We start from the raw sequence: 115,343 nt of genomic DNA on the forward strand, positions 1-115,343 counted from the left end.
ATTTTATTGACGTAGATACACCTTATTCTAATTTATTGTTATTTCTTGTGATATCCGCTTAATTTATTCATAGATGATGCTCTTATTTGCAGTTTTAGTGATTTTTTTGCAGATTCGATTTTTTTAATTGCAGTTTGATAATTTTTATTTGCACTTTCACTGATTTTAATTGCAGTTCCACCTTTTTTATTTGCACTTTAGATTTAATTGCACCTTCACAGATTTAATTGCAGTTTCACAATTTTTATTGCACTTCATAGATTTTAATTGCAGTTCCGCCCTATTTATTTGCACTTCAGTTTTATCCCAAAAATAAGAAACCACTCAACTATCCATGGTTGAGTGGTTTCTTTTAATTCGAGTGGATTGAATGTTTAACTGTTGCACCTCTGTTTTCTATTTTTATTTCACTTACATCACAATTTGGAAATAAACCTGTAAAATAGTCAATTGCTTCAGTGCAACCTTCGATCGAAACAAATGCTAATACTGTTGGACCGGCACCACTTAATACAAATCCATGAACATATTCAGGTAATTCGATTTGTTTTAGGGTGTCTAGCTCTTTTACAATTTTGCATCGATATGGTTCGTGAAATAGATCTCGTTTCATCATATCGCCTGCTAATGCCCAATTTTCCGTTAAGAGTGCTAAAACTAATATATTACTATAGCTGCTAGATTGAATAGCGTCCTTATAAGGAATCGTTAAAGGTAATATATTTCTTGCATGGACAGTTTCTAATTCGTATTTTGGTATAATTGCTACTACTGACACTTTATTTAATGTCGAGTGTTGGATATATGCTTTTCCATCGATAAAAGTCCCAATAACTAAGCCGCCATAAAGTGATGCTCCGACATTATCCATATGACCTTCAATTGAAGTTGCGATTCTAAGCTGTTCTTCTAAAGATAATTGAAGATTACAAAGTTCATTTGCTAAAATAATGCCCCCTACTATTGCTGAGGCACTACTTCCTAAACCTCTTGTTAGCGGAATATTACTTTCAAGCTTTAAATGACATGTTGGCAAAGATTTATGATTTGCTTTTGCAACATCAATTGCTGTTTTTAAGATTAAATTTGTCTGATCAAGTGGTATATCTTTCAAATATTCACTAAATCCCTCACAGCTATATTGATCATGATCATATACTTCAATAGTTAAGTATCGATCTAAAGCGATACCAATTGAATCAAAACCAGGTCCCACATTTGCAGTACTTGCAGGAACTGTTATTTGGAAAAGTTTTTTCATATCGAAACCACACCTTGTAAATGTTCTAATACAATTTTTTCTTCATTCGGTAATAATATTGGTTCAATTTTACTTGATTGTATTGCGATATCTGGATCCTTTAATCCATTACCTGTTAAAATGGCTACTACTTTTGAGCCTTTTTTGATTACACCTGACTGTACTTGTTTGTATACTCCAGCAATACTTGCACATGAACCTGGTTCTGCAAATACGCCTTCTTTTGATGCAATCCATTTATAAGCTTGTAGAATTTCTTCATCTGATACACTATCAATTGCACCGTTTGACTGTCCAATTGCATTTACTGCGTGCTCCCAGCTTGCTGGGTTACCAATACGAATAGCTGTTGCAATTGTTTCGGGATTATCAATCTTTTTATTATTAACAATTGGTGCTGCACCTTCTGCTTGAAAACCATGCATTTTAGGTAATTGATAACCTTTTGATAATTTGTATTCATTAAATCCTTTCCAATAAGCTGTAATATTCCCTGCATTTCCAACTGGAATTGCTAATATATCTGGAGCTTCTTCCAATTGCTCACAAATTTCAAAGGCAGCTGTTTTCTGGCCCTCGATTCGATATGGGTTTACGGAATTTACTAGGGTGATTGGTTCAGACTCACTAATTTTCCTTACCATTTGTAATGCGTGATCAAAATTTCCATCGATACTAATTATATGTGCTCCATACATGACAGCCTGCGCAAGTTTACCATATGCAATTTTGCCATTAGGAATAATAACAAAACATTTCATACCAGCTCTTGCAGCGTAAGCAGCAGCTGCTGCAGATGTATTACCTGTGGATGCACAAATAATTGCTGAACTTCCTGCTTCCTTTGCCTTTGCAACTGCCATTACCATCCCACGATCTTTAAATGAACCTGTTGGGTTTAGCCCTTCTAACTTAACAAATAATTCAACTCCCCACTCCTTTGATAAGTGAGGTAAAAATAGCAATGGCGTATTTCCTTCATTTAAAGTTAATTTTGGTGTCTCTTCATTGATTGGTAAGAAATTTGAATATTTTTCAATTAATCCTTTATACATCAAGATCTTCACCTGCAATTCGATAATAGCTACGTACTTCATCGACTACATCAGATGTTTCTAAATTTTCCAATACTTTTTTGTATGCTGAATATGAAGCATGGTGTGTTACTAAGATGATTTCAGCAAGTCCTTTATGCTTTAATGGAACTTGAATAATTTTCTCAAAACTTATATCAGATTCTGTAAAAATTGATGTAATTTCAGCGAACGAACCTAATTGATCTTTTACTGTAAAGCGGAAGAAAGATTTAAAATAAATTTCATGATCTTCTTTAATTTCTTTTGGATATTGTGGTAACACAGCACTTGTACCGTTTACACCAAGACGCATATTTTTCATTACTGCAACTAAGTCTGATACGATTGCAGTTGCAGTTGGTAAACTACCAGCACCTGGGCCATAGAACATCGTTTCTCCTACAGCTTCCCCATATACATAAACTGCATTAAATTCATTGCTAACTGATGCTAATGGATGATTATGTGCAATTAAAGTTGGTCCAACACTAACTTCAATTCGATTATCGTTTCTCTTCGCATAACCGATTAATTTCATTGTATAACCAAAGTATTTAGCAAAATCGATGTCTTCTGAAGATACTGAACTAATACCACGTACTTGCACATCTTCTAGTTCAACATCCATTGAAAAACCTAATTTAGCTAAAATTGTCATTTTTCTCGCAGCATCTAGTCCTTCAACATCAGATGTTGGATCTGCTTCTGCAAAGCCGAGTTCCTGAGCCTCTTTTAACACATCCTCATATGCTTTTCCTTCATTGCTCATCTTTGTAAGAATAAAGTTTGTCGTTCCATTTACAATTCCCATTAGTTTAGTTACACGGTCTGCAGCTAAACCATCTACTAAACTACGAATAATCGGAATACCACCAGCAACACTAGCTTCATAGAATAAATCGCATTTATTCTCATTTGCTACACGGAGTAATTCAGTACCATATAACGCCATTAAATCTTTATTAGCTGTGACTACATGCTTTTTATTACGAAGAGCATGGAGTATGTATTGTCTTGCATCTTTAATTCCACCCATTACCTCTACTACAACATCTACTTCTGCATCATCTAAAATTTCATATGCATCTGTAGTTAATAAATCCTTTTGAATTGAAATTGAGCGTTCCTTTTCAAGATCCTTAACAAGAACCTTCTTTACTTGAACAGAACAACCGATTTGATGCGCTAATCTATCCTGATGATCTTCAACAATTTTTACAACACCACTTCCAACAGTTCCAAGTCCTAATAGGCCGATAGATATACAGTCTTTCATATGATCTCCTCCGTTAAAATTTGATATTATTTCCATTATGGGAATGTTTTATGAAAATAGCAAACATTTTTTTAAATTTTCCAATTATTTTTTTAGTATTTGACGAAATTATGAAACTTAAAATAAAAAATTATAAATTGTAAGGGGTTTCTTGATAAACGTAATAATTTAACCAATTCGAGAAAAGTAGATTAGCATGGCTTCTCCAACGTACAATAGGTGGTTTTTCAGGATTGTCATTACGGAAATAGTTTTTCGGAATAGTAATTTCCGCTCCTCTTTGTACATCTCTTTCATATTCTGATTTTAATGTATTAATACAATATTCATGATGTCCAGTAGCAAAAATTTGCTTTCCGTCTTCACTAGTAACAAGATGGACACCCGCATCATCCGATAAACTTAAAATCTTCAATTCTCCTATTTGATCAATATCTTCCTTCCTAACTTCAGTATGTCTTGAATGCGGTACATAATACTCGTCATCAAAGCCACATACCAGTTTCACAAAGCGATCCTCTACTGAGTGTGGGAAGACACCAAACATTTTTTTATCTAATGTATATTTAGGAACTCCGTAGTGATGATAAAGACCTGCTTGTGCACCCCAACATATATGTAATGTAGATGTTACATTTTCTTTTGTGAAATCCATGATATCTTTAAGTTCCGACCAATATTCAACTTCTTCAAAGTCCAATGTCTCTACTGGAGCACCGGTAATAATAAAGCCATCATATTTTGTATTTTGAATTTGTGAAATCGTTTTATAAAAGCTTGAAACATGCTCTTCTGAAACGTTTTTTGGCTTGTATGATTCAGTACCGATTAAGTCGATATCTACTTGTAAAGGTGAATTTGCAATTAAACGTAATAATTGTGTTTCGGTTTCAATTTTAGTTGGCATTAAGTTTAAAATGCCTATTTGAAGCGGTCTTATATCTTGTGACTCCGCTCGCTCTTTCGTCATATAGAAAACATTTTCTTTTGTTAGTATTTCCGTTGCAGGTAGATCTTTGTTGATAATTACAGGCATTTTTTCCACTCCTCTTTTTTCTTAAGAAAAAGGTAGTAGATTGATGCATGAACTATTTCTACTACCTATTTGAACTATCTAAATTAAGGTTTTATTGAATCAAATGAATAATTATTCTCACTTTTTAAACTGAAAAATATCTTCCATCTTTATGCGAGAATACCATTGCAGTTACAGATGCTTCTGGTAGCATCATAAATCCTTCTGTCAGATTAATCCCAATTTCATTTGGGTTAATTAACTTAAATAGCTTTTCTTGATCTTCAAGATTTGGACACGCAGGATATCCAAATGAAACCCTAATTCCTTGATATCTTGCTTTAAAGCGCTCAGACATCGTGAAATCCGGACGGTCTGGGAAACCCCATTTTTCTCTCATCAACATATGCGTTTTTTCAGCTAAACCTTCTGCTAATTCTAAGGCTAATGAGAATAAAACGTGACTCTTTAAATACTCTCCTTCTTGTTTCAATCTTTCAGCAATATTTCTTACTCGTGGTCCTGATGTTACAGAGAAAAATCCAACATAATCCATCTCTTCACCAACAGGATTTAAAAAGTCGCTTATACAAAGATTTGGTTCTTTTCTTTGTCTAGGAAATTGAAAACGTTCAATCGGTTTTTTCGTTTCAGAGTCATAAATAATGACATCATTGCCATCACTTTGAGCAGGGAAAAATTGATAGATTACTTGGCAGTCAAAATATTCATTTCCATCTTTTAAGAATTCTTGAACTAACTCGTATAACTCTTGGCCACGTTCTTGATTTTCCCATTTACCTTTTACACCCAAATGATGTCCTATTAGCATTTGATAATTAATAAAAGGTGCCACTTGAGCTACTGGAATATTTTTAATGACCGTTTTACTTAATGATGAAGGAACTAGGCAATCTGATATTTGTATTGCTGATCTCTTTGTACTAACTTCAGGAACAGGCAATTCAATAACATTGTCTATTTTTTTAATTGCCTTTTTCTTTTCTTCTAATGCTTTTAATTGATCTGGATTAACAATCTTATTTGCTAAATCTAAACCAGTCATTGCATCATTTGAGTAAACAACTAATCCATCGTAAATTGGCTGAATACGGTTTTCAGTAAATTTTCTAGTTAATGCAGCGCCACCAACTAATATTGGTGTATTAATTCCTGCACTTTTTAAGTCACCAGCTGTAATAACCATTTGTTGAGCAGACTTTACTAATAAGCCTGATAAACCAATAATATCTGGTTTATTTTCACGTATCTTTGTAATTAAATCATCTGGTCGAATATTAATGCCTAAATTGACAACATCAAAGCCATTATTCGTCAAAATAATATCAACTAAATTCTTTCCGATATCATGAACATCACCTTTAACAGTTGCTAAAATGACTTTCCCTTTTCTAGAGCTTTCCGTTTTCTCCATAAATTGCTCTAAAAAGTTTACAGATGCCTTCATTACTTCTGCACTTTGTAATACTTCAGCTACGATAAGTTCATTATTATTAAAAAGTCTTCCAACTTCATCCATCCCGGTCATTAGCGGCCCATTAATAATATTTAACGGTGTGTCACCACGATCAAGACAAGCTTGTAGATCTTCTATTAATCCTTGTTTTGAACCTTCAATTACACACGCGGCTAATCTTTCTTCAATCGGAAGCAGTTCTTTTGGTTTTTCTTCTTTCTTTACTGAATTTCTAAAATGCTCAACAAATTTATCTAATGTTTCTTGAGACGTATGGAATAATAAATTCTCAGCAAGCTCGCGTTCTTCTGCAGGAATTGAAGCGAATCGTTCTAATTTCTCAGTATTTACAATCGCGTAATCAAGACCAGCTTTTGTAGAATGATATAAAAAAACTGCATTTAACACTTCACGACCAGCATTTGGTAATCCGAATGAAATATTACTTAAACCTAAAATCGTTAAACATTCCGGAAATTCATCTTTAATTAATTTAATGCCATCAATGGTCGCTTTTGCAGAACCAATATATTGCGTATCACCTGTTCCAACAGGGAAAACAAGCGGATCAAAGATGATGTCTGTCGCACGAATTTTATATTTTTCAGTTAATAATTGATAACTTCTTTTTGCAATTTCTAATTTTCGTTCTGCCGATACAGCCATCCCATCTTCATCAATCGTACCAACTACAACTGCAGCACCATATTTATGAATGAAAGGTAAAATCTTTTCAAATCGTTCCTCCCCATCTTCAAGATTAATCGAATTAATGATCGCTTTACCTTGAATATAAGTTAGTGCTAATTCAATTACTTTTTCATCAGTTGAATCAATCATGATTGGTACTTTTACTTTATTAACTAATTGCTTAACGAAATTTTCCATATCTTCAACTTCATCACGATCAGGATCTGCCATACATACGTCGATCACATGCGCACCTTTTTTCACTTGAGCTCTCGCAATTTCTGAAGCTTCTTCAAATTTTCCGTCAGCTATTAAATTTTTAAATTTACGAGATCCAATAACGTTTGTTCTTTCACCGACGAAAAGTGGTCTCATACTATCATCATAGCGAAGTGATTCTAAACCACTAACCGCATGATCCTCTCTTTTTTTAGGTTGACGAGGAGTTATTCCATTTACCGCTTCTTTCATTGCCTTAATATGTTCAGGAGTTGTTCCACAACAACCACCTATAATATTAATCCATCCTTGTTCAGCGAAATCGCGTACTTTGTGCGCTAATGATTCTGGTGATTCATGATAATGTCCATCTTCATCTGGTAGACCGGCATTTGGATAACATGAAACAAATGTCTCAGATAGGTCTGACAATGATCGAACATGATCCCTCATAAACTCAGGTCCTGTTGCACAGTTTAATCCAATTGAAATAGGAGAAATATGTTCAATAGCTAAATAGAAAGCATCAATTGTTTGACCTGCTAATGTTGTCCCCATTGGTTCAATCGTACCTGAAATCATAACGGGTAATTTTTTATTTAATTCGTTAAATGCATTACTAATCCCAATACAAGCAGCTTTAACATTTCTCATATCTTGACAAGTTTCAACTAATAAAACGTCTACACCACCATTAATTAATCCAGTTGCTTGTCGATTATATGCAGTAATTAATTCATCAAAAGTCACACCACCTGTAACACTGATTGCTTTTGTTGTTGGACCCATCGCACCTGCAACATATACATCTTTACCCGACGCTTCAACAGCTTGCTTTGCAATCCTTGCTGCAATTTCATTTAATTCAATATCTAAATGCTGTAAATTATAATCGGATAAAACAATATTTGTTGCTCCAAATGTGTTCGTTTCGATAATGTCAGACCCAGCAAATATATACTCCTCATGAATTTCTTGTATAACATCCGGTCTTGTCACAACTAAATATTCATTACAGCCTTCATATTCTTCTCCACCAAAGTCATCTGCTGTTAAGTTTCTTTGCTGGATCATCGTTCCCATTGCTCCATCAAGAAGTAATATTTTTTCTTTTAATGCGATATCTAAAGTTTTCATAGTTGAATCTCCTCTTTATTGCTGCTTTTAGTAAATTGAATTAAGTCCTCTGTTATTTCATACTTCAAAAATGGAGTGATAAAATAAATGCCGTTAAATTTATCCTTAACATAATCAATAAGCTCTTTTGCAATTTTTTTACCTTCATCAACTGCTCTCTCAGGTTCAACTGATGAAATTCTATTTCTTACTTCTTCGGATAAAGTAATTCCTGGAACTTCATAATGGATAAAATCAGCATTCTTCTTACTAACTAGTGGCATAATTCCAATAAAAATTGGCTGTTTAATATGACGGGTTGACTCGTATAACTTATCAATCGTTTCAAAATCATAAATTGGCTGCGTTAAAAAATAATCCGCTCCCGCCTCGACCTTTTTCTCAAGTCTTTTAATTGCTGCATCAAATTTTCGAACATTCGGGTTAAAAGCAGCAGCGACAGAAAATCTCGTTCCATTTCCTAAGTTTTTACCAGAATAAAGTCTACCTTCATTCATTTCTTTAATCATTCGAATTAGTTCAAGTGAGGCTACATCATATACTGAAGTTGCACCTGGAAAATCTCCTACCCTTGCTGGATCACCTGTTATAGCAAGAACTTCATTTAATCCTAATGTTGATAGCCCCATTAAATGAGATTGAAGTCCAATCATATTACGATCTCTACAAGTTAAATGCGTCAAAACTGGAACATCCAATCTTTGAAGCAGTGAAGCCATCGCCACGTTCGAAATTCTAGGTGAAGCTAGTGGATTATCTGCTAGCGTAATTGCATCAGCTCCTGCGCTATGTAATGCTTTCGCCCCTTCAAAAAACTTTCTAGTTTGTAATGTTTTTGGTGGATCTAGTTCTGCAATGATCGTCGTTCTCTTTTTTGCCTTTTCTGCTAATGTTTCATTCTTTTGTTCTTCTTGCTTAGGGATTGTAATTTTAATTGTTCTGTTTTTCACTTCTTTTTTTGTAACAGGCTGTAAAATTTCAATCTTACTTCGTAAAGCAGCGATATGAGCTGGTGTTGTACCACAACATCCACCGATTAGTCTTACACCTTGTTCGATAAATGGTTTTGCCATATCTTCAAAATATTCTGGATTCGATTTGTATACGTATTTTCCCTCATTGTATAGTGGTAATCCTGAATTAGGAAATGCCGATAAGTAACCATTCGTTGGTAAAGAAACAGTATTTAATGACTCCAACATATGAAGTGGTCCTAGATGACAGTTAATTCCAACTACATCTGCACCCAAATCGATTAAATTAGGAAGAATTTTTTCAATATATTGGCCACTTTGCATGACGCCAATTTCTTGTAGTGTTACTTGTGCAATAATTGGTAAATCCGTTCTTCCTCTTAATAGATTTACAGCATCATATAATTCATTTTCATCATAAAATGTTTCCAGCATAATCCCATCTACGCCTTCTTCTAGTAACGCTGAAGCTTGCTCAAGTAGCATCATCTCACGTTCTAAAGGTGTCGTAAAAGTAGAACCTACATATTTCATTCCACCTATACCACCAATTACTAAAGCTCTTCCTTTTGAAGCCGCTCTAGCATTTCTAACAGCCATTTGATTGATTTGCTTAACTAGCTTTTCCAAACCATATTGTCTCAGTTTTCCAGCATTAGCACCGTACGAATTTGTTTGAATCACTTCTGCGCCAGCATCTATATATTGTTCATGTATATGAATGATTCGATCACGCTCAGTAATATTAAGTTCTTCAAAACAGCTGTGAAGTCCGCCAGAATACAAAAGTGTTCCCATTGCGCCGTCACCTAAAACAATTCCATCTTTTAACTTTTCCAATAAGCCCATTCAATCACTTCCCATTTATATAAAATAAAAAACGCCATTCTCTCAAAAAAAATGAGAGAATGACGTTTAAGTACAGATTACGCCTTATCTCTCATGTTTTAAACATGCTGGATTTAGCACTTTTTAGCTTCCGCTAAAGTTGCCGGGTTTCAAAGGGCCAGTCCCTCCACCACTCTCGATAAGGATTATTTAGTTATATTCAATATAAACAGTTTACTATATTTATATGATAAAGAAAAGACATTTATGGAAATATTTCCAAAAATAAATTTATTTTGTTTACATAATAGTATTATTTAACTATTTTTAAAGTGTGCTAGTGCTAATAGTGGATAAATTTCATTATAGCTATGATAGTGAATATAAAACTGACCAGGTAATCCTAATCCAGTTGGATAAGTTAATGCTTTATTTGTTAATTCACTTTGAGTAGTTAAAAATTTTATCCCTTTTCTAATTACTTCATCTTCTTTATTACGAATTGAAAGTAAAGTATCAACTGCCCAAGCTGTTTGACTAGGTGTACTATATTTTAATGGAACATATTTATTTTTTACAGGTGCAAGACCTGATTCTCCCCAACCTCCATCTTCATTTTGAATACTAACTAACCATTTCTCCGCTTTTTTAATTGCCTCATGATTTTTAGGAATTCCCACGGCTCTAAGACCAGTAATCGCTGCCCAAATCCCATAAATATAACAAATACCCCATCTACCATACCAACTACCATTTGATTTTTGATTTTTCAAAAGCCAATTAACCGACTTTTTCACAATCGGATCATCGTTTGAAATCGTCGTATAGTGTCCAATAAATTCTAATACGCGTCCAGTTAAATCTGCAGTAGAAGGATCGATGATTGCATCTTTTGCATTTTCAATTGGTAAGAATGTTAACCACTTATTTGTTACATTTTTTTCGAATGCTCCCCATCCACCATCGTCATTTTGAAGTCCAAGTAAAAAATGAACTCCCTTCAACCAACTTTCATGAATTGTGGATTGATCCAAAGCACTTCTTGCAAGCGCCCTTAAAACTGCTCCTGTATCATCATTATCTGGGATAAAAGAATTAACATCAGAAAAACCCCAACCGCCAGGACTTAAGTTTTTAGCATGAACCTTCCAGTCACCATTCATATTTTGTTGTTTCTTTATCAGGTAATTTATTGATTTCGAAACAATCGGATCACTTACTTGATAACCAGCTTCTTGAATTGCATATGACAATAATGCAGTATCCCAAACTTTTGATGGCGAATTTTGAATATGAAGTCCCGCTTCCGTATCGGCTGCATATGAAAGAAGTCCTTGTAGAGCATTTTGAATGACAGGTGAAGTAGCTTCATAACCTAAAGCCATTAAAGCATAAATCATATAAAATGTAGAACTGGCATAGCTATAAAAAGTTCCATTTGTTTCAATACGATCCAGAATAAATCTTTCAGCCTTTTTATATCCTTTCTGGTGAAAATAGAGAGGATATGAAGCTAGCTTCTTACCTTCTTCAAGTAAAAATTGATAAAAACTTCCTCGCTCTTCGTAAAACCATTCTACCTCACTAGTTTCCAGAAGATGATCGATATTTAGATCCTCATCCAATTTCACTTTAAATCGCTTATTTATACAAATAATCATTGGAACTAAATGAACTCTAGCATAATTACTTAAATCAAATAAACTTAACGGCATTTTATCCGGTAGCAAAAAATAACTCATTGGAAAGTAAAATAATTTAGGATATTCAATCAAACCATGAGTAGCTAGAATCATTTTTAACATAAAATGCGTTTTTTTAATACCACCGTTTTCACGTATAAATTTTTCAGCTTTCTTCATACTTGAATGTTCTTTTGAATACTTTTTTGAGATTAATAGAGCTATGTATGCTTGTACTGTTGCATTTATGTTTCCATCTTTTTCATCTTCGTATAATTTCCAAGCTCCATTCGGATGTTGAAGATTGATGATCCGATCGATAATCCTATCAATCACCTTTTGATTTTTGTATTCAAGATCATTCAATAATAAAATCATAAAACTATCCGTTATTATTGAACCTTCAAAACAAAATTCCCAAGAACCATCTTCATCTTGTTTTGCTCTTAGCCGTTCGATCCGCTCTTCAATATTTCTTAAAACAATATTTTCGAGGTCCATTTTACCACCTCAGTTCAATTTTTTTCTGCCTGATGGTATTTTTCCATTCTTGTTGAATGCTCAATTTCAATTTCAATTTCAATTTCTTCAAGATCATTAATTTCTTCTGATACCTCGATTTCTAATTTTTTACTAAAATAAACAATTGAAATAATAAATGCTAAAAGGCTAAAAGGTAAAACAATTATGTTAAATGCGAACCAAGTAAATGAATGTAAAATATGAAAATAGCTACCTAGTAACAAGCAATAAATAAGTAATAAGAGATCGATAACAATTACACCGCAAAATGATTTTACTATTTTTAATAATAAAGGATTCAACTAGATCACACTCCATTACTAATCTATGATTTAAATGTGAAATAATGAATTATTCTGTGTAATTAGTACCTGTTACTTGGAAAAAACAACAATTTATAGTGGGAATTTCAGGGGAAATAAATAATTTACTTTGACTTTTTTCTCTAAATTATTAAAAAAATAGAACAATCTATTAAATGTCTAATCAGAAACTATTAAAAACGAATATAGTGAGAGTAATGATAGAAAGGAGTGTTTTTACTATGGCAGCAGAATTTGAAGATTTCAAAGCTTTAAAAGAAGAAATTCAAGAGGTGCTTGCAGCAGCTAATCAAGATGGTTCAATCAATTTTAATTTTTTCAACATTGAAATTAAAGAGAATCGCATCCAAGTCGAACAAAGAGCTGAAGGCGGAGGACAAATTAATCGTAATGTTGGAATGAACGCAAATCAAGGCGGACAAAATGCTAGAGACAATAGTCAAACAGCAAATGACCGTTCACAATTTGCAGATGGAAATGGTAGAAGTGGTATTGCTGGAAGAGATAACGATGAATTAGGCGGACAGCAAGGAATTAAAATCAGAGACAGCAAAATCAAAAGAAGCAGAATCAGAACAGATTCCGAACACAACGAAGGCGCTGGAACTGAAGAAGCAAACGGCGAACAATTCCAATTGCCAAGATTAAATAGACTTAATAGAACAGAATAACTGACTTCCCCACTTACGATTAGTTCTAAGTCACATATTCTTAAAGTGTGGACAAGCTATACTAAGATATAAAAAGAAGATACCTCCTCGTAATTGTGAATGTTGATATTGAAAACTATTTGCAATTTTATGTTCACTTTATTACCCTTGACCTCAACAAATGATTATATTAAATAAAAACCCACGAGGAAAATTCCTAGTGGGTTTGCTTCATTTTTTTATAAGTTTAGCTTTTCAAAGTTAAAACTCCGGTAAATTACTCAAATTATTTTCTGCTATACCATCCGGTTCACTTCTAAGGATGTCACGACCATACTTATGGATTACATCTACATGTGCTAAATTACCACTTTTTGCTTCCTGTAAAGCTTGAAGATAATCAAGTTCACGATTAAAACTTGTTCTGAAACCAATTAAATCACCATCTTCATTTTTACGAACAGCAACTATATGTTCCTTGTCCTGATTTACTGATTCATCTCCCATCATTTGTTCGTCATCACTTTGATTTCTATACATTTCATATGCTTCTTCAAATCGATCTTGAGTCACTTTTGTCTCCTCCTTTTATCTTTAGTTTTGCCATTGCTGGGGGATGTAAAACTAATTAGTCCTAGATGAAGGATAATATTAATCTTTTATAAAAAAGAACTGATTTTACAGTTGAATATTTACTGATTACTATCTTTTTATTAATTATACGTTTTTAAAATGTTCTATAAAATCTTCAAGAAACTCATTATACAAATTCGATAAACCTTTTGTTTCTAAATAGATTAGCCAAAAATCAAGTTCGAATAATCGCATCTGTTTATCCATCAGTGGGATTATTTTCAAATCTCCATTTAATACCATTGGAAAATTCTTTAGTGTAAAGTCGTGAAGATATATAATTGCATCACTTTCTTTTACTAGCTTAAAAAGCATGCTAGTCCTATTTGAACTAATTATCACTTGCTCTGGATTTATTTTAATAAATTTTAAAATCTGGTTATAATCAGATGTTTCATAAGTTACTAATTTAGTATTTTTCAGATCACTTGGAGTTACAAAGTCTAATGTATAAAAGGGTGAGTTTCTTCCAACTGCTATACATATATGTCCTTTGTAAATGTGCTTATAAGAAATATTTTTAGCTTTTTTCAACTCATCAACGGGTGCAGAGATAAGCGCAAAATCATAATCTTCCTTATTAAAATTCTCAATAATCTTTGTAGGATTTTGTTCAATTAATTCAAAGGTTAAATCTTCATTTTCTAGATTAAGCTTTACCAAAAATTCTTGAAGTATATAAAAAAAAGCAGGTGCAATTTTTACTTTTAAATGCTTTTGATAACTGTTTTTATATATGTTCAGTTTTTTATTCATTTCATCTATAGTTTTCAGAACTGAATTTGCTGTTGAAATCACTATTTCACCTTCAAAAGTTGGCGTAATACTTTTTTTGGATCGATTAAAAATTTTTATTCCAAGCTCATTTTCAAGTTGGGTAATAGACTGACTCAAACCTGGAGTAGATATAAATAGTTTTTCTGCTGCTTTTGTAATCGACTTTTCAATTTCGACAGTGACAATATGCTCCATTTGTTCAAAATTCATATTTATCCTCCGCAAATAATTTTTTTAAAAAGTTCAATATGTAGGTATCTGCCCTTTTCTTTCTTTTTCTGATAATAAATCCGGATCATCATCGTATGTTGACACTAAAGTTATTCATATTTGAATTCCCCAAAGATGTTTATTTATTATTAAGATATCATATTATCCAAATGCTAGTTTAATTATTTCCCACAAGTAAAATAGAGGATGATCGATTAAAGATCATCCTCCACTTGTTGAACTAATGCATGACTAAGTTCAACAACATGATTGAATATTCAAAAGAGATGTTAATTGAACTATCGATAAATAAAATGGACTAAAAACAATCCTCAAAGTTTTACCAAATTACCAAATAAAAGTAATTTTATTTCAACTAAAGACTTAATACTATCTAATCTGTGATTATGTTCAATTTCGTCATAAGACCATGAATCTCTAATTATATGAATTGCTTTCATCCCTGCATCTAAAGCAGGTACAATGTCACTTCTTAGAGAGTTTCCGATCATTACTGGATTACTTAATTTTTCATTTAACTCAACATAGGTATTTATATCTTTTTTACTTGTAATAAATACGTTGTCAAAATGTTGCACTAAGCCAGTCTCCATTACTCGCTTAGTTTGAACGTCTTTTTCACCTAAAGTCAATATTGTCATACTTGCTACATCTTTATGATTTGATAATTCTTCTATTATAAATGTGTCACTTTGCAGTGGAATATTTACTTTAAATATCGTTTTTGCTAATGATTGTAATTGATCATTGACAATACTTGATATTTCAATATTAAATCGTGTTGCCAATAAATCTAAAGTGGATTCCCATGCATAAGGATATCGGGCTTTACTGAAACCCATCTCTTTAATTAGTTCCAGATCGATTTTATTAAAAACTTCTTTAATGTCATTTATTATTACTTTTTCATCTAGTGCTTGATGTACTAGATTCGAACATAAATCTACATTATGCCGAAATGCGGCTTGGGTTTGAATTAATGTATCGTCTAAATCAAAAACTAAATCATATTTCATAATTAATTTATCTCACTTTCCAACTGAACCATATTGTTATTAATTTTCGCATACGCCTATTGATTTGGCTTTTCTAATTATATATGCTAATTTGCTAAGTGTCCCTAATTTATTCTTAAAATAATATAAAAGTAAACCTTAAGTTTGTTTTGCTAATATACTGTAAAAATTTATTTAGATTCTTTTAGCTAATATTCTTTTTGTAAAACAGAGGAAGATCCTTAGATCATCCTCTGTTTGTTACTCTATTAATATAACTAATTAATAACAAAGTAAAATACATTCATTCTAATATTATGTATTTTAGAACTAGTCCCAATGATTAAATATGACTTCACTTATTGTTTTAGGTTTCCAGTAAGCTATTTGATTTAATTCTGCACTATTTAATCCAATCGCACTTTTTAGTATGAGCGGTTCATTCAGCTCACTTGTACTCAACACTATATAAAATGGACTAAACTCTTCTTTTATTTGAGGAACACTGAATCACAATCTTTTAAATTGCTTACCATCAATATTTGGAGGTTCATTTTGTTTTTTATCGAAGCCAGTTATACCATTAAGAAGTTTTATAGTTACCACCTTATCTGTTTCACACACCATATAGATAAATAAAAATTTAACTCTTAATAAATTTATTCTTCATTCAAATGATAAGTTACCTGCACAACTCCAGAAGAAAAGGTCCTTGTATTCATCATGATTAAATTCTTTCTCTGTTTTATGTCAACAAACAATGATTTTCCTTCACCCAATATAACAGGATGAATTGATAATCTAAATTCATCTACTAGCCTTAAATTTATAAATGATGTAATAAGGCTTGATCCTCCATACAGCCAGATGTCTTTGCCAGGTTTTTCCTTCAATTTATTTACTTCTTCAATTATATTTTCATTTATAAATGTTGCATTATTTTCATCTGTTGATTGAGTTCTGGAAAACACATATTTTTCCTTGCTATGAACTAAATTCCATATTTCTTTATCAGATTCAGAGTCATCTATATCTGGAATATAATTTCCCCACAAATCATAGCTTTTTCGACCATATAAAATCGTATCAATTTGATTCAAGAAATTTGTGAATTCCATTTCAGGATCCATTATGCACCAATCAATTTCTCCGTTTTTCCCTTCTATAAAACCATCTAAAGTAACCGCTAGATCTAAAATTATTTTTCTTTGTTTTATGCTATTTGACAATGCCGTTCCTCCTATTTCGTTTATACATTTTTTAATCTTATACTTCTCACTAATAACGAAACCGAATATTTGTTCTTATTTTGATTATAACAAGCATGCTTGGTGCTATCAAATATAGATATTTTGGTTTAAAAGAACTAAAAACCTCATGATTTGTTATTTTAGAACGTGTATTCAAAGTTTATTTGCACTTTGGTTAATTTTATTTGCAGTCATTCTTATCTTATTTGCACTTCGAACTTTATTTGCACCCCGGAGTTCTTATTTGCACTTCGACCTTTATTTGCACCCCAGGAGCTCTTATTTGCACTGTTACAAGTTTTATTTGCAGTCACTCTTATCTTATTTGCACCTCAACCTCTATTTACACCCCTGCCCATAAAAAACAAAAAAACTCGCAAACAACAAAGTTTACGAGTTTCACATTTTACTTATTTAGCAACTTAACCTTCTCAACAAGAAAGTTTAAGATAACATGTGCTGCGATTCTGCTTGTCATGTCACGGAAATCGATTGTTGGGTCAAGCTCAACAATGTCCATTCCACAAACTTTAGGATGTGATGCTAGATAACAGATGCCATCTAATAGAGTTTGACTGTCCATTCCTCCAGGTCCAATTGCTGGGCAACCAGGAGCAAATGCTTGATCAAGTACGTCCATATCTAGGCTAATGTAAATTGCATCTACTTTGTCTACTAAATGGTTGATGCTCTCTTTAATAATTTTTGAGATTCCTAATTCGCGAACATCACGCATTGAATAGATCGTTACTCCATTATTAACACCGTATTCAGTGTATGGAGCACTATTTGAGAAATTTCTGATTCCAATTTGAACTAAGTGTTCACCTTTTAGAATGCCTTCGTCAATCAAGCTTCGGAATGGTGTACCGTTCGAACGTCCACCATCTTCAGTATTTCTTAAGTCATGATGAGCATCAAATTGGATAACTCCTACTGTTCCTCGTTCTTTTGCAAAAGCTGAAATGCTTGGAAAGCTAATTCCGTGATCCCCACCTAAAATGATTGGCATCGTTTCTTTGTATTGACCTAGCAATTCAGAGATTGTTGATTTAATACGATTTCTAGACTCTTCAAAATCAGTCACATGCATCGTAATATCACCAAAATCAGTTACCTTGTAATCTTTTAAATCAATTTGGTCTTCAATATGATAAGTACTGTAACTACTTAGCATTTTTCGAATTGAAGCAGGTGCGAAGCTTGCACCTGAATGACTAATTGATGTTTTAGATAATGGTACACCGATAATTGAGAAATTTGATGCTTCTGTTCCATTCCATGCAGAGATGATTTCATTGGCTTTTGTTACTTTTGAATCAATGAAAATTGCATCCCCTGCTTTTTTAAGATGTGATAGCGACATCGTGTTCACCCCTACTTACTACTAATTTACCATTCTTAAATACTGATTCTACATGATTTACACCAAAATGGTAAGGTACATAAGTATAGTTTGGTACATTCCAAATAACGACATCTGCCTTACGACCAATTATTAATTTACCAGCTTGGTCTCCACGATTAATCGCATGTGATGAGTTAATCGTAACGGCATTCCAAATTTCTTCAGGCGTCATTTTTAGTTTAAGCATTGCGATTGTCATGATTAATTGTAAATTTTCAGTCGGGCAGCTTCCTGGGTTGAAGTCAGTTGCTAATGAAACTGCTACGTTATTTTCAATCATCGCTCGTGCAGGTGCAAATTCAGGTTTATTTAAATAGAAAGTAGTTCCCGGTAAAATGACACCAATTGTGTTGCTCTTACCAAGCATTTCTACACCTTTTTCAGATGCTCCACAAAGATGATCAGCAGAAATAGCGCCAATTTCAGCTGCCATTTCAGTGCCACCTAGGGGATCGATTTCATCAGCATGAATTTTAACATTAAAACCTTGTTCTTTTGCTTTTAATAAAAATTCTCTTGATTGTTCTACTGAAAATACACCTGTTTCAGCGAATACATCTACAAATTCAGCAAGTTCTTCTTCTTTAATTACATCTAATAAAGAGAGCATTTTTTCTAAGAAAGCTTCTTCATTTCCTTTATACTCCTTTGGTACTGCATGCGCACCTAAGAAAGTTGAAACTAAATCAATATCATGCTCGGCTTGTAATTCTTTAGCAACTCGAAGTTGTTTTAATTCAGTTTCTTCATCAAGTCCATAACCACTTTTTGCTTCAACTGTTGTTACACCGAATGAGAGCATTCTGTTTAAGTGATGAATCGTTTTCTTTTTTAAATCTTCATGAGAAGCTAATTTAGTTTGACCTACAGTAGAATGGATCCCGCCACCCATTTCTAATATTTCTAAATAAGAAGCACCTTGTAATTTCAAACTAACTTCATGCTCACGTGATCCTCCAAAGACCACGTGAGTATGAGGGTCAACTAATCCTGGAGTGACTAGTTTTCCCTGGCAATCAATTACTTCTTTTGCATCAATTTTCTGTTCGTTCATTTGTCCGATATAAATAATTTGCCCATCTTCCCATGCAATTTCTGCATTTTCTAGAACAGGTAGATTACTCATGTCTTTTCCATGAATTGGACCATCACCATGATCCATCGTTAATAATTGACCAATATTTGTTAATAGAATATCTGCTTTCAATTCTAACACCTACTTCATCATTGGGATGTTTACGCCTTTTGCTTTCGCAGTTTCAACAGCTAAATCATAACCTGCATCAACGTGACGAACTACACCCATTCCTGGATCTGAAGTTAATACTCTTTCAATACGTTTTGCAGCTGCATCAGTACCGTCAGCAACGATTACCATACCAGCATGTAAAGAGTAACCCATACCTACTCCACCACCGTGGTGTACACTTACCCAGCTTGCGCCATTTACACCATTAATAAGTGCATTTAGAATTGGCCAGTCAGCTACTGCATCACTACCATCTTTCATACTTTCTGTTTCACGATTTGGAGATGCTACTGATCCACAATCTAAGTGGTCACGACCGATTACGATTGGAGCTTTTAATTCGCCATTTTTAACCATTTCGTTAATGATTTTACCGAATTTAGCACGCTCACCGTAACCTAACCAACAAATACGTGATGGTAAACCTTGGAACGCAACCTTTTCACGAGCCATACGGATCCAGTTACATAAATGCTCGTTATCAGCAAATTCACGTAAAATTACTTCGTCTGTTTTGTAAATATCTTCTGGATCACCAGAAAGTGCTACCCAACGGAAAGGACCTTTACCTTCACAGAATAATGGACGAATAAATGCAGGTACGAAACCTGGGAAATCAAATGCATTTTTAACGCCTTCATCTAAAGCAACTTGACGAATATTATTACCGTAATCAAATGCTAGTGCACCACGTTGTTGCATCGCTAAAATTGCTTCAACATGAACTGCCATACTATGTTTTGCACGTTTAATTACTTCATCTGGATTTAGGGCACGAAGTTTCTTTCCTTCTTCCATTGTCATTCCGATCGGTAAATAACCATTTAATGGATCATGTGCTGAAGTTTGGTCAGTAATTAAATCAGGTACAAAATTACGTTCAACTAATTGAGGTAAAATTTCAGCAGCGTTACCTACTAAGCCGATTGCTAAAGCTCTTCCTTCGTTTTTAGCTTCAGTAGCAAGTTGTAATGCTTCCTCTAAATCGTGAGTTAACACGTCACAATATCTAGTGTCAATACGACGTTGAATTCTAGTTTCATCTACATCAATACCGATTACAACTCCACCATTCATAGTTACAGCTAGAGGTTGAGCTCCACCCATACCACCAAGACCTGCAGTAATTGTAATTGTACCTTTTAAGCTTCCACCGAAATGTTGTTTAGCAGCTTCACCAAATGTTTCATAAGTACCTTGTAAGATTCCTTGTGTACCGATGTAAATCCAGCTACCAGCAGTCATTTGACCGTACATCATTAAACCTTTTTCATCTAATTCACGGAAGTGTTCCCAAGTTGCCCATTTTGGAACTAAGTTTGAGTTTGCTAATAAAACTCGTGGTGCATCTTCGTGAGATTTAAATACTGCAACTGGTTTGCCTGATTGAACTAATAATGTTTCATCGCTCTCTAATTTCTTTAATGATTCAATAATTGCATCAAAGCTTTCCCAGTTTCTTGCTGCTTTACCGATTCCACCGTATACAACTAAATCTTCTGGTCTTTCTGCTACTTCTTCGTCTAAGTTGTTTAATAACATACGAAGTGCTGCTTCTTGAATCCAACCTTTAGTGTTTAATTCAGTACCTCTTGGCGCTTTTAAAGATCCTTTTGTGATTTCCATTTTATTTCCACCTCTTCTTATATTTGTGTTTGTTTTGTATAGTTTTTTGCTATGAAATTTTCTTTTAAATAAGTTGTTAATTTTTCAATGTCTTTTGAGAATACGCGATCTCTAGTAATTGATGGAACTGTTTTACGAGCATCTTCCATAAATTTTCTAGTTGTTTCAGACATTTTGTCAATTCCTTTATATTCAACACCTTGCATTGCACAAATACATTCGATTGCTAAAACTCTTCTAGCGTTTTGTAGAATTTGGTAAGCATGACGTGCACCGATTGTACCCATACTTACATGGTCTTCTTGGTTTGCTGAAGATGGAATTGAATCAACACTTGCTGGATGTGCTAATGTTTTATTTTCAGAAACTAAAGCAGCCGCCACATATTGCATAATCATTGCACCAGACTGTAATCCTGGTTCTGGACTTAAAAATGGTGGTAGATCATTTAATTGTGGGTTAACTAAACGCTCAATACGTCTTTCTGAAATATTCGCTAACTCAGCAACACCTAATTTAAAGAAGTCCATTGCAAATGCGATTGGTTGACCATGGAAATTCCCACCAGAGAATACATCATCACCGAATAATAATGGATTATCAGTAGCTGCATTCATTTCGATTTCTAATTTTTCTTTTGCATAGTTCAGAACTTGCCAGCTTGCTCCATGAACTTGAGGGATACATCTTAATGTATAAGCGTCTTGAACTCGGATTTCACCTTGTCTTGTTGTTAATTGACTTGTTGCTAAAATATTGCGGTAACGTTCTGCTACTTCAATTTGTTCTTTATATCCACGAGCAATATGAATTCTTTCATCAAAAACATCTGTAATACCATTTAATGCTTCAAATGTAATAGAAGAAATTAATTCACTTTGATAAGCTAATTCTTCACCTTCAAGATAAGTAAGAACGCCCATTGCTGTCATTGCTTGAGTACCATTAATTAAAGCTAAACCTTCTTTAGCTTCTAGAGTAATTGGTAAAATTCCTTCTTTTGCAAGAGCTTCTGCTGTTTCCATACGTTTTCCTTTATAGAAAACTTCACCTTCACCAAGTAAAACTAGCGCTAAGTGAGATAAAGGAGCTAAGTCTCCACTTGCACCTAATGATCCTTGAGATGGGATAACTGGGTGAATTTGAGCATTAATTAATGAAAGTAATTTTTCAACTACTACTAAACGTACACCAGAATGACCTTTTAACATTGTATTTGCACGAAGTACTAACATCGCTCTTGAAACTAATTCAGGGAAAGGTTCACCAACACCACATGCATGTGAAGCTATTAAGTTATATTGAAGTGTTGAAACATTTTCTTTTTCAATTAATACATCACTAAATTTTCCGAAACCTGTTGTGATACCATAAACGACTTTACCATTATTTACGATTTCTTCAACCTTTTCTCTACATGCTTTTACTGCTACTAAGCTCTCTTCTCCTGCTTTTACATATGCCTTATCGAATAAAATACTTTTCATTTGTTCCATTGTTAAGCTATTACCAGTTAAAGTTACCATTAAAAACACCTCCGAATTTTGTAAAAAAAACACAGAAAGAGGCTATGAGACGTAAATAGTAATTTACGAATCATAGCCCCCTATCATCTAATAAACTATGGGCGATTATATGTGATTAATGCCGAGTCCTGCTGATTCATGCTCCGATCCTTTAATTGGAGCACCAATCGTTCCGTATAGTGCAACTGCTATCCAGTCGCCCTCGTTCACGTTTTTATAAGGCTTTCCTCTAACAACAGCAAATCTCAGTCCTACTGTTCTAAGAACATCACCTAATTGAAAATGACCTCTTGTTACGCCTTGAATTGCTTCAAGTGTTGCATGATATAATGAATGAACTTCTCTATATAGAGCTCCATTGATTACACCATTTTGTTTGGCAGCGGTTTCAATCGCAGCAACGACCTTTTGGGAATCCATTGTACCGACCTTGCCTACACACCATACAACGTTTTCATTTTTCATTAATTCTTCTTCATGATCGGTCAAAGCAAGCATCATAGCTGTTCGACCAATTCGTAGACTTTGCTCTGCCATATCGCTAATACCTCTTACTTACTTTCTCTAATAAACTAGTATCTGATTACATTATATGCCAACAATTAGTAAACTTCAATATATTCAGATTATTATTTTTAAAAAATATTTTTTATTAAAACTTGTTGCAATATTCAAAATATTCATGAGCAAATTATTATTTAAAAAAACTTGTCCATTTATCATCTTTTAATAATAAATTGTTGAATAACAGAAAAAGGGATCATTCGCCGATTATTAAGCTTTTTTTCTTAACACTAGCTGCCAAGTAACACCAAAACAATCAGTCACCCATGTAACCTTACTAAAATCATTCATTTCTATTGGCCCCATAAGTACTTTCCCATCACTCTTCAAGCCACCAAAAATTACATCAAACTCTTCATCGTCTTTGCATTCTAAATAAAAGGAAACAGCCCAAGTAAAATCAGGACAAGATTCTTTATCCATATCCAAAACCATAAAAGACTGCCCTAAAATTTCAATGATACCATTTAGAATTTTTCCTTCTACACCTCGGTCATCTTTCGAATATCTCCGAAGAGAAACGAGTTTTGAATTCGGAAAAGTACGAACATAATAGTTCATTGCTTCCTCCGCATTGCCACTAAACGTAAGAAACGGAGTAATCCTTTGCCCTGATACAACCGGTATTACTTGTTCTTGTGTCATCTTTAAAACCCTCCAAACAATTTGAAATTACCTCGTTTTAGAACTAGAAAAAACAGCTGTAAATCAGCTATTTCCGCTGGAGATTTAGCCTTTAATAAATCTAAATACAAATAGATTGTACCATATTTTTACATATCAAAAAACTTCGCAAGTAAATGAAAATATATGCGGAGTAAATAAAGAACGAGCAGACAATTAATGATGTTACCGGCAACCTTTTGCTCTTTCTCACAGAAACATATAGATATGTTAATCCTCAATTCAAGTATTTCCTAATCTTAACAATTTTCTTCTTTTGTTAATTTTTTAATTATATAATTGTATAAAAGGAGGTTTATATGAAAAAATTTTTCGGAAGAATTTTTAAAAGGAATTTAAATAATGATAATGCATACTATAATGATCTTTATAATCAGTTTAATACAAACAACCTAAAAGTAAAATCTAACTTCGCTAATTTATCGTTCGTTTCTAGACTAGAAAAAGCATGGAAAATGGATTTTCTAGCTAATGTTAAAGAAAGAGTTATGGAAAAAGAAGATTGGAGCAATGAAAAGTATTCCTTTATTGAAAGAGAATTAAAGCGCTTTTTCTTAATGGCAGCAATCTTTGAAAACGTTCCAATGTATAGTCAAGAAGTTGATAAAATCTGGCACGAAATGATTTTATTTACGAAAAGTTATCATAACTTCTGCAAGGCTTTTTGTGGTGAAATGATACACCATGAACCAAATGTTCATAAAGATGGTGCAACCATAGCCGATAGAAGCGATGCTAGGGCTGTTTATAATTTGTTATATAATACTTTGTTTGAAACGACATCTGTAAATACTTATGTCTTAGGAAATTTAGTTGTTAATTATAAAAACACTAAAGTTCAAGAATATTTATCGAACAAAACATTTCAAACAAAAAGTTTCGTTTCACATTTAAACTCACAAACTAAAAATAACTTTTTAAACGAGTTTGCTAGAATTCAAAAAAATTTAGTAGAAAAAGAAAATGAAGATGCAAGAACTAAATACCAATCACAAAAATCTTACCAAAGTTCAGCTAATCGTTCAGCTTCTAGCAAAAAATCAGATGATGGTCATATTAATTCAACATTTTTAGCTACAAATTCTTTTTTTGCATTAAATGAAAGTTCAAATGATTGTTCAAGCAAGAGTGATAGTCATCATCATAACTCGCACTCTTCATGCTCTAGTTCATCACATTCCTCATGTTCAAGTTCTCACTCTTCGTGTTCTAGTTCAAGTTGCTCAAGTTCTGGATGTTCAAGTTGATCCATTGATACTGTCATCCAAGTAAATTTACATTAACTCAACCTTAAGGTTGGGTTAAACTGCTTTATTTTTAGTAAACTTTTTCTACTCCTATTTAGGGTAGATTTATCCATTTCTCCTTTCCCCAAAAGGTAAAATAATATAGCTAATTGTAAGCACTAAAATAATAATTGCTAACCAAAAATTATGAGCCGATTCTCCATTATTTACAATGATAAAACGAATAGTAGCTGTAATCCCTATATATAGAAGATAGCGTATTGGAAAATGATAATTTTCTTTGAAATATTGAACAATAATTGATATAAATCCAAAATATAAGAAAAATATTAAAACTTTGCTAAATATCTGATGAACATTTTTATTTCCCAATAAAATATCGTTAAAAATATAATAAAGTTCTCTGAAAAGGAAATACGCAAGAATCAAGCTCAGTAATAATAAAGATATATTTAATAACATTTGATAAAGCTTGATCAACAATTTTCGATTTTTAAACCAACTCATTCCAAGCATTTGTCTCCTCCAGTTTTTTGTCCCTTATAAAAAGCTTTTTTAAATATAAATGATAAACACTAATCATTTTTGCTTCTTCTATATAATATTCCGATCGAATACAAAAACCGAAATGCCTATATTTTCTTTAACTTTCATATCTGAAAATAGATGGACTAATTTTGCACCTACAAGTTCCTCTAAACCTTCTGGTGGGTTATTTAAATATAATTCTTGAATCATTTTTGTTCGTGCAGTATGAACCATTTCTGCCCCGTTCATTGTTCCGGAAATAAATTTTTCAGTTGGAGTCAAATTACCATATAATGTTGAAATGGCCATGTTTTCAACAAACACCGTGTGAATCCGCTCTGGACCTTTTCCAAACAAATCTTTCCGAAGTTTTCTCATCAAATCATTAAATTCATGTATTTTTTTTGACATTACTTATTCGCCTCAATTTCAATTTTTTTAAATGTTATTGCTTATCTTTGCACAGTATTCTTTAACCTATTTACTCAGACGAGGAATATTACCTTTGTTTCTATTACATTTTCCACAAAATTACTTCACTTCCCACTTTTTTGAAAAAAAAATTCCACCAGGAAGACAATTAGCCGATTCATAGGCTTACTGTCTTTCTTGGTGGAATAGTTAATTAGCAAAAAATTTACTAAAATACCAATCCAATTTAAGTTAAATGAATTTAATAGATCCATAACAAATACATTATTATGTTTCCATATCATCCGGATTTATTATATCTCTAACTGTTTAAATTAACAATCATAATGTTAATTATATATATTTCTGTCTAATTCGAATTTTAAACATTTAATAATTTACATAATTAAACATTGCCTGTACTGAAGCAGTTATTTTTATTTGACCCTCTTGTATTGGCGTAGTTGGACCGCTGAATGCTGCTGCAGTCATTGTTAATGAGGACATCGGACGTACAACTTGAATTCCTTCTTCTGCTATCCAAATCGGTATGTTATTAATCGATAACCCTAAGGATTTCGCGATGTTTTCGGCATTCATTTTTGCATTTAAAGTGGCCTTTTGTAGTGCTTCTCCGTAATAAGGTTCGGGATTTGATACTTCGAATGTAAGATTCCGTACTTCATTTGCTCCATTTTCAACTGCAACGTCAATCACTTTCCCAACATTTGCAAGATCCTTTACGATAACTTTGAAAATATGACTCACCCGATATCCTTTAAAAATTTGCTGAGAATCTTGGTAATCAACAATTCGGTCGATTGTATACGAATTCGTTTCAATTTCATCTTGTTTAATTCCTATCCCTTTTAATGCTTCAATTATTTTATTCGAAATGATTGCATTCTCAGTTTGAGCCGTTTGTACTTTCATATCTTCTACTACCGATCCTAATAGTACAAACGATTGGTCGGGCTTTACTGATACTTCACCTTTTCCTGTTGCTTTAATCGTATAATTAGTATTCATATTGCGTGATTGGAAAGCACTTTGATATTGAGGGGTTGAATAATCATATCGCATACTTGTTAAGTTATAATTATTTAATGGATAAATCTTTCTCACATCCTTTTAAGATGAAAAATATTGTATTTATGCCCATTTATTGTATGTATTGAGGGGTTTTTCTGTGATTAGTTCGACTATTGTTATGAGTATATAATCAAAAAAGCTTGTATACTTCGGGAAAATCCCACTGTCTACAAGCTTTTGCAATTTATATTTACTCAATTATATACGGATTAACAATGATGTTTTCTCTCATCGTTTATTTTTGATTCTTCTTCATCCAAGATATCTTCATAGTCTTTTTGTTTCCCAATTTCTATTGATACTTCATATTCTGGTACACTGCCATTGTAATATGTAGAATTGCTTTCCATTTGAATTCCCCTTTTTAAATGATCGATTGGAAGTTGTCAGATAATAATTTCGTTTTAAATATGTGAAAATTAATCCACATTTTAATTAAACAAGATAATACCTTTCAATACTATTGGGGGAATTTTATCATTTCCATCTAAAAAAGACTGCTAAAAATACCAATAATTTAGCTAATTCTTGGTATGAGTACCTTTGAAATCAAGTATTGTTTATTAGAAACTAAACATTGGTTTAAAATCGCCTTTATAAGGTTCATGCTCAACAAATACAGTTATATCCTTGCCATCTTTGTCTTTACCTGTTCTTTTGTAAGTAAATTTATTATTATTAAGCTCAGTCAACTCAAGAACAGCACCATACTTATTTGTTCCGATTGAAACATGTGCTCTAATTTTATTTTCGTGGGCAATATCGAAATATCCATAGTCACCACGGCTTTTACCTGTTTCAAGATTGAAAAACTCATATTTATTAGTGTATCCATCAAATTTTGCAAGACTAATAAAATTCGTATTATATTTCGTTACGTCATTCCCTTGTTCATCCAATACTTTTGTACCATTCCAAAGTGTTCTACCTAAAATTCTATCACCATCAACGTTTTTTACAATCTCTCCTGTTTTAGAATCTAATTTTTTATCAGGATCTGTAAAAGAAAGCTGTTTTTCTTTATAAGGAACATGTTCAACATATACCTCTACATCATTACCTTTTGCATCTTTCCCCATTCTTTTATAAGTAAATACGTTTTTATTTAGTTTTGTCATATCGACTATAGCTTGGTAATTCATTGATTCAGAAATTAAAATTCGTTTTTTACCATCATTTGTAATAAAGAATGTTCCTTTATCACCACGACTTTGACCTGTTTTTGCATCAAAAAATTCGTATCTACCTGATTTTGCATCATATTTAGCAAGACCAATTAAATTTGCGTTCTCTTTTGTTAAGTCATGATGATTTTTATCATACACTCTTGTACCTTGCCAGTTTGTACTACTTAAAATATTAGCCATTACCTGCCCTTTTGTTAATTTGTTCTTTACTTTTTTTGGAGCTTTGTATACTCTTTCTTGCTGTTGTTTACCATGCTCTACTTGTGCGTTAGCAACAGTATTATAACCTGTTACTACTAGAGATACTCCGAGTAATATTGATGAAATTGTTTTTGTTTTTTTAATCATTTTAATTGTCTCCTCAAATTTTTATCGTTATTTATATAATCTCCAATTATTCTTACAATTGGTCATGAACTTTATTTATCTAGCACCTGCTTTTAGCAAAATCTCTTCAATCTCTTTAAACCCTCTCTCACGTGCATGCTGTAAAGGGCTAACTTTTTCACGATCAGACAAATTAACATCTGCTCCATTATCAATAAGGAATTGTACTGTTTGCTGTTGTTTATCATTTCCATCGTTCAAAATAATTGCTTCCAAAAGGGCCGTCCATCCTAAATTATTAACATGATTAACATCAATCTCAGTATTAGTTAGAAGTTCATTGACCACATCTACATATCCATGTTCTGAAGCGGGAATCAATGCTGTTCCACCATACCGGTTCGTAATTGTTGGGTCAGCACCAGCTTTTATTGTAAGTTTTAGAATATCAATAAAGCCTTCAGCACCAGCATATAAAAAGGGATTGTTTTTCATATGATCTCGTATATTCACATCTGCCCCTGCATCAATCAGTACTTTTGCAGTTTTGAAATCATTATGATAAGTTGCAATCATTGTGGCAGTTTGTCCATTAGAATTCTGTGCATTAATATTCGCACCATTCTCAATCAACTTCTTTACGAAATCAGTTTCTCCTCGGTTAGCTGCTAGAAATAATTGTTCGTTCACTTTTTCTTCCCCCTTAGCAAATGAGGCACATCCATTTAGCAAAAGTATGCAGCTGGTTATTACTGCAAGTAACTTCCACATAAAGTACAACGTCCTCCTTTTTCCATTACAAATCACCATAAATATAACGTTTTATTCCTGGGAAATTTTCCTCCAATCTTATTCATAAGTTAGACCATTGTCCGTCTGAAATCTATGTTAATCCTTAAATGAAAACTCCTTCTAAACAAATTATTAAAAAAGTATAAAATTTTTAATAATATTTCTTTATAGATTACTCTGGTGGTTTTTGAACAAAAAATGACTGTCCGATTAGACAGTCATAAATAATTACTTTACGATAAATATTGGTTAGGCCCACAATATATTGAACTAAAGGAAAGTTAGTTGTAGATTATTCATAAATACTCGAAGCATATAGAAGATCGGCAATTATTTTCCAAGTTGGTTGTTTTGGCAAAGTTTATTTGGTATTCAAATAATAACCATCCATATCATTTACCCAAGCTTCCATATCTTCTAAATAATTGTCGAGGGTTATATTCTCCCATTATTCTCTATTATTTTGTAAATCCTTCTCAAGTCGAAAATGAATTTAATTAAATCTTCACGACTTTTAACCCCATCAATTTTTTCTTGCAATTCCAACTTTAATCACACCTTTTCTTTAAATCTCACCATTTTGACACCTTATCCTACTCATCAATTCTGCTAGAAATTAAAAATGGAGCTGCTGTTCAGCTCCAAATATTATGTAACGATTGCATGCGTTTGTTAAACTAAGAATTTTCATATTACCATCCAATAAAATAAAAAAATAATCCTATTGCTATACTTAATAAAATTCCTCGTTTGTACAAGTACTTTTTGTGATGTTTTTCAAATTTAGTCCCGGATAAACCTTCTTGCACCTTGATCATTGAAAGTACTATAAACCAACCAAATACAATACTTCCCAATACATTAAACGTTAAATCAAATAGTAATTCCATTATTAGCTCCCCTATGATAAAAAACCTTGATTAAGTCAATTATATAATCCTTTTTCTTTTTAGCGTATCATTTTTCAAATTTCCCCTTAACAATGATTCTTATAAATAAAATAAACCGCCACTTTGTGACGGTTTTAAAACGTTATTTAAACATTAAATCGATATCCCGCTCCCCAAACTGTTTCCAAGAACTTAGGGTTTGCAGGGTCTCTTTCTATCTTTTCACGTAATCTACTAATATGGACAGTTACAGTTGAAACGTCTGCAGCTGATTCGAAGCCCCAAACCTTTTCATAAAGCTGTTCTTTACTTAATACTTGGTTCGGGTTCATTACAAAAAACACCATTAAATCAAATTCTTTTGTCGTAAATGGCACTTCTACTTCGTTAATAAAAACTTTACGAGCTGAACGGTCAATTGATATGCCATGAACGAAAATTGTTTTTGAAACGGTATGGTTACCTGCTAATCTTTCATATCGCGATAAATGTGCCTTTACTCTTGCGACAAGTTCACTTGGACTAAATGGTTTTGTAATGTAATCGTCCGCACCTAAACCAAGGCCTCTAATTTTATCAATATCCTCTTTTTTAGCAGATACAAATAAAATAGGAATGTTTTTTACTGCACGTATTTCTTTACAAATTTCAAAACCATTTTTTCCTGGTAGCATGATATCCAAAATGATTAAATCATAATTTCCTTTTAGTGCATGTTGAAGGCCTTCATCGCCATTATGTTGAATACCTACACGAAAATCATTTATTTCTAAATAATCTCTTTGTAGTTCTGCAATGCTTATATCATCTTCAATCAGTAATATTTCTTTCAATTTCTCTCACCTTTCTTTAAGGAAAAGAATATACTTGTCCCCTTACCAATCTCGCTAGTTGCCCAGATTTTCCCTCCGTGCTCTTCAACAATTTGTTTTGAGATTGCTAGTCCTAAACCACTACCGCCAGTTTGTGAATTTCTTGATTGTTCTGCACGGTAAAAACGTTCAAAAATAAATGGTAACGCAGCAGGTTCAATCCCTTGTCCATTATCTATGACTTCAACAATTACTTCACTTAACTGTTCATTTAATGAAAATGAAATTTTCTTTTCTTCTTTGTTCATATATTTCACACAATTGCTTACTAAGTTTGACAACACTCTTTTTAATTTCTCCCGATCCGCTGTAACATTGATTGATTCATTTGACTGATTAAATTCTATCTTGATGCCTTGCTGCAGTAAATCTAAATAAATTTCCTCTATATAGCTCCCTATATATTTATTCAACTCGACAGTTTCAAAATGAAATGGTTCCTTTTTTAAATCTAGCTTAGAAAATAAGAACAATTCATCGATTAATGAATCCATATCCTTTGCTTTAGAGTAAACTGTTGATAAATATTTTTCCATTTTCTCTGGAGTATTTGCTACACCATCTTTTATTCCTTCCACATATCCGATTATTGAAGTAATCGGTGTTTTCAAATCATGTGAAATATTGGATAATAGCTCTTTACGATTTTCCTCATATTGTATCTGTAGATTGATCGACTCTTTTAATTTGATTCTCATTTCCTCAAACGCTTTATTTAATACACCGATTTCATCATTTGAACTCGTATCAATTTCAAAATTCAAATCCCCAACTTTAATTTTTTCTGCTCCATTTTTAAGTTTTGAAATTGGGTTAATAATGCTTCGAGAAACTAAATAGTTTAGCATTCCGATTATCATAATAAATAAAAATAGCAATAAACCTAGTAAAATTGGAAAAAGATTACGAATAACCTCGGTATATGAGCTTGCCTTCTTTAAGACAAAAATACTCCCTTGGCTTTGATCTGGAAAATAAAAATCAAATTTCACATACGTAAAAAACAAATCATTCATTTTAATCGTATCGCGAGTATTAATATTCGTTTCCTCAAACCCAGGAAGCGCTTGTTCCAACACTTTTTTGTCTAACGACAGGGAACCGTACTCGATCTGTTTTCCCTTACGCACTACAATTCCGATATTCTTATGCTCAATACTTTTGATTTCCTTCTTATTAAGTAACTGCTTAGGATTATGTTTAGCAAGTAGCTTCAAATCAAGAAACACACTTTCTTCAACTGTAGTCAAAGGCTTTTGTACATAAGTCTTTTTGTAAAGATTTTCTACTGACTTTACGTCACCTGTTATTGCAAAAATGATTAAAAAACCTGCTGCCAATAATAATGTGATCGAAAAAAGAATCACCCCAATATAAGACAACAGAAACCTCATTTTAATTGACATTTATTTCACTCACTCGGTAATAAAATTTTATTTTGATTATCTTATTCTTAGCCATGATAGCTACTTTCGTAAACTACACACTCTAAAATAAAGTGTTATTTCAATTGAAATTAAGTGAACTATATCATATAAATCTTAAAAAAGTGTAAAATTTGTGTGAAATAAGTCTAAACAACACACAATTCATAAAATAGTTAAAAAATCATCAATTAATTAGTTTAATTTGAATGTAAGATAGATTGAAAGGATGTGAAATATGAAAAATCAAAAAGAACGATTTGAATCAAAAGATTTAAGGATTTATCAAATATTAAATGTAAGGAGCAATCTATCTGATGAGGATTTAGCATACTTATCCTATCTAGAAAAAGGGTTCAAAGGTGAAATGAAATTTGATGAATGGACTTCAATACTATCAGATAACTGGCTTTTCCTTAACGATTTATTGTTCGAATGTAACAAATCCGAATTCCAAATTGATTCGATTGGTATAAACGGAGAAACTATCTATTTATTTGAAGTGAAAAATTTTGAAGGAGATTATTATATAGAAGGAGATCGATGGTATAAAACCCCAAAAAACGAAATAAAAAATCCTTACGAACAACTTAAAAGAACCGAATCCATGCTACGAAAATTACTTAATGAACACAAGATTTATTTCAAAATAAAACCTCATTTAGTTTTTGTAAACTCCGAATTTTTTTTATACAATGCCCCTATGAACCTACCCACTTTTTTCCCATCACAATTAAATCGTTTAATTAACGAATTGAACATGCAACATTTTAAATTAAATCTTAATCATTTCAAACTCACTAAAGCATTATTATCACTTCATAAAACAGAGTCAAAATACTCTCAATATCCAATGTATCAATATGACCAACTAGTTAAGGGGATCATTTGTGTTAACTGTAATGCGTATATAGCCGAGATTAAAAAGGGTAAACTGATCTGTCAAGCCTGTGAATATGTAGAAGATCTGCCCATTGGAATATTAAGGAGTGTTGAAGAACTTAAATTACTCTATCCAGATAGAAAAATTACAACTAATGCGGTATATGATTGGTGTGGAATTTATAAATCAAAAAAAGGAATTTGTAAAATCCTTCGAGAAAATTTCAAAATTAATGGTTATGGGAAATATAGTTATTTTATTTAGTTGCTTTAGTTTTGTACTCATTATTGTGAGTATATATTTTTTTGCTATTTTAGCTAGTTATGGATCCTTGATGATTAGGGCATTTTCATCTTTTTCCTTTTTTACTTCCTCTTGAACAACTCATGAGGTAGTATTTTTCATCTTTTTCCTTTTTTACTTCCTCTTGAACAACTCATGAGGAAGCATTTTTTATCTTTTCGCTTTTTTACTTCCTCATGATCAACTCATTAGGAAGCATTTTTCATCTTTTTCCTATTTTACTTCCTCATGAACAACTCATGAGGAAGTATATTTCATCTTTTCGCTATTTTACTTCCTCATGAACACCTCATGAGGAAGTATATTACATCTTTTCACAATTTTACTTCCTCATGAACGCATTTTTGTATTACCCTCAAAAATTGCTCTAACAAAAAAACACCACCAGCATAAAAGCTGGTGGCCATAATCTACAAAACACAATTTATCCTAATGGTTTAATGTAATCGTCAATCGTTTTCCCTTTATATTTTGTAACTGGTTTGATTTTTCCAGATACGTCAGGGTTTTGCATTAGATAGTTTCTCTTAACATAGTCAAGATCTTTGTAATCAACTATTCCGTCGAAATTGATATCTGCATTTCGATCATTTGTATTTAGTTTGCTAGTGATGTAGACTGCATCCATTATATCAACGACATTATCATTGTTAACATCTCCGGCTTTCATAATTGCGTAGTAGAAATATTTTAATTTTCCAGCATCCATTGTATCGTATGAATCTACCATTTCATTAACATTTACATGTCTTTCGAAATGTCCTGGTATTTTGATAACAATTTCGTAGGATTGATCTAGTAATGGTAGATTAGGTACTGAGAATCTAGCAGCACTGTTAATCGTTGCATCATAACGTTTTCCATCTTTGCCACCGATTACATACACTTCTGCTCCTACTTTTGAATAATCCCTCTTTGGATCTAACCAAATTAGATTACTTGGAATAAATCCATCTGGTAAGAATCCACCTTCAAGAATTGAATAAGAAGGAATAATATTAACTCCTTGGCCGAATTTGTTGTTAATCGTCATTTGTGGTTGTCCTAAAATATTCGCTTTAGCAGTTTGGAATCCTAATTGTTGAACCCATTTTGTATATGCGTTTGGTTTATCTTTAACTTTTAATGTAATCGTCGCAACTGGCATATTTGAATTAATTCCAGATAAAGGAGTAGGTCCATCTAAACTTGTCGTTAATTTAAGCCAGTTATTAGATGTATCAGTTTTTTGATCTTGTGCTGTTAAGTTAGCTGTTAAGCCCAGTGCCTTTGCTGCATTAACATATTCACTACTAATTTCTGTGCTTTGGTATTCAAATACATCTTTAGGATAAGTAAGTGTAAACTCACCACCCATTAGGTTTTTAATATTGTGTTCACTTAAAGTTACTTTAACAGTATCACCGTATTTTGCGTCAAATTTATCAGTTGTTAATTTGATGTAAGGTTGTCCTTTTTTAACTAATGTGTATGTTTGACTTGGGTGATTTTGTATACCGTTCGTTGCAATGTCTTGGCCTAATAAAGTCATTGTTGAGAAATTTTTCTCTGCTTGGATTTTTCTTGTGTATTCAAAGTTTCCATTGCTGTCAACGACTAATGGTACATTACCAATAGGGTTTTGTGCGCCAGTTACTTTGACTGTATTTTTTGATTGGTCATTATTATCACCATTTTTGTTTATTAGATCAATACTTGAATCTGAGATATTACCAGTAATTTTTAGACCGGAATCATCAACTTCGTAAACTCCACCTGGTATATTCATTTTCATTGTTGGAAGTGTATTATCAATGACAACTTGCTGAGACTTTTTAAATACTTTTCCTTCTTCATTTGTACCAACAACTTCAATCTCGTATCGTCCTGGAGATGCAAGAGCTTTTGTAACATGAACTGGTTGGTCAGGTTTTCCAGTGAACGGGAAGTAAAGTCCGTTAAATCCACCATCTAAACCGAATGTCATGCCTTCATTAAATCCACCGTCAAATGAGTCAATGATTCCTAATTGCTCACCAGTATCCGCGTTCTTTAAAATGATATCAACTGTTTCCATGCGACTATTCAGAGAGAATGCAATTCCAGTAGATCCAGAGATTGCAAATGGTAAATCTCTTCTTGTATTAAAAGCTTTTGTTGTTAGTAAAACTTCTTTAATACCTTGCTCCATTTTATTTAAGCCAAATGGAATTTGATAGACTTCGTTGCTGTCTTCTTTATTCGTAAAAGTAATGTAACCTTCATAAATGCCTAATTCTGCGGTTTTTGGAACTGTTAGTATCGGTTTAAATTTGGACATTCCATGAACTTTAGCTCTAACTTCAGATGGTACTGCTAAAGAAATACCATTTTTTACTGCGTCCTGATCGTAACTACTAACATTATTAAATTGAACTTTTACGTCAAACACTTTATCTTTGTCAGAGTTGTTTGTCAGTTCAATTGTCTTTTTGTCTGTATAATCCTCATCCGTTGATACAATGCCACCGTAGCTTAGGTCGCCAGCTGTTTCAGGGATCATCATTTTATTACCATTTTCATCGAGCGTTGGTGCATCATCCTTCACACCAATTTGGATTGAAGAGTGTACAGCCTCATCTGCATCAATTCTACCCGATCCTTCTTCAAAAACACTATATGATCCGTTTAATGCGTCAGCAGAATTCATTAATGCTAATTTAACTTGCTCAGGAGTATAGTCAGGATGAGCTTGTAAAATTAAAGCAGCAGAACCTGTTACATGTGGTGCAGCCATCGAAGTACCATCAAATCGTGCATATGCATGTTCGTAGTCATCTTTATGAGTTACTCCATTGTAATAAGCTGGGATTGAAGAAAATACTGCTACTCCAGGCGCAGTAACCTCAGGTTTAATATCATAATATCTTCTTGCTGGTCCCTTTGAACTAAAGTCAGCCAATTTATCCCCTTCAGTATCAAAAGATCCAAAATCATTCATCGTTACGTTAACATTACCTTTAGATAACATATTGACAAGTTTTGTACCTTGATCATTCGGGATACTAAAAGTTGGAATAAAGTCAAAATTGTTTCCGAAATAATAAGGTATATAAGTTTCACCATTAATATTATTGAACATGATTACGGCCTTAGCACCATTTGCCTTTGCATTCTTAATTTTTACATTTAAAGTTAAATCGCCACGCTCCATCAGTACAATCTTGTCTTTAACATTTTTACCATTGTAATCTGAAACTTGACCTTTACCTACATAAACAATTGGAAGGTTAGATCCCTTTAAGGAATTGAGATTAGTATAATCTGAACCTAGCATTCTCATATTATCTAATTTAACAGTTTCAGTTGCTGAAGTTGCAACTGCATTGCTTGTTTGAACCGTAATTGGCGAACTGCTTGCGCCAACTGTAATACCAAGCGCTGATGAAGCAGGGCTACCAATTGTATACTGAGTAGGTCCAGCATTACCAGCAGCAAGAACACAAACTGTTCCAGCTAAAGTAGCATTATTGATCGCAACTGCCAATGGATCAAGCGGGTTAGCAACTGGTGCCCCTAAAGATAGGTTAATTACATCCATCTTATCTTCTACCGCTTTTTCAATTCCTGCAAGTATTGTATTCGATGATCCAGAACCATATGGGCCGAGTACTTTATAACCATAAAGTTCAACTTCAGGTGCTACACCTGTTATGGCAAAATCGGATTTATTTTTACCCGTTCCCGCAATAATACCTGATACATGTGTTCCATGTGCAGTATACCAAGGTTCACCTGAAGTTGGACTTATTTCAGGTTGCCCAGATTTTTTCCAGTCATCATAAGTTGACTCCATAGGATCTGAGTCGTTGTTTACAAAGTCATATCCGCCCTTATACACATCTTTTATATCAGGATGAGTATAATCGATACCTGTATCAATGACACCTACTTTAATCCCTTTACCAGTGATTCCTTCTTTGTGTAGCTTTTCAGCACCGATTTGTTCCATATTATTTAATTTAATCGAAGCGTTGTTTGTCGGCTCACCATTTTGTTCTACGAAAGGTTCGACAGTAATTTCTCGATCTTCATAAACTGCATCTACCGTATCTAATGTTAAAAGTTCTTTTACTTCATTAGCAGGTAGTGTCATTGCAACTCCATTAAAGATAGTCTTATATTCTCTTTTAAGATCAATCGATTTTAATTTTGCATTTCCATTTAATTGTTCTTTGAATTTTTTATGAGATTCCTCTACCTTATCTCTTGACTCCTGCATTGTAGCATTAAGACCGCTCTTTTGATTGATTTTAAAATCAATTTCAGATGGGGCTTGTTTAAACTGAACAATTACATTTAAAGGAGTATCTACATTTAAATCTACGTCAGGCGAGATCTTTACCCCTTCCGCATTATTATTTTCCTGCATGCTATGAATCATATCTCTATCTGCATTGGATATATTTTTGATATAACTATCAATATCCTTAATACTACCATTAGAGCCCGTAGAGTTTGTCACTGCGAATGTTTTGTGACCAGACATTAAACTTGCCGAAAATAAGCTAGAGGTGATTACTCCAGCAGTCATTACTTTGACAATTTTTTTGTTTTTATGCTTCATCATCTGCACTCCCCTTTTTTGTACTTTTCTGAAAAATCTTACAATTATTATTATAATCAGACAAATTCTTAAAGTGTATTGGGGGAATTTTAGATGAAATTATTCTTCATTTTTCTACAAAAATTACATTTATTCCCGATAAATTTTTTTATATTTCGCAATGATTTTCTTTAAACTTTACTAGATTTCAAAAGTAGAACATTAATTTTTTATACTAGTCTATTAAGTAAAATCAGAATAGTCTTTTAGTTCTTTAACTTAGTTTTAATAATTTTCATATTGGCTTTTTTATGAAAATAAAAAGGGAAAAAATTACAAAAAGATAGTTTTTGTTGTTTTTTGTAAGATTTTTTCAGCTAAAATTTGTGGGATTTGTAGGAATTCATTTCAAAATACAGGATTTTTTTATTAAAACATTACAAAAAAAGCTATACTCCTTTTTGAAGTATAGCTTCATAGATTTGCTTTAAGAAAATAGATTAATCTAGTTATATTCTCTTAAAATCAGTTTAATGTACTTATAATCTCAGTTAACGTTTTACCATTAGCATTTTGTTTAGGCGTTTTTTCAGCTTTTACTGTAGGATTTTCTTTTAAATAATTATTTACAATATAATTCATATCTTTCATATCTACAATTCCGTCAAAGTTGATATCTCCATTTCGATCGGATGTTTTCCAATGATCTTTTAAGTAAACAGCGTCATCAATATCGATTAGATTGTCTTTATTCTGGTCGTTTATTAATGATATTTGTTTTTATGTATTCAGTATGATTCTTATTATCCTTATCAACCCAACTTACTTTCAAATAGACTTCTTTTATGTTTGCTGCCGCTTCTTCAAATTTGATATCGGGCAAAAGATTAAAACTTCTACCAGTTGAAATTCCAGCTGGAGATTCAATTTTAGGAGATATCGTATATTGTTTAGCGGTTTCTTTGTCAGAAAACGAATCCTTAATTAAAACATTCGAAACCAACAAATCAGAAGTATGTAGATATTGATATGCATTTTGCATTAGGATACCAGAGATGATGATGTTCTTCATAAAAGATTTTGGTTCTGTTAAGTTGATATCGATTTCGATTTTGTTTGGTATTGATTGATAAGTAATTGCTCTTCAATTTTATAGTTGCTACTGCTTTCTAAAAATGTCGAAGAATTTTTCTTCTCTAAATCTTTTGTTTCTAATTGTAAATAGTTATTTTCTTCAACGTTTTGAGATACCGATTGATTTTGTGCGTTGTTTACTGTTGTTGCTTTTGTCTTAAGTGCTTCGTGATTTTCACAAGCTGTTAGAGATAAAAGTAAAAGAGATGAAGCAAAAAGCACGTTTGTTTTTTTCATATATTTATAGAACGAAATAGGAGGACATCCCCCTATTTCTCTCCTTATCCGTTTTTATTTATTTTTTAATAATATTCTGGACTACTATAATATTCGTAACCTTTGTACAGTTTGTCCATGCTCGATTATCTAGTTCGGTATTGTTACTATAGTTTGGTGAATTTACAATTTTGTGAGCTGAAAATCCATTTTCAGGAACATAGTCAATTGTTTTTGTACGAGTTGTATTATATTTTGTAGAACGCCATGAGTTAAACGCATGCTTATACGTTTCTTCTCGTTCAGCCTGGTATCTTGTTGACCAACTACCTGAAGCGGTATAGACTTGAGCGTTCTTTTGGAAATACCTAAAAGATTGGAATGTATGTACTGAAGCACCGGCTTCTTTATCGATGGCATCAAATGCAGCATTTACGCCATCTAGTACAAATCCACCGAATGTTTTTGCAAGTTTACCAGCAATATACATACCTGTATTCCATATTGTCATTGCTCTAGGGGCAGATTTTATTTCAACCGAATTGGTTGTACCACTTACAGGATAACAATAAGTTGTAACTCGTGTTGTACCTGGGTCAATTGGAGATTGTTTCAACAAAAATAATTATAAAAATCTAATTTCTCTGAAAAATATTATTAGTTAATGAATAAACCTCGTTTTTTTCTATTCAATTTGCTNNGAAAAAATCCTTTTTTCTATGGATTTTTTACTATCTTTTTTTATTTCACAACAAGAACATACTATTTTATTATCATTTTTCTAAATATCTTTCATACACAAAATATGAATAGAATCGGTATAGAATATTAATACCAGACATGATTGTAATAATAAACATCATGTCATTTTTAACGAATAGTGAAACAAAAAATATAATAATAGCTAAAAATGTTAAAAAATTACCTGAAAATCCATTGATTGGTTGATTATTTACGAAAAGTGTCATTGCTCCTTTAATATCCCTTGCATAACAGTCTTCATGATATGGTACTACCTTGAAAAACGATGTGGCGGTTACTAAGTCACCTCGAATGCGTATTTCTTTTAAACATCTGTCGCAATGAATTTCTTTTGACAAAACTTATCCTCCTTACTCAAATTCAACAAATATTAATTAAGTAATTCGATTATTTGTTACTGTTTCCTTTAACCCAATTTTAATAATTCGCTAGATTTACATTTGTTATGTTTAACATTCAAATCATTTAGTTGATAAAAGAAATAGTAATTATGTTTATAAATGATAAAAATAAAATAGGAGAAGGAATAATAAATATCCCAATTTTTCACTTTAGAAAATGGAACATTTTGTTTGTCGATTTATGATAGTTACCATAAAACAAATAGTTGATTAACTATATAACTTTAAAATACTCTTTACTACTGCTTTTGCACTTGATAATGATAACTCAGAAAGTTGACCTCCCCTTCACACCAATCACCAGAAAACCAAACATTTTCAATGTTATTCTTTGCTTTATCAAAGTACACCTCTTCTGTTAAGTCTTCTTACATCACTACTAAACTATTCTAATAACTTCTTTTTTTGTAGGATTAACAGTCATAATCTCTTCTGCTATTGAAGTAGAGGATTCTTTATCCTTGCTTAGAGTTTGATCATTATTACTACTACATGCAATTAAGAAGAAAGCGATAACATAATAAAAAATAGTGATTTTATTTTCTTCTTCATTTTTACGCCCCCTTATTTATAAAGATAATTGATTCCATTGAAATCATCTTTTCTAGAATATTGGACAGAAAAATTTTTTCTACTAATTCTTACCAAAAATTAGTATTATTTAGTTTGTATTAATGTGTCAAATATACGAAATTTAGATTATATCAATTTCTTAATTTCGTAGGACTATTTACTAGTTTTGTACAGGAGAATGCCCTAGATTGTAAAAAAAAGACCAGTCAAATGATTGGTCTCCAAAATTACTTAAGTTTTCTTTTTAAAACTTTCCCAGTACTATTTTTAGGCAGTTCTTCTACAAAATAAATTTCCTTAGGAACTTTATAATAAACAAGTGCTTTTTTACAAAAATCAATGATCTCACTTTCTGAAAGTGAATCATTTGCTACGACTAAATAAGCACATACACTTTCACCTATTAATTGATTAGGTTTTCCGACTACTGCTGCTTCAATAATAGTAGGATGTTGATAAAGTCTCTCTTCTATTTCTCTAGGATAAACATTATATCCGTTCGTTATAATAACATCTTTTTTTCGATCTAATAAAAATAAATATCCATCTTCATCTTTTTTTCCGAGATCACCAGTTTTAAACCAACCGTTAAAAAATGCTTTATCGGTTTCTTCTATATTATTTAAATAACCACTCATCACATTCGGTCCAATCGCAACAACTTCTCCTACTTCACCAGTTGGAACTTCTTCGCCATTTTCATTTACTATTCTTGTCTTAACACTAGGTAGATCAAGACCAACTGATCCTGGTTTACAAATTCCACGATATGGATTGAAAGTAAGAACTGGAGCTGTTTCAGATAGTCCATAGCCTTCTACAATTAAAACATTGTATTTTTCTTGAATTGACTGTAATAATTCGATTGGTATAGATGCCCCGCCTGAAATACATGCTCTCAAACTACTAAAATCGTTTGCTGTCGCACTATTTAATTGATATAAATAATTATAAATCGTCGGTACTGCCGCAATTAAAGTAGCTTTTTCTTTTTTTATTACCTCAACTAATTCAGTTGGGTTAAATTTAGGAATGATGATTGTTGTTGCTCCATTTAACAAAATCATATTTACACATAACGTTAAGCAAAATGAATGAAACATTGGAAGGACGGCGATCATTTGATCATTTTCACTTAATTCGATTAACTTGGAAAAATCATTTGCATTTTCAATTAAATTAAAATGAGACAACATTGCACCTTTAGGGTTACCTGTTGTTCCTGATGTATATAAAATAACAGCCGTATCATCTTGAAGAGTTTCAATTTCTTCTAATTGATTTTTTATTTTTACGGTCGGTTGTATTTCATCAATTAAAATAATATTTAATAATGTAGGACACTGATTTTTAACACTTTTAAGTTTTTTCTCCTGTTCACTAGTTGAAATAACAAGTTTTGTAGAAGAGTCTTTTAAAATATAACTGAGTTCACTTTCCGTAAAAGCTGGATTTAATGGAATGACAATTGCACCTAGTCTTAATATTGCTAAATAGGTTTGTACAAACTCAGGAGAATTTCCTAATAAAATCGCTATTTTATCTCCCTTTTCAATCTTATTTTCAACTAATAGTTGTGCTATGTTTTCACACGATGATATGAGTTCATCATAATTCATTTTGCTTCCATCGTATCGATAAGCTATATTTTTACCTTTATGATCTGCTACTTCTTTAATCATCCCAAATATATTCATTACTTTATCAATCCTTAGTTAATTTCATTGTTAGTATTTCATATAATAAAATATTCTAGAAAAATGCAAAAGTTAGATAGATAACTTTCTAACATTTATTTAAACTCATCTATTTTGTTATTTTCATCTTAAACTTTTTCTTTTTATCACAGTAAAAGGACAGACTTTAGTCCCTATTTCTTCATAATTCTATCAAACAAATAATCTTTAATGATATAATTTTTATACTACATAATCATATCATAATTAGCGAGAAGGTGAAATGAATGGCACAACCAATGATCAATAATAAAACGAAAAAATCGTTAACAAGAATTGGTGTTGTAATCGCACTAATAGGTACTAAATTAAAGCTAATTTTACCGCTTTTAAAAGCTGCAAAGTTTTTATCTTTTTTAAGTATGATCTTGTATTTATTTGTTTACGGATTTACTTTTGGATGGTATTTTGCTTTCGCACTTGTTTACTTATTAATTTGTCATGAAGGCGGGCATTTAATTGCTGCCAAACAAAAGGGCCTACCAACTTCACCAGCATTTTTTATTCCTTTTGTTGGAGCGGTTATTTCACTTAAAGAAATGCCAAAAGATGCTGTAACTGAATCTTATGTAGCGTTTGGCGGTCCGTTTTTAGGCTTAATTTCAGTTCTACCAGCAATTCCTCTCTATCACTACACACATAATGAATTTTTCGGATTAGTAATTGCTTTAGGCTGTATACTTAATTTGTTTAATTTAATTCCGATTTCTCCTCTAGATGGAGGGAGAATTTTAAGTGTATTACCTCCAATTTTTTGGTTTATCGGTATTATGATGATGCTAGTGTATTTATTTTATCAACCTAATTTTATCGCATTTTATATTATTATTTTAGGTATTACTACATTCATTAAAAGAATTCGAGAAGCTTACCAGTTAAAGGTAATTAAGGAAAAAATAAAACTATACGAACATACTATTAAACAATTTCAATTCGGGATTTTTAATGTCTATTCTGATCGTACGATTGTAAAACGTTTCTTTTTCCCATTTTTTGAGGATAATAAGAAATTAGAATTAGAAATTCATAAGGAACGTCTTGAAATAAACTATTTAATCCGTTCCGTTCGAGCACGATTACATGAACCAGACTTAGACTGGAGAACTTATATTGATGAAAAGATTCAAGAAATTAAGCATAAAAGGATTACACCTTTACTGAAACAACAAGAAACATTAGAAACTTACTATGTTTCTAGTAATCGTAAAAAATGGCAAATTTTTATTGCCTATATCATTTTAGCAAGTAGTTTAGCTTTACTTGGATTTTGGAGTTTTGGTTTAATTGAACATGTTTTAGGTAAATAAGAGAAAAAGAACCTATTTTGAAAATAATTCTTTCAAGATAGGTTCTTTTATTTTAATTATAAATGATTTCTTTATATTCGTGACTGTTTTGCATTTCCCTCAGGGGATTTGAAGTATAGTTCAGGGCAAATAATATACTGTTGTTAGAGCTAAATGGAAGTTTAGTTAAATAAGGAAGAGGAATTTTGTGGTAAAAAATGGAATATTTTAAAGATAGAACAAAACGAGCTTTTTATTATACATACATTTTATGTAAATTTGAGTTTTGTCTAAATTACAATTAATAATAGCAGGAGGAATACGACATTGTTTGGATATGTAATTTTAGGATTTGTTATTATTATGATTGCATTTGGTTTTTTCATGGAAAAGAAGTTTGGAACTGGAGCTCCAAATAAAAGTGATAATCAACCATTTAATGAAGAAATTGGAAGAGATTCAACTAGCCCTAATAATTCGAATAATATTAATGGACCAAATTAGAAGTTCTTCGCTAAAAAGGAGGATTTATAGGTTATTATGAGGTTGGCCATGATTTCGAGTCCATTTAGCAAAAACTTTTAATACCTTTAGGACAAATGGCAACCTGCAATATCAAACAACCTCCTTCGACTTGCTCAAGATGCATGCTTTAGTTAAACAAGGAATTTAACCGTTGCTTGTTGAACTACTCATAGTTAACAAATTTTGGTAATTTCTATACTTTAGTTTTAGGAGGGGTTATAATTGCAAATGTTTTTTAGATATAATTGGTCGGTAAGAGAAGAATGGTATAGGTGGTGTGAAGAGTTAAGTGAAGAAGAATTATTGTTGAACCGAACTGGTGGAATGGGAAGTATTTTACATACACTTTTTCATATAGTTGATGTACAGTGGAGCTGGATTCGTGTCTTACAAGGCAAATCTGATTTTCAGGAGAATTTCAATGCTTATAAAAGCTTAGATAAAGTTCGAGAATTGGACGCTAAATTTCATATTGAAGTGAAAAATTTTGTAGACAGCTGGGATCATGAAATGGAAAACCGTTTATTTTACGATACCTTACCAGACGGAAGAAATGTGACGGATACTTGGGGTGAAATCATTAGACATACCATTGCTCACGAAATTCACCATATAGGACAATTATCAATTTGGGCAAGGGAAATCGGGAAACAACCTGTTTCTGCAAATCTAATTGGACGAGGTCTTGCTACTCATTCGAATAAATAATTAACAATGAATATAGTTTAATCGGATTCTATTTTATGTATAGGTTCTAGCTACCAGAGTAGTAGCTTTTTTTCTAACTTAGGATACTTAATTGGGATTAAATAGAACTTTTTTAACTAACTCATTGCAATAGTTGAATAACACTCAGGAGCAGATGGAATTTGATCGGCTCCTATTTTATTTTTAGGTAATGTAAAATTAGAATGATTAGTAAATGAACAAAACAAGGGTCTATCTTCACCAGTTAAATTAGTGCCTTATATATCGGGTTCTTCATACTTCCATGAATATTAGCGGTTTAAATGACACTTGACTATGCGTTGTTGAACTAAACCAACTAATGGTTTAGTTACATAAGTTTCGGAAGCCGCTTATAAACCATTAAAACTGTTAAAAAGTTGAAGTTGGGAGAAATTTATGAAGAAAATAAAAAAGTATTTATTATTCTAATTGTAGGAGTTATAGGCTTTTCAATTTATTACAAGGATCAAGGAAACCCTCAAATGGGGTTTCCTCTATTTTTATGCAATGATCAACATTAAAGTTTAACAGAGCCTATTTGTTAAATAGAATCATTGGAAGAAATAGAAAATCCATTGTTTAGCAAAGGTCGCTCTTGCAAGTATAGAGCTAAATCTGGACAGTTCCCTTCAACAATTTCCTTTGCAATAAGCTTCGACAGCAGCTGGCTGTAAACCGTCCCGTTATCACCAAAGGCAAATAGGAAATAACTATTTGGAAATGCTTCATATTTTCCGATAATCGGAATGCCATCGAATGTGCCTCCATAAAATGCAGCTAAGTAATATTCTGGCTGCACTTGAATAGTTGGAAACATTTTATTAAACTCTTCAATCAGTTTCTTCTTTTTGTGAATTAGTTTACTATCACGATCTTCAGGGTACGAAGTATTATCATCAAGTCCGCCTATGATAATCCGGTTATCCCTAGTTGTACGCATAAATAAATAGGGACGAGCGGTTTCCCAAATGAGTGTTCTGTTATACCATTCTGAAAGATCGTTGACTGGTTGGGTAGTTACAGTATATGTACTTACAAAGGAAGCTTTTTTCTCCTTTTTAATCTCAATTCCTTCATAACCTGCTGCATAAATAATAAAGCGTGCTTTGATAGAATGACCATTCTTTGTAGAAACAATCATCTTATCTTGTTCTTTATCATAATGGCGACCGTTCATTTCCGTATTTTCAAATATATGGATTCCTTTGCTTGCGGCGTAATCCAAAAGTGCATGGGTGTATTTAAATGGATTGATTTCTGCATCATTGTAAGAATAAATAGCGGCATCCCTGCTAAAAGGATATTTTGCTTCAATATCTTCCTTAGTTAAAAAAGTAAGTTCACAATTATGCTGTTTTAAGAATTCATATTCCTTTTTAAGACTTTCGACGTCGTCTTCACAGCTTGCGGAATAGAGAGTATCTCTTCTGTTGAATTCACAATTTATGCTGACTTTCTTTGAGGCTGCTTCAATTTCATTTATAGCATCCTTCAGTAGTTGTAAATGCCTTTCGATGTAACCCTCTCCAAAGGTGTTGATCATATCTGTAAACATTTTTTCACCGGAATATTGAAGGAGGGCCGTATTCGTACTAGTACTGCCGCTGCCAATGGTTGATTTTTCAATTACAGCCACATCCAAATTAGTATCGGAAAGATAATATGCACATTGTGCTCCTGAGCTCCCACCCCCAATGATTAATACATCACAAGCTAGATCTGCTTCCAATGCTGGATATGATGGAGCATCGGGAAAAGTAGTAGGCCAATAATAGGTTCCAGATTGTAAATTCATCTATATCCTCCAGTTATTAAAAAGTATAATGTTACTATTTCCAACCTCATTTTGTGTATGCAAAAAATTCTACTCAGATTGAACACTGTGTAATATTAACTAAATGTGAAAGAATGAACGTAACTAGAGTGAAATTCAAAATAGAAACGGCAAGAGCAAATCGCTATACTAAAGTATAAAAAACCTCATTTTGTTGCCTAACGTTGAACCGTACCATAAATAGAGGCCAAAAAAAGTTGGAGATAAGGCGGATATAGAAATACAAGATTATTTTATTTGATTTAGATGGCACACTTTCAGATTCAAAAAGTAGGTATTACTAAATCGGTTCAATTTAAATTTCTCCTTCCCAATATTAACCTTATTAATTTTATTATAAGAATTTTGGGAAAACTCTAATTTCTTATACAACAATACTGCCATTTACTTAAATAAAAAAAGCCGCATATTTGCAGCTAGTGTTTATCAAGTAATGCACTGCGTTAGTTGGGCTTAACTTCCAAAAAATACAATAACGACTATAATAATATAAGTCCAATTTATTAATCGCATATATTTTCTTTTCCTTTTTTCCTCTAATACATCTTCTGATAAGTATTGGTTTCTAATTAAACTAAAGCATTGCATTAGTTAAAAAGAATAAATTTAAATCAAATGCATATCCCGCATCTTTAACTCTCCATTTTCCTTTTTTACTATTTCTAACCAGCGTCCAACCAAAATTATCCTTCATTTTATTTGCCTCCCAACCACCTACAACTGTAGGAGCAGTTTTAATGGTAGAAAAGACAACAATGGCATTTTCATCTTCCATATAAGCTTGAATTGTATCTGCTTCTATCGCTTGAAACTCTGAATAGTGTAGTTCTGTAATTGTGCATCCTTTGTTAGTATCAACCTTATTGAATTCTTTCTTGACGTTTTCAAACGCAGTGATTATATCGTCCTTCGTGAACTTTTTAGATAAACCTATTCTTACTTTTACATGATCAGCATCAGTATAATTATCTTCCGCTTGTTCAACTCTCCATTTTCCCTTTTCATTATTTCTTATTAAAGTCCAAGTATATCTAGTCTGAGTTGAATTGGGCTTCCAACTTCCATCACCACCGGAAGAATCGACTTTAAAGTTTGAAAGCAAAACAATTACATTTTTATCGCCTACAACTGTTTCATAGCCTCCACCATTATTCATATAATCTTTGGTGATAGCAAGAGAATCTTTTTCTGAGTACCATAGATCTGTCAATGTGCACCCTTTATAACCTTTGAATTTTTCCTTTACAGTTCTTACTGCTGCCTTTATTTCGTCCTTCGTGAACTGATTTAATTGTCCTATTTTTACCTTTACAGTTTCAGCATCAGTTTGGTGCTTATATAATAGAATTGAAGATACAACAACTATTACTATAAAAAGAGAGAAATATTGTTTCTTATTTTTCATACTATGTACTACTATTTATATTTTTGTTTCAAATTTCCAGTTACTCCCACAAAGTTGATTATACAGTAAAGAACTACTACTGTAATTTGGGGTAATTTCGCTTTTTTTGACACAAAAATATTCTTATGGAGCTAAACTGCTACATAGTTGTATAAGAAAATCAAATATCTACTCTAACCGATCCTACTATTTCAGCCAATAAAAAACTAATAAAATTTTGTATGTAAATCTTTAAAAACATTTATAGCCTGAAAAAAATATTCATTATAAGTTCCTTCATCTTCTAAACTCCAACAAGTTGATAATACAGCATGCGAATAACCCCACAGGAGTACTCTTTCTTTATTTAGATCTAATTCTTTTACTAGTAGTTCAATTCGATTTTCTAGAGTCGTAGAAATATCTTTTCCTTCTAAGTTGTTCAAAAGAAACTGAATGATGTCATATTCTCTTTCGCCTATTAATCCTTTTGGGTCAATTACTTTCCATGAGCTTTCTCCGGCATTTAATATATTATAATGATGTAAGTCCCCGTGAAGTAAGTATTTTGTAGATTGTGTACAATTCATTTCCTTAAAAATAGTATACGCATCTAATAGCATTTCTTTTGAAATAGGGCCTAAGCCATTGGGAAATTTTTCAACAATTCGACTTAAGCTATTTTCACTACTTAATATGGAAGGTATTCTAGTGGATTTAGGTGCGGCTTTCCATAAATTTTTCATCACTTTGACGGCTATGCCCATTGCCTCTTGTTCATTTTCAATCGTAGCAAGAGTATCACCAGGCAAAAGTTGTTCTAAAATTAGGATCCCTTCATTAAGATCGAAATCTATAACTTTAACAAAATCTTTATTTTTAAACTCTCTTAATGCTTCAACCTCACTATTAAATTCCTCATTTGGGACTGCGAGTTTAATCACTGCGTTTTTTTGACCATCAATTAAAATTGGCGCTACAAAATTATATGATAATGCAAATGGAGAGAATATTTTCATATTCCATCGAATTTCACTTCTATTACATAAGTCATCAAAATTTCTGAGCCATATCTCTCCTTTTTCTTTATGGATATCTTTAATGGTTTTTATAAACTGATCTGGAAGAGCTATCATTTAATCATCCTTTTCTATAAAGAATTGTTTTTAATGTTTGAAGTTTCTAAAAAATGTAGAGTTGAACTGAAGTACAATTGCTTTTTGTATAAGTAGAAAAATTGACTCCCTCACTTATTTTTAAAATCACTTTGAGAAACTCAACTTCCGTTAGATGAAAGATGGAGAGAATAATCAAATTAGTTGTTCTTTTAATTTGTACTCTTCAATTAATCGATTATTTTGGTACTTACCTTTTGCATATTGAATAATTTGATCTTTAATATTTGGATATAAGATGATATTGTCTAAATCATTAATTGATACCCATTTTACGCCAGTTTGATTTGGATCTGGATTTGGTGGCATCGTAGGAATTGAGTTTTCTTTAATATGACAACGAAACATTAAACTTAATCCATGTATTCTATGACCGGTCATATGAGGTGCATTTTCTGAAACAAATACTAGTTCCCCAACCTCAACTTCTACACCTGCTTCTTCAAATGCTTCTCTTTTTACAGCTTCAATAATTGTCTCACCAGGTTCGGTACCGCCAGCTGGTAAATTATAGTGAATTCCGGCCTCATCTGTAAATTGAATAAATAAAACTGAATCATCTTCAACAATTAAAGCACATGCTCTTACACGAATATGATACATCCCCTAGCTCCTCCCCCAATAAAAGTGATTATTCCATTATCTAAAAAATAAATTCAACTTTCAATCTATTTTTACGAATCAAGCAGAAAGACCTAAATAATAAAAAGGCATCATGGTATATGTCCATGAATGCCTTCTAGTCAAAATATACTATCCATCATTTAACTTGGCTATCTAAAAAATAAGAAGAAAGAACTTGTTTCATTATTTGGATTGCTTCATCTATTTCTTCGTATGATAAATTGATCGGCGGTAATAATCTTAATACATTAGTTCCTGCAGTACCAACGATTAAACCATTCTTTAAAAATTGCTCCACTAGTTGATTCACAGATAGATTTAACTCGATACCAACCATTAACCCTTTCCCGCGTATTTCTACTATTTGCGGAAACTCTTCTTTTATTTCAGCTAATTTATCAAATAAATACTGTCCTTTTTCTTTTACACTATTTAAAAATTGTAACTCATTAATAAGATTGATTGTTTCAAAAGAAGCCGCCATTGCTAAATAATTTCCGCCAAAAGTTGAACCATGCGCTCCTAACGAGAATGTGTTTGCTAGCTTGTTCTTACCGAGCATTGCGCCAACTGGAAAACCATTCCCTAAACCTTTTGCTAGCGTAATAATATCTGGATTTAATGGAGTTTGTTCATAGGCAAACATTGTTCCTGTTCTGCCCACTCCGGTTTGTACTTCATCAACAATGAGTAATAATTCATGTTTTTTACAAAGAACTTGAATCCCTTCAAAAAAGTCATTATTACCAACGATTACACCACCTTCACCTTGGATTACCTCCAAAATAATTGCTCCAGTATTTTCATTAATTTCATTTTGTAAAGCATTCAAATCATTATATGGTACATATGTAAAACCACTTAACATTTCACCGTATCCTTCATGAATTTTAGACTGACCTGTAGCAGCCATTGATCCAAATGTACGTCCATGAAAGCTTTGTTTAAAACTGATTATATGAGATTTACCTGAATGTTTTCTAGCTAATTTTATAGCTGCCTCATTCGCTTCTGTCCCACTATTACAGAAAAATACTAAACCATCCTTAAAGCTTTTTACTAAAACTTTAGCTAGCTCTTCTTGTTTTTTTATTGTAAATAAATTTGATACGTGCCAAATTGATTCTACTTGTTCTTTTAGTGCATTTACAACTTTTGGATGACAATGACCTAAGTTACAAACAGCAATTCCACTTAAAAAATCTAGATATTTGTTATTTTCGTCATCATATAGGTAAGTACCTTTTCCGTTTTGAAAATTAATATTTTTTTTATTATAAGTTGGAAATAAATTACTCACTTAACACAACTCCTTTTGTAAATACTGTACCGTTAATCGTTCCATTTTCATTTAAGAAATTCTCACCAACAATCGCCACTGAATTTACTATATTTAATGCATTTAAGGCACTCGTAACTTTCGGAATCATTCCACCATAAATAGTTTTTTCATCAATTAATTTATCAACTTCACTAGGCGTAATCTTTTCAATCAATTTTTGTTCTAGATCTAAAACACCACTTGTATTTGTAATAAAGCAGAGTAATTCCGCATTCATTGCCTTGGCAATACTTTTTGCTGCTTCGTCTGCGTTAATATTATATTTTTGGCCAATTTTATCCACCCCGACAGGTGAAATAACAGGTACAAAATCATTATTAAGTAGTAAATTTAATAGATTCGTATTTACATCCTCAATTTCTCCAACCCAACCTAATTTTCCCTTATTATAAAGTGAAGCTTCAAGTAATAGATTGTCACATCCTGATAGTCCAATAGCTTTAATATTATATTGATTACAAATAATCGTTAAATCTTTATTGATTTTTCCATTTAGGACATATTCTACAATTTCTAAAACTTCCGATGACGTCTTACGAATGCCGTCTTCCATTTCAACTGGAATTGAAAACTTTAATAATAAGTTATTTATAAGTGGTCCCCCTCCATGTACAAGGATGACTTTTTTACCACTCATTTTTAATTGATTTATATTTTCAAAGAATGTATTTGATAGGTTATGGATTAAACTACCACCAAGTTTAATAACTACTGTTTCCACTGTTTAATTCCCCCTTATGTGCGATAGCTTGCATTTATTTTCACATAATCATAAGTTAAATCGCAGCCCCATGCAGTACCAAGTGTATCTCCTTCGTGTAAATGGACATCAATATAAATAATCTCATTTTTCAAAGCAATTTTAGCCTCTTCTTCATTAAATTCAACTGGTTTGCTACCAAATAATACTGTTACACCATTAATGGAAATATCGATTTGATTAAATTTACCTTCGACCCCGCTATATCCAATCGCACCAATAATTCTTCCCCAGTTAGCGTCTTCTCCATAAACAGCTGTTTTTACTAAATTTGATCCGACGATCGTTTTAGCAATTTGATTTGCATTTTTTTGGCTTGAAGCTCCATTTACATTTACTTCAATTAACTTAGTTGCCCCTTCACCATCTCTTGCAATCTTTTTAGCCAAGTCTCCACAAACTAATTGAAATGCAGCTACAAAATTAGCCCAATCTGGATGACTTTCAGTTAATTCCTCATGTTCAACTGTCCCATTTGCCATTACTAAAACCATATCATTTGTTGAAGTATCTCCATCAACTGTAATTTGGTTAAATGTCTTATCTGTCACTTCTTTTAGTAAACTTTGTAACTGACCAGAACTAATCGTAGCGTCAGTTGTCACAAAACCAAGCATAGTTGCCATATTTGGATGAATCATTCCAGAACCTTTAGCAGACCCAGCAACTGTTACGATCTTTCCGTCAATCAATACTTCATAACAAGTAGTTTTTATAACAGTATCTGTCGTTAAGATTGCGTGACCGAAATCTTCTCCATCTTCCGACTTATTACCGAGCGTTAATTTGTCGATACCGCTTTTTAATCGATCCATTTTTAAATATTCACCGATTACACCAGTCGATGCGATTGCGACTAAATGTTCAGGTAAATTAAGATGCTCAGCACACCATGTTCTCATTAAATAGGCATCCTCTTCTCCTTTTTTACCTGTACATGCATTTGCACAACCACTATTTACTAAAACTGCTTGAAGCTTATTACTATATGAGATACTCTGTTTTGTTATCGCAATTGGTGCTGCTGGAAATAAATTTAATGTATAAACTGCCGCAACTGATGCTGGCTTCTCAGAATAAATTAACCCTAAATCTTTACGTTTATAACGTAGTCCAGCATGAACTCCACTAGCATAAAAACCATTTGGTGATGTAATTGTTCCATTTATTTTTTTTATATTCTTTTCTTTTGTTATCAACTTTTATCTCTCCTTATGGAAATATTGGTGTAAATTGTAAACCTGTTTCATCCGACAAACCTAACATTAAATTCATATTCTGAATTGCCTGCCCGGCCGCTCCCTTAACAAGGTTATCTATGACAGAAACGATTGTAATTCGATTGGTACGTTTGTCGTAAGTAGCATATAAATCACAAAAATTTGAACCATAAACATCTTTAGTACAAGGTACTCCGTCTCTTACTCTCACAAAATAGGAATCTTCATAACTTTGGTTATAGATTTCTTTTAATTCTTCGTTACTAATTTCACGTGTTGACGTAGCATAAATTGTTGACAAAATCCCCCTTGTCATTGGAACTAAATGTGGTGTAAAAGTTATAAAATCCTGTGTTGAATCAATTGATCCAATAAATTGTTCAATTTCAGGTATATGTTGATGTTCAGTAATTTTATAGGCTGTTAGATTTTCATTTCGATTCATAAATTGAGTTGTTTGATTTGCCGTTTTACCAGCTCCAGAAATTCCAGATTTAGCATCTACTATAATTGAATTTTTCGCTACAATTCCTGCCTTTAATAACGGCGCGACTCCTAGTAGTGTCGCTGTTGGATAACATCCTGGATTAGCAATATTATTGGATTGTTTGATCGCTTCTCGATTAAGTTCAGATAGTCCGTATGTAAATTGATTCGTTTTTGAAAAACAAGGATGTGTATGTTTATACCATTTTTGGTATGTTTCTTCTTTTTTTAATCGAAAATCTCCAGATAGATCAATTAATTTTGTTTTCGAAAAATCGATTTCTTCCATTAATTCACTGCTAACTCCATGTGGTGTAGCAAAAAACAAAATATCATTTTCTGAAACAGATTTATTTTTATTCCACTTTTTTATTGCCCCACTAGTACTAGTAGCTAAATGTGGATAATACGTAGACAAATCTTCCGTATAATCTGATGTTGAATAAAAATTCATACCGCTTATTTCCGGATGCATTGATAGTAATCTTACGAGTTCAAGACCACCATATCCGGTTGCCCCCATAATACCAACTTTCATTTTAATATCCCCTTTTATAAAATTATATTCTTCATTATAAATATGAATAAATATAAAATCAATTGTATTTTTATAAATATTTGAAAATAAAAAAAAGATTAACCAATTTTCTTGATTAATCTTTCATTATTTTTTCATTGTATTCTTTAAATAAAAATAACGTACAACTAGTTTTTTACCCTATAAATAAAACTCAAATACTTTCGCTATTTTTTCTTTTATTTTTTCCTTAAAAGGTAAATTTTTAATATAAGTAGGCGTAATTTGAAAAGCATGATTAAATACATCAGCTAATTCTGGTTCTACCTGTTTGATAAATTGTTGATCATATATATAACAATTCAATTCATCCGTTAAATGAAATGACCTCGAATCAAAATTTGTTGTACCAATCATTAGTACTTTATCATCAATTTTAATTACTTTACCGTGAAAAATACCTTTTTTAAACCCATAGACTTTTATATTATTTTTCCAAGCTTTCTTTATATATGGAAATGCTGCTTGTTGTACTAGAAGTGCATCTGACTTATGAGAATATAGTATTTTTACTTCAATTCCTCTATTTGCTGCATCTAATAATGTATCCCATATCACTTTATTATTCGGTATAAAATATGGAGAATAAATTGTTATAGAATGTTTTGCTTGTTTAAACAATTTACTATATTCTTGCTCAATTCCTATTTTAGTATATGAAACAAATTGATGCTGACTTCTCCCAATTTTTTTACTGATCTGCATCTGTGTAATTTTTTGGTTTGAATTTTTTCTCCAATCATGTACAAATTGTTTTTCTAAGCCTTCAACACCACTACCTACTAATCTAAGCTGAACATCTTCCCACGGTTTTAATCCTTTTTTTTCATCTATATACTTTTTACCTATATTAAACCCACCAATATAGCCAATTTCCCCATCAATAATCGTCATTCGACGATGATTTCTGTTATTTATCGATGCAAAAAAATAGGATAATTGCGGTTTATTAAAATAGGTAAAATGTACTCCATGGTCGATTAATGATTTTCTTTCTTTCCGTTCTAATAAAATTCCACCAAGTCGATCAACACCATAATAAACTGGAATTCCTTCATCACTCTTCTTTTTTAAAACATCTAAAAATTCATGTGAAACACGATCATTAGAAATCGAAAAAAAGTAGATATGCACTTCCTTTTTTGCATTCCTAATATCATGAAATAATTGGTTATTTAACTTCCTTCCGTTCGTAAAAATCGACAAATCACTATGTCCCATTGGATAAGTTATTGGCTTTTCAGTAAAAATATTCTTTTTTTGAGCATTCTCCATTTCAATCTCATTTAAAGCAAATAATATGACCAATAGTGAAAATAGGAGTACTAAAGTTTTAAAAATGAATTTTAATATTTTTTTCATAGATTCCTCTTACATAGTCTGGCATAAGAGTATTTTTTGAATAAAATGACTTAAATATCCATATTTATTTTAATTATGGAATTTTTTTTCGTTTAGATTCAGTTAGACTAAAAAGTTGATTTTTGGAATTAAATAAAAGGCTGTCTAATTAGACAACCTTGTAAAAATCTTATTACTGAGAATTTTTATTTCACCAATTAAGCCTTTAACATTTTCATCAAAAAATCAGCAGCTGGTAAACCGAATTTATTATCAACTAAATCTTGAATAGTTAAACTATTTATCACATTGAAATACCAAACTAATATTTTTCGTGGATCTTCCTTTAAGAATTCACCACTTTCTTGTCCTTTTATAAATATAGGAATTAGTAAATCAATTAAATAATTAGGTGAATATTTTGATAATAATTCAGTCACTTTTTCTGGTACTTCGGTGTTTTTCCTCGCTTGTTGGATCATCATAAATGCATACTTATGATTTTCGTCTAACATTTTTTCAGTTAATAATTCTAATAGTTGGTAAGGAGTTCCTTGGAAAAACTGCAATGAACTTAACTCACTTTGAGACTCAATCATTAAACCTTCAATAATTTGAAAAAACAATTCTGCCTTTGATTGAAAATGGCGAAAAATTAAACCTTCACTAACATTTGCTTCAGTTGCAATTACACTTGTTTTCGTATTTTTATAGCCATTCAATGCAAATATTTTCAATGCAGATTGTTTTATAAGCACCTTTCTATCAGTTTGTTGATTAGGATCTCTTGGTAACAACTTACTCACTCCAATTTATACATTCTTACTTAATTATTAATTGCTAATGGTCTTACTCTATTTATTAATTCTTGTAAAAACTGCTCAGGTCTAGCAAAGCAAGCTAAATGACCAGCGTTATTTATATAAATAAACTCTTTTAAAGGTGCTTCGATTTCTTTTAAAAATCGTTCTGCATTTTTGGTAGGGGTAATAATATCATTGTCTCCTTGAAAAATAAAGAAAGGTATTGAAAATACTGTTCCTAACCGTCCATAATTAAAATTCATTAGTTCGTTAAACAATTGTTCACCCGAAAATTTCATCCCTTTAAAAATATCGAATAAATCGTGTATATTATGTCGTGGTGATGAAAGCATTGAAGGTAAAATAAGGTCCATTACCATATTAGGAACATTTTTTATAGATTTTACTAAGATCTGATTTCTTCTATAAAAATCTTTAAGTGTCCATTTCGATTGATCTGGTCCTAGTTCTTTCAACTTCTTGATTCCTTTCGTATTCCCTGCATCAGACAAGGCATCAATGGCCAATTGGTATGCAATATTTTCATAATCAAAACAGTTTTGATCAGTCCCTACATACGCGAAAAAAAGATTTGGTCTTTCCTTAATCATTAATGTAGCTATAAGACTACCGACGGAACTTCCAACCAATATAATTTTATCTTTCTCAAGATCATTACAAATAAGATTACTTAATTCAATTCCATCTTCTGCCAACTGGTGTAATGTAATTTTACCACAGCCTTCTTTCTCATTCTTTTTAAACGTTTTTCCTGCACCACGTTGATCCCATTGAACAATAGTAAAATGCTTTTCCCAAGGACGTATTAAAGAACTAAAAATAGTATATGTTGAGGCAGGACCACCATGAATCAATAAAAGAACAGGATTTCTTCTATCTTCTCCTCGGATTGAAATCCATTGATCAATCCCTCCAATCGTTACATACTTTTCTTCGTTAATCAAATATTCAGTATTAATTTCTAACTTCTTTTCATTTTTTCTTTGATTAAATTTACGAAAAAAGATATCGGGTAAAATATTGGATTTTGTCATTTAGAGTTTTTCCTTTCTAAATTTTATTAGTGAGTGAGTTACTCACTTATATCATATTATGCATCTTGCTCTGTCAATTCTACTTATGGGATATCAAAAAAGGTCGGAGAACATTTAATCCCATATCTAACTTAAGCTATTTATTTGTTAGTACAATTATGTTTGTTTATTTACCTTAACTGATATTTTGTTTCAAAAAAAAACGACTAAAAAGTCGGTCAAATTGTGCAACTAAGTATTTCTTAGTTCAATAAAATTTATTAAGAAGTTATCTAGTTAATTCCCCAAAATAGACTAATCCTCATTTTTCTTATAAAGGATACCTTTTATTTCCAAATTTTTAATAGCAATTTTATCTAAAAAATAACACAAAATAGATATATTCTAAACATCGGAGTTGACATATAGTTGTGAAAAAAGTATTTTTTATTGTAATCTTGTCCCTTTCATTAATTTGCTTTGCAGATTTTACTTACGCTAAGACAGACAAACCAGTACTCACCCCAATTAGCTTTCAAATAGAAATTCAGGATTGGGAAGCTGTTAACAAAATAATCCCAAAATACTCGTTGTTCACTGTAATCGATGTGGAAAGCGGCAAAAGCTTTAATGTTCAAAGAAGAGCTGGTAGTAGGCATGCAGATGTGCAGCCTTTAACAAGAGATGATACAAGGATAATGAAGGAAATATACGACGGGAACTGGAGTTGGAGAAGAAGGGCTGTATTAATTTTAGCTGATGATAACCTAATTCCTGCTTCCATGCACGGAATGCCACATGGTGCAGGTTCGCTTCCAAACGGTTTCTGTGGTCATTTTTGCATTCATTTTATGGGAAGCACGACACATCGGACAGGTAAAGCAGACTTTTCCCATCATTTGATGATCCTTAAAGCTGCTGGGAAGATTAATGAATATATGAATAACCTTCCACCGTCCCAACTGCTAAATGTTTTATTCGTAACGATTAAAAACAGAGATAAAGGCTTGGTTAAAAATATTGCCATAAGTAATCAAAAAAATATTAAAAAAGAGCTTAAGAAAATAGAAAAAATTGAAGCTATACAGTGGACTTTGCCCCAAACAAAGAAATCAGGGCCATCCTCTTTAGCAACTGAAATCCCAGTTGAGGTTATTCTTTTTATAAAAAATAAAGGTCGGTTAAGGACCAAACTTTCTTTTACCTTGGTGAGAACGTCACCGATTTCTCCTTGGAAAGTGAATATCGACCCTTTGTTTTCAAGTATTAACTAGGATGAGACAATTAGAAGGGCTACCTTAGTAGCCCTTCTAATTAATGCATATGTATTCCTTAAAGTTCTGTACTTTTATATATTACTAAAATCTTGAATACTGTTCTAAATATAGAAATAACTAACGAGATTATTAGCAACCAAAAGTAAAAATCGTAATCATGTTCTGACCATATTGAAACAATCACAAAGGTAAATAATAAAATAGCTCCTATACTTTTTCATTCGTATGTTACTATAGACTTTAATTTATTCATTGTTGATTCCCCTTTTTTTCCTCAACAAGTTATTCCATTTTACCGTGTGCTTTACTTCTCTCATTAAAAAAACTTAGCTAATGATCTTTAACTTTTGTTTTTTCCTTAAAAATTCAACTAATGCTAAAATCGATAGGCCTATTATTACCGTTATGATATGAAAAACCCATTTCTTTTCATCAGGAATATTGTCTTTTATAATCCCATAACCTGCTATAAATGAATTTGAACCAATAAAATAGTTCATTCCATTACCAATTAATATGTACTTTCTATAAAAATAATAAGATGCAAATATAAAAAATACAAAAAATAATATATCAAAAATCACAATTTTTCTCCCTATTTAATTGAGTATTTTTAAAGTCGTTTTATTTAATTTAATTTTTGTAATGTGTTATTTCAATTAGAACTTTCTTTATATGTTTTATTACATATTTTCTGTACTTCGATTATACCATTTTTTTCTAATGATTCTTTCCTTCGACTACTATATCTTCAGCTACAATCTTAAATTCTATAAACGGAATGTCGAATAGGACATGAAGTTCAAAGCCTGATTTTGCTGGATAAACTTCATCGTAAAGCCAAAAACCACCTTTAATATTCTCAGGCATAATTATTTCATTAACTCCCAAAATAGTAAGTTTGATTTCAGAAAAATCATTAAATCCCCCTTCGCAATCTAAATTAATAACAAATGTATCGGTTGTAGGATTTTCAATAGATTTTACATTTTAATCATGTAATGAAATCTCATTTAATTTTACAATGTTTAATGGAAGTAAATCTTTACTCGAGTTATAGATTGATAGATACTCTTTATCCATATCCTCCATTTGCTGGTTGTATTCGTCCTTCCAATTATTAATCATATTTCTAAGTTTTTCCGATGGATACGATGTATTCAATGATCCATCATTAATATATTGATGGAACGGCTCAGGAAGAAATTTTAGCAAATCATTTTTTAAAATTTCTAAGTCTTCTTTACGGTTTTTAATATAATCTCTTCCATACGATTCAAAATTCTTAATAGATTCATCCCATTCTTCTTTTGTTTCTGGAAAGGACAAGAAGAAACCATATACTTGCATTTTGTTGTACCAGTCTTTTGAATAATATTTCATTTATTTAATCTCCATTTCGCAGAAAAGTCTCATTAAAGTTTTGAGGATTTTTGCTTACTACATTGAATTTCAGATACTAAAATAAAAAAAGCCATAAATTGTTGCTCATGATCTTCAACTATAAGCGTGATAAGTCAAAAAAAGAGAATGATTCAAAATCATCATTCTCTTTATATCTATTTATATGTTTGTTTGTTCTGCATATTTTTTAAAATTGTCTAGAATTGCTTGCCATCCTTGTTGTTGAAACTCAACAGGATTAGTTGTTTCAGGATCGAATGTTTCAATTACTTCCGTTTCGTTTCCTTTACCATTAAATGTGATATTAACCTTTCTTCCATCACCTAGAGTATATGCGATAACCTCATATTTTTTTACTTCATCATAAGTCCCACCAAAGTCGAAACCAAAACTGCCATCTTTTGCTTCCATTCTTGAACAGAATTCTCCGCCAACTCGTAAGTCATTTACTGCAAATGGTGTATGCCAGTCGACTGAAGGACTATTCCATTTTTTAATATGTTCAGGTTCTGTCCAAAATTCCCATACTTTTTCGATTGATGCACTAATAGTTGCTTTTACAGTTACTTTTTTAAAAGTTTCCATTTCAATACCGCCTCTCTTGATTCCAATATTTATTAAGTTAATCAATAATTGTGGCTAACTATATTGTATACGTTTTCAATAAATCATTCTATCTATTCATTTTTTTCTTTTCTATCAATGTTTTTAGACTACCAAAACAGGTTTAATTTTTTTAATAAAATATATAATTTAATGGGTAAAATATAAAGAGTTTATCAGAGAAATGCAAAGAAAGGATGGATGAAGATGGAGAATTTAGAAAAAAACTCCCCTAAAACAAGCATTAATTGTCCAAACTGTAATTCAAACGTTTCCATTAAAGAAGAAAATTCAAATATTAGTGACGAAATTCAAGAACATTATTTATATGAGTGCCCAAATTGTGGAAAACCAGACCTTTTTTATAATAAGAAGGAATTTTAAAAACGACTCTTATGAGTCGTTTTTTCAAAATAAACATAAAAGGAAAGGAACTGCACTGTCCTTTTAATAATTGATCTTTATCAGCTATTCAATAGGTGAACAAGGACTTTTAATTAATCTCCTACTGCAACAACTTGTTTTCCTGTTTCTAATGCATTTAAGCAGAGTACCTTTATGGTGATCCTACTAATTTTGCAATAAGATCTGGAAAGGGGTATTTCCATTTATTTTCCATCCTCACTCCCCCCCCTAACATGAACAATAAAAGCATAGTAAACTCAGTTATTCTAGTAAAAATTGATTAGATTCTAGAATTAAAAACCATTGAAAACAAAATAAATGCACACCAAAAGCCATGGAATAACAGGATGCATCCATTTTGAAAACAAATTTATAATCAAAAAACAGAATAATAAAATCAAAAAAGAAGAATACCTGTGATAAATCAATTCAATACCAGCAATAATCACTGGTACAAAAATTATCCCTACCAGTAATTCAGCTAGATCATATCGTCTAGGATTTTTTTAGAAATCCAATTTCCATACTTCTTTAATAAAGACATTTTCTCAACACCTCAAATTTTATTATTCGCTGTTTACTTATAGTAAAGTACTGTATTTTTGATTCATCGGGATTATATGAATCAATTTTGAATCTTAATGCGAATAGGGCATTAAACAATAAATAAATACCTACCAATGAAATAGAAATTAATTTATAATCTCCTATTAACTAACAATTTATCATTTATTAAACCTTCCTTTTACAACTGAACAGTCATTTACTAGAATAAAAAAAAGCTACCGAAGCAGCTTTAGGTTGTTCAACTAATGCACTTCACTAGTTGAAAAAGAATTTAGATTTTAATAAAGCTTAATATTAATTTCATTCAATTTTTTTCATTTTCATCAGTATTAAATAAATCAGATAAAGGATTTTGGATTGAATTGAAATATGTTGAAAACATATTAAGAATCCCTACAACGAATAAGATCCAACCAAAGCCTCTCAGTATAATAGGTCCAACAAAATTAGTAAAATAAGTTAGCGTTACAATTAATAGACCAAATATTATGTACATTGCACTGACTGGATTTTTCATCTTTACTTCTCCTAAATGTATATGTAATTTGAATTTTATTTTATCATAAAGTAAAAAAATGGTAATCAATCAAAAGACTCATGAAAAACAGCAACTCCCATTGGTACTATTCTGCCATTGACTTAAAACAAAAAAACCAAGATTAGCAGTTTATGAACTTCACATGCGTTAGATCAATTAAATGCTTATTGTCCCCTCACTCCACCATATTAAGAATTCCTCCAAATAAGGAGCAATCCATGTACGACTATCATCTTCATGATTCCAAACAAATATATTATTACTTTGAATGTCTCCATTTACAATAGAGAAACCGAATAAGTCACCATTACCTGCATCACCAAAAAATAATAAACAGTCGAAAGGCATGTACGTATCCTTAAAGACTTCGTCAGTTCTTCGATCAACATTTTCTTCTATTATTTGTCGACCAAATTCTAACACCTTCAACATCAATCCCATTAGTTTCTTTTAGAAAGTTGACTAGTTCGTTCGGTAGTTCAAGATTAAATTTAATTTGAATTTCTTCTATCTGTTTTTGAGTTGCTGACTCATTAAATTCAGCTTCTTCAGAAATATTTTTTATTAAGTCTTTCCACATAGATTTCATACCTTCCCATACAAATTTTATTCCAAATTATAACATTGCTTCTTTCACTCAATTGCCTTTGAAAACAAAAAAAGCAGGAGAACAAGTTTATTCCCTGCTCTTCCTGCCTCTGATGTCATTCTTATTTTGGCTGCATACGAATTGCACCGTCTAAACGGATAACTTCACCATTTAACATTGGATTTTCAACAATGCTTTTTGCTAAGTGTGCGTATTCTGATGGCTTACCTAGACGGGATGGGAATGGAACCATATTTCCTAATGATTCTCTAGCTTTTTCTGGTAATACATCAAACATTGGTGTTTCAAATATTCCAGGAGCAATACTCATCACTCTGATGCCGTATCTTGATAAATCCCTAGCAATTGGTAATGTCATTCCAGCTACTGCACTTTTTGATGCACCGTAAGCTGCTTGCCCCATTTGGCCATCAAATGCTGCTACTGAAGCGGTGTTAATAATAACACCTCTTTCACCAAATTCATTTGGTTCATTGTTAATCATTTGTTCAGCTGCTAAACGAATAACGTTAAATGTACCAACTAAGTTTACATTTATGATTTTTTGGAAAGATTCTAATGAATGAATTCCGTCTCTTTTAATTACTTTTTCAGCTAAAACAATACCTGCGCAGTTTACTACTGTATTGATTGAACCATATTTAGTTAAAACATTTGCAATAGAATTTTTTACGCTTTCCTCTGAAGATACATCTGTTTTTTCAAAACAAACATTGTCTTCACCCAATTCAGAAATTAAGCTAGCAGCTCTTTCTTCATTTAAATCGAAAATAGCAGCCTTCCCACCATTTTCTACGATCATTTTAACTGTACCTGCACCTAGACCTGATGCTCCACCTGTAACGATTGCTATACTATCACGAATATTCATTTTTTTAATCCCCCAGTTTGTTGTTGGTTATTAATTTAATCTCTCAATAATCGTTGCATTTGCCATACCATGGCCTTCACAGATCGCTTGTAATCCATAGCGTCCGCCTGTTTTCTCTAAAGCATTACACAAAGTAACCATAACCCTTGCACCACTTGCACCAAGTGGGTGACCTAACGCGATCGCTCCACCGAATATATTTAATTTTTCAAATGGTACATTTAATTCTTTTTGCCAGGCTAAAGGAACTGCGGCAAATGCTTCATTTATTTCAAACAAATCGATTTGATCGATAGTTAAACCACATTTATGTAGAACTTTTTGAGTTGCTTGAATTGGCCCTGTTAACATTAATTGGGGGTCTGATCCTACAACCGTTCTCCCAATAATTCGAAACTTTGGCTTAAATCCTAATTGATGAGCTCTTTCTTTACTCATTAAAAGTAATCCTGCCGCTCCATCACTAATTTGACTTGCATTTCCAGCAGTAACCGAACCATTTTCAGTAAATGCTGGTCTTAAAGTAGATAATTTCTCAATAGAAGAGTTTTCTCTCGGTCCTTCATCTTTCGTAACTTTAACAAGCTCACCTTCTTGATTCGTAACAGAAACTGCAACAATTTCGTCTTCAAAATAGCCTTGTTTCATTGCTTTTAATGCTTTTTGATGGCTATTATACGCAAATTCATCTTGTTCACTTCGACTGATATTCCACTTTTCATTTATGCGTTCTGCTGAGATTCCTTGGTTAAAGTCACCAAATTTATTCGTTAGTTTTTCATTCCATTTTGAACCTTTTAAATTTGAAAACATTGGTACACGTGTCATACTTTCTACACCAGCTGCAATGACAATGTCCATATCTCCACTTAAAATGGCTTGTGATGCAAAATGGACAGATTGTTGACTTGATCCGCATTGTCGGTCAATTGTAACTCCAGGCACTTCAATTGGTAGACCTGCTAATAAAGCAGCAACTCTACCAATATCACCAGCCTGTTCACCAATTTGAGTAACGCAGCCCATAATCACATCATCTATTTCTTTTGGATCAAATTCATTTCGACTTACTAATTCCTTTAGTACAATTGCAGCTAAGTCATCAGGTCTTGTTTCGCTAAAGCTGCCGCCTCTTTTACCAATAGGTGTTCTTAAAGCATCAACAATAACTACGTCTCTCATAAATTTAATCCTCCAATTTTAAGTCTAGATTAATTTAATCCCATTTGTTTTGCGATAATAGTCTTCATAATTTCATTTGTCCCTGCGTAAATTGACATGATCTGAATATCTCTGAAACGTCTAGCAATCTCGTATTCTTCCATATATCCATATCCACCATGTAATTGAAGACACTCTGAAGCTACTTTTTTACCTAAATCTGTAATCCACCATTTTGCCATTGATACTTGTTTAACAACATTTACGCCTTCCATATGCTTATAAATTAAGTCCTCAATGAACGTACGACCAATTTCAATTTCAGTAGCCAATTCTACAAGTTTAAATTGAGTATTTTGGAACCCAGCAATTGATTTTCCAAATGCTTTTCTACTTTTCACATACTCAGTTGTCACTTTTAGCATTTCTTCAGCTGATACTAATGCTTCTAAAGCAACTACTAATCTTTCTTGCTGTAATTTTTCCATTAAGTAATAGAAGCCTTTTCCTTCTTCTCCTAATAAATTCTTTACAGGTACTTTAGCATCTTGGAAAATTAATTCAGCCGTATCTTGGCTATGAAGTCCTACTTTATTCAATTTCTTCCCTCTAGAAAACCCAACTGTATCTTTTTCGACAACTAGCAAGCTTATTCCTTTATGAGCAGGTCGAATTGTTGTATCAGTTTTAACTGCAATAATAATAAGGTCTGAATGAATACCATTCGTAATAAACGTTTTCTCACCGTTAACGATATAGTATTCCCCTTCTTTTACCGCAGTTGTTTTAATATTTGCTAAATCTGATCCAGCACCTGGTTCAGTCATGGCAACTGCACTAATATATTCACCTGAGATACATTTAGGCAACCATTCCATTTTTTGCTCTTCATTTGCATAAGCAGTCAAATAAGGTACAACAATATCATTGTGTAATGCTACACCAACTAAACTTGAACCAACTTTCTCAAGTTCCTCTATAATAATGACTGAATAGCCAAAGTCTACACCTAAACCACCATATTTTTCGTCAACATATGGACACAAAAATCCTTCATTTCCTAATTTATACCAGAATTCTCTAGGAATCATTTTGTTTTGTTCCCACTCTTCATAGAATGGTACAGCTTCTTTTTGTAAGAACTTTCTAAGAGCCGTGCGGAAGATTTCATGTTCTCTAGTTAAGTAAGAATGTTTCATAATAAGCCCCCCAAAATATTTAATCACTTTGTTAAAACGCTTACAATACTCAAAATACTAAATTTTTTAAATATTACATTTGTAATAATCATATGATGTTAATTGTAATTTATCAAGGAGCAAAAAAAAAAGAACTGAATAGTTCAGTTCTTTTGAATGAAGACATGCATGTAAAAATAATACAAATTAACCAATTTTCACTGTAATCTTACCAAAATTATTTCCTTCACCCATTCGTTGTAATGCACTAATGACATCCGTAAATTCAAATGATTGATCTATAATTGGTTTAATTTTATGTTCTTCAAAAAATGCTAACATTTGTTCAAACTCTCTTGGACTTCCCATCGTTGTCCCTCTAATGTCCATATTTTTAAAGAATACTTTTGGTAATACTGTTTGAGGAACTGGTCCATTTGTCGCACCGAATGATACGATTCTTCCACCTTGAGCAGTCAAATCAATTAATCGATTAAATGATTCTCCACCAACTCCATCGATTGTAAGATTTACAAATCCAAATTCTTTACGTAGTTTTTTATACCAATCATTTTCTCGATAATTAAAACCAGCAGTCGCACCCATCTCAATTGCCTTTTCAATTTTTTCATTGCTACTAGATGTTACTAGTACTTTTGACCCGAATGCAACAGCAATTTGTAATGCATATAATGCTACACCACTACCAATACCTGGAATCAATACCGTATCATTCTTTTGTAATTGACCACGTGTCATTAATGCTCTATATGCAGTAAGGGCAGCTAATGGAATTGCTGCAGCTTCTTCCCATGACAAGTACGCAGGTTTTTTATAAACATTTTCAACTGGTAGTTTAATAAATTCAGCAAATGTACCATTTGAGGGCATTCCAAGTACAGTGAATTCATCGGAATTGATATCGTCACGAGCTCCCCAGTTTAAACTCGGGTTCATGATAACTTCATCACCTACAGTAAACCCCGTTACTTCTTCTCCAATAGCTTCAATAACTCCGGCACCGTCAGATCCTAAAATTCCATCTAATTTCATCCCTGGATACATACCGTGAGTTATAAAAAAGTCACGTCTATTTAATGATGCTGCCTTTAACTTAATGACTACTTCATTCGGATGAACAGTACCAATCTCAACATTTTCCAATTTTAGTGACTCTGGCCCTTTAGTGTCTCTTAAAATATAAGCTTTCAATTACATCACTCCTATTCATGAAAGAATTTAAATATGTAAAAAGACGATTATTAAATCTTACTCAATTCTATTTTACCAAAAAAGTTAAATACGGTTTAGTAAAATGATTAGGTAGGAAAGATTGTGGGGGAAAATAGGAGGTGGATTCTGGGGTTTATTTATTATAGTTTATGAGTTTTAGCAAGGATTATAGATTTTAATAGGATGTTGTTTTACTTTATCGATTAGTTATGTGTTTTATTATTTATATAAATGCGGTACGTGAAATTCCTACTTAATGTCGTGGTTAGAATCTGTAAACAAAATGGATCGATATTCATAAAAAACTGGACATTATTTGCAAAAATACTCCTATTTTGGTTCTAATTGAAATCATTTTATAAAAGATTCTATAGATTTTAAGCTTTTTTTGAACGATGCATATAGATTGGCGCATCTTTTGTTTGCAGTTTTAACAATTTTCTTTGCAGTTTAGGTAGTTTTGTTTGCACTTTTGACGTTTTTATTTGCAGTTGGTGAACCACTCCCACCACTTAGCTAATGCTTGAAGTGGGGGCTTCTCGATTCCGTGACGAAAGCAACCTTTCATCTCCACGAGCGTTACTTCCCACAGTTCCTGCGGTAGATGTCCAACGAATGGAGGTTCTTTCTTTACCTTAGTTATTTTACCAGTGGAAGGGTGACGGGCTTGGTTTTCGCACTATGTCTTATTTGTCCACTGAACCTTATATAACTACTTATCAAAGAACAATTCATAAGAATATCATAGGATATAACCATATGTTTTTCGATCGAAAAAAGGCAATTCATCTCCCCCCTACCGTTGGACTAAAGTTCTTCACACGCTTGAGGAAGAAGACTTCTTGCCTGATTATGTCAAAAACCAATCCACCAATAGTCCTTAATTACACAATATTATCACCCTATTTTTTCGAACGTTCTTTCCTATTGAAATAGTGGTAACTTAAACTTCTATCCTACTAAAATTAATTTCCACAGGAATAATCTACTGTATTCAAAATAGAAGTGTTTTTCTGTTTAATAATTACAAATTTTCTGATATTTTTACACTTCACTTTGTCAAAAGTTGTTTTATCATCAATAAACATGTCTCTTTATAAGTAACAGAAATATGTTCTTATTTCCTTTTAAACTACTTTTTATTATATCCATATATTTTTTAATTTGAAAGTTTTACTAAACAAAAAAAACTCTCACCACTTAGAGAGTCGAAATGAATTTTCTTAATTAGCTAGAAAAAAGATTCCTATTGCACTAGGACCAGTGTGTACGCCGACTGCTGAACCAACTGCGTTTTCTATTATCTGATCACTACCTATTAGTTCTTTTAATTGTTTAATAAATTGTTCGGTGGAATTATCTTTTACCCCATATACAACACCAATATTTTTACTAAGTTCATCTTTTCGGATCTTCATTAATTCTAGCATGCGATTTAATGCTTTTTTTCGACCTCGTACCTTTTCAAGTGGTTTAAATTTTCCTTCGCTTACTTCCATAATCGGATTTATATTTAGCATGCCACCTAAAAATCCGGCAAACTTACCAACACGACCGCCACGTATTAAATATTGGAGATCTTCTATCGTAAAAATATGTTGGATCTTATTTATATTGTGATTTAATTGTTTCATTAGATTCTCAAATGATTCATTTTTATTTAAGCCTTCTATTAACTCCAGTACTAATACGCAAATTCCTAGTGAAACTGATCTAGTATCGATAATATGAATAGAGGCATTTGGATTGTTTTCTAAAATATCTAGTTTTACTAATTGTGCAAAATTGTACGTACCTGATAAGTCACCAGAACAAGTAAGATAGACACAATTTTGATCTGTACTACACGAGACTAAAGTTTGATAAATTGCATCGTAAGAAGGTAAGGACGAAGTAAAGTTCTCTCCATTTTTCATTCTTTGCATTAACTCATGTGATTGTAAATTTACTCCATCAAGATACTCTTTTTCTAATTGGTCATAAACTCTTAATGGAATAACTGAAATATCGTATTTCTTCAATAGATCAGTAGGAAGATCAGAAGAGCTATCAACAATAATTTTTAGGTTCAATTTAATCACCTCTCTCTAGTTAATAATGCATTTAATCTTATTAAACAATAATCCAAATATTCAAACAACTATTTTTCATTTAAGTTAATTTTATCGACAAAAATAAAATTAATTTTACGAAAAGTACATTAAAAATTTTCTTGTTCTACAACATGGTAGTTTAATTGAATAAGAATGTCTGAATTTCTATGAATAAAAAGCGAATTCCAATAAAATAATTAGTAAAATTGATTAGCATTTCTAAAATTATGAATTATTTCGCTTTTAATTTTATGGTAAAATGGAATTATATGGAATTTTCGGAGGTTTCTAGTGGAATTAAATGCAGAAGGAAAATCAGAGAAAATACCGATTAAGCTTGATTTCGAGCTTTATGGCTCAGAAAAGGAAATGCGCTTGATCAGTAACCAATTGTTTAATCATCAAAAAATATGTGCAAAAGGGATTCTTTACATTGCGTTTACAGTGCTTATATTATCTTTATCAATTTTTACTTTCGTTTGGATAAACGAAGAACAAAATACACAAGAACAATCAATTATTTCTACGCAAATAGCTGATGAATTAAAAAACAAGGAATTAATTACTCCAGAATTGATCAAAAATATAGAAAGTTTAATAGAAAGTACCGATCATATTTCTGAAATTAGCATAATCAGTTCGATGAAAATTAGGAATGAAGGAATAAATTTGACTTCTTATAATGCTGAAAACATGGAGCCAGAATTTCATTATAAAAGAATTGTATGGTCCCCTAAATGGTTAGTTCCTGACTTTTTCTCTAGCGGAAATAGAGATAGTGAATGGTATATCGAAATGAAAAATAGGACTTTTAGTACATTTGCAAGATCAGTTTTAATAGTAGGCTTATCAATCTATTTAACCTTATTCACTATATGGACAACGAAAAATACATACCAACATAAAAGCATAAATATTGGATGGATTTTTCTATTTGCTTTATTTAATGTGTTAGGATATTTAGTTTATCGATATCAATTTGTCATTAGAAAGTTTTATACTGATTTTCTAAAAGAATTTAGCAGATCAGAAGAAAAAAGTATAACGATTGATGTATCGTTAATTAACAACAGTCACGAATTGCATCAAGTATTGAAAGAAAAACTATCATTTCCAGATACATATAGTGAAGGTTGGGATGACTTTTGGGATATAATTACATGTCAAGTTGAGTTACCTAAGAAACTTCAATTTATTGGTTGGTCAGAATTAGAGCGAAAACTACCAGATGATTCAAAAATTATGATCGAGTACCTTCTTGAACATAACCAGGAATTTCCCGATTGGCATTGTCATTTTATATGCAACTAACGAGTTTTTAGAAGTACAGTCAAATTATGCAGTGCTTTAATATTCTACTTAACTAAATTTTTTAAAAAACAGGCTTATTTATTCCCTTGCTTTCACACGAAACCAGATAAAAAAGAAGTGTCTTATAAGTATACAGCTTATAAGACACTTCCTATTTTAGTTATGCGTGTAATTTTTCATATTTTTCAATGTCATTTTCATATTTCATCGTAATCGAAATATCATCTAAGCCATTTAGTAACTTTTCTTTCCAAACAGGATCGATTGCAAAATCAAAGTCCCCAAATATTGTTTTAACGACTTGTTTTTCTAAATCCACTTCAATTTCTTGGTTCCCACTTAATGTAGATAATTGTGAGCGAATCTCATCTTTTAAGACAATCGGTAGCATGCCATTTTTTATACAGTTATTATAAAAAATATCTGCGAAACTACCTGCAATAATAATTGTAAATCCATAATCATTTAACGCCCAAGGTGCGTGTTCTCTAGATGAACCGCAACCAAAATTATTTCCACTTATTAAGATTGAAGCATTTTTTCGATCCTCATTATTTAATGAAAAAGATTGATTAGGTGTTCGATCATCATGATATCGCCATTCATCAAATAAAAACTCTCCAAAGCCAGTTCGTTCTATTCGCTTTAAATATTGTTTTGGAATAATTTGGTCTGTGTCGATATTATCTAACATAATTGATACAGTTGTGCCTTTATGCGTACGTAACGGTTTCATTTGCTTGCTCCTTTCGAATATCAATAAAATGACCATGTACTGCAGCAGCCGCTGCCATTACCGGACTTACTAAATGTGTTCTTGCTCCTTTACCTTGTCTTCCTTCAAAGTTTCGGTTTGAAGTAGATGCACAATGTTCTCCAGCTGGCACTTGGTCTGGATTCATTGCTAGACACATTGAACAACCAGCTTCCCTCCATTCAAATCCTGCTTCGATAAAGACTTTATGTAGTCCTTTTGCCATCGCTGCATTACGAACCTTTTTTGATCCTGGAACAACTAATGCACGCACATCAGATTTTACTTTCTTTCCTTTTAGATAATTTGCTGCTTCCTCTAAATCTGACAATCTAGAATTTGTACATGAACCGATAAATACATGTTGTACCGGAATCTCATTAGGTGTGATTTCTGGCTTTAATCCCATATATTCATAAGCTCGTTCGTAGTTCTCATCCTTGGCTTTTGGAAGGACTTCATCAATTCTTACGCCCATTCCAGGATTTGTTCCCCACGTTACGTAAGGTGCAAGGGTTGCTACATCCACTTCGATTGTTTTATCAAATGTCGCTCCCTCTTCTGTATATAATTTCTTCCACTCTACTAATTTTTCATCATATGAATTTACCGTATATTTTCGACCTTTTAAATAATCGAATGTTTTTTGATCAGGAGCAACTAATCCTGCTTTTGCTCCTCCTTCAATCGCCATATTACATAAAGTCATACGCTCTTCCATTGACATATTTGCAATTGCTTCACCATAAAACTCAATGACATATCCAGTTCCCATTGATACACCATAAGTTGCTAGTAAATGAAGAATGATATCTTTCGCATATACGCCTTTTGGAAGCTTACCTTCAAGTTTTACACCCATCGATTTCGGCTTAACTTGCCATAAAGTTTGTGTTGCTAAAACATGTTCAACTTCGCTTGTTCCAATCCCAAAAGCTAAAGCGCCAAAAGCACCGTGGGTAGATGTATGACTATCTCCACAGACAATTGTTTTTCCTGGCTGAGTTAACCCAAGTTCTGGTCCAATTACGTGGACAATGCCTTGATCCTCATCCGTAATATCGGCTAAAGGAATATTAAACTCCTGACAATTATTTCTTAACGTATCCATTTGTTGTTTCGCAATTAAGTCAGTGATGACTAATTGATTTTCTGTTGGTACATTATGATCCATCGTCGCAAATGTTAATTCTGGTCTTCTTACTTTTCGATTGGATAATCTCAATCCTTCGAAAGCTTGCGGAGAAGTTACCTCATGGACTAAGTGTAAATCGATATACAAAAGCTGGGGTTTACCTACTTCACCAGTTACAACATGATTTTGCCAAAGTTTATCAAACAATGTTTGTTTCATCGAATTGTTCCTCCAACTGTTTGAAATTGTAATTCCTTTACTACTTGCTCTGTAAATTCAATCGTTGAACTTTTACCACCTAGGTCACCAGTTAAATAGCCATTATTTATTGAATTAACAATCGCGGACTCAATCGAGTTAGCTTCATGAACTAAGTTAAAATCGCGAAGCATCATCGCCACTGACCTTAATATTGCAATTGGGTTAGCCTTATTTTGTCCAGCGATATCTGGTGCTGAACCGTGAATTGGTTCATATAATGAAGGACCCTTGCCAGATCTACTTGCTGAAGGTAGCATGCCTAATGAACCAGTAATCATGGAAGCTTCATCACTTAAAATATCCCCAAATAAATTTTCAGTAACGATTACATCAAACCTTCTTGGATTTCGAATTAACTCCATCGCTGCTGCATCAACAAGAATATGCTCAACTTCTACTTCTGGATAGTTTGAACTTAATTCAATTACAATTTTCCGCCAAAGTTTACTAGATTCTAATACATTTGCTTTATCAACTGATGTAAGCTTGCCTTTTCTAGTTTTTGCTAGCTCAAATCCATACTTTACAATTCGTTCAATTTCTTCTCTAGTATAGGAAAGAGTATCTGTTGCTTCATTTTCATTATGGAAGCGAGGTTCAGAAAAATAAATTCCGCCTGTTAATTCTCGAACGACGACAAAGCTTACATTTCTTACCTGTTCAGATTTTAAAGGTGAATGATTGACAAGTTCATCATAAACATCGACTGGTCGAATGTTTGCGTATAAATTAAGTGATTTTCTTAACCTTAATAAGCCACTTTCTGGTCGTTCAACACCTTGATCCCATTTTGGTCCACCTACTGCTGCTAATAATACGGCATCCGAATTTAAACAATTATCTAATGTTTCTTTCGGTAATGAAGTGCCTGTTTCATCAATCGCGTGACCGCCGAATAAATTTGTGGAAAAAGTAAAGTCATGTTGATAAGATTGTGCAATCTGTTCTAAAACCTTTACTGCTGAACTCATAATTTCTGGTCCGATTCCGTCTCCTGGAAGACATGCGATGTTTAATTTCATTTTAGAACCTCCTTTTTGCTCCATTTACTAATAATGTTTAATAAATCTGCATCTGTAATTTCTTTTTTCGAATCAGTCAAAGCTTTAAATTGAATAAACGCTTCGTTTATAATTTCTGTTGAAAAGTTGAATCCAAGTTCTTTTAATCGATCAGTAAAAGCATGACGCCCTGAATGTTTCCCTAATACTAATGAATTTGTAGAAAGCCCAATTAATGATGGGGGTATAATTTCATATGTTGTTGGCTCTTTTAGTACGCCATCTTGGTGAATACCTGATTCATGAGCAAATGCATTTGTACCAACAATTGCTTTATTCTTCTGGACAACCATACCTGTAAGACGACTAACAAGTTCACTTGTCTTCGTAATTTCTTGTAATCGTAAATTACTATTTTTCCGGTAAACATCTTCTCTAATATGTAGTGCAACGGCTATTTCTTCCAGTGCTGCATTTCCTGCTCTTTCCCCAATTCCATTTACGGTGCATTCTACTTGGGTCGCTCCAGCCTGTATAGCAGCTAGAGAATTCGCTACTGCCATTCCTAGGTCATCATGACAGTGACAAGAAAAAATTGCTTTATGATAAGACGATACATTTTCTTGTAAATATTTAAATAGATCGTAGTATTCTGAAGGACTTGTGTAACCAACAGTATCTGGAATATTAATCACATCTGCCCCTGCTCTAATGGCAGTCTCTGCGAATTCGGCAAGAAATGCTCGATCAGTACGACAGGCATCTTCAGCTGAAATTTGGACTTTTGGAAAAAAGGATTTTGCAAGCTGCACACAATGTTTAGCAGTTTCCAAAACTTCTGATCTCGTCATGTTTAATTTATATTTCATATGAATATCACTTGTTGCTAGAAATATATGAAGTCTCGGTTCTGCAGCATTTTTTAACGCATCCCATGCTGTTTTAATATCTGAATCTTTTGCTCGAGAAAGGCTTGAGACGGAGACAGAACGAATCTGTCTCGCAATCTCTTGAATACCTAAAAAGTCACCTTCTGAGGAAGCGGCAAAACCAGCCTCAATGATATCAACACCTAAAGCTTCTAGTTGTCTTGCAATTTCGAGCTTTTCAAATCGATTTAAATTAACCCCAGGAGATTGTTCGCCATCACGTAATGTTGTATCAAGAAACTGAATTTTACTCATTTTTTATTTCACCTCGACCTTTTCTTTTCTTTGGATAAATGGCATCATTGCACGAAGTTTTTCTCCTACCTCTTCAAGCTGATGTGTTTTTTCACTTTCATTAATTTCATTGTATACTGGACGACCATTTTTATTTTCGTTAATCCAGCCTTTAGCAAACGTACCATCTTGAATTTCTGCTAAAATATCTTTCATCGCTAATTTTGACTCATTCGCAACTACTCTAGGACCAGATACGAAATCACCCCACTGTGCAGTATCAGAGATTGAGTATCTCATATAGCTCATACCGCCTTCGTACATTAAATCAACGATTAGCTTCAACTCATGTAAACACTCAAAGTATGCTACCTCTGGCTGATAACCTGCTTCTACTAATGTTTCAAATCCCGATTTTACTAAAGAAGTTACACCACCACATAGTACCGCTTGTTCTCCGAATAGATCTGTTTCAGTTTCCTCTTTAAATGTAGTTTCAAGAACTCCTGCTCTAGTAGAACCAATTCCTTCAGCATAAGAAAGTGCTACATTTTTTGCTTCACCTGTTACATCTTGGTAAACAGCAAATAATGCTGGAACCGCTGCACCATCGACAAAAGTACGTCGAACAAGATGTCCTGGACCTTTTGGAGCTACTAAAAATACATCAACATTAGAAGGAGGAACAATTTGATCAAAGTGAACATTAAATCCATGTGCAAACGCAAGCGCATTTCCATTTTCAAGATATGGTTCAATTTCATTTTTATAAACAGTTGGTTGATGCTCATCCGGTAAAAGAATCATTACTACATCTGCTGCCTTTGAAGCCTCTGCAACCGTAGTTACATGTAGTCCATCATTTGCTGCAGCGTCCCATGATTTACCAGGACGACAACCAACAACTACTTTATGACCATTTTCATGTAAATTTAAAGCATGTGCGTGACCTTGTGATCCATAACCAATTACTGCAATCGTTTTCCCTACTAATACATTTTCCTTCACGTCTGTACCATAATATACTTTAGCCATTTTCAAATTCCTCCAATTTTTTGTTTTATATTTTTATATTTTTATTTAATAAGAGAGTAGCTTTTGAGCATGCTCCTTATGTTTAGCAGATCTAGTAAATGCGGTTACACCTGTTCGAGCTATTTCTTTTAGTTCGAAAGGTCTTAATAATTCAATCAAAGCCTCTACCTTATCAGAAGTACCAGTAACTTGAACGACAATCTGATCACGGCTTACATCAATAACCGAGGCTCTAAATGGTTCTATTAGACTATAAATTTCATTTCTAGTAGCTGCATTTGTACTCACCTTTATTAAGGCTAGTTCTCTAGCAATAACTGATTCTTCTGTTATATCTGCTACTTTTATCACATCAATTTGCTTGTGAAGCTGTTTAATCAATTGTTCAACCTGTTGTAAATCTTCTACATGTACGACAAACGTAATTCTTGAAATATGATCTTGTTCAGTATGTCCTACAGAAATACTTTCGATATTAAAGCGTCTTCTCGAGATCACTCCTGTAATTCGGTTAAGTACGCCACTGTTATTTAATACAGTTGATGTAATGACCCGTTTCATTATTTCACCCCTTCCATTTCATGAATTCCTTTACCAGGTGGAACCATTGGTGTAACGATTTCAGCTTGATGAACTCGACAATCAATTAAAACTGGCCCATCAAATTCAATTGCTTCTCTTAATTGACTTTCAACTAAATTTGGATCTGAGATTGTCATCCCTTTAATACCGTAAGCTTCAGCAAGTTTCGTAAAACTAGGCTGGCAGTCTAATAGAGAACTAGAGAAGCGGTCATTATAAAAAGCTGATTGCCACTGTCTTACCATTCCTAAAGCTGCGTTATTTAAAATTAAAATTTTAACTTGTAAATTATGTTCCTTAATCATGCTCAATTCTTGCAATGTCATTTGGAATCCGGCATCACCTACAATCGCTACAACTAATTCATCAGGCTTTGCAAATTGTGCTCCAATTGCAGCTGGTAAACCAAATCCCATCGTTCCGAGTCCACCTGAAGTGATCCATTTATGTGGTTCGTCAAAAGGATAATACTGAGCCGCCCACATTTGATGTTGACCTACATCCGTGGAAATCGTCGCTTTCCCATTTGTAATCGAATGGAGTAAAGTTAAGACAGTTTGTGGTTTAATAACTTCTCTACTCGGTTCATACTGTAAAGGAAAGGCTTCTTTACGACTTTTAAGTAGCTCTAACCATTCACTATGATCTTGTTTTTCTACTTTTTGTTTTAATAGAACCTTCAGAACTTCCTTAGCACATCCAACGATTGGAATATTTGTCGGGATAACTTTGTTTATTTCGGCAGGATCTATATCGATATGTGCTACAATCGCATTTTTAGCAAAGTGTGCTAAATTACCCGTTAACCTATCATCGAATCTTGCTCCGATGTTAATTAGTAAATCACTTTCATACATTGCCATATTTGCTGTATAAGTTCCGTGCATGCCCCCCATTCCTAGGAATAATTCCTCATTTGCTGGAAATCCACCTAGCCCTAAGAGCGTATTTACAACTGGGATATTAAATTTTTTTATAAATTCAGTAAACTCATCAGCTGCTTTTGCATGTAAAATTCCTGCTCCAGCTAATACGACTGGTTTTTTAGCTTTTTCAATTGCACCAATTAACTTTGTAATTTGAATATAATTTGGTTCATAAGTCGGTTGATAACCTGGTAAATGAACTTCTACTTCGTCCTTTTTTACTCCTTTTTCAACCATCATATTTTTTGGTAAATCGATGACAACTGGACCTGGACGGCCTGTAGAAGCAATATGGAATGCTTCTTTTACGATTTGTGGGACATCTTCAACATTACGCACTTGGTAGTTATGTTTTGTAACTGGCATTGTAATTCCGATCACATCTGCTTCTTGAAATGCATCCGTTCCGATTACATTTGTAGCAACCTGACCAGTAAAAACAACTAGTGGTAATGAATCCATCATCGCATCTGCTAAACCAGTCACAACGTTTGTAGCACCTGGTCCACTTGTTGCGATTACAACTCCTGGTCGACCAGTCACTCGTGCATATCCTTCTGCAGCGTGGATGGCCCCTTGTTCATGTCTTGCTAGAATGTGAGGAATATCAGCATCATAAAGTGCATCATATAATGGTAATACTGCCCCTCCAGGGTAACCAAAAATCATTTCAACATTTTCATTTTTCAAAGCATCAATTAGTAAATTTGCACCTGACAATTCTTTTGACAGAGTTCTCATCGAATGATGACTCATTTCTACTTTCCCCTCCATTTTTGGATAAAATTTACCCATTTATTCGCAATAAAAAAAGCCATAACTCCACACTTCAGCAGATGCTGAAGGGGCGAAAGACTTTTCGCGGTACCACCCTTCTTCTTAGGTTAATAACCTAACTTTGGGATTTTGGCTAACCAAAATCTGGTTATAACGTGACCAACGTTCAAGCTTACATTACAAATAATTCAGCTTGACACTCAAGAGTGAGTTTCATTAATCAAGGTCATCGGTTCACACCAGCCACCGACTCTCTGAAGATCCTTTTCATAACTACTTTTCTCTTTCAATGCTTTTTCATATTTTTAATATTCCACCTGTATTAGCAGAAGTAACTAACTTTGCATATCTTGCTAAATAACCCGTTTTAACTTTTGGTTCCTGTAATTTATATGATGATTTACGAGATTCTAATGTTTCGTTTGAAATTGATAATGTAATACTTCTTGATAAAAGATCGATTATGATTTCATCGCCATCTTCAATATATGCTATTGGTCCACCTTCAGCCGCTTCTGGAGAAATATGTCCAATTGCAATTCCTCTAGTAGCTCCTGAAAAACGACCATCTGTAATTAACGCAACTTTTGTTCCTAAGCCTCTTCCAACAATTGATGAAGTTGGTGCAAGCATTTCAGGCATTCCAGGTCCACCCTTTGGACCCTCATATCGAATGACAACGACATGACCCTCTTTAACGAGACCTTTGTCAATCGCTTCAACAGCTTCATCGTGTGAGTCAAAACAAATTGCTTCACCAATAAATGTTTGGATTGAAGGGTCAACACCACCTACTTTAATAACTGCTCCGTCGGGGGCTAGATTCCCATGTAAGATCGATAATCCGCCTGTTTGTGAATAAGGATTTTCTTTTTTACGAATCACTTCACTATCGGTGATTGTAGCTTCTTGCACATTCTCGAATAAAGTTTTTCCCGTAATTGTAATGCGGTCACTATTAATTGCTCCAGGAATGGTAGTAAGTTCTTTAATAATTGCTGGAACACCACCTGCTAAATGAACATCATGCATTGAATAGTGCGAAGCAGGACTAATTTTAGATAAATAAGGTACCCTTCTAGCTACGTCATTTATATCCTTTAAGTCGTAATCAACTCCTGCTTCATTTGCGATGGCCATTAAGTGTAAAACAGTATTTGTCGATCCACCCATTGCCATATCTAGTGCAAATGCATCATCTATTGCCTCTTTTGTAATAATATCTCTTGGTTTAATATCATTTTCAATACAATCCATTAGATGATAAGCTGCATCACGGATTAACTGATGTCTGTCTTTACTAGTTGCAAGTATTGTTCCGTTATATGGTAGTGCTACACCAAGCATCTCCATAATGCAATTCATTGAATTTGCTGTGAACATTCCTGAACATGATCCACATGTAGGACATGCTGACTTTTCAATATCGAGTAATTCTTCTACACTCATTTTTCCTGATTTAAAAGCACCTACACCTTCAAATACTGAAGCAAGAGATAGAGCCTTTCCATCTTTAGATAGCCCACCTGCCATTGGTCCACCTGATACAAAAACTGCTGGTACATTTGTACGGACAGCTGCCATTAGCATTCCAGGTGTGATTTTATCGCAGTTTGGCATATAAAATACTCCATCAAACCAATGTGCATTAATGACAGTTTCGGCTGCATCGGCAATGATTTCCCTACTTGGTAAAGAATACCTCATTCCGATATGCCCCATTGCGATTCCATCATCGACACCAATCGTATTAAACTCAAATGGAACTCCGCCAGCATCGCGAATCGCTTGTTTTACAACATCAGCCATTTCCCTTAAATGAATATGACCTGGAACAATATCAATATATGAATTACAAATCGCTATAAATGGTTTATTAAAATCTTCCTCTTTTACACCTGCCGCTAATAATAAGCTACGATGCGGCGCACGGTCGATTCCTTTTTTGATCATGTCACTTCGCACAATTTATCACCCTTGTTTTACGTAAATTTTTTCTCCATCTTCAACTACTAATTGACGAAATGCTTTTAATAATCTTTGTGTATTTGGTCCTGGTTTTCCATCACCAATCACTCGTCCATCTACCTTAGATACGCCAATTACTTCAGCTGCTGTTCCTGTTAAGAAAACCTCATCGGCAATATAAACATCATGTCTAGTGAACAATTTTTCCTCAACTTCGTAACCTAATGTGTCACCTAATTCCATAATTGCATTTCGAGTAATTCCTTCTAATGCACCTGCTGAACTCGGTGGAGTAATTAACTTATTCCCTTTTACTAAAAAGACATTATCTCCTGAACCTTCAGCTACAAAGCCTTGATCGTTTAGCATTAATGCTTCTTGAACACCAGCTAATTTCGCTTCAATTTTTACTAATATGTTATTTAAGTAATTTAAAGATTTAATTTGTGGATTTAATACATCACTTCGATTTCTTCTCGTTGCTACTGTTACAATTTCCATACCATTTTCGTATAGTTCTTGTGGGAACAGTGCTAGTTGTTCTGCAATGACAACAACATTTGCTCTTGGACAAGAAGTTGGATCTAATCCAAGATTTCCTTCACCTCTTGAGACGACGAGTCGAATATAACCACTATGTAAATTATTTCGATTTACTGTATCAACAACAATTTGTGTTAACTCTTCTAAAGAATAAGGAATCGTTAATAAAATTGATTTTGCTGATTCATATAATCGAATGAGATGTTCTTTTAAGCGAAATACATTGCCATCGTAAACGCGAATCCCTTCGAATACTCCATCTCCATATAGATATCCATGATCATATACAGAAACTTTAGCATCTTGTTTTTGAACGAATTCACCATTTAAAAAAATCTGTTGCTCTGTCACGGTTAATCCTCCTCAAGAGTTAAAATATTTGTACTTACTTTATTCCAATCTACTAAATAAATCAATAAGTTTTTAGAAAATTTAAAATTCACATTTTATTCAAATGTTGTACAAATATTGGTAAATCAACAATGAAAACCTTTACATTTTTTTAAAATAATTTTTCGACAAAATTCTACCCTTGAAAAATCTTTTTAAAAGGATTATCATATGATTACTTTATACAGAATTTTCTGTAAATTAAAATCGGAGGCGAGTAAAAATGGCTACTTTACAAATTAATGGGACTGTTAACGAAATCAATGAAGTGTTGAAAGTAATGAGTAATCATTTTGACATTCAGATTAAAGACGAAAAATCCGATCAGGAGTATTCAGTAGATTTCTCTTATGAAGAATGGGAAAATGATTCTTTTGTAAGTGAGATGTTAACAGGAGCCTATAATGATTAAACATTAAAATTCTTATCGTGTGATAACAAAAAGAGGGTAGCCGATTATTTAGGCAACCCTCTTTTTTATTAGTTGGTCTGAAGTGGTGCAAATAGACGGCCGACTGCAAATAAGTCTTAGTTGAGTGCAAATAAAGGATCTGTCTGTGCAATTAAGGGATGAAAAGCTGTAAATAAACGGTGGAGTGCAATTAAGGGATCCGTCAGGTGCAATTAAGGGATGAAAAGCTGCAAATAAACGGCGAACTGCAAATAAAATTAATGAATCTGCAATTAAATCTAGCAAAAGTGCAATTTAAGATACAAAATTCCCCCTACAAGTTAAGGTATTTCATCCCAAAAACTGTACATATGTTCATACACTTTAAAAGAAAACTAGCAATTTCCCACTAATTCTATCTATATCGAATAAAAAATCGCTACGAATCTGCTAAAAATATAAATTGTGATAGATCAGAGCTTTACGTTCAAACATATTACAACAAAAAAGGACCGCTTTGATCAGTTCCCCTGACCAATAAGACAGTCCATTTCGTTTATTTTAGCAAACCCTCATCCTTCAAAAACTCTCTAGCAACACTTTCGGCAGATTTTCCTCCAACATTTACTTTATAATTCATTTCTCGCATTTCATCATCCGTTATTTTATTTTTTAATTTATTTAATATAATTTTGACTTCTGGATATTTTTTAAGTGTTTCTTTTCTCAGTAGAGGTGCACATTGATATGGTGGGAATAAATTTTTATCATCGATTAACACTTTCATGTTATAACTTTGGAGCTCACTGTCAGTTGAATACGCGTCGATTATTGAGAGATCGCCCGATTGAATTGCGTCATATCGCAATTTTGGCTCCATCGTTTTTAAATTTTGGAACTTCAATCCATATAATTTTTGTAATCCTAAATATCCGTCTTCACGATCTGTAAATTCTAACGTGAAACCTGCTTTTAACTGATTTTCTACTTTGGTTGCATTTGAAATTGTTTCGATTCCAAATTGTTTTGAAATGTGTTCAGGAACAGCTAATGCATAAGTGTCATTAAATTTCATAGGTTCCAAATAGCTCAAATTATACTTTTTTGCTAAACCTTCAGCAGCTTGTTCATATACTGCATTTGCATCATTACTAGCAGCCTTTTCTTTCAAAAAAGTTGAAATGACCGTACCTGTATATTCTGGATAAATATCAATGTCACCTTTTTTTAATGCATTAAATACAAATGTTGTTTTACCAAAATTGGGCTTAACTTCAACGTTTAGATTCGTTTCATCCTCAATCATTAATTTATACATATTCATTATAATTTCTGGTTCAGCACCTAATTTTCCAGCAATCACTAGATCCGTTTTATTCCAAGATTTAATTGTTAATGGAGAAAATAATAATGCTAATAAAATAAAACTAGCAGTTATTATTCTTAATGAAAAACTCTTAAAACTCCTCTTCTCTATTAATATTAAAATAAAATCAAATATAATGGCTAAAAGTGCAGATGGTATTGCCCCTATAATGATTAAATTCATATCGTTTCGGTCGATTCCTAATAATATTAAACTACCTAAACCTCCAGCTCCTATTAAGGCAGCGATTGTTGCAGTTCCAACAATTATGACCATCGCAGTTCGAATTCCCGCCATCATAATTGGTAATGCTAATGGTAATTCAACCTTAAAAAGTCTTTGTCTACCGTTCATCCCTAACCCAGTTGCTGCTTCTAATAGGATCGGATCGATCTCCTTAATTCCGGTATATGTATTTCGCAAAATCGGCAATAATGCATAAACACTTAACGCAATTACTGCTGGAATCTTTCCAATACCAACCAATGGTATTAAAATCCCTAACAGTGCCAATGAAGGAATCGTTTGAATAACTGCTGTCGTTCCAATTACAAATTCAGAGAGAACTTTCTTCCTCGTTAAGTAAATTCCAATTGGGACAGCTATAATTATTGCAATAATTAGTGCAAATACTGAAATTTGAATATGCTCTAACAAAGCAGTTAATAATTGCTCTTTTCTATTTGCAAGAGTCGTTGTAAATGAAGTGAGAATCATCTTATATTCCCTCCTTTACAACAGCTTTACCACGATAATTGTCGATAAATTGATCAACAAAAGGATTGACTGGATTATTTAAAATTTCATCCTTCGTACCTACTTGAATTAGTTCACCATCGTGCATGATCCCGATTCGGTCTCCTAAATAAAATGCCTCGTCTAAATCATGAGTAACAAAAAGAATCGTTTTATTAATCTTAGTTTTTAATTGCTTCAGGTCCTTTTGTAATTGTAATCTTGTAATCGGATCTAATGCACTGAATGGTTCGTCCATTAATAATAAGTTTGGATCCCCTGCTAAAGCCCTCGCTACACCTACCCGCTGTTGTTGGCCACCAGATAATTCTGAAATTTGTCTTTTACTAAATTCCAAAGGATTTAATTTTACTAATTCTAATAATTCTCGAGTGCGTTCTTTTATTTGTGCTTTGTTCCATTTTTTTAATTCTGGTACGATTGAAATATTTTCTTCAACATTCAAATGGGGAAATAGTGCAATCTGTTGAAGTACATATCCAAACTCTCTCCGCAGCTTATGCTCATCATAATCTTTAATGTTTTTATCGTTATAAAAAATTTCACCGTCAGTTGGTTTAATTAATCTATTTATTAATTTAATTGTTGTTGTTTTTCCACAGCCACTTGGGCCAATTAAAACAAAGCATTCACCTGATTGAATTGAAAAAGATAAATCCTGAACTGCAATTTTTCCATTGGAAAACCTAAAAGATATATCTTGAAATTGGATCATTCTAGTCCTCCCTTAAAAAAGCCTATAAGTATATATAGTTAAAGGACAAGTTTACTTATGCTTTAAGAAATAAAAATTAGGACAAAAGAAATTTTTTTTCATTCTATATGAAAATTGTAAGAATTTTAGAAGATTTTGTAGTAAATAGGATTGTTTTTTGATAGAATGAGAAAATCATTTTTAAAAAACAACTATGTTTGAGGTGAATTATTTGAATACTTTAACAAAAAAAGAAATACTGTTTATTGGATTTATGTTATTTTCTATGTTATTTGGTGCTGGTAATTTAATTTTCCCAGCATACATCGGACAAGCAGCCGGAGAGAATGTATGGCAAGCAATTATTGGATTTATTATTTCGGATGCAGGCATTGCGATTTTAGCATTTATAGCAATCGCAAAATCCGGTAATTTTGATACGCTTGTAAAGAGAGTACATCCTATTTTTGCGCTTCTCTTCCCGATGGCAATCTACTTGTCAATCGGACCTGGCCTTGCAATTCCACGAGCTAGTAGTCTGGCATATGAAATGGGAGTTAAACCATTTTTGTCCGAAGGTTTGGCTATTTCGCCAATAGGACTATTAATTTATACGATTGTGTTTTTTAGTATCGTTTATTGGTTTGCTAAATCACCTTCAAAATTAGTTGACAGATTCGGTAAAATTTTAACTCCAGCTTTACTAATCTTAATTTTTATTGTTTTTATCAAAACAATGTTTACAGATTTATCTAGTTTTAAGGATGCATCCTTAACATACAAATCTAATCCTGTCTCACAGGGAATTTTAGATGGCTATCAAACAATGGATGGGATTTGCGCATTAATCTACGGGATTGTTTTCATCAATATTTTTCAAAGATTAAATGTTACAAAGCAAAAATTACAAATTAAGTATTTAATTATTTTCGGTTTAATTTGTGCATTATTATTATCGATGACTTATTTTATAATTGGCTACTTAGGTGCCTCAGCAACGATTACTGGACAAATTGACAATGGAGCAATCGTCTTAACAACAGTAATGAATCAATTATTCGGCAATGGTGGAACGATTGTTTTAGGACTTATTTTTACACTTGCATGTTTAAGTGTTTGTATTGGTTTAATCACATCATGTTCTCAATATTTTAATAGTATTTTCCCTAAATTGTCTTATAAAAAATGGGCAATCTTATTATGTTTTGTTAGTGGATTCGTAGCAAATTTAGGACTTACGCAAATATTAAAAGTATCTGTTCCAATATTAGGACTTTTATATCCAGTGGCAATTGCGCTGATTGTACTAGCACTTTTACATGATCAATTACCATTTAAAGGTAGACCTGTTTATTTAATAACAATTTTATTTGTTGGAATTTATAGCTTAATCGAGATTATCAATTCATCATTTTTAAATAACGGACTAAATGAATTATTATCGATTGTTCCGATGCAAGAAAAAGGATTCGGTTGGGTAATACCTGGTTTAATCGGTTTTGTAATTGGATGTATGATGGAAAAGTTTTTCGTTAAAGAAAATACTGAACTAAAGAACGCAGCATAATTCTATGCTAAAAAATAAAGAGCGACTCATTAGTCTAAGCACTCACTGAGATCGCTCTTTTTAATTTTTAAAAATGTTTACTAAGGTTTTCTTTCACTAACAAAGATGGCTTTAATTCACTGATCCTTTTTTGTCCGGATAAAGCCAACGTTAAATCAAAATCAGCTAAAATATTTTTCATTACTTGGACTACCCCGTTTTTACCTGCAAGAGCTAGGCCATACATATACGGTCGACCAATTAATACTGCATCAGCACCGATTGCTAATGCTTTATATACATCTGATCCCCTTCTAATGCCACTATCCATTAAAATCGGTAATCTACCTTTTAATTCACTACAAATACTCTCTAATGCATCTAAAGTACTAATTGTTCCATCAACTTGTCTACCACCATGATTTGAAACGATAATGCCATCCATACCATATTCAAGAGCAAGCATCGCATCGTCCTTATGTAAAATCCCTTTTAATAAAATAGGTAATTTAGTTTGATCTCGCAAAAATGCTAAATCTTCCCATGTTAATGCCGGATTGCCAAATAGTCTTGTCCATAATAAAATGGCTGACTGTGGATCTTCTTCAGGTGATTTAGTTAAGCGTGAGCGAAATACAGGATCCTCTAAATAGTTACCAATACCTTGGCCTTGTAAAAATGGTAAATATGCATTTTCAATATCTTTTTCTCTCCAACCCATAATCGAGGTATCAAGCGTAATAACAATCGCTTCGTAGCCATTTGCTTCAGCCCGTTTCATCATACTTGCTGCTATTTCCATATCACTACTACAGTATAATTGATACCATTTAGGTGAGTTTCCTAGAACAGTTGAAACCTTTTCTAAAGAGTAAGTAGATGCAGTACTAGTAATGTATGGAATATTCAATTCTGCTGCTGCTCTAGCAGCTTCAAGTTCCCCTTCTGGATGCGCAATCGACTGAACACCGATTGGAGCAAATAAAATTGGCGAATTATATGTTTTGCCGAATAAATTTATACTAATATCACGCTCAGCCACATTACGTAACATACGCGGTACAATTTTCCACTTATCAAATGCTACACGATTTTCATTCATCGAGCGCTCACTACCAGCGCCCCCAGCTATATAATAAAAAGGTCCTTCCTCTAATTGATCTTGTGCTAACTTTTCTAAATCCTCAAATCTAACAGGAATCTCACTTTTTTTCCCGTCACTATAAACTTGCAATTGAATATAATTTCCGAAGTTCTTCATTCGAAACACATCCTTAAAAAAGTTGTAACCGATTACATATTCTAAATCGGTTCAAATAACTCCTTTAAATTCCTGAATAAATTATTCGACATTTTCAATATTTATAAGTTTTCTTATCTCGTTAAGCACTAACTTTTATATTAAAAATTTTTGTCTGAATTATATTACTCTATTATTATTTTTCATATAAAAAATGAATATTCTTACTTTATATTGATTAAATATGTTCTTAAATACATTAATAGAGTGTACAAATAAGTAAGATACCCTTTTTAATATAATGGTTGATTTAAAGAATTGTATATCGATTAACCAATTTGATTGACTACTTATTTATATTAATTTAAGAGATTAGATAAATGTAATTACCTTTCGCCCTTATTACTATAAAGGTGGTGTTAGTTTGAATCACTCTGATTGGATTAAATTAAGTGTTAGACTTGCTTACGAAAACTTATTAAATAAGAATGGTGGGCCATTTGGAGCAGTTATTGTCCAAGATGGAAAAGTAATTGGTGCCGGCGTAAATGGAGTCACAACTTTAAATGATCCAACTGCACATGCAGAGGTCCAAGCAATTCGAAACGCATGTCAAAATTTAGGTACATATTTATTAAAGGATGCTGTCTTATATACTAGCTGTGAACCATGCCCGATGTGTCTAAGTGCCGCCTATTGGTCTAGAATTTCAAAAATATATTATTTTTTCACAAAAGATGATGCTGCAAAAATTGGATTTGATGATGCACATATTTATAATGAACTTTCATTGCCATATGAAGATCGAACAATCCCTAGTGAACAAATTATGATTAAAGTCAAAGATATCGAAAACCCTTTCATTGTTTGGTCAAAAGAAGATAGTCATGTACATTATTAAACAGTATAGAAAAGGTTGCTCATTAATAAATAATGGGCAACCTTATTTTAATTTTGATTTTTAAACTTTAATCTTTTAGCTCATGATCTTGCTCTGACTCTTCAATTTCCACTAAATTTATTAAATCATCTTTTTCGTTATTATTTTCTTTCCAAATTTTATACTTTTCAATATCTTTGTTAATTTGTTTAAATGTATACGCTAAAATCGTTGCATCATCTAAAAAGCCTAAGCCTACGATAAAATCTGGTATTGCGTCAATAGGACTGACAAAATAAATTAATGCCCCGATTACTGTCAAAATTGATTTTGTGGAAATATCTCTATAACTACCATTAATATATGATTTAAATAGATCGATAAATAAATTTACTTTTCCCCAAGCTTCACCTAGCGCGCCTTTTTTATCTGGTGCCAGCTTAGCTGCTTTTTTCAATAAATTCGTTGATTTTTCTTTATTTCCTAAATAGGAAGAAGCTTTCTTTAAATACTTTTTAAAAAACTTATTTTCATTTAACTCAGACATTTTTTCTCCTCCCTTTTTTATAGTTTAACAAATATGAAAACAAGATGAAAGTACGAAAAACCACTAATCAATTGATTAGTGGTTTCACTCTTTTCACAAAGATTCACTTTCAACGTGAAAGGCCTGTTTCGTTGGAATTACTTTTTATATAACTCTTCTACTTGCTTTTGTAAATCCTTGTTCTCTAAGAACTCATCATAAGTACACTCTTTATCAACTAAACCGTTTGGTGTTACTTCAATGATACGGTTTGCAATTGTTTGAATGAACTGATGGTCATGAGATGTGAATAAACCTGTGCCTTTGAATGCAATTAAACCATTATTTAATGCCGTAATTGACTCTAAGTCTAAGTGGTTAGTAGGATCATCTAATACTAATACGTTTGCTCCACTTAACATCATTTTTGATAGCATACAACGAACTTTTTCTCCCCCAGATAGAACAGAAGCTTTTTTCATTACTTCCTCTCCTGAGAATAGCATACGTCCTAAGAAACCACGTAGGAAGCTTTCAGACTCATCTTGTGGAGAGAACTGACGTAACCATTCGATTAAGTTCATATCACTTTTTTCGAAGAACTCAGAGTTATCTTTAGGGAAAAATGCTTGTGAAGTTGTTACACCCCATTTAAATGAACCAGTATCTGGCTCCATTTCACCCATTAAGATTTTAAATAAAGTTGAAATTGCAACGTCATTTTTACCAACAAACGCAATCTTATCACCTTTATTAACAGTAAAACGCACATTATCTAATACTTTTTCACCATCGATTGTTTTTGAAATTCCGTCAACAGTTAATAAATCATTCCCAACTTCTCTCTCTGGCGTAAATCCAACGAATGGATAACGACGAGAAGATGGTCTAATATCATCAAGCGTAATTTTATCTAAAAGTTTTTTACGAGAAGTAGCTTGTTTTGCTTTTGATGCATTAGAGCTAAATCGAGCAATAAATCCTTGTAGTTCTTTAATTTTCTCTTCTTTTTTCTTATTAGCATCAGACATTAATCTTTGAGCTAATTGACTTGATTCATACCAAAAATCATAGTTACCAACATAAAGTTGAATTTTACCAAAATCTAAATCAGCCATATGCGTACATACTTGATTTAAGAAGTGACGGTCATGTGATACAACGATAACTGTGTTTTCAAAGTTAATTAAGAAGTTTTCTAACCATTGAACAGCTTTAAGATCTAAGTTATTCGTTGGCTCATCTAGTAAAAGAATATCTGGTTGACCAAATAATGCTTGAGCAAGTAAAACTTTTACTTTCTCGCCTGCTTGTAATTCAGCCATTTTTTTATCATGTAAGTCTTCTGTAATGCCAAGACCTTTTAATAAAATCGCAGCTTCTGATTCTGCTTCCCAACCATTTAACTCTGCAAACTCACCTTCAAGTTCTGCAGCTTTCATGCCATCTTCTTCAGTGAAGTCTTCCTTCATGTAGATTGCATCTTTTTCTTTCATTACTTCGAAAAGACGAGTATGACCCATAATAACAGTTTGAAGAACTTCAAACTCTTCATATTCAAATTGGTTTTGTTTTAATACTGCAAGACGCTCACCTGGCGTTACAATTACATCACCTGTTGAAGGCTCAATATCACCAGATAAAATTTTAATAAAAGTAGATTTACCCGCACCATTTGCACCAATTAAACCGTAACAGTTACCTGGTGTAAACTTTATATTAACATCATCAAATAATTTTCTGTCCGCAAAACGCAAACTAACATTGCTTACTGTAATCATTTTAATTATATTCCTCCAACTCTTTTGCTCTACTCTTTACAATACCATACTTTAAAGGGAAATTAAATTTTTTCTAAAATAAATTCAAAAACATTCTCCAAATTTTGTAAAAAAACAGCTTAATTTAATTTTTCATTTCCTTTTTAAAGGCAATATATGAGTATATAGTTGTGAACCCAACTAAAAATATAATCAATGGAATGACAATTATTCCTTTGTTACTCACTGGTATAAAATAAAGCAATAAGAAACATAACCCAATGATCATAAATAATCTACCGCTAACTCGATGAGTTTTTTTCCAAACATTTTCATTACTTAATGTCCATGGTGTTCGGACGCCTATAAAATAATTCGAACGAACATGAGGCATATAATTTCCTAAAAACATAAACAAAAGGCCAATAAAGAGAAAGCTCATTGAGCCAATATGAACGTCATAACCTAATCCATAAAATAAAACACTCATATTAATTAAAAAGAAAATTAATAAAATCCCTGTAGCCATAAAGTACAAGCTTTTTTGGAATAACTTATAATTCTCTTTTCTTGGATCAATCTTCGGAGTTACAATTGGCAATAAATAAACGAAAAGCATGATCGCATGTAGCTCGATAAACGTTTGCATTTTTGAATCGTAATTATTAACATTACCTGAAAAATCCCAGTGAACTGGTAGTTGACTTGGTAAATTATGAAAGTTAATAATCCATAATACTAGTGAAGAAACAAATAGTAAAATTGCTATGATATGCTTTTTCAAAATAAGTCACCTCTCAATTTTTTTCTTTAAAACTATACGCCCAACTTATAATTTCTTGGAAAACCGTCATATTTAGAGAGTAAATAATAAATTGCCCCTTCTTTTCATCTTGAATTAATTGAGCTGACTTCAATATTTTAAGATGCTGCGAAATACTAGGTTTTGACATATCGAATTGTTCTGAGATTTCTCCAGCAGTTAAATCCTTCTCTTTTAATAGATCTAAAATTTTCCTTCGAGTTGGATCCGATAATGCTTTAAATAATTCGTTCACATTTCACACCTCTAAGATTTAGTATTTAGTTAATTAACTAAATACTAAAATCTATTTGTCTAATTGTCATTTATGCTAAAATTAGAAATGGATTATTTTAAGTTTTTATTTCGTTTCTATATAATTTAAATAAAACATCAAATTTGGATATTAAAAGATTAGAGGTATTATCATGGCAAATAAATTATATTTTGAACACCCCTCATTAAAAAAATGGTTTACTAAAATTACAGACATTAAAGAAGTCGATTCTTTGTTTCACATCAAACTTGAAGATTCTGCATTTTATCCTGAAGGTGGCGGGCAACCATCTGATTTCGGTACAATTAATGGAATCGAAATTGTTGATTTAATAGAAGATGATGAAGAAGTGATCCATGTCTTAAATGCAAGACCTGATACAATTGAAGCAACTTGTGAGATAAATTGGGACCGTAGAATTGATCATATGCAGCATCATAGCGGCCAACATTTACTTTCAGCAACAATTATTGAACTATTTGACGTACCTACTGTAAGTTTTCATTTAGGAAAAGAGACCGTTACAATTGATTTAGATACACCTTCTCTTTCTGCTGAACAATTAAATCAAATTGAAAGAGCAGTATATGAAAAGATTCTTGCTAATATTGAAATTAAAACTTACTTCGTAAATCAAGAAGAATTAAATGCACTTCAACTACGCAAATTACCAAAAGTTGAAGACAACATTCGAATTGTTGAGATTATACATACTGATTTATCTGCTTGTTGTGGTACTCATGTAAAACAAACGGGTGAAATTGGATTAATTAAATTAATTAAAACTGAAAAAGTAAGGCAATCTACTCGACTTCATTTTAAATGTGGCTATAGAGCACTTGAAGAAGTTCAAAAAACTAGTAAAATATTATCAAATATTAATCAATTATTTAATACACATACTGATCAAGTTAAGGATAAAGTCGAAACGACGATTAATGAATTAAAAGAAGCGCAAAAAGAAATCGACAAAATGAAAGAAACGATTTTTAACTCAATCTCTAACGAGTTACTATTAAATGCAACGAATGATATCATTATTAAAACATTTGAAGAAGAATCAGTAAAAGACTTACAGCTACTCGCAAAGGTAATCCAATCTAAAAAATCTTCATTACTTGTTTTTTCAAGTGTAAAAGAGAAAAAATTATTGCTAATAAATCAGCTGAAAAATGATGTGCACTGTGGAGAACTAATAAAAAATTTACTAAAACAGATTGAAGGAAAAGGTGGCGGCGGTGCTCTGCAAGCACAAGCGACATTTGAAACTTCAATCCAATTAAAAGAAGCTGAAAATACTCTAAAATGTATTCTTCTTCCTCGGGTAAATGTATAATTCTATATTTAATGAAAAAAGAACAATTGCGAACTACTTATGTCCGCAGTTGTTCTTTTCTTAGTTGCGCTATAAAATAAAATGCAATTAAATTTATTCAACCAAATACTTATAGAATTTTTTATCAACCTTCATCACTGGAAAATTCTCAGGCAAATCGGTAACTTCTACACTTGTAAATCCATTTTTTTCATAAAATCGATGAGCTGCTAAAAATTGAGGGGTTGTTCCAAGATAAATTGCTTTTATTGACATTTCTTTCGCCCATTTAAAGGCATTATTTAATAAGAGACTTGCCGTATTATATTTTGAACCTCTGTATTCTTTGTCTACAAACATCTTTCTTAATGCAACTTCTTTATTACCTATGTCTAAAAGACTGATTGTACCAACTACTTTATCGTCATAAATTGCCACCCAAAAGTTCCCGTTTCCATTCTGGTAAAATTCTTCTATCGTAAACAAATCAGGCTGGTCTTCCATAGTAATTTTAATATTGTATTCCTGTTGTTGAATATCAAGAATTAAATCTACTACTTGAGCTTGAAAATCATTGGAATATTCTTTCAAAATAGGACTGCTGTTCATAAAATTACACCGCCTTTAAAATATTAAGACATTGCTCTTTTCAATTTAACCACTTATCTTACTGTTACTTCTTTATTCAATATTGAGATCGATATGTCCTTTTTCTTATTTAATTAAATTTAAAGCCGTTTTTTCCTCCTTCTTATAAACTACCTAATGTGCAAACTATACGAATGTAAAATGAAAATTGTTTAAAATCAAAGAAAAAAGCTAGTCCTTCGACTAGCTTTAAAGGTCGTATTCCCCAATCACTTGGTTTTTGCCATTTTGTTTTCCTTTATACATAGCTTGATCAGCTCGGTCGATACTTTCTTGAACGCCATTTTCTTCATTGTAGACCGATACACCAAATGTAACTGTAACAGGTATGAGATTGCCCATTACTTCATATGGATGGTTTTCAATTTGTTGGCGTAACCGTTCGGCGAGTTCCATCGCTTGTTTGTAACCCGTTCCAGGAAGAATAAGAATAAATTCTTCTCCGCCCCAACGTCCTAGGATATCGCTTGCTCGAATAGAATGCTCGACTGTCTTCGCACTTTCAGTTAAGACATAATCGCCCACACTATGACCATAGCAATCATTGATTTGTTTGAATGAGTCGATATCAAATAAGATAAAGGTTAAGTCATTTTTCTCTTTCTTCGTCTGTAAGATTTCAGTTTGAATTCGCTTTTCAATACCTCTACGGTTCAACGCATTGGTTAAAGCGTCTTTGGTCGACAAAACATGTAATTCCGTGTTGTCTTCGGCTAATTCAGAGACAAGCGTTTTAAGCTGTTCCTCTGCTAATTTCCGTTTTTCGGCAATCCAGAAAATCCAAACAACTAGCGTCGAGATTAAAATGATGACAAACAGTCTCCCGCCAATTATATGTGCTTTTTCCTGGTTTGTTAAGACGTAATAAAACGACCAGTCCGTTCCGGCTATTTCTTTTTTTAGCACTTCCACACCATGTATTTTTTCGATATGATCACTTGGCATCGTTTCAATCGCATGTAGAAATGCGTTTGGATGGTATGGGTCTAGTTGGCTGATGTTTGCTATTTTTGTTGTTGATAAGAATGATTTGTCAGATGAAGCGATGATTTCCCCTTTTTTGTTAGCTAAAATGCTAGTAGCCCCTTTTGTTAATTGCTTGCTGAGCGATTCAAATGTGATGTCGATTGAAATGGCTCCGATATAGTGGCTGTTTACATCAACTGGCGCAGATACAGTGACCATCATACCTTTTCCAGCGCGATCTAAATAAGGTTCACTCCAATAAACAGTTCGATTCGGATTTTCTTTAATAGTACCGAGTTTCGTTGTATCCTCGTTTAGAGATTCTTTTGAAAATTTAAATTCATTCGATGGCACAAATGGGTACAAATTAATGAAACCATTTAAACTTGTATAATAGATCCATGCTATATTTGGAAATGCATTGTAAGCTTCTTTGAAATAAGGGTTTAATTCTTCAGCGAGTTCGATTTCTCGTTTCTTCTTAGGTGTATCGTCGATTGGCCCATTCCCTGTGATGTTTCCACTATTAAACTCGAGTGGGGTCCCTTCGATTTGATCAGTTGAAAACGTATTCGTCGATTGATCGTATTTTAAGTAGCGGAGGTCGCTTGGCTTTTTCATTCCGTTCGTTAAAGTTCTTTCTGAGAACAAACTAAGCATTTTGACGAATTCTGCGCTATCCTTTGTATATCCTTTAATTTTATAGGCATCGTTTTCAAAATTGTTTTCAAATCGCGTTTGTTCCGTTTGGTTGAAATAGACGAATGACACACCAACAAACAAAATAGCGATAAGAGTGACAATTATCATTCGAAGTGTCTTCACCTGTTTCTCCCCTTTTTTATCACTTTAAGCTGATCGTTTGTTTGGTTCGGTTTACAATTTCGTTTGCTGGAATTGGTCGGCTAAAATAATACCCTTGTGCATACTCGCAATGTCGACGTTGTAAAAACTCTCCTTGTTCTTTTGTTTCGACTCCTTCTGCTACCATTTCATATCCAAGTGTCTTTCCTAATTTAATAATCGCTGTAATGATTGCTTCAGCATTAGTTTGTGTTTCAATTTCATCTATAAATGATTTATCAATTTTTAATTTGTCGATTGGGAACTGACGTAAGTAGCTAAAAGACGAATACCCTGTTCCAAAATCATCCATAGATAAACGAACACCTAGTGCTTTTAGTTCGTTCATAATGAGAATCGTCTCTTCTGCATCTTGTGTAACACTTTCCGTGATCTCGATATCAAGGAAATGGGGTCCAAGCTTAGTTTCTTCTAGTATTTGTTTAACTGTTTTCGCAAAGTCTTTATCCTTGAATTGCACACCAGAAACATTTACAGCAATACTGTTTAAAACTAAACCTTGTTTATGCCACTCTTTCATTTGAAGACAAGCAGTTTTAAGAACCCATTTGCCAATTAGCGTGATGAGTCCAGTTTCTTCAGCAACAGGGATGAATTCCAATGGTGAGACAAAACCGATCGTCGGATGCTGCCAGCGGATTAACGCTTCAACACCTACCATTTCTTCCGTTACTAAATCAATTTGTGGCTGGTAATGTAAGAAAAACTCGTTATTTTCGAGCCCGTTTCGGATACCCATCTCTACATCCATTTTTCGATCGTTTGCCGCTTTGATTTCATTTGTATAAAATCTGTAATGATTTTTCCCATTGGCTTTCACTGAGTAAAGCGCAGAGTCAGCTTGTTGGATTAAGTCTTCAGCGGTTTTGCCATCAGTAGGAAAAACACTTGCACCAACGCTGATCGATAAATGAAATGTTCGTTCATTTAATACAATTGGTTTTTCGAAAGCTTGAATCAGTTCGTTGGCAAAAACTTCTGCCTTTGTTTCGTCTGCTTGTTTGTGCACGACCACATAGCTATCCCCGCCTGGTCGATACAACTCACAGCATTCGCATACAGTTTCTTTGATTCGTTCACTCACTTGTTGGAGGATAAAGTCTCCAAATGTGTGTCCAAACGTATCGTTGATATTTTTAAAACGATCAATATCGATAAAAAATAGTGTTAAAGACTCTTTTTTCTTATTATGTTCGTCCATTTCTTTTGTAAGGTCTTTGTATAGTGCATTTCGGTTCCCAAGTCCAGTTAATGTGTCGACATAAGCGATTGTTTCTAGTTGTTTGGCCGCTGCTTTTCGTTCGGTCACATCACGCATTATAACTTGCACTACTCTTTCGCCGTTATACGTTGTTTGGAACGATAATATTTCCGCGACGATTTGTTTACCATCTAATCGGTCAATAAAGTATTCTGTGATGACGGTTTCAGTTCCATGCAAAATTTCGTTAAATCGTTTTTTTGCTTGTTCCAATGACTCTTGAGCAATAAAGTTCAACACATTAAGGCCAATCACTTCATCTATTGAATTTGCGCCTATTTGTTCTACCCCTGCTTGGTTGATATACACAACTTCCCCCTTATTGTTGTAAATCAACGTCGTTTCGGGAGAATGTTCAACCAACTTTTGATACCGATCTTCTGTTTCAAGTTGTTTTTGGATGGCAATGGTTTTTTCCGTAATGTCTTTCAAAATATAGGCAAATTGTTTCAACTTGCCGTCTTCGTTTAGGATTGGAATGCATTTACTTTCTAATAGAACAGCACTCCCGTCTTTGTGCTGGAAAGTGACCTCAAATGGTTCTTCTGTAGCTTTGTCGTTTCGAATCTCAAAGCGTTTTTTCATTTTAATCATTTCTTCTGCTTCTAGAAAAGTGAAGATACTTTTCCTTTTATAATCCTCAGATTTGTATCCTAGTAACGAATCGACAGACGAAGAAGCATATTCGATGATACCGTTTAGGTCAATCACGACGATAATATCGGATGAATGTTTGATAAATAATCGGAAGCGTTCTTCAATTGTTTGGGATGAACGGTTTTTTCGGATTAGATAAATCAGAAAAAAGATTGCGCTTAAAGTATTAAACAAAATCCGTTTAAACACAAAGTATTCTTCAATACCACCAAAATAATTTCGGATAATTGGGTCAGTTGAATAAATCCAAAGGATGCTAAAACAAAGATACCCAATCATGAGTCTCCATATTTGTTTGGTTTGTTTTCCTATGGTTGTCAGCTTCGTATCCCCCTGTTCACTCGTTTTATCTAAAAAGTAAAGAATTTATGTTAAAAAATCATAAATTTATTCTAACCTCTTTTAGATACAAATTGTATACAACAAATATTGGTAACGAAATGATGGTTGTTGCATGTAACACAAAAAAACATATCAAAATTTGACATGTTTTTTTGTGTTCATCATTATTTGATGCGTTTTAACAGAGATTTTACAATCGAAATGACATAAATTTAAAAATACCTTTGAATAATAAATTACATATTATCAATAGTTAAATATATCATTGTTCATCTCAACTCAACTATTTTTCTAATTCAGCTGTAATATTTAACGTATAAATCGAATGAGGGTATTGCTTATTTGAATCGAACTCATTACGGTCTTTTAATTGACGATTGATATAATGGTAAAAATAGTTCCTAAAGGAAACCAAACAAATTAACTATTCCCCATTGTAAAGAATGTGTTACTTCAATAATGACTTGGATTAAATAGTAATAAGTAACTTTCCATCCGATTGAACTGTTACTAATGGATTATCAGGATCGCTTTCTAAGGTAAGAATACTTTCTTTTGCAAGTATCCTTTCAAAAAGTCAAAAACAATATTTACATCAGACTCACTTTTTATTTCTTTTGGATTTAGATCAAATTCAATTTCAGTTTCAGAAAATAAATAGCAATTTATCAAAATACCTTTAATATTAATAGTCATCGTAATATTGTGCTTCTCTTTTTCTTTAAATAACAATTTAACAGTTGTATTCCCATACTCAAATATTTGCCCATCTTTATATAGAGTAATATTCCAGTTTGAACGATTGACAAATTCAAATAATTTCTGCCATTCGTCTAAATCTACATTAAACACATAAATATCTCTTAAGCTTCCATCTACAAAAAATACCTGATTTAATGCCTCTATGTTGATGTTTTTCTTCATTAGTCCATTCTCCATAAAAGAATAATTTAAAATCCTAACCATTAGACGGCATTCCTTAGTTGAGTAAGCAACACATATTATGTAAAAAACCTATTTCATTTCCTTATTTAGTTAATCCTGTTCCAACCAGTTGATACTTTTCCTGATTACTAATTTGCTCTAATTTATAAACATAACCGTAATTTTTATCTTTTCTTGTAGATTCTACGTTTACCATATAGGTATTTCCTACTTCAATCAGATTGTAAACCATCGCGTCTTTAACATATATTTTGTAATGTTTTCTATTTTCTTCTTTTTCTCCTGCGTTGTAGCCAATAAACCACATTCTTAAAGATCCCTGTTTTTTATCCGAGTGTTTCTCTACTATATACATTTGCCCAATTCCAATACCAGAATGAATTTCATAATTTTTAACGAAAAAGGAATAACTCATAATCATGAGAATAACTATACCAATCAAATACAACTTCCATTTTCGAAAAGTTTTTTTCAATTTAGTGCCCCCTTACTTATAGTTGTTAATGGTATATGAAAAAACAAAAAAGATAAGCTCAACCAAAAGTGCATTCATAATTATGCTTTGACCAATAAGTTTAAGCATAAAATACCCTTTAACTCGTAATTTCCATCCTCTGAATGTGAATAAAAAATTCACCTGAAAACGTTGCTATGAAATTTTGGGGAAATAGCTGTTTTCCCATCAATAAACATCCATAGTTTGAAAAAGGATTCAATATAAACCTTAGTAACAACTACTTATCATAAATCTACTACGAATTTAAATAACTTTTTGTTTTAATCTGGTTCCAATAAATGTAGTTACAAGAATAAAAACTGGATAGAAAAACAAATAGAAAAATAAGATCAACCCCGCTGCAAAATTATCATTGTCTAAGTTTTTGTTTGGAAACAAAATTCCTAATAATATAGTAAACAAGACAAAATACGGAAACCACAGGACAGAAGTAAACAAAGACCATAATCTACTTTCTAACCATTTTCTCGTAACCATTGGAATAATATAAAACATTGCACATAATATTATTGTCTTTACTCCAATTAAAGCATTCCATAAGAATTCTGTATTAAAACCTGTTAAAACTTGGGTATGTTCGTAACTAACAAGTGAACCAAAAAATAAGAACGCAAAAAGCCCATATAATCCACTAATTCCATTGATTTTCAAAAGGTTTAACTCCAATACGTTTTTTTAAATTATACTAAACATTGTAATAAAGTAACTTGGGGGATCTTTGGACTTTTTAGTAAAAAAAAACCGCCGAAGCAGTCAAGTGTAGTAAAACAAAGGATGATAGTTCAATAATAAATTAGTTAAACTTTCTAAGATTGTTTGATAATTTAACTCCTTTATCATGTAGCCCTAGTTTAATTTGCAATTGAATTGGTAGAATACAAGTAATATTGTTTATATCCACCAAAGTTATTTCTTGTGAATTTGTACGACCTGTAATTTCTTCACCAATCATTGCTATATCAAATGGCGAATGACTAAATATTAATTCTGTAATTGTTGTAAACATCTTATCTATATCTTTTAACCAAAGATTTGATTCCTTTATTAGTGGATAGTTACAATTGTAATTCTCTTCGAATATACCAAAAGGAATACTTATATCTATCCAATCAGACTCTCCTTCAATTCTGATAATACTAATCAAACAAGGAAAAATATTGCCCTTTAAGTCTGCAACTGTTCCATAAAATTGATCTACACTCCCATCTTTTTCAAAATTTATAGGTAGCGTAACAGTATGATTATGATTTTGGAAATCTTTTCTTTCTTTCCACATCCCATTGAAGATATCGCATTTATACAATACAGCAAGAGCTTCATTCAATTTTTTATTAACGCCAGAAGGATTATATTCAATTGATAGTTCATAATATCCTCCATACCATATTTCTTCATTATTGAAATCAATATTATTCATAGAATAGTCTCTCTTTGTTGAACTAGATTTAAGTTTTAGAAGTTAAAATAGATATATCCTTTATACTCTATCAATTCTTTATATTGCATAGTATACCTTCCAAAATCGAATATGCAGTTGTTCTAGTTTTGTTCAAAATACTCTGATTCTAAAAATAGAAACCACAATTTTTGCGGTTTCTATTTATTCATTGTACTTAAAACAGGTTGTGCACCTTTTTCGGAAATAATTGTTACAAGTAGACTAGTAACCATATCGGCTTTTTGACTGTCTGTTGCAGTTAATAATCCTTTTTCTTCAAGCATCATCAAAGCATCTTCCACCATTCCAACAGCACCTTCTACTATTTCTCTTTTAGCTTGAACAACAGCTTTCGCTTGTTGCCTTTGTAACATACTACTTGCTATTTCAGGAGCATAAGCAAGATGACTTAATCGAGCTTCTTGAACTTTTACTCCACTTTTTTGAAGCCGTTCCTGTAACTCAATTTGTAATTCTTCAGCAATCTCTTCTGCATTCCCTCTTAAAGAATATTCTTCTTTATTTGTTGTGTCATAAGCATATTTCGTTGCAATATGACGGATTGCTGTTTCACTTTGAATTATTACAAATTTTTGATAATCTGCAACATCAAACAATGCTTTTTCAACATCAACTACACTGTAGACTACAACTGCAGCAATCTCGATTGGATTCCCGTCGATGTCATTTACTTTCAATACATCGCTATTGAAGTTAACAGCTTTTAGATTTACTTTTGATTTACTTGTAAATGGAATAGTGAAATAGAATCCATCTTCATAGATTGTCCCTAAATATTTCCCCATAAATACCATCGCAACTGCAACATTAGGTTGGTTAATTACAAATCCAGATGAAATCAAACAAACGAATATAAATGAAGCAATCATAAAAAATGCATGACCACTAGTTAAAGAAATACCACCACCAAGTAGTAATAATCCTATTATCAATGCCAACACGATGTAACCGTTAATTCGAAATGCTTCTTTCTTCATATTTTTCTCCTCTTCATTCAACTTAGTTTGTTAAATCAATAATGTAAAATAAATTCTAAATTTGAAAGTAATCCTAGAATTATAAATCCAATTCCTAATGAAAACCATAGTGATTTTACTAACCAAACTGGCAGAAATTTTAAAAAACCTCCAAGTATAAATGTAATTATAATCCCGATACAGCCTAAAAACTCATTTGCATATACAGTTATATCTGCAGCATTATATAAGTTTTCTTTATTTTTTTCATTTGTGATTATTCCTTGTAGTAATAAAAGACCACCTGTAATTATCAGACCTAATCGAAGTATCCAATTGATCACTCCACTAATCCTCCTGATAGTTTTTCTGCTCTTTTGTTTAATAATAGGCTAATTATACAGCTTAGATTGGCCTCTGTAACTTGGGGTATTTTTGTATATTTGATAGAATTTTTTGAAATTCTTTTTTCATCTAATTACCATTTACTTCATTAAAAAAAAGCCGTATAATAGTAGCTCGCGCTATACAACTAATTCATTGCTTTAGTTTCTTAAGATTATAGTTTAGTTTTTTCTATTGTGAGAAAAGATATTTACCTTTGAATATTGGACTTAACTCACTCCATACATCAAATTTATTACCATCTAAATCATAAAAAACAAAGTTCCCTCCAGTGTGACCTCTGTTTTCAATTTCTCCAACTTTTATTTCTTTTTCAACAAAGTCTTTATGAATGGCTTTTAAAGCACTTAACCCATTTACTTCAAAAGTTATAGAAAAATGTTCTTCACCGTAAATATTATAGAAATTAGAACTTTGGTTTTCTTTTGATTTAACAAGAAAGAAACTTTGGTTTGCAAAATTAAGAATTACTTTGTCTTCGTCTTTATAACTTAACTCTGCACCTAATTTATTTACATACCATTCGGAAGAAAGTTCTACATTAGTCACTGGTATATAAGTAGTACCTACCCTTAATAATTTTTCATTCATCATATTTAACTCCTTTTATCAGATTAATAAGTCTATTCTCCTCCTATGTATCTATGTCCTTCAATAAATAATTACCTTGCTTATTCAACTAATCTACCCATTTTGTTCAGTAGAAAGACCAACAAAATCGTCGATCACGTTGTTCAACTAAAGCATGCTGTTATTCAACATATAACCAATCAAAATCATCGTGAAGTATAAATTCTTGTTCTTCTAAACTTAAATAATAATTAGTGCAGACAATATCTATTTCTTTATAATCTTCACCATAATCAATACCTAAATAGAAATGTTTTATATCTTTATTTTCTTTCACTTTAACAGGGATCTGGCCGATTACTTTTGAGTTATCTATTACAGCTGAACGGTAAAATTCACTCCTTTCATCCCATTTAAAACCATATGGAATAGTAGCATAAATAACACTTTCAAATTTTAGAGTCCCTCTCTTAACAAGATAAGTAAACCCATTATCTCTATCCATCCGAGATATGGGCTTTAAAATTTGAAAACAAATGCTTTTTTCACGATGGTTAATAAATAATCCTTCAATCACCGTATCATATAATTCAAGTTCGTCATTTTCTTTATATTCTTGCATCTATTACATGACCATTTCTACTTTTTTACTTCTATTTCGCTATGGTATTTCAGTATTCCTTCTTCAACTATTCTGGCATTAAGTAAAACATGCTCTACCTCATCAAAAAAGTAACCAAACCCTATTAACTAATTTTTCTATTTTTATTTCGATCTTACATAGTCTTTTTTTACTATTGATGAGATAATAGATTTTGTCGAATTATATTAAGGGTAAATGGGGAGAAATTTTTATGTGGAAAAACCGAAACGTTTGGATCGTTTTGTTCGGTGAATTTGGAGCTGGTATAGGTCTTTGGTTCGGAATTATTGGAAACTTGGAATTTATGCAAAAACATGTACCTTCTGATTTCTTTAAATCGTTAATTCTTTTTTTCGGTTTATTAGCAGGAGTTTTTGTTGGTCCGTTGGCTGGACGGTTAATTGATCAATATTCAAAGAAAAGGATTTTACTAATTAGTGGTTTAGGTCGAACTTTAAGTGTGATTCTTATGTTTTTTGCTATTCAATACGAAAGTATTATTTTCATGGTCTTATTTTTAATTATACTGCAAATTTCTGCTGCATTTTACTTCCCAGCGCTTCAAGCTGTTATACCAATGATTGTAAAAAACGAACAGTTATTAACTTTAAATGGGATTCATATGAATATTTCTACAATATCAAGAATTGCCGGAACTTCAATTGGTGGTATTTTAGTTGTATCAACAAGTCTCACAAATGTATACGGAATGAGTATGCTGGCATATGCATTTTTGTTTCTAATGACGTTCTTTTTACGAATTGAAGAACCTACGAATAAACCAATAAGTGTAGAAAAAACAAAAAAATCTAAAGCTGATAAAGGATTTGCTGAAATATTTGCTCTTATAAGAAAAAGTCCAACAATTCTAAATTTATTTATCTTAAACCTGATTCCGGTACTGTTTCTTGGCGGATTTAATTTAATGGTAATCGAAATAAGTGATATACAACATGATCCTTCAGTTAAAGGCCTTATTTATACAAGTGAAGGTATCTCATTCATGATCGGAGCATTTGTCATTAAACGATTAACAAAAAAGTATACGAATAAGCAATTATTATACTTTTCAACTTTTTTAGTAGCTTTTGCTCAGCTATCACTTTACTTTGCAGATCACCATTGGATGACACTTGCCTCATTTGCAATTTTCGGATTTTCAGTTGGTTGCTTCTTTCCTGTTTGTTCAACTGTTTTCCAAACTTCAATTGACAAATCATATCATGGTCGACTTTTCTCATTTAGAAGTATGTATGACAGGGTTACATTCCAGATCGTCCTTTTAAGTACAGGACTATTTTTAGATACAATTGGTTTACAATATATGGTTTTAATTTTCGGAACGGTTTCTCTCTTAATTCTTGCTAGATTGTTGTATAATGACAAAAAATCTAAAGCAGAGTTAGTGAACGAAAATCAAAACTTATCAATGTAATTTAAGAGGCTGTCTCAGAAGTCAGGTTAACTGACATAGAGGCGCCTCTTTGATTTTCAGATTTTATTTGCAGTCCACTGTTTTTTCATCATTTATTTGCACAGAAAGAATACATAATTTCAGATTACACTTTGTCCACATAAAATAAGGGGTCCCATACTTATTACAATTTTGGAACACCCTGATCTTATTAAAATTCAATATCCATATGCCGCTAAAAATTCATTCAAACTAGAATACAGTGTAACGACTTCCCATTTTCGTTCAAATTCATAGGTAGTACATACTTCCCCTGATTCCTCATTGATAAAAATAACATCATCCGTTTCGTCATCGAAGCCAATTATTAACCAGTTTTCTGGCCATTGTATTTTTTTACTTAAGTCCTTTTTAGCCTCATTTAAATCTTCTTCTTTTATAAAATAGATCGTCATATTTTCATTTGAGACTTCATCTATACCGATTCCTTTAATTCTTGAAAACCATTCGTTTTGCATTTTATTCCCCACTTCCAATAAGAAAGCCTGTATCAACCAAGTGATCACAGGCTAACTTTTTTACTTTTGTGCTTTTTTTGATTCAGATAAATTAGATTTATCTTCGTAGTTTGGTTGTTTTTGACCGGCGTTATTTTTTCTTCCACCATTTCCACGTCCCATTTCTTTCGCCTCCTTAAATTGTCATAAAAATATTTTATACAATTAAGGTAAGACTATCCCACTAAATTACAGGAAGAAAAAATAGATTACAAATTGGATAAATAGGATGATCCAATAGCCAAAAACAAATTTTGGATGTTTTGTTTTATGCTTAAAATAATACATTCCTAAAATAGAACCAATCGAACCTCCGATAATTGCAAATAAAAATAAGATGCGTTCAGGAATTCTCCATGCTTTTCTTTTCGCCCTAGACTTATCAATTCCCATAATTGCAAATGAAACAATGTTTACGATTACTAAATAAAACATAAAATACCCTACCATTTGGATCCCTCATAAGACTCGTTTATTTTGAAATTTTTGCTATTTTGCTTCGAGTTGTTTGTATTAAATCTTTTGCATTCAATTGAAGTTGTATACCTATTTTTCCACCGCTAACAATAATCTCTTCTATATCATCAACAGATTCTTCAATAAAAGTAGGGTATTGCTTTTTCATTCCAATTGGTGAACAACCACCTCGAACATATCCTGTACTTGCTAAAAGGTCTTTCACTGGTAATAATTCTACTTTCTTTTCGCCAGCTGCTTTTGCGGCTAATTTTAAATCTAATTCTTTTTCGACTGGTATGACAAATACATAAATCGCCTTGGTTTGACTGATTGATACAAGTGTTTTATAAACTAATTCAGGATCTTTATTTATTTTACTTGCAACAGAAACCCCATCAATCTTTCCATCATTCGAGTCATAGTTTAAGGTTGTATAGCTAACTTTTTTTGAATCTAACATTCTCATTGCATTCGTTTTACTTACAGCCATTTTTACTCCTTTCAATGCTACAAACATAAGATATTTTTAGGCAGAAATTGATTGCTTTTTATTACTATTTTTAAGTTTTTGTTCAATGGATTTCATAAAAGGTGTAGTTGAGACCGCAAATACGATACAAGCTACCCAAATAAATGAAAATGAGATAAAGTCTTTCTTCGAGAAACTTTCATCGTATAATAAAATCCCTATTAATAAACTTATTGTTGGTGAAATAAATTGTAAAAATCCAACATAAGTATACGGAATTAATTGTGCTGCTTTACCGAAAAATAATAAAGGAATAATTGTTACTAAACCAGCACCTACTATTAATAATTGCTCAATTGGTGCACTTTGTACTAGTCCTGCTTGGCCTTTATAAGCTAGGAAACCAAAGTAAAGTAAAGCTACTGGAAAAATTAATAATGTCTCTATTGTCAGGCTTAAGAAAGAATCGATATTTAAAATCTTTTTCAGTAATCCATAAAAAGCAAATGTTAAAGATAATAGTATCGCTACGATTGGTAATGTACCTGACATGATTGTTAAATATCCTACACCTATTGAAGCTAAACAAACTGAAACGATTTGCCAAATTGACAGTGACTCTTTCAATACGATTACACCAAGTATAATACTAACTAATGGATTAATATAATAGCCTAAACTTGCATCAAGTATATGATTTGAATTGACCGCCCATATATATATTAGCCAATTGGTACTAATTAATAGTGAAATAGCAATCATTGATACTAATACTTTTTTATTACTTACAACTTGCTTCCAAGTAATTTTAAATTGCTTTAATTTTTTAGTAAGAAGAATGAAAAGTATTAATGTAACAAAAGACCATATAATACGATGTGTTAATATTTCAAAAGGTGAAATATCTTTAATTAGTTTCCAATAAATTGGTAAGACACCCCATACCACATATGCAAGTACACCGTACAAAATCCCTTTAAGTGTGTTGTTCATTCTCTCCCAGCTTTCTTTTTCTATATTAGTGTGCTATTTCAACCTTTTTTTCTTCAGATTGTTCAGACGGTAAAAATAAAACGAAAATAAATGTAATAATACTAAATACCGCCATAAATAAAGTGATGATTTCAAAACCAGCAGTTACAGCTTTTACTGTTGATAAATGATTGATTTGATTATGAGTATTTAGTACTAATTTTTGACCATTCAATACTTCGGAAGCCTTAATCGTAAAAATAGTTCCTAACACAGCAACCGTAATTGTTTGCGAAAAAGTATTTAAAAAGGAATTTGCGGCAATTGCAATGCCCCGCTGGTTCATTCCTACAGCTGATGAAATTAGGATCATATAAATTGGAAAAGATAATCCAAAGCCAAGACCTAAAAATGCATTAAATGGATAAATTAATATTTTTGAATCATGGAAAAAGTTCATTCCAAAGGCACCTATAATACATAAGAAAGTGCCTAATAGGATAATATTTCTTGCTTTCATTTTCTTAATGAATCGACCAGATAAAAAAGAACCTAATGTCCAAGCGAATGAAAGTGGAATTAACATTAAACCTGACTGTGTCGCACTTAATCCGAACACACTTTGATTATAAACTGGTAAATATACCTCGATCGAGATTAGAAGTGCATGTGCAATAAACATTGCTGCATATGTTACGACTAAATGACGGATTTTAAATAAAGAAAGTGGTAATAATGGTTCCTTTGCTCTTGTTTCAACAAAAAGAAATAACCCAAATAAAATGATTGCAAACGCAAAAAGGAATAATAAATTTGGAGAAGTCCAGTTATGTTGCTCTCCTCCTACAACTAAAGCATATAAAGCAGATAAAGTACTTAATATAAAAAGAATGGAGCCTAAATAATCAATTGAAATTGTATTTTTACGGTCAATTTTTTGATGATAATATTTCCAAAATAGAATAATGGAAATGATTCCGAATGGAAAATTAATAAAAAAGATATAACGCCAAGAAATGAAGTCTACAAAAAATCCTCCAACTAATGGACCGATTACACTTGAAACTGCCCATACTGCACTAATATACCCTTGCACTTTAGCCCTTTCTTGGTATGGATACAGATCACTTATTACCGTCATCGTTAAAGGTAATGCAGCTCCAGCACCTAGCCCTTGAATTGTACGAAATAATATTAATTGACCCATATTTTGTGAAAAACCACATAAAACTGAACCTAAAATAAATAAAATGATACCAAACATTAATAAGTTTTTGCGACCATATAAATCCGATAGCTTCCCATAAATCGGTGTCGTTACAGTCATTGCCAACATATAAGCTGCAAAAATCCAACTCATCAACTTAACACCTGATAATTCTGTAGTGATGGTAGGTGTGGCAGTTGTAATAATCGTCCCTTCAATCGCAGACAATGTAACAGCTACCAACAACCCGATGGTCACTAGCCTTCGATTTGTTTCCATAGTATACCTCCATTCGAGAGCAGATATATGGATTGAATTTTTTAGGATAGATAAATATTCCTATGCTCCCTTAAAAATAATAGAAGCTCTTATGGAGCTTCTATTGTTTCCCTGCCTACTTTTTCCAATTTGATTCAATAAATTCGTCTCTTCCAGACATCGCTCTATCTTCTTTATAGTGTTTTGGATTTTTTTTATGATAGTCTTGGTGATACTCTTCAGCCTCATAAAAAGTAGTTGCCTGTAATATTTCAGTTACGATCGGTTTCTTAAAAATATTACTTTCAATTAATTTTTCTTTTGATTCCATTGCTTCCTTAAGCTGTGAATCATTATGAACAAAGATTGCAGCTCGGTATTGTGAACCTCTATCTTGGAATTGACCGTCTGGATCCGTTGGGTCAATTTGTGGCCAAAATAACTCTAATAGTCTTTTGTATGAGAATAATTCATCGTCAAATGTAATTTGAACTACTTCATAATGACCAGTAGTCCCCTTTTTAACCTCTTCATACGTAGGGTTTTCTAATTCCCCACCCATATAACCTGAAACAATACCATGTATACCAGGTAAATCCTCAAATGGTGTTACCATACACCAAAAACAACCACCTGCAAATGTAGCTTTTTGAATCATTTTAAATCCTCCTAACATTACCTAGTTTACATAATACTATTATGTGAAACCCATCTATTTCTTTAATCTTATCTTATCTCTTTTAAAAGAATTTTTAAATATTTTAGCTCATAATTTTCCAATTTTTTATAAAATGAATTCCGTTAATCTGATTGGACATTTACTAAACTGAAAAGACGATAAAAAACAGACAGTAATTGTCTATTTGAGTGACAATACTGTCTGTTTTCTTATACTGTTTTAAGCAGCAATTGACTTATTATTATGTTTGATTCTTGTTCCAACGAACAACCAAATGACAAATAGTAATAAAATTAGTTGTGGAATGATACTTTCTAGGGAAGGATAAATCCCTAATTTAGGTATTGTTGGAAAAATAGTACTCATATGGTCAGGCAAATAGCCAATTCCTTGTAATGCGTGAATACTTTGACCAATGAATTTAAACGTCAAGTAATAAATACATAAACTTGCGATTGTAAAAAACGGCTTTAAAGGAATAAATTTGCTTCCTTTTAAGATGAAAATTCCAATTATAACAAGTAAAATAATTCCACCTGCAAAACCAGTAATCAATTCTTTGGCTGTAATTGAAGAACTCATACCGATATAAAATACGACAGTTTCGGCACCTTCTCTAAATACTGCGAAAAATGAAAGTAAGCTTAATGAAAGAATTCCTCCGCCTGCAATAGCTGTTTTTGCTTTTTCTTTCATCTTACTACCATATTCTTGTTGGCGAGATTGTTTATGCAACCATAACCCAACTGTTAACATGAAAATAACAGCAATAAGACCAGAGATGCCTTCTATTAATTGATTACTTATTCCAGCTGAGATTTTTGATAATAAGAATTGGAATAATAAACCAGCTACTAAACTAGCTAGAATACCAAAAGCACCACCAACGAAGATCCACTTACGTGCTGATACTTGTTTACCTTTTGACACTAATGCTAGTAAAGCAGAAATAATAATTAAAGCCTCTAAACCTTCACGAAATACAATTGTCCCTGCATCAAACATCGTATAAGATGTTTTCTTCGTAGCTAAGTTTAAATTGTTTTGAATTTGTTTTAATGTTTTCATCGTTGTAGCAGATTTAGGCTTTTCCGTTAACTGAGTTAATGCAATGGATGTATCATTTTCAATCTTCTTATATAATTCCATTGAATTTGATTGAACCATTACTTCAACATATGGCCAATCTTGTATAAATTCATTAAATGTTGATTGTGCTTTCTCTGTATCATTTGATTCTACATAATTGATTGTTTGATTGAGTAGTTTTATAGCTTTCTCAATACTAACTTCTTTTGTTGAGTCACTACTTGGATTATTCAATACATCAATTAATTTAGTAAAAGAATCATTAACTTTCGTAATTGAAGGATTTTCAGTAAACAAAGTTGACCTTGAAGTAATCATATTTGCTTCGATTGAACCATAAAAACCACTATTTGCTTTTCTTACATCATTTTCTATTTTAGACCATTCAATTTCAAAAAGCTTATACTCTGATTGAGCTTTTTCCCAATTCGATTCATTTGATAAAGTTTTAACATTATTTAAATGAGATACTAGTTTAGTAAGATTAATTTGAGAAAGATCTTTCTTATCATTCGTATTTTCAATCCACTTTTCTGTTTCAAAAGCTACCCCACGAATATCATCTTTTACTGTTGCAAGATCATTTTGATCAATATCTTTAATCGCTTGGTCAACTAGTTTATTTAATTTTGAAGTTTTTTTCTCATTTTTAATTAATTCTTTAATCGCTAATAAATCTGTTTTCACTTTATCTTTTTCACCATTTTTAACTTCTGTTAAAGAGTTACCAATATGTGAAAGTACTTGTTCTTGAAGATCAGTTTCAGCAAATGTTTTATGAAACGGACTAAATATTAAACTAAAAAATAGTAAACTAGCTATTAAAAGTATATTTTTTTTCATACAATTCACCTAAAGTAATCCTTCACCAATATAACTTCCATTCTTAACCCCGGGGAAGCATGCAAATACTGCACTACCATTATGTTCAATGTATTCGTTCAATAAATCCATTTTCGCTAATTTATCTTGTAAAGGAATAAATTGTTTTTCTAAGTCTCTTTGGAAACTAACAAATAGTAAGCCGGCATCTAATTTTCCCGTTTGGATATCAAGTCCGTCAGTATATGAATAAGATCTTCTTAAAATTTTAATTTTTCCTTTTCCTTTTGCTAAGGCAACATGAGAATTTGAAGGAATCAGTAATTTCCCATTATCATCTGTTTTCTTTAAATCTATCTTAGCAAATTCACTACTTTCACCAATTGGTGCACCATTTGCTCTGTGTCGTCCAAATGTTTGTTCTTGATCTTGTAATGAACTACGATCCCATTCCTCAACACGGATACGAATACGTCTTGTAACTAGATAAGAACCACCTGTTAGCCAAGCTGGGCCATCGCCATTTTGTACCCAAATATGTGTATTCATTTCTTTTTCATCTTTTGTATCTGGATTTCCAGTCCCGTCTTTAAAGCCCATTAGGTTCCTAGGTGTACTACCTGATGGATCCGCTCCAGATGAACGTTGGAAACCGTGCTGCATCCATTTTAAACTAACAGTTCCACGTCCAATACGAATCAAATTTCTAACGCCATGAAAGGCAACTTGTTGATCGTTTGCACAAACTTGAACTACGATGTCTCCACCGTTCCATTCCTCTCTTAAATCATCACCAGGAAAATGAGGTAAATCTTTTAACCCCGATGGTTTACTTGATTGAATTGATAATCGGTCAAAAAATGTAGGACCAACTCCAAATGTAAACGTAAGCTTCATGGGTTGTAAACCTGTTGCTTCACCCGTATCAATTGGTGGCGATGAAGGAAATTCAGAATCACCTAATTCCTTTCCTTCACTCATTAAAGCTGCTGCTTCAGTCCATTTTTTAAACATTGTTTTGACATCTGATTTTGAAGTAGTTTCTAGTTTAAATGACGCCAAATACATAAAATCTTGAGCAGGAGTTGTAATACCTTGTTGTTGCTTACCATAAAACGGAAGAATCTCTCTTGCATCCGCTTTAGCAGGTGAAAAGAAATTTGTTACCTTTTCAGTAGCTGCTTCAATTCCAGTTGCACCAATTAGTATACCAGCTCCACCAACTCCCATAAGTTTTAATGCATCTCTTCTAGAAACTTTATTCGTTTCTAATTTTTTCATATTATTTAACCCCTAATGTTGACCCAACTTGAGAAATCGGTTCTGCTAATGCATCTACTTGTTGAGCTAATTTTTTCACTTCATCTTCTTTTAACTGTTTGTAATCAACGTATTGATCACCTTTTTTATAAGTATTTAAAGTTGTCATTAAATCATTGAATCTAGTTTCAATTGTTGAAGCTAAATCAGCATCTTTTGCTTTTAATTTTTCTGATAATAATTGAACGATTTTATCCGAACCTTCCACGTTAGCTGCAAAATCAGCTAAATCAGTATGTGAATATCGTTCTTCTTCACCTGTAACCTTTGAAGATGAAACTTCATTTAATAATTCTACAGGACCAGTTACAAATAATACCGGATCAATTTCAGCTGTTTCTACTTTTGCTCTTAAGTAGTTAGCATCCTTCATAAGTTGTTCTGTATATTTTTCAAGACCTTTTGTTGTATTTTGAACCCAAAGAACTTGCTCAATTTTATGGAAACCAGTCCATTCATTTGCAGGTACATCACCTTCACGTGCATCGATTTTTGGATCTAAATCGCCAAATGATTCTGCCACTGGTTCAATTCTTTCGTAATATGAACGACTAATTGGATACAAACGTTTTGCTTCTGCCATGTTTCCTGCATTAATTGCATCAACGAACTTCTGTGTATTTGATACGAACTCTTCCGTTTGAGATATAACGAAATCTCTATAATTATTAATCTCTGAATCTAAATTTATTTTTGCTTCTACTTTTTGTTCTTTTTTTACGTTACTAGCTTCTTCACTTTTTTGTGCACAACCTGCCATCATTAAACTTGTAGCAAGAGAAATTGCGATCATTGTCGTTTGCTTCTTCATGAAAATACCCCCGAAAACTCTAAATTAAATATATGTATTTGATATTGATAACCTTTCTCATTACTCATCATAATACAATTGATAAATATTTTCAATTAGATTTTCATAAAAAAATGACTGAACCTTGTTCAGTCATTTTAAACTATTTAGAAATGTACCTATTATTTAGACCGAGTTTTCTAATTAATTTCACTTAGTGTTCGTACTTTTTAATATTACCTCTTATATAATTAAGGTACTACAGATAGAACTATTAAATCATTAAACAGCAAGCCTTAAAATCAACAACTATTATTCAATCTTAAATAATTTCGCTAGATAAGCGTTCACAAAAATATTATTCTGATCTAATTGACTTCGAATAGTAAGAAAGTTAGATAATGATGGATACAGGTGATTTAGTTTTTCTATATTCATTGAATGCATTTTTCCCCAATGTGGTCTACCATTGTAGCTTTGAAGAATTTCTTCTATTCTATTAAAATAGTCTTGATGATCCATTCCTTTATACATGTGGATTGCGATATACGCTGAATCACGCATCGAAGCAGGACTAATTAAAAAATTATCTCCTTTTACGAATCGACATTCGATTGGGAAATGGACGTTAAATCGTTTATTTTTTATCTCTTCTTGTATTTCTAAAGTTGCATCATTCATATATTCAGTTGGAATACTATATTCCATTTCGTTAAATTTTACATTTCGAGTTGTTGAAAATAATTCATGGCTCGGTCCGACCATCCTTGAATTTGGAACACTCCTACCACTTATTTTACTAATTTGAGAACTACTTTTTGGAAAGTTTCTACTAAATTCACTTAATAACCAGAATGCTTTATTTTCAATAGTGGCTACCTTCCATTTCTCATATTTAAATGAATGTTTCTTCGTTCTAGTTTCATTCATTACCTTTATTTGAACATGATCAGAATAAGGAAATAAGTAAAACTCAAAATGTTCATTTTCTTTTTTCAAATTTAGTAGATTACTATAAACCTCATCAATCATTACTTTTTTACTCTCATAACGATACGTATTAGCAGGCTTTATTCTAATTTTAAATTTAACAACTATGCCAAGTAGACCTAACGATACGCCAATTGCCCTATATATATCTGTATTTTTTGTTTTTGAACAATCTAATAGATCACCTGATGGTAAAACTACTGTCATCTC

General features: G+C 32.3%; 103 protein-coding genes, 4 pseudogenes, 1 riboswitch and 1 other annotated feature (1 of these 109 running past the window's edge). Of the genes and pseudogenes, 14 read left to right on the forward strand and 93 right to left on the reverse strand.

All coding sequences use genetic code 11. The features are described from left to right. Nucleotides 1–352 precede the first annotated feature (352 nt). The 8 genes from thrB to COI44_RS19490 all read right to left on the reverse strand — a co-directional run bounded on the left by thrB (nucleotide 353) and on the right by COI44_RS19490 (nucleotide 12,459). Nucleotides 353–1,261 carry a homoserine kinase gene (gene thrB, locus COI44_RS19455; protein ID WP_098429413.1) on the reverse strand — a complete coding sequence of 303 codons (909 nt, stop codon included), beginning with the start codon at nucleotides 1,259–1,261 and terminating at the stop codon, nucleotides 353–355. Continuing rightward, complete coding sequence (gene thrC, locus COI44_RS19460) at nucleotides 1,258–2,316, reverse strand: threonine synthase (protein ID WP_179887192.1); 1,059 nt, start codon at nucleotides 2,314–2,316, stop codon at nucleotides 1,258–1,260. The genes thrB and thrC overlap by 4 nt, the downstream gene beginning before the upstream one ends. After that, nucleotides 2,309–3,613 carry a homoserine dehydrogenase gene (locus COI44_RS19465; RefSeq protein ID WP_098429415.1) on the reverse strand — a complete coding sequence of 435 codons (1,305 nt, stop codon included), beginning with the start codon at nucleotides 3,611–3,613 and terminating at the stop codon, nucleotides 2,309–2,311. Before COI44_RS19465 ends, thrC begins: the two co-directional genes overlap by 8 nt. A gap of 130 nt (nucleotides 3,614–3,743) precedes the next feature. Further along, nucleotides 3,744–4,649, reverse strand: coding sequence for a homoserine O-acetyltransferase MetA (gene metA / locus COI44_RS19470; RefSeq protein WP_098429416.1), 906 nt, complete (start codon nucleotides 4,647–4,649; stop codon nucleotides 3,744–3,746). Nucleotides 4,650–4,773: 124 nt separating this feature from the next. Beyond that, nucleotides 4,774–8,151: a methionine synthase gene (gene metH / locus COI44_RS19475; protein WP_098429417.1), complete on the reverse strand. Its 3,378-nt coding sequence runs from the start codon at nucleotides 8,149–8,151 to the stop codon at nucleotides 4,774–4,776. Next, nucleotides 8,148–9,974 carry a bifunctional homocysteine S-methyltransferase/methylenetetrahydrofolate reductase gene (locus tag COI44_RS19480; RefSeq protein ID WP_098429418.1) on the reverse strand — a complete coding sequence of 609 codons (1,827 nt, stop codon included), beginning with the start codon at nucleotides 9,972–9,974 and terminating at the stop codon, nucleotides 8,148–8,150. Before COI44_RS19480 ends, metH begins: the two co-directional genes overlap by 4 nt. 81 nt (nucleotides 9,975–10,055) lie before the next feature. Continuing rightward, nucleotides 10,056–10,159: riboswitch (SAM riboswitch) on the reverse strand. 111 nt (nucleotides 10,160–10,270) lie between these two features. Beyond that, a complete protein-coding gene (gene shc / locus COI44_RS19485; protein ID WP_098429419.1) occupies nucleotides 10,271–12,136 on the reverse strand; it encodes a squalene--hopene cyclase in 1,866 nt (621 codons plus the stop codon). A gap of 14 nt (nucleotides 12,137–12,150) precedes the next feature. Beyond that, nucleotides 12,151–12,459 (reverse strand): hypothetical protein, encoded by a 309-nt coding sequence (locus COI44_RS19490; protein ID WP_098429420.1) that lies wholly within the window; start codon nucleotides 12,457–12,459, stop codon nucleotides 12,151–12,153. 242 nt (nucleotides 12,460–12,701) lie between these two features. Between COI44_RS19490 and COI44_RS19495 the strand changes: the two genes are divergently transcribed. Further along, entirely contained in the window at nucleotides 12,702–13,151 is a 450-nt protein-coding gene (locus COI44_RS19495; protein ID WP_286164000.1) for a hypothetical protein, read from the forward strand. Between the two features lie 240 nt (nucleotides 13,152–13,391). On the opposite strand, the gene COI44_RS19500 is transcribed toward COI44_RS19495, so the two are convergent. The 10 genes from COI44_RS19500 to COI44_RS19550 all read right to left on the reverse strand — a co-directional run bounded on the left by COI44_RS19500 (nucleotide 13,392) and on the right by COI44_RS19550 (nucleotide 24,034). Continuing rightward, nucleotides 13,392–13,670: a DUF3892 domain-containing protein gene (locus COI44_RS19500; protein WP_179887203.1), complete on the reverse strand. Its 279-nt coding sequence runs from the start codon at nucleotides 13,668–13,670 to the stop codon at nucleotides 13,392–13,394. A gap of 177 nt (nucleotides 13,671–13,847) precedes the next feature. Then, a complete protein-coding gene (locus COI44_RS19505) occupies nucleotides 13,848–14,750 on the reverse strand; it encodes a LysR family transcriptional regulator (protein ID WP_098429422.1) in 903 nt (300 codons plus the stop codon). Nucleotides 14,751–15,082: 332 nt separating this feature from the next. Then, entirely contained in the window at nucleotides 15,083–15,787 is a 705-nt protein-coding gene (locus COI44_RS19510) for an HAD family hydrolase (RefSeq protein ID WP_098429423.1), read from the reverse strand. A 638-nt stretch (nucleotides 15,788–16,425) separates the two neighbouring features. After that, the gene (locus COI44_RS19520; protein ID WP_098429424.1) at nucleotides 16,426–16,995 is read right to left on the reverse strand and encodes a dihydrofolate reductase family protein; all 570 of its coding nucleotides are present in this window, start codon (nucleotides 16,993–16,995) and stop codon (nucleotides 16,426–16,428) included. Nucleotides 16,996–17,422: 427 nt separating this feature from the next. Next, nucleotides 17,423–18,382 (reverse strand): formimidoylglutamase, encoded by a 960-nt coding sequence (gene hutG / locus COI44_RS19525; RefSeq protein ID WP_098429425.1) that lies wholly within the window; start codon nucleotides 18,380–18,382, stop codon nucleotides 17,423–17,425. Continuing rightward, entirely contained in the window at nucleotides 18,363–19,586 is a 1,224-nt protein-coding gene (hutI, locus tag COI44_RS19530) for an imidazolonepropionase (protein WP_098429552.1), read from the reverse strand. Before hutI ends, hutG begins: the two co-directional genes overlap by 20 nt. Nucleotides 19,587–19,640: 54 nt before the next feature. Continuing rightward, nucleotides 19,641–21,299 (reverse strand): urocanate hydratase, encoded by a 1,659-nt coding sequence (gene hutU / locus COI44_RS19535; protein WP_098429426.1) that lies wholly within the window; start codon nucleotides 21,297–21,299, stop codon nucleotides 19,641–19,643. Between the two features lie 17 nt (nucleotides 21,300–21,316). Next, nucleotides 21,317–22,825 carry a histidine ammonia-lyase gene (gene hutH / locus COI44_RS19540; protein WP_098429427.1) on the reverse strand — a complete coding sequence of 503 codons (1,509 nt, stop codon included), beginning with the start codon at nucleotides 22,823–22,825 and terminating at the stop codon, nucleotides 21,317–21,319. 105 nt (nucleotides 22,826–22,930) lie between these two features. Next, a complete protein-coding gene (hutP, locus tag COI44_RS19545; protein WP_098429428.1) occupies nucleotides 22,931–23,362 on the reverse strand; it encodes a histidine utilization transcription antiterminator HutP in 432 nt (143 codons plus the stop codon). Nucleotides 23,363–23,599: 237 nt separating this feature from the next. Further along, on the reverse strand, nucleotides 23,600–24,034 hold the full coding sequence (locus tag COI44_RS19550) for a VOC family protein (protein ID WP_098429429.1): 435 nt from the start codon (nucleotides 24,032–24,034) through the stop codon (nucleotides 23,600–23,602). A 338-nt stretch (nucleotides 24,035–24,372) separates the two neighbouring features. Here COI44_RS19550 and COI44_RS19555 point away from each other — a divergent pair, with 338 nt between their 5' ends. Then, entirely contained in the window at nucleotides 24,373–25,320 is a 948-nt protein-coding gene (locus COI44_RS19555) for a glycine-rich domain-containing protein (RefSeq protein ID WP_098429430.1), read from the forward strand. Between the two features lie 105 nt (nucleotides 25,321–25,425). Here the strand turns inward: COI44_RS19555 and COI44_RS19560 are convergent, their stop codons facing one another. The 10 genes and pseudogenes from COI44_RS19560 to COI44_RS19600 form a co-directional block, all read right to left on the reverse strand. Continuing rightward, on the reverse strand, nucleotides 25,426–25,836 hold the full coding sequence (locus COI44_RS19560; protein ID WP_098429431.1) for a phosphate-starvation-inducible protein PsiE: 411 nt from the start codon (nucleotides 25,834–25,836) through the stop codon (nucleotides 25,426–25,428). Between the two features lie 78 nt (nucleotides 25,837–25,914). Then, on the reverse strand, nucleotides 25,915–26,259 hold the full coding sequence (locus COI44_RS19565) for a Na-translocating system protein MpsC family protein (protein WP_098429432.1): 345 nt from the start codon (nucleotides 26,257–26,259) through the stop codon (nucleotides 25,915–25,917). Nucleotides 26,260–26,649: 390 nt separating this feature from the next. After that, nucleotides 26,650–27,384, reverse strand: a complete 735-nt coding sequence (locus COI44_RS19570) for an SIMPL domain-containing protein (protein ID WP_098429433.1) — start codon at nucleotides 27,382–27,384, stop codon at nucleotides 26,650–26,652. Nucleotides 27,385–27,560: 176 nt separating this feature from the next. Beyond that, the gene (locus COI44_RS24295) at nucleotides 27,561–27,701 is read right to left on the reverse strand and encodes a hypothetical protein (protein ID WP_179887193.1); all 141 of its coding nucleotides are present in this window, start codon (nucleotides 27,699–27,701) and stop codon (nucleotides 27,561–27,563) included. A gap of 213 nt (nucleotides 27,702–27,914) precedes the next feature. Continuing rightward, the gene (locus COI44_RS19575; protein ID WP_098429434.1) at nucleotides 27,915–28,886 is read right to left on the reverse strand and encodes a DUF4822 domain-containing protein; all 972 of its coding nucleotides are present in this window, start codon (nucleotides 28,884–28,886) and stop codon (nucleotides 27,915–27,917) included. Nucleotides 28,887–28,961: 75 nt separating this feature from the next. Continuing rightward, complete coding sequence (locus tag COI44_RS19580; protein ID WP_098429435.1) at nucleotides 28,962–29,636, reverse strand: ankyrin repeat domain-containing protein; 675 nt, start codon at nucleotides 29,634–29,636, stop codon at nucleotides 28,962–28,964. A gap of 313 nt (nucleotides 29,637–29,949) precedes the next feature. Continuing rightward, nucleotides 29,950–30,096, reverse strand: a pseudogene (locus COI44_RS24975) (DUF7660 family protein). A gap of 253 nt (nucleotides 30,097–30,349) precedes the next feature. Continuing rightward, nucleotides 30,350–30,547: a hypothetical protein gene (locus COI44_RS19590; RefSeq protein WP_098429436.1), complete on the reverse strand. Its 198-nt coding sequence runs from the start codon at nucleotides 30,545–30,547 to the stop codon at nucleotides 30,350–30,352. 146 nt (nucleotides 30,548–30,693) lie between these two features. Beyond that, on the reverse strand, nucleotides 30,694–31,380 hold the full coding sequence (locus COI44_RS19595; protein ID WP_098429437.1) for a response regulator transcription factor: 687 nt from the start codon (nucleotides 31,378–31,380) through the stop codon (nucleotides 30,694–30,696). Next, the gene (locus COI44_RS19600; protein WP_098429438.1) at nucleotides 31,377–32,825 is read right to left on the reverse strand and encodes a sensor histidine kinase; all 1,449 of its coding nucleotides are present in this window, start codon (nucleotides 32,823–32,825) and stop codon (nucleotides 31,377–31,379) included. Before COI44_RS19600 ends, COI44_RS19595 begins: the two co-directional genes overlap by 4 nt. Nucleotides 32,826–33,081: 256 nt before the next feature. Between COI44_RS19600 and COI44_RS19605 the strand changes: the two genes are divergently transcribed. After that, a complete protein-coding gene (locus tag COI44_RS19605) occupies nucleotides 33,082–33,990 on the forward strand; it encodes a nuclease-related domain-containing protein (RefSeq protein ID WP_098429439.1) in 909 nt (302 codons plus the stop codon). A 463-nt stretch (nucleotides 33,991–34,453) separates the two neighbouring features. Here COI44_RS19605 and COI44_RS19610 read toward each other — a convergent pair whose 3' ends face one another. From COI44_RS19610 to COI44_RS19635, 7 genes are all read right to left on the reverse strand, one after another. Then, entirely contained in the window at nucleotides 34,454–38,617 is a 4,164-nt protein-coding gene (locus COI44_RS19610; protein WP_098429440.1) for a S8 family serine peptidase, read from the reverse strand. Between the two features lie 501 nt (nucleotides 38,618–39,118). Continuing rightward, the gene (locus COI44_RS24725; RefSeq protein WP_286164002.1) at nucleotides 39,119–39,244 is read right to left on the reverse strand and encodes a hypothetical protein; all 126 of its coding nucleotides are present in this window, start codon (nucleotides 39,242–39,244) and stop codon (nucleotides 39,119–39,121) included. A 97-nt stretch (nucleotides 39,245–39,341) separates the two neighbouring features. Beyond that, nucleotides 39,342–39,665, reverse strand: a complete 324-nt coding sequence (locus tag COI44_RS19615; protein ID WP_142329288.1) for a hypothetical protein — start codon at nucleotides 39,663–39,665, stop codon at nucleotides 39,342–39,344. A gap of 17 nt (nucleotides 39,666–39,682) precedes the next feature. Continuing rightward, nucleotides 39,683–39,964: a hypothetical protein gene (locus tag COI44_RS19620; RefSeq protein ID WP_098429442.1), complete on the reverse strand. Its 282-nt coding sequence runs from the start codon at nucleotides 39,962–39,964 to the stop codon at nucleotides 39,683–39,685. 58 nt (nucleotides 39,965–40,022) lie between these two features. Next, nucleotides 40,023–40,559, reverse strand: a complete 537-nt coding sequence (locus tag COI44_RS19625) for a hypothetical protein (RefSeq protein ID WP_098429443.1) — start codon at nucleotides 40,557–40,559, stop codon at nucleotides 40,023–40,025. Nucleotides 40,560–40,716: 157 nt separating this feature from the next. Next, nucleotides 40,717–41,043, reverse strand: coding sequence for a hypothetical protein (locus COI44_RS19630; RefSeq protein WP_098429444.1), 327 nt, complete (start codon nucleotides 41,041–41,043; stop codon nucleotides 40,717–40,719). Between the two features lie 863 nt (nucleotides 41,044–41,906). Beyond that, nucleotides 41,907–43,376, reverse strand: coding sequence for a long-chain-fatty-acid--CoA ligase (locus COI44_RS19635; RefSeq protein WP_098429445.1), 1,470 nt, complete (start codon nucleotides 43,374–43,376; stop codon nucleotides 41,907–41,909). Between the two features lie 266 nt (nucleotides 43,377–43,642). Here COI44_RS19635 and COI44_RS19640 point away from each other — a divergent pair, with 266 nt between their 5' ends. The 3 genes from COI44_RS19640 to COI44_RS19645 all read left to right on the forward strand — a co-directional run bounded on the left by COI44_RS19640 (nucleotide 43,643) and on the right by COI44_RS19645 (nucleotide 45,934). Beyond that, nucleotides 43,643–44,722: a site-2 protease family protein gene (locus COI44_RS19640; protein ID WP_098429446.1), complete on the forward strand. Its 1,080-nt coding sequence runs from the start codon at nucleotides 43,643–43,645 to the stop codon at nucleotides 44,720–44,722. 306 nt (nucleotides 44,723–45,028) lie between these two features. Further along, nucleotides 45,029–45,205: a hypothetical protein gene (locus COI44_RS24300; protein WP_179887194.1), complete on the forward strand. Its 177-nt coding sequence runs from the start codon at nucleotides 45,029–45,031 to the stop codon at nucleotides 45,203–45,205. 243 nt (nucleotides 45,206–45,448) lie between these two features. Beyond that, nucleotides 45,449–45,934 (forward strand): DinB family protein, encoded by a 486-nt coding sequence (locus COI44_RS19645; RefSeq protein ID WP_098429447.1) that lies wholly within the window; start codon nucleotides 45,449–45,451, stop codon nucleotides 45,932–45,934. A 562-nt stretch (nucleotides 45,935–46,496) separates the two neighbouring features. Here the strand turns inward: COI44_RS19645 and COI44_RS19650 are convergent. The 11 genes from COI44_RS19650 to COI44_RS19700 all read right to left on the reverse strand — a co-directional run bounded on the left by COI44_RS19650 (nucleotide 46,497) and on the right by COI44_RS19700 (nucleotide 58,556). After that, nucleotides 46,497–47,750: an NAD(P)/FAD-dependent oxidoreductase gene (locus COI44_RS19650; RefSeq protein WP_098429448.1), complete on the reverse strand. Its 1,254-nt coding sequence runs from the start codon at nucleotides 47,748–47,750 to the stop codon at nucleotides 46,497–46,499. A 613-nt stretch (nucleotides 47,751–48,363) separates the two neighbouring features. Beyond that, entirely contained in the window at nucleotides 48,364–49,194 is an 831-nt protein-coding gene (locus tag COI44_RS19655; RefSeq protein ID WP_098429449.1) for a hypothetical protein, read from the reverse strand. 206 nt (nucleotides 49,195–49,400) lie between these two features. Continuing rightward, complete coding sequence (locus COI44_RS19660; protein ID WP_098429450.1) at nucleotides 49,401–50,309, reverse strand: aminoglycoside phosphotransferase family protein; 909 nt, start codon at nucleotides 50,307–50,309, stop codon at nucleotides 49,401–49,403. Nucleotides 50,310–50,483: 174 nt separating this feature from the next. Continuing rightward, a complete protein-coding gene (locus tag COI44_RS19665) occupies nucleotides 50,484–50,951 on the reverse strand; it encodes an NUDIX domain-containing protein (RefSeq protein ID WP_098429451.1) in 468 nt (155 codons plus the stop codon). Between the two features lie 157 nt (nucleotides 50,952–51,108). Beyond that, the gene (locus tag COI44_RS19670; protein ID WP_098429452.1) at nucleotides 51,109–52,272 is read right to left on the reverse strand and encodes an acetylornithine transaminase; all 1,164 of its coding nucleotides are present in this window, start codon (nucleotides 52,270–52,272) and stop codon (nucleotides 51,109–51,111) included. Next, on the reverse strand, nucleotides 52,265–53,035 hold the full coding sequence (gene argB / locus COI44_RS19675) for an acetylglutamate kinase (protein WP_098429453.1): 771 nt from the start codon (nucleotides 53,033–53,035) through the stop codon (nucleotides 52,265–52,267). Before argB ends, COI44_RS19670 begins: the two co-directional genes overlap by 8 nt. 14 nt (nucleotides 53,036–53,049) lie before the next feature. Then, nucleotides 53,050–54,273 (reverse strand): bifunctional ornithine acetyltransferase/N-acetylglutamate synthase, encoded by a 1,224-nt coding sequence (gene argJ, locus COI44_RS19680; RefSeq protein ID WP_098429454.1) that lies wholly within the window; start codon nucleotides 54,271–54,273, stop codon nucleotides 53,050–53,052. A 13-nt stretch (nucleotides 54,274–54,286) separates the two neighbouring features. Next, nucleotides 54,287–55,318: an N-acetyl-gamma-glutamyl-phosphate reductase gene (argC, locus tag COI44_RS19685; RefSeq protein ID WP_098429455.1), complete on the reverse strand. Its 1,032-nt coding sequence runs from the start codon at nucleotides 55,316–55,318 to the stop codon at nucleotides 54,287–54,289. Nucleotides 55,319–55,498: 180 nt separating this feature from the next. Then, a complete protein-coding gene (locus COI44_RS19690; RefSeq protein WP_098429456.1) occupies nucleotides 55,499–56,719 on the reverse strand; it encodes a phospholipase D-like domain-containing protein in 1,221 nt (406 codons plus the stop codon). Nucleotides 56,720–56,916: 197 nt separating this feature from the next. Beyond that, nucleotides 56,917–57,495 carry a TetR/AcrR family transcriptional regulator gene (locus COI44_RS19695; RefSeq protein ID WP_286164003.1) on the reverse strand — a complete coding sequence of 193 codons (579 nt, stop codon included), beginning with the start codon at nucleotides 57,493–57,495 and terminating at the stop codon, nucleotides 56,917–56,919. A 29-nt stretch (nucleotides 57,496–57,524) separates the two neighbouring features. Further along, nucleotides 57,525–58,556 (reverse strand): alpha/beta fold hydrolase, encoded by a 1,032-nt coding sequence (locus tag COI44_RS19700; RefSeq protein ID WP_098429458.1) that lies wholly within the window; start codon nucleotides 58,554–58,556, stop codon nucleotides 57,525–57,527. Between the two features lie 410 nt (nucleotides 58,557–58,966). Between COI44_RS19700 and COI44_RS19705 the strand changes: the two genes are divergently transcribed. Beyond that, on the forward strand, nucleotides 58,967–59,809 hold the full coding sequence (locus COI44_RS19705; protein ID WP_098429459.1) for a hypothetical protein: 843 nt from the start codon (nucleotides 58,967–58,969) through the stop codon (nucleotides 59,807–59,809). A gap of 329 nt (nucleotides 59,810–60,138) precedes the next feature. Here COI44_RS19705 and COI44_RS19710 read toward each other — a convergent pair whose 3' ends face one another. From COI44_RS19710 to COI44_RS19725, 3 genes and pseudogenes are all read right to left on the reverse strand, one after another. Then, a complete protein-coding gene (locus COI44_RS19710; protein WP_098429460.1) occupies nucleotides 60,139–60,396 on the reverse strand; it encodes a hypothetical protein in 258 nt (85 codons plus the stop codon). 136 nt (nucleotides 60,397–60,532) lie between these two features. Further along, nucleotides 60,533–61,195: pseudogene (locus COI44_RS24730) on the reverse strand (DUF4085 family protein). A 180-nt stretch (nucleotides 61,196–61,375) separates the two neighbouring features. Continuing rightward, the gene (locus tag COI44_RS19725) at nucleotides 61,376–61,801 is read right to left on the reverse strand and encodes an SRPBCC family protein (RefSeq protein ID WP_098429463.1); all 426 of its coding nucleotides are present in this window, start codon (nucleotides 61,799–61,801) and stop codon (nucleotides 61,376–61,378) included. Between the two features lie 225 nt (nucleotides 61,802–62,026). Between COI44_RS19725 and COI44_RS24305 the strand changes: the two genes are divergently transcribed. Then, nucleotides 62,027–62,203 (forward strand): hypothetical protein, encoded by a 177-nt coding sequence (locus COI44_RS24305; protein ID WP_179887196.1) that lies wholly within the window; start codon nucleotides 62,027–62,029, stop codon nucleotides 62,201–62,203. Between the two features lie 892 nt (nucleotides 62,204–63,095). Here COI44_RS24305 and COI44_RS19730 read toward each other — a convergent pair. From COI44_RS19730 to COI44_RS19760, 7 genes and pseudogenes are all read right to left on the reverse strand, one after another. Further along, the gene (locus COI44_RS19730; RefSeq protein ID WP_098429464.1) at nucleotides 63,096–63,308 is read right to left on the reverse strand and encodes a hypothetical protein; all 213 of its coding nucleotides are present in this window, start codon (nucleotides 63,306–63,308) and stop codon (nucleotides 63,096–63,098) included. 177 nt (nucleotides 63,309–63,485) lie between these two features. Beyond that, a pseudogene (locus tag COI44_RS19735) lies at nucleotides 63,486–63,909 on the reverse strand (SMI1/KNR4 family protein). Between the two features lie 130 nt (nucleotides 63,910–64,039). Further along, nucleotides 64,040–64,810 (reverse strand): 3-hydroxyacyl-CoA dehydrogenase, encoded by a 771-nt coding sequence (locus COI44_RS19740; protein WP_098429465.1) that lies wholly within the window; start codon nucleotides 64,808–64,810, stop codon nucleotides 64,040–64,042. Between the two features lie 30 nt (nucleotides 64,811–64,840). Then, nucleotides 64,841–65,992 (reverse strand): thiolase family protein, encoded by a 1,152-nt coding sequence (locus tag COI44_RS19745; RefSeq protein ID WP_098429466.1) that lies wholly within the window; start codon nucleotides 65,990–65,992, stop codon nucleotides 64,841–64,843. A 29-nt stretch (nucleotides 65,993–66,021) separates the two neighbouring features. Next, entirely contained in the window at nucleotides 66,022–67,170 is a 1,149-nt protein-coding gene (locus COI44_RS19750) for an acyl-CoA dehydrogenase family protein (protein WP_098429467.1), read from the reverse strand. A gap of 186 nt (nucleotides 67,171–67,356) precedes the next feature. Further along, the gene (locus tag COI44_RS19755; RefSeq protein WP_098429468.1) at nucleotides 67,357–68,361 is read right to left on the reverse strand and encodes a zinc-dependent alcohol dehydrogenase family protein; all 1,005 of its coding nucleotides are present in this window, start codon (nucleotides 68,359–68,361) and stop codon (nucleotides 67,357–67,359) included. A gap of 1,244 nt (nucleotides 68,362–69,605) precedes the next feature. Then, on the reverse strand, nucleotides 69,606–70,454 hold the full coding sequence (locus COI44_RS19760; RefSeq protein WP_179887197.1) for a DegV family protein: 849 nt from the start codon (nucleotides 70,452–70,454) through the stop codon (nucleotides 69,606–69,608). Nucleotides 70,455–70,766: 312 nt separating this feature from the next. Here COI44_RS19760 and COI44_RS24735 point away from each other — a divergent pair, with 312 nt between their 5' ends. Then, on the forward strand, nucleotides 70,767–71,786 hold the full coding sequence (locus COI44_RS24735) for a barstar family protein (protein WP_286164005.1): 1,020 nt from the start codon (nucleotides 70,767–70,769) through the stop codon (nucleotides 71,784–71,786). Nucleotides 71,787–71,946: 160 nt separating this feature from the next. On the opposite strand, the gene leuD is transcribed toward COI44_RS24735, so the two are convergent. From leuD to ilvE, 9 genes and pseudogenes are all read right to left on the reverse strand, one after another. After that, entirely contained in the window at nucleotides 71,947–72,522 is a 576-nt protein-coding gene (leuD, locus tag COI44_RS19770) for a 3-isopropylmalate dehydratase small subunit (protein ID WP_098429470.1), read from the reverse strand. Continuing rightward, nucleotides 72,500–73,894: a 3-isopropylmalate dehydratase large subunit gene (gene leuC / locus COI44_RS19775; protein ID WP_098429471.1), complete on the reverse strand. Its 1,395-nt coding sequence runs from the start codon at nucleotides 73,892–73,894 to the stop codon at nucleotides 72,500–72,502. Before leuC ends, leuD begins: the two co-directional genes overlap by 23 nt. Next, on the reverse strand, nucleotides 73,891–74,958 hold the full coding sequence (gene leuB / locus COI44_RS19780; protein WP_098429472.1) for a 3-isopropylmalate dehydrogenase: 1,068 nt from the start codon (nucleotides 74,956–74,958) through the stop codon (nucleotides 73,891–73,893). Before leuB ends, leuC begins: the two co-directional genes overlap by 4 nt. Nucleotides 74,959–74,999: 41 nt before the next feature. Then, a pseudogene (locus COI44_RS19785) lies at nucleotides 75,000–76,121 on the reverse strand (2-isopropylmalate synthase); the annotation flags it as partial. A 3-nt stretch (nucleotides 76,122–76,124) separates the two neighbouring features. Next, complete coding sequence (gene ilvC / locus COI44_RS19790; RefSeq protein ID WP_098429474.1) at nucleotides 76,125–77,135, reverse strand: ketol-acid reductoisomerase; 1,011 nt, start codon at nucleotides 77,133–77,135, stop codon at nucleotides 76,125–76,127. Nucleotides 77,136–77,180: 45 nt separating this feature from the next. Beyond that, on the reverse strand, nucleotides 77,181–77,696 hold the full coding sequence (ilvN, locus tag COI44_RS19795) for an acetolactate synthase small subunit (RefSeq protein ID WP_025671139.1): 516 nt from the start codon (nucleotides 77,694–77,696) through the stop codon (nucleotides 77,181–77,183). Further along, nucleotides 77,696–79,384, reverse strand: a complete 1,689-nt coding sequence (gene ilvB / locus COI44_RS19800; RefSeq protein WP_286164012.1) for an acetolactate synthase large subunit — start codon at nucleotides 79,382–79,384, stop codon at nucleotides 77,696–77,698. The genes ilvN and ilvB overlap by 1 nt, the downstream gene beginning before the upstream one ends. 99 nt (nucleotides 79,385–79,483) lie before the next feature. Continuing rightward, nucleotides 79,484–79,719: a binding site (T-box leader), on the reverse strand. Continuing rightward, on the reverse strand, nucleotides 79,718–81,385 hold the full coding sequence (gene ilvD, locus COI44_RS19805; RefSeq protein ID WP_098429475.1) for a dihydroxy-acid dehydratase: 1,668 nt from the start codon (nucleotides 81,383–81,385) through the stop codon (nucleotides 79,718–79,720). It overlaps the preceding feature by 2 nt. A 6-nt stretch (nucleotides 81,386–81,391) precedes the next feature. Next, on the reverse strand, nucleotides 81,392–82,282 hold the full coding sequence (gene ilvE / locus COI44_RS19810) for a branched-chain-amino-acid transaminase (protein WP_069032489.1): 891 nt from the start codon (nucleotides 82,280–82,282) through the stop codon (nucleotides 81,392–81,394). Nucleotides 82,283–82,544: 262 nt separating this feature from the next. Between ilvE and COI44_RS19815 the strand changes: the two genes are divergently transcribed. After that, complete coding sequence (locus tag COI44_RS19815) at nucleotides 82,545–82,733, forward strand: hypothetical protein (RefSeq protein WP_056477121.1); 189 nt, start codon at nucleotides 82,545–82,547, stop codon at nucleotides 82,731–82,733. 535 nt (nucleotides 82,734–83,268) lie between these two features. On the opposite strand, the gene COI44_RS19820 is transcribed toward COI44_RS19815, so the two are convergent. Then, nucleotides 83,269–84,795: an ABC transporter permease/substrate-binding protein gene (locus COI44_RS19820; protein ID WP_098429476.1), complete on the reverse strand. Its 1,527-nt coding sequence runs from the start codon at nucleotides 84,793–84,795 to the stop codon at nucleotides 83,269–83,271. A 1-nt stretch (nucleotide 84,796) separates the two neighbouring features. Beyond that, on the reverse strand, nucleotides 84,797–85,549 hold the full coding sequence (locus COI44_RS19825) for an ABC transporter ATP-binding protein (protein WP_098429477.1): 753 nt from the start codon (nucleotides 85,547–85,549) through the stop codon (nucleotides 84,797–84,799). A gap of 211 nt (nucleotides 85,550–85,760) precedes the next feature. On the opposite strand from COI44_RS19825, the gene brnQ reads away from it, so the two are divergent. Then, nucleotides 85,761–87,095: a branched-chain amino acid transport system II carrier protein gene (brnQ, locus tag COI44_RS19830; protein WP_098429478.1), complete on the forward strand. Its 1,335-nt coding sequence runs from the start codon at nucleotides 85,761–85,763 to the stop codon at nucleotides 87,093–87,095. A 67-nt stretch (nucleotides 87,096–87,162) separates the two neighbouring features. Here brnQ and COI44_RS19835 read toward each other — a convergent pair whose 3' ends face one another. After that, entirely contained in the window at nucleotides 87,163–88,335 is a 1,173-nt protein-coding gene (locus tag COI44_RS19835) for an alpha-hydroxy-acid oxidizing protein (protein WP_098429479.1), read from the reverse strand. Nucleotides 88,336–88,738: 403 nt separating this feature from the next. Between COI44_RS19835 and COI44_RS19840 the strand changes: the two genes are divergently transcribed. Then, nucleotides 88,739–89,215 carry a nucleoside deaminase gene (locus tag COI44_RS19840; RefSeq protein WP_098429480.1) on the forward strand — a complete coding sequence of 159 codons (477 nt, stop codon included), beginning with the start codon at nucleotides 88,739–88,741 and terminating at the stop codon, nucleotides 89,213–89,215. A 67-nt stretch (nucleotides 89,216–89,282) separates the two neighbouring features. On the opposite strand, the gene COI44_RS19845 is transcribed toward COI44_RS19840, so the two are convergent. The 4 genes from COI44_RS19845 to COI44_RS19860 all read right to left on the reverse strand — a co-directional run bounded on the left by COI44_RS19845 (nucleotide 89,283) and on the right by COI44_RS19860 (nucleotide 92,538). Further along, nucleotides 89,283–89,741: a YkvA family protein gene (locus tag COI44_RS19845; RefSeq protein WP_098429481.1), complete on the reverse strand. Its 459-nt coding sequence runs from the start codon at nucleotides 89,739–89,741 to the stop codon at nucleotides 89,283–89,285. Between the two features lie 137 nt (nucleotides 89,742–89,878). Beyond that, entirely contained in the window at nucleotides 89,879–91,501 is a 1,623-nt protein-coding gene (locus COI44_RS19850) for an ABC-F family ATP-binding cassette domain-containing protein (protein WP_098429482.1), read from the reverse strand. 124 nt (nucleotides 91,502–91,625) lie between these two features. Next, a complete protein-coding gene (locus COI44_RS19855; protein ID WP_098429483.1) occupies nucleotides 91,626–92,264 on the reverse strand; it encodes an SdpI family protein in 639 nt (212 codons plus the stop codon). Nucleotides 92,265–92,277: 13 nt separating this feature from the next. Beyond that, complete coding sequence (locus COI44_RS19860) at nucleotides 92,278–92,538, reverse strand: autorepressor SdpR family transcription factor (RefSeq protein ID WP_098429484.1); 261 nt, start codon at nucleotides 92,536–92,538, stop codon at nucleotides 92,278–92,280. 172 nt (nucleotides 92,539–92,710) lie between these two features. Here COI44_RS19860 and COI44_RS19865 point away from each other — a divergent pair, with 172 nt between their 5' ends. Then, nucleotides 92,711–93,895 (forward strand): alanyl-tRNA editing protein, encoded by a 1,185-nt coding sequence (locus COI44_RS19865; RefSeq protein WP_098429485.1) that lies wholly within the window; start codon nucleotides 92,711–92,713, stop codon nucleotides 93,893–93,895. Nucleotides 93,896–93,988: 93 nt separating this feature from the next. On the opposite strand, the gene COI44_RS19870 is transcribed toward COI44_RS19865, so the two are convergent. From COI44_RS19870 to COI44_RS19920, 11 genes are all read right to left on the reverse strand, one after another. Beyond that, a complete protein-coding gene (locus COI44_RS19870; RefSeq protein WP_098429486.1) occupies nucleotides 93,989–94,483 on the reverse strand; it encodes a GNAT family N-acetyltransferase in 495 nt (164 codons plus the stop codon). 228 nt (nucleotides 94,484–94,711) lie between these two features. After that, nucleotides 94,712–96,313, reverse strand: coding sequence for a sensor domain-containing diguanylate cyclase (locus tag COI44_RS19875; protein ID WP_098429487.1), 1,602 nt, complete (start codon nucleotides 96,311–96,313; stop codon nucleotides 94,712–94,714). A 19-nt stretch (nucleotides 96,314–96,332) separates the two neighbouring features. After that, on the reverse strand, nucleotides 96,333–98,549 hold the full coding sequence (locus tag COI44_RS19880; RefSeq protein WP_098429488.1) for a sensor domain-containing protein: 2,217 nt from the start codon (nucleotides 98,547–98,549) through the stop codon (nucleotides 96,333–96,335). Nucleotides 98,550–99,146: 597 nt separating this feature from the next. Further along, the gene (locus COI44_RS19885) at nucleotides 99,147–99,536 is read right to left on the reverse strand and encodes a hypothetical protein (protein WP_098429489.1); all 390 of its coding nucleotides are present in this window, start codon (nucleotides 99,534–99,536) and stop codon (nucleotides 99,147–99,149) included. Nucleotides 99,537–99,639: 103 nt separating this feature from the next. Then, nucleotides 99,640–100,032, reverse strand: a complete 393-nt coding sequence (locus COI44_RS19890; RefSeq protein WP_098429490.1) for a hypothetical protein — start codon at nucleotides 100,030–100,032, stop codon at nucleotides 99,640–99,642. A 285-nt stretch (nucleotides 100,033–100,317) separates the two neighbouring features. Continuing rightward, a complete protein-coding gene (locus COI44_RS19895) occupies nucleotides 100,318–100,725 on the reverse strand; it encodes a hypothetical protein (RefSeq protein WP_098429491.1) in 408 nt (135 codons plus the stop codon). A gap of 142 nt (nucleotides 100,726–100,867) precedes the next feature. Continuing rightward, nucleotides 100,868–101,491 (reverse strand): hypothetical protein, encoded by a 624-nt coding sequence (locus tag COI44_RS19900; protein WP_098429492.1) that lies wholly within the window; start codon nucleotides 101,489–101,491, stop codon nucleotides 100,868–100,870. Between the two features lie 179 nt (nucleotides 101,492–101,670). Beyond that, nucleotides 101,671–102,510, reverse strand: a complete 840-nt coding sequence (locus tag COI44_RS19905) for an SPFH domain-containing protein (protein ID WP_098429493.1) — start codon at nucleotides 102,508–102,510, stop codon at nucleotides 101,671–101,673. 35 nt (nucleotides 102,511–102,545) lie between these two features. After that, a complete protein-coding gene (locus COI44_RS19910) occupies nucleotides 102,546–102,833 on the reverse strand; it encodes a hypothetical protein (RefSeq protein ID WP_098429494.1) in 288 nt (95 codons plus the stop codon). A 232-nt stretch (nucleotides 102,834–103,065) separates the two neighbouring features. Continuing rightward, nucleotides 103,066–103,485, reverse strand: coding sequence for a VOC family protein (locus COI44_RS19915; protein ID WP_098429495.1), 420 nt, complete (start codon nucleotides 103,483–103,485; stop codon nucleotides 103,066–103,068). A gap of 160 nt (nucleotides 103,486–103,645) precedes the next feature. Beyond that, nucleotides 103,646–104,086 carry a hypothetical protein gene (locus tag COI44_RS19920; RefSeq protein ID WP_098429496.1) on the reverse strand — a complete coding sequence of 147 codons (441 nt, stop codon included), beginning with the start codon at nucleotides 104,084–104,086 and terminating at the stop codon, nucleotides 103,646–103,648. A 232-nt stretch (nucleotides 104,087–104,318) separates the two neighbouring features. On the opposite strand from COI44_RS19920, the gene COI44_RS19925 reads away from it, so the two are divergent. After that, entirely contained in the window at nucleotides 104,319–105,542 is a 1,224-nt protein-coding gene (locus tag COI44_RS19925) for an MFS transporter (protein WP_098429497.1), read from the forward strand. 197 nt (nucleotides 105,543–105,739) lie between these two features. Here COI44_RS19925 and COI44_RS19930 read toward each other — a convergent pair whose 3' ends face one another. From COI44_RS19930 to COI44_RS19975, 10 genes are all read right to left on the reverse strand, one after another. Further along, the gene (locus COI44_RS19930) at nucleotides 105,740–106,087 is read right to left on the reverse strand and encodes an SMI1/KNR4 family protein (protein WP_353616024.1); all 348 of its coding nucleotides are present in this window, start codon (nucleotides 106,085–106,087) and stop codon (nucleotides 105,740–105,742) included. A gap of 180 nt (nucleotides 106,088–106,267) precedes the next feature. Beyond that, on the reverse strand, nucleotides 106,268–106,528 hold the full coding sequence (locus tag COI44_RS19935; protein WP_097977681.1) for a DUF1294 domain-containing protein: 261 nt from the start codon (nucleotides 106,526–106,528) through the stop codon (nucleotides 106,268–106,270). A gap of 22 nt (nucleotides 106,529–106,550) precedes the next feature. Next, on the reverse strand, nucleotides 106,551–107,027 hold the full coding sequence (gene ybaK / locus COI44_RS19940) for a Cys-tRNA(Pro) deacylase (RefSeq protein ID WP_098429499.1): 477 nt from the start codon (nucleotides 107,025–107,027) through the stop codon (nucleotides 106,551–106,553). Nucleotides 107,028–107,063: 36 nt separating this feature from the next. Then, nucleotides 107,064–107,999 (reverse strand): EamA family transporter RarD, encoded by a 936-nt coding sequence (rarD, locus tag COI44_RS19945; RefSeq protein ID WP_098429500.1) that lies wholly within the window; start codon nucleotides 107,997–107,999, stop codon nucleotides 107,064–107,066. A gap of 25 nt (nucleotides 108,000–108,024) precedes the next feature. Continuing rightward, a complete protein-coding gene (locus COI44_RS19950; protein WP_098429501.1) occupies nucleotides 108,025–109,464 on the reverse strand; it encodes an MDR family MFS transporter in 1,440 nt (479 codons plus the stop codon). Nucleotides 109,465–109,579: 115 nt separating this feature from the next. Next, a complete protein-coding gene (gene msrA / locus COI44_RS19955) occupies nucleotides 109,580–110,098 on the reverse strand; it encodes a peptide-methionine (S)-S-oxide reductase MsrA (protein ID WP_098429555.1) in 519 nt (172 codons plus the stop codon). A 243-nt stretch (nucleotides 110,099–110,341) separates the two neighbouring features. Continuing rightward, nucleotides 110,342–112,054 (reverse strand): FTR1 family iron permease, encoded by a 1,713-nt coding sequence (locus COI44_RS19960; RefSeq protein WP_098429502.1) that lies wholly within the window; start codon nucleotides 112,052–112,054, stop codon nucleotides 110,342–110,344. Nucleotides 112,055–112,063: 9 nt separating this feature from the next. Beyond that, nucleotides 112,064–113,314: an iron uptake transporter deferrochelatase/peroxidase subunit gene (efeB, locus tag COI44_RS19965; RefSeq protein WP_098429503.1), complete on the reverse strand. Its 1,251-nt coding sequence runs from the start codon at nucleotides 113,312–113,314 to the stop codon at nucleotides 112,064–112,066. A 1-nt stretch (nucleotide 113,315) separates the two neighbouring features. Further along, nucleotides 113,316–114,164: an iron uptake system protein EfeO gene (gene efeO, locus COI44_RS19970; RefSeq protein WP_098429504.1), complete on the reverse strand. Its 849-nt coding sequence runs from the start codon at nucleotides 114,162–114,164 to the stop codon at nucleotides 113,316–113,318. 291 nt (nucleotides 114,165–114,455) lie between these two features. Next, nucleotides 114,456–115,343, reverse strand: the 3' portion of a protein-coding gene (locus tag COI44_RS19975) for a D-arabinono-1,4-lactone oxidase (RefSeq protein WP_098429505.1). 420 nt of this gene lie beyond the right edge of the window; 888 of the gene's 1,308 nt are visible here — the last part of the coding sequence; the start codon falls outside the window, past its right edge; its stop codon occupies nucleotides 114,456–114,458.

The organism is Bacillus sp. AFS088145, from assembly GCF_002564465.1.
GTDB lineage: Bacteria > Bacillota > Bacilli > Bacillales > Bacillaceae_G > Gottfriedia.

Coding starts and splice junctions, on each gene's coding strand:
- thrB (WP_098429413.1), bottom strand. CDS start 1,261: ATGAAAAAACTTTTCCAAATAACAGTTCCTGCAAGTACTGCAAATGTG.
- thrC (WP_179887192.1), bottom strand. CDS start 2,316: ATGTATAAAGGATTAATTGAAAAATATTCAAATTTCTTACCAATCAAT.
- COI44_RS19465 (WP_098429415.1), bottom strand. CDS start 3,613: ATGAAAGACTGTATATCTATCGGCCTATTAGGACTTGGAACTGTTGGA.
- metA (WP_098429416.1), bottom strand. CDS start 4,649: ATGCCTGTAATTATCAACAAAGATCTACCTGCAACGGAAATACTAACA.
- metH (WP_098429417.1), bottom strand. CDS start 8,151: ATGAAAACTTTAGATATCGCATTAAAAGAAAAAATATTACTTCTTGAT.
- COI44_RS19480 (WP_098429418.1), bottom strand. CDS start 9,974: ATGGGCTTATTGGAAAAGTTAAAAGATGGAATTGTTTTAGGTGACGGC.
- shc (WP_098429419.1), bottom strand. CDS start 12,136: ATGGACCTCGAAAATATTGTTTTAAGAAATATTGAAGAGCGGATCGAA.
- COI44_RS19495 (WP_286164000.1), top strand. CDS start 12,702: ATGGCAGCAGAATTTGAAGATTTCAAAGCTTTAAAAGAAGAAATTCAA.
- COI44_RS19500 (WP_179887203.1), bottom strand. CDS start 13,670: ATGTATAGAAATCAAAGTGATGACGAACAAATGATGGGAGATGAATCA.
- COI44_RS19505 (WP_098429422.1), bottom strand. CDS start 14,750: ATGAATTTTGAACAAATGGAGCATATTGTCACTGTCGAAATTGAAAAG.
- COI44_RS19510 (WP_098429423.1), bottom strand. CDS start 15,787: ATGAAATATGATTTAGTTTTTGATTTAGACGATACATTAATTCAAACC.
- hutG (WP_098429425.1), bottom strand. CDS start 18,382: ATGTCGCTATCACATCTTAAAAAAGCAGGGGATGCAATTTTCATTGAT.
- hutI (WP_098429552.1), bottom strand. CDS start 19,586: ATGGATCATGGTGATGGTCCAATTCATGGAAAAGACATGAGTAATCTA.
- hutU (WP_098429426.1), bottom strand. CDS start 21,299: ATGGAAATCACAAAAGGATCTTTAAAAGCGCCAAGAGGTACTGAATTA.
- hutH (WP_098429427.1), bottom strand. CDS start 22,825: ATGGTAACTTTAACTGGTAATAGCTTAACAATGGAACAAATGAAAAGT.
- hutP (WP_098429428.1), bottom strand. CDS start 23,362: ATGGCAGAGCAAAGTCTACGAATTGGTCGAACAGCTATGATGCTTGCT.
- COI44_RS19550 (WP_098429429.1), bottom strand. CDS start 24,034: ATGACACAAGAACAAGTAATACCGGTTGTATCAGGGCAAAGGATTACT.
- COI44_RS19555 (WP_098429430.1), top strand. CDS start 24,373: ATGAAAAAATTTTTCGGAAGAATTTTTAAAAGGAATTTAAATAATGAT.
- COI44_RS19560 (WP_098429431.1), bottom strand. CDS start 25,836: ATGCTTGGAATGAGTTGGTTTAAAAATCGAAAATTGTTGATCAAGCTT.
- COI44_RS19565 (WP_098429432.1), bottom strand. CDS start 26,259: ATGTCAAAAAAAATACATGAATTTAATGATTTGATGAGAAAACTTCGG.
- COI44_RS24295 (WP_179887193.1), bottom strand. CDS start 27,701: ATGGAAAGCAATTCTACATATTACAATGGCAGTGTACCAGAATATGAA.
- COI44_RS19575 (WP_098429434.1), bottom strand. CDS start 28,886: ATGATTAAAAAAACAAAAACAATTTCATCAATATTACTCGGAGTATCT.
- COI44_RS19580 (WP_098429435.1), bottom strand. CDS start 29,636: ATGTGGAAGTTACTTGCAGTAATAACCAGCTGCATACTTTTGCTAAAT.
- COI44_RS19590 (WP_098429436.1), bottom strand. CDS start 30,547: ATGGAATTACTATTTGATTTAACGTTTAATGTATTGGGAAGTATTGTA.
- COI44_RS19600 (WP_098429438.1), bottom strand. CDS start 32,825: ATGTCAATTAAAATGAGGTTTCTGTTGTCTTATATTGGGGTGATTCTT.
- COI44_RS19605 (WP_098429439.1), top strand. CDS start 33,082: ATGAAAAATCAAAAAGAACGATTTGAATCAAAAGATTTAAGGATTTAT.
- COI44_RS19610 (WP_098429440.1), bottom strand. CDS start 38,617: ATGATGAAGCATAAAAACAAAAAAATTGTCAAAGTAATGACTGCTGGA.
- COI44_RS24725 (WP_286164002.1), bottom strand. CDS start 39,244: ATGAAAGATATGAATTATATTGTAAATAATTATTTAAAAGAAAATCCT.
- COI44_RS19615 (WP_142329288.1), bottom strand. CDS start 39,665: ATGAAGAACATCATCATCTCTGGTATCCTAATGCAAAATGCATATCAA.
- COI44_RS19620 (WP_098429442.1), bottom strand. CDS start 39,964: ATGAAAAAAACAAACGTGCTTTTTGCTTCATCTCTTTTACTTTTATCT.
- COI44_RS19635 (WP_098429445.1), bottom strand. CDS start 43,376: ATGAATATATTTGGGATGATTAAAGAAGTAGCAGATCATAAAGGTAAA.
- COI44_RS19640 (WP_098429446.1), top strand. CDS start 43,643: ATGGCACAACCAATGATCAATAATAAAACGAAAAAATCGTTAACAAGA.
- COI44_RS19650 (WP_098429448.1), bottom strand. CDS start 47,750: ATGAATTTACAATCTGGAACCTATTATTGGCCTACTACTTTTCCCGAT.
- COI44_RS19655 (WP_098429449.1), bottom strand. CDS start 49,194: ATGAAAAATAAGAAACAATATTTCTCTCTTTTTATAGTAATAGTTGTT.
- COI44_RS19660 (WP_098429450.1), bottom strand. CDS start 50,309: ATGATAGCTCTTCCAGATCAGTTTATAAAAACCATTAAAGATATCCAT.
- COI44_RS19665 (WP_098429451.1), bottom strand. CDS start 50,951: ATGTATCATATTCGTGTAAGAGCATGTGCTTTAATTGTTGAAGATGAT.
- argC (WP_098429455.1), bottom strand. CDS start 55,318: ATGAAAGTTGGTATTATGGGGGCAACCGGATATGGTGGTCTTGAACTC.
- COI44_RS19690 (WP_098429456.1), bottom strand. CDS start 56,719: ATGAAAAAAATATTAAAATTCATTTTTAAAACTTTAGTACTCCTATTT.
- COI44_RS19700 (WP_098429458.1), bottom strand. CDS start 58,556: ATGACAAAATCCAATATTTTACCCGATATCTTTTTTCGTAAATTTAAT.
- COI44_RS19725 (WP_098429463.1), bottom strand. CDS start 61,801: ATGGAAACTTTTAAAAAAGTAACTGTAAAAGCAACTATTAGTGCATCA.
- COI44_RS24305 (WP_179887196.1), top strand. CDS start 62,027: ATGGAGAATTTAGAAAAAAACTCCCCTAAAACAAGCATTAATTGTCCA.
- COI44_RS19730 (WP_098429464.1), bottom strand. CDS start 63,308: ATGAAAAATCCAGTCAGTGCAATGTACATAATATTTGGTCTATTAATT.
- COI44_RS19740 (WP_098429465.1), bottom strand. CDS start 64,810: ATGAATATTCGTGATAGTATAGCAATCGTTACAGGTGGAGCATCAGGT.
- COI44_RS19745 (WP_098429466.1), bottom strand. CDS start 65,992: ATGAGAGACGTAGTTATTGTTGATGCTTTAAGAACACCTATTGGTAAA.
- COI44_RS19750 (WP_098429467.1), bottom strand. CDS start 67,170: ATGAAACATTCTTACTTAACTAGAGAACATGAAATCTTCCGCACGGCT.
- leuD (WP_098429470.1), bottom strand. CDS start 72,522: ATGAAACCGTTACGTACGCATAAAGGCACAACTGTATCAATTATGTTA.
- leuC (WP_098429471.1), bottom strand. CDS start 73,894: ATGAAACAAACATTGTTTGATAAACTTTGGCAAAATCATGTTGTAACT.
- leuB (WP_098429472.1), bottom strand. CDS start 74,958: ATGAAATTAAACATCGCATGTCTTCCAGGAGACGGAATCGGACCAGAA.
- ilvC (WP_098429474.1), bottom strand. CDS start 77,135: ATGGCTAAAGTATATTATGGTACAGACGTGAAGGAAAATGTATTAGTA.
- ilvN (WP_025671139.1), bottom strand. CDS start 77,696: ATGAAACGGGTCATTACATCAACTGTATTAAATAACAGTGGCGTACTT.
- ilvB (WP_286164012.1), bottom strand. CDS start 79,384: ATGAGAACTCTGTCAAAAGAATTGTCAGGTGCAAATTTACTAATTGAT.
- COI44_RS19815 (WP_056477121.1), top strand. CDS start 82,545: ATGGCTACTTTACAAATTAATGGGACTGTTAACGAAATCAATGAAGTG.
- COI44_RS19820 (WP_098429476.1), bottom strand. CDS start 84,795: ATGATTCTCACTTCATTTACAACGACTCTTGCAAATAGAAAAGAGCAA.
- COI44_RS19825 (WP_098429477.1), bottom strand. CDS start 85,549: ATGATCCAATTTCAAGATATATCTTTTAGGTTTTCCAATGGAAAAATT.
- COI44_RS19835 (WP_098429479.1), bottom strand. CDS start 88,335: ATGAAGAACTTCGGAAATTATATTCAATTGCAAGTTTATAGTGACGGG.
- COI44_RS19845 (WP_098429481.1), bottom strand. CDS start 89,741: ATGTCTGAGTTAAATGAAAATAAGTTTTTTAAAAAGTATTTAAAGAAA.
- COI44_RS19850 (WP_098429482.1), bottom strand. CDS start 91,501: ATGATTACAGTAAGCAATGTTAGTTTGCGTTTTGCGGACAGAAAATTA.
- COI44_RS19865 (WP_098429485.1), top strand. CDS start 92,711: ATGGCAAATAAATTATATTTTGAACACCCCTCATTAAAAAAATGGTTT.
- COI44_RS19870 (WP_098429486.1), bottom strand. CDS start 94,483: ATGAACAGCAGTCCTATTTTGAAAGAATATTCCAATGATTTTCAAGCT.
- COI44_RS19880 (WP_098429488.1), bottom strand. CDS start 98,549: ATGATTGGGTATCTTTGTTTTAGCATCCTTTGGATTTATTCAACTGAC.
- COI44_RS19885 (WP_098429489.1), bottom strand. CDS start 99,536: ATGAAGAAAAACATCAACATAGAGGCATTAAATCAGGTATTTTTTGTA.
- COI44_RS19900 (WP_098429492.1), bottom strand. CDS start 101,491: ATGAATAATATTGATTTCAATAATGAAGAAATATGGTATGGAGGATAT.
- COI44_RS19905 (WP_098429493.1), bottom strand. CDS start 102,510: ATGAAGAAAGAAGCATTTCGAATTAACGGTTACATCGTGTTGGCATTG.
- COI44_RS19915 (WP_098429495.1), bottom strand. CDS start 103,485: ATGAATGAAAAATTATTAAGGGTAGGTACTACTTATATACCAGTGACT.
- COI44_RS19920 (WP_098429496.1), bottom strand. CDS start 104,086: ATGCAAGAATATAAAGAAAATGACGAACTTGAATTATATGATACGGTG.
- COI44_RS19925 (WP_098429497.1), top strand. CDS start 104,319: ATGTGGAAAAACCGAAACGTTTGGATCGTTTTGTTCGGTGAATTTGGA.
- COI44_RS19935 (WP_097977681.1), bottom strand. CDS start 106,528: ATGGTAGGGTATTTTATGTTTTATTTAGTAATCGTAAACATTGTTTCA.
- ybaK (WP_098429499.1), bottom strand. CDS start 107,027: ATGGCTGTAAGTAAAACGAATGCAATGAGAATGTTAGATTCAAAAAAA.
- rarD (WP_098429500.1), bottom strand. CDS start 107,999: ATGAACAACACACTTAAAGGGATTTTGTACGGTGTACTTGCATATGTG.
- COI44_RS19950 (WP_098429501.1), bottom strand. CDS start 109,464: ATGGAAACAAATCGAAGGCTAGTGACCATCGGGTTGTTGGTAGCTGTT.
- COI44_RS19960 (WP_098429502.1), bottom strand. CDS start 112,054: ATGAAAAAAAATATACTTTTAATAGCTAGTTTACTATTTTTTAGTTTA.
- efeB (WP_098429503.1), bottom strand. CDS start 113,314: ATGAAAAAATTAGAAACGAATAAAGTTTCTAGAAGAGATGCATTAAAA.
- efeO (WP_098429504.1), bottom strand. CDS start 114,164: ATGAAGAAGCAAACGACAATGATCGCAATTTCTCTTGCTACAAGTTTA.